Origin of the sequence: Streptomyces sp. NPDC032472, assembly GCF_040636955.1 — a bacterium.
Taxonomy (GTDB): domain Bacteria; phylum Actinomycetota; class Actinomycetes; order Streptomycetales; family Streptomycetaceae; genus Streptomyces.
This window is the reverse complement of record NZ_JBEZVK010000010.1, coordinates 1-115,343: the sequence shown is the minus strand read 5'-3', so window position 1 is coordinate 115,343 and position 115,343 is coordinate 1. Positions and strand designations below refer to the sequence as shown.

General features: G+C 72.6%; 99 protein-coding genes, 2 tRNA genes and 1 pseudogene (1 of these 102 running past the window's edge). 72 read left to right on the top strand and 30 right to left on the bottom strand.

The window, feature by feature from the left end:
* The 16 genes from AB0F11_RS08925 to galE form a co-directional block, all read left to right on the top strand.
* A protein-coding gene (locus AB0F11_RS08925) for a rod shape-determining protein (RefSeq protein ID WP_008738981.1) crosses the window boundary here: on the top strand, window positions 1–71 show its final stretch. The gene continues 949 nt to the left of window position 1, outside the view; only the last 71 of its 1,020 coding nucleotides appear in the window; its start codon lies off the left edge, out of view; its stop codon occupies window positions 69–71.
* 178 nt (window positions 72–249) lie between these two features.
* Window positions 250–1,197, top strand: a complete 948-nt coding sequence (mreC, locus tag AB0F11_RS08920) for a rod shape-determining protein MreC (RefSeq protein WP_362169899.1) — start codon at window positions 250–252, stop codon at window positions 1,195–1,197.
* Between the two features lie 12 nt (window positions 1,198–1,209).
* A complete protein-coding gene (gene mreD / locus AB0F11_RS08915; protein WP_362169897.1) occupies window positions 1,210–1,923 on the top strand; it encodes a rod shape-determining protein MreD in 714 nt (237 codons plus the stop codon).
* 13 nt (window positions 1,924–1,936) lie between these two features.
* Complete coding sequence (mrdA, locus tag AB0F11_RS08910) at window positions 1,937–4,117, top strand: penicillin-binding protein 2 (RefSeq protein ID WP_362169895.1); 2,181 nt, start codon at window positions 1,937–1,939, stop codon at window positions 4,115–4,117.
* A 15-nt stretch (window positions 4,118–4,132) separates the two neighbouring features.
* Entirely contained in the window at window positions 4,133–5,332 is a 1,200-nt protein-coding gene (gene rodA, locus AB0F11_RS08905) for a rod shape-determining protein RodA (RefSeq protein ID WP_362169893.1), read from the top strand.
* Between the two features lie 124 nt (window positions 5,333–5,456).
* Window positions 5,457–7,028, top strand: a complete 1,572-nt coding sequence (locus AB0F11_RS08900) for a CYTH and CHAD domain-containing protein (protein ID WP_362169891.1) — start codon at window positions 5,457–5,459, stop codon at window positions 7,026–7,028.
* An 88-nt stretch (window positions 7,029–7,116) separates the two neighbouring features.
* Window positions 7,117–9,042, top strand: a complete 1,926-nt coding sequence (locus AB0F11_RS08895; protein ID WP_362169889.1) for a TIGR03960 family B12-binding radical SAM protein — start codon at window positions 7,117–7,119, stop codon at window positions 9,040–9,042.
* A 250-nt stretch (window positions 9,043–9,292) separates the two neighbouring features.
* Complete coding sequence (locus AB0F11_RS08890) at window positions 9,293–10,024, top strand: hypothetical protein (RefSeq protein WP_362169887.1); 732 nt, start codon at window positions 9,293–9,295, stop codon at window positions 10,022–10,024.
* A gap of 229 nt (window positions 10,025–10,253) precedes the next feature.
* Complete coding sequence (locus tag AB0F11_RS08885; RefSeq protein ID WP_362169885.1) at window positions 10,254–11,036, top strand: TIGR03936 family radical SAM-associated protein; 783 nt, start codon at window positions 10,254–10,256, stop codon at window positions 11,034–11,036.
* A 234-nt stretch (window positions 11,037–11,270) separates the two neighbouring features.
* Window positions 11,271–14,978, top strand: coding sequence for an Rne/Rng family ribonuclease (locus AB0F11_RS08880; RefSeq protein ID WP_362169883.1), 3,708 nt, complete (start codon window positions 11,271–11,273; stop codon window positions 14,976–14,978).
* 94 nt (window positions 14,979–15,072) lie between these two features.
* Window positions 15,073–16,029 carry a barstar family protein gene (locus AB0F11_RS08875; RefSeq protein WP_362169881.1) on the top strand — a complete coding sequence of 319 codons (957 nt, stop codon included), beginning with the start codon at window positions 15,073–15,075 and terminating at the stop codon, window positions 16,027–16,029.
* Window positions 16,030–16,196: 167 nt separating this feature from the next.
* On the top strand, window positions 16,197–16,517 hold the full coding sequence (gene rplU / locus AB0F11_RS08870) for a 50S ribosomal protein L21 (RefSeq protein ID WP_017944922.1): 321 nt from the start codon (window positions 16,197–16,199) through the stop codon (window positions 16,515–16,517).
* 14 nt (window positions 16,518–16,531) lie between these two features.
* On the top strand, window positions 16,532–16,786 hold the full coding sequence (rpmA, locus tag AB0F11_RS08865) for a 50S ribosomal protein L27 (RefSeq protein ID WP_093477705.1): 255 nt from the start codon (window positions 16,532–16,534) through the stop codon (window positions 16,784–16,786).
* A gap of 167 nt (window positions 16,787–16,953) precedes the next feature.
* Window positions 16,954–18,399: a GTPase ObgE gene (gene obgE, locus AB0F11_RS08860; RefSeq protein ID WP_362169878.1), complete on the top strand. Its 1,446-nt coding sequence runs from the start codon at window positions 16,954–16,956 to the stop codon at window positions 18,397–18,399.
* Window positions 18,400–18,528: 129 nt separating this feature from the next.
* Complete coding sequence (locus AB0F11_RS08855) at window positions 18,529–20,148, top strand: glycosyltransferase family 2 protein (protein ID WP_362169876.1); 1,620 nt, start codon at window positions 18,529–18,531, stop codon at window positions 20,146–20,148.
* Window positions 20,149–20,236: 88 nt separating this feature from the next.
* The gene (galE, locus tag AB0F11_RS08850) at window positions 20,237–21,238 is read left to right on the top strand and encodes a UDP-glucose 4-epimerase GalE (protein WP_362169874.1); all 1,002 of its coding nucleotides are present in this window, start codon (window positions 20,237–20,239) and stop codon (window positions 21,236–21,238) included.
* Between the two features lie 162 nt (window positions 21,239–21,400).
* Here the strand turns inward: galE and AB0F11_RS08845 are convergent, their stop codons facing one another.
* Window positions 21,401–22,537, bottom strand: a complete 1,137-nt coding sequence (locus AB0F11_RS08845; RefSeq protein ID WP_362169980.1) for a glycosyltransferase — start codon at window positions 22,535–22,537, stop codon at window positions 21,401–21,403.
* A gap of 74 nt (window positions 22,538–22,611) precedes the next feature.
* The gene (locus tag AB0F11_RS08840; RefSeq protein WP_362169872.1) at window positions 22,612–25,491 is read right to left on the bottom strand and encodes a CDP-glycerol glycerophosphotransferase family protein; all 2,880 of its coding nucleotides are present in this window, start codon (window positions 25,489–25,491) and stop codon (window positions 22,612–22,614) included.
* Between the two features lie 158 nt (window positions 25,492–25,649).
* Between AB0F11_RS08840 and AB0F11_RS08835 the strand changes: the two genes are divergently transcribed.
* From AB0F11_RS08835 to AB0F11_RS08805, 7 genes are all read left to right on the top strand, one after another.
* Window positions 25,650–26,720 (top strand): glycosyltransferase family 2 protein, encoded by a 1,071-nt coding sequence (locus tag AB0F11_RS08835; protein ID WP_362169870.1) that lies wholly within the window; start codon window positions 25,650–25,652, stop codon window positions 26,718–26,720.
* Between the two features lie 3 nt (window positions 26,721–26,723).
* Entirely contained in the window at window positions 26,724–27,149 is a 426-nt protein-coding gene (locus AB0F11_RS08830) for a GtrA family protein (RefSeq protein ID WP_362169868.1), read from the top strand.
* Between the two features lie 102 nt (window positions 27,150–27,251).
* Complete coding sequence (gene proB / locus AB0F11_RS08825) at window positions 27,252–28,379, top strand: glutamate 5-kinase (protein WP_362169866.1); 1,128 nt, start codon at window positions 27,252–27,254, stop codon at window positions 28,377–28,379.
* Window positions 28,380–28,472: 93 nt separating this feature from the next.
* Window positions 28,473–28,868, top strand: a complete 396-nt coding sequence (locus tag AB0F11_RS08820; RefSeq protein WP_361909593.1) for a hypothetical protein — start codon at window positions 28,473–28,475, stop codon at window positions 28,866–28,868.
* 262 nt (window positions 28,869–29,130) lie between these two features.
* Complete coding sequence (locus AB0F11_RS08815; RefSeq protein WP_362169864.1) at window positions 29,131–30,408, top strand: glutamate-5-semialdehyde dehydrogenase; 1,278 nt, start codon at window positions 29,131–29,133, stop codon at window positions 30,406–30,408.
* 77 nt (window positions 30,409–30,485) lie between these two features.
* The gene (locus AB0F11_RS08810; protein WP_362169862.1) at window positions 30,486–31,043 is read left to right on the top strand and encodes a hypothetical protein; all 558 of its coding nucleotides are present in this window, start codon (window positions 30,486–30,488) and stop codon (window positions 31,041–31,043) included.
* Window positions 31,044–31,110: 67 nt separating this feature from the next.
* Complete coding sequence (locus tag AB0F11_RS08805; RefSeq protein ID WP_362169860.1) at window positions 31,111–32,256, top strand: hypothetical protein; 1,146 nt, start codon at window positions 31,111–31,113, stop codon at window positions 32,254–32,256.
* Here AB0F11_RS08805 and AB0F11_RS08800 read toward each other — a convergent pair.
* A complete protein-coding gene (locus AB0F11_RS08800; RefSeq protein ID WP_362169858.1) occupies window positions 32,240–33,331 on the bottom strand; it encodes a M48 family metallopeptidase in 1,092 nt (363 codons plus the stop codon). The genes AB0F11_RS08805 and AB0F11_RS08800 overlap by 17 nt on opposite strands.
* A gap of 141 nt (window positions 33,332–33,472) precedes the next feature.
* Between AB0F11_RS08800 and AB0F11_RS08795 the strand changes: the two genes are divergently transcribed.
* The 14 genes and pseudogenes from AB0F11_RS08795 (at window position 33,473) to AB0F11_RS08730 (ending at window position 48,007) form a co-directional block, all read left to right on the top strand.
* Window positions 33,473–33,640, top strand: coding sequence for a hypothetical protein (locus AB0F11_RS08795; RefSeq protein WP_361905356.1), 168 nt, complete (start codon window positions 33,473–33,475; stop codon window positions 33,638–33,640).
* 67 nt (window positions 33,641–33,707) lie between these two features.
* Window positions 33,708–34,325 carry a nicotinate-nucleotide adenylyltransferase gene (gene nadD / locus AB0F11_RS08790; RefSeq protein ID WP_362169856.1) on the top strand — a complete coding sequence of 206 codons (618 nt, stop codon included), beginning with the start codon at window positions 33,708–33,710 and terminating at the stop codon, window positions 34,323–34,325.
* A 25-nt stretch (window positions 34,326–34,350) separates the two neighbouring features.
* On the top strand, window positions 34,351–36,093 hold the full coding sequence (locus tag AB0F11_RS08785) for an LCP family protein (protein ID WP_362169854.1): 1,743 nt from the start codon (window positions 34,351–34,353) through the stop codon (window positions 36,091–36,093).
* Window positions 36,094–36,224: 131 nt separating this feature from the next.
* Window positions 36,225–36,671, top strand: a complete 447-nt coding sequence (gene rsfS, locus AB0F11_RS08780) for a ribosome silencing factor (protein ID WP_362169852.1) — start codon at window positions 36,225–36,227, stop codon at window positions 36,669–36,671.
* A complete protein-coding gene (locus AB0F11_RS08775) occupies window positions 36,668–37,336 on the top strand; it encodes a histidine phosphatase family protein (protein WP_362169978.1) in 669 nt (222 codons plus the stop codon). The genes rsfS and AB0F11_RS08775 overlap by 4 nt, the downstream gene beginning before the upstream one ends.
* A gap of 111 nt (window positions 37,337–37,447) precedes the next feature.
* A tRNA-Ala gene (locus AB0F11_RS08770) sits at window positions 37,448–37,520 on the top strand.
* Between the two features lie 144 nt (window positions 37,521–37,664).
* A complete protein-coding gene (locus AB0F11_RS08765; RefSeq protein WP_008738908.1) occupies window positions 37,665–37,898 on the top strand; it encodes a hypothetical protein in 234 nt (77 codons plus the stop codon).
* Window positions 37,899–38,136: 238 nt separating this feature from the next.
* Window positions 38,137–38,209, top strand: a tRNA-Ala gene (locus AB0F11_RS08760).
* A 248-nt stretch (window positions 38,210–38,457) separates the two neighbouring features.
* Window positions 38,458–41,328, top strand: a complete 2,871-nt coding sequence (gene leuS / locus AB0F11_RS08755) for a leucine--tRNA ligase (RefSeq protein WP_362169850.1) — start codon at window positions 38,458–38,460, stop codon at window positions 41,326–41,328.
* Window positions 41,329–41,446: 118 nt separating this feature from the next.
* Complete coding sequence (locus AB0F11_RS08750) at window positions 41,447–42,226, top strand: hypothetical protein (protein ID WP_362169848.1); 780 nt, start codon at window positions 41,447–41,449, stop codon at window positions 42,224–42,226.
* A 207-nt stretch (window positions 42,227–42,433) separates the two neighbouring features.
* Window positions 42,434–43,279 carry a DegV family protein gene (locus tag AB0F11_RS08745; RefSeq protein WP_361905336.1) on the top strand — a complete coding sequence of 282 codons (846 nt, stop codon included), beginning with the start codon at window positions 42,434–42,436 and terminating at the stop codon, window positions 43,277–43,279.
* Between the two features lie 234 nt (window positions 43,280–43,513).
* Window positions 43,514–44,626: a ComEA family DNA-binding protein gene (locus AB0F11_RS08740; RefSeq protein WP_362169845.1), complete on the top strand. Its 1,113-nt coding sequence runs from the start codon at window positions 43,514–43,516 to the stop codon at window positions 44,624–44,626.
* Window positions 44,623–46,989: pseudogene (locus tag AB0F11_RS08735) on the top strand (ComEC/Rec2 family competence protein); the annotation flags it as partial. The gene AB0F11_RS08740 and the pseudogene AB0F11_RS08735, both read left to right, overlap by 4 nt.
* A 136-nt stretch (window positions 46,990–47,125) precedes the next feature.
* Entirely contained in the window at window positions 47,126–48,007 is an 882-nt protein-coding gene (locus AB0F11_RS08730; protein WP_362169843.1) for a YceI family protein, read from the top strand.
* 17 nt (window positions 48,008–48,024) lie between these two features.
* Here the strand turns inward: AB0F11_RS08730 and AB0F11_RS08725 are convergent, their stop codons facing one another.
* Window positions 48,025–48,267 (bottom strand): hypothetical protein, encoded by a 243-nt coding sequence (locus AB0F11_RS08725; protein WP_362169841.1) that lies wholly within the window; start codon window positions 48,265–48,267, stop codon window positions 48,025–48,027.
* A 61-nt stretch (window positions 48,268–48,328) separates the two neighbouring features.
* Here AB0F11_RS08725 and holA point away from each other — a divergent pair, with 61 nt between their 5' ends.
* Window positions 48,329–49,327 carry a DNA polymerase III subunit delta gene (gene holA, locus AB0F11_RS08720; protein WP_362169839.1) on the top strand — a complete coding sequence of 333 codons (999 nt, stop codon included), beginning with the start codon at window positions 48,329–48,331 and terminating at the stop codon, window positions 49,325–49,327.
* 612 nt (window positions 49,328–49,939) lie between these two features.
* On the opposite strand, the gene rpsT is transcribed toward holA, so the two are convergent.
* A complete protein-coding gene (gene rpsT, locus AB0F11_RS08715) occupies window positions 49,940–50,200 on the bottom strand; it encodes a 30S ribosomal protein S20 (protein WP_361905322.1) in 261 nt (86 codons plus the stop codon).
* Between the two features lie 221 nt (window positions 50,201–50,421).
* On the opposite strand from rpsT, the gene lepA reads away from it, so the two are divergent.
* The 3 genes from lepA (at window position 50,422) to hemW (ending at window position 55,776) form a co-directional block, all read left to right on the top strand.
* Window positions 50,422–52,287, top strand: coding sequence for a translation elongation factor 4 (lepA, locus tag AB0F11_RS08710; RefSeq protein WP_362169837.1), 1,866 nt, complete (start codon window positions 50,422–50,424; stop codon window positions 52,285–52,287).
* Window positions 52,288–52,527: 240 nt separating this feature from the next.
* Window positions 52,528–54,417 carry an AMP-dependent synthetase/ligase gene (locus AB0F11_RS08705; protein WP_362169835.1) on the top strand — a complete coding sequence of 630 codons (1,890 nt, stop codon included), beginning with the start codon at window positions 52,528–52,530 and terminating at the stop codon, window positions 54,415–54,417.
* 156 nt (window positions 54,418–54,573) lie between these two features.
* Window positions 54,574–55,776 carry a radical SAM family heme chaperone HemW gene (gene hemW, locus AB0F11_RS08700; RefSeq protein ID WP_362169977.1) on the top strand — a complete coding sequence of 401 codons (1,203 nt, stop codon included), beginning with the start codon at window positions 54,574–54,576 and terminating at the stop codon, window positions 55,774–55,776.
* 204 nt (window positions 55,777–55,980) lie between these two features.
* Here the strand turns inward: hemW and AB0F11_RS08695 are convergent, their stop codons facing one another.
* Window positions 55,981–56,784 carry a DUF3097 domain-containing protein gene (locus AB0F11_RS08695; protein ID WP_362169833.1) on the bottom strand — a complete coding sequence of 268 codons (804 nt, stop codon included), beginning with the start codon at window positions 56,782–56,784 and terminating at the stop codon, window positions 55,981–55,983.
* Window positions 56,785–56,812: 28 nt separating this feature from the next.
* Window positions 56,813–57,538, bottom strand: coding sequence for an MBL fold metallo-hydrolase (locus tag AB0F11_RS08690; RefSeq protein ID WP_361905307.1), 726 nt, complete (start codon window positions 57,536–57,538; stop codon window positions 56,813–56,815).
* Window positions 57,539–57,703: 165 nt separating this feature from the next.
* On the opposite strand from AB0F11_RS08690, the gene hrcA reads away from it, so the two are divergent.
* From hrcA to AB0F11_RS08630, 12 genes are all read left to right on the top strand, one after another.
* Complete coding sequence (gene hrcA / locus AB0F11_RS08685) at window positions 57,704–58,720, top strand: heat-inducible transcriptional repressor HrcA (protein ID WP_362169830.1); 1,017 nt, start codon at window positions 57,704–57,706, stop codon at window positions 58,718–58,720.
* On the top strand, window positions 58,721–59,857 hold the full coding sequence (gene dnaJ, locus AB0F11_RS08680) for a molecular chaperone DnaJ (protein WP_362169828.1): 1,137 nt from the start codon (window positions 58,721–58,723) through the stop codon (window positions 59,855–59,857).
* 177 nt (window positions 59,858–60,034) lie between these two features.
* The gene (locus tag AB0F11_RS08675; RefSeq protein WP_362169826.1) at window positions 60,035–61,126 is read left to right on the top strand and encodes a nitronate monooxygenase; all 1,092 of its coding nucleotides are present in this window, start codon (window positions 60,035–60,037) and stop codon (window positions 61,124–61,126) included.
* Complete coding sequence (locus AB0F11_RS08670; protein WP_362169824.1) at window positions 61,123–61,866, top strand: 16S rRNA (uracil(1498)-N(3))-methyltransferase; 744 nt, start codon at window positions 61,123–61,125, stop codon at window positions 61,864–61,866. The genes AB0F11_RS08675 and AB0F11_RS08670 overlap by 4 nt, the downstream gene beginning before the upstream one ends.
* A gap of 211 nt (window positions 61,867–62,077) precedes the next feature.
* A complete protein-coding gene (locus tag AB0F11_RS08665) occupies window positions 62,078–62,437 on the top strand; it encodes a histidine triad nucleotide-binding protein (RefSeq protein WP_362169822.1) in 360 nt (119 codons plus the stop codon).
* A gap of 2 nt (window positions 62,438–62,439) precedes the next feature.
* Entirely contained in the window at window positions 62,440–63,345 is a 906-nt protein-coding gene (locus AB0F11_RS08660; RefSeq protein WP_362169820.1) for a ribonuclease Z, read from the top strand.
* Between the two features lie 207 nt (window positions 63,346–63,552).
* The gene (locus AB0F11_RS08655) at window positions 63,553–64,653 is read left to right on the top strand and encodes a PfkB family carbohydrate kinase (protein ID WP_362169818.1); all 1,101 of its coding nucleotides are present in this window, start codon (window positions 63,553–63,555) and stop codon (window positions 64,651–64,653) included.
* 205 nt (window positions 64,654–64,858) lie between these two features.
* Entirely contained in the window at window positions 64,859–65,914 is a 1,056-nt protein-coding gene (locus AB0F11_RS08650) for a PhoH family protein (protein WP_362169816.1), read from the top strand.
* Between the two features lie 13 nt (window positions 65,915–65,927).
* A complete protein-coding gene (ybeY, locus tag AB0F11_RS08645) occupies window positions 65,928–66,425 on the top strand; it encodes an rRNA maturation RNase YbeY (RefSeq protein ID WP_362169814.1) in 498 nt (165 codons plus the stop codon).
* Window positions 66,422–67,726 (top strand): hemolysin family protein, encoded by a 1,305-nt coding sequence (locus tag AB0F11_RS08640; protein ID WP_362169812.1) that lies wholly within the window; start codon window positions 66,422–66,424, stop codon window positions 67,724–67,726. Before ybeY ends, AB0F11_RS08640 begins: the two co-directional genes overlap by 4 nt.
* Window positions 67,723–68,085 (top strand): MmcQ/YjbR family DNA-binding protein, encoded by a 363-nt coding sequence (locus AB0F11_RS08635; protein ID WP_362169810.1) that lies wholly within the window; start codon window positions 67,723–67,725, stop codon window positions 68,083–68,085. Before AB0F11_RS08640 ends, AB0F11_RS08635 begins: the two co-directional genes overlap by 4 nt.
* A 200-nt stretch (window positions 68,086–68,285) precedes the next feature.
* Window positions 68,286–68,639, top strand: coding sequence for a cytidine deaminase (locus tag AB0F11_RS08630; protein WP_362169808.1), 354 nt, complete (start codon window positions 68,286–68,288; stop codon window positions 68,637–68,639).
* Window positions 68,640–68,672: 33 nt separating this feature from the next.
* Here AB0F11_RS08630 and AB0F11_RS08625 read toward each other — a convergent pair whose 3' ends face one another.
* Complete coding sequence (locus AB0F11_RS08625) at window positions 68,673–70,031, bottom strand: MFS transporter (protein ID WP_362169806.1); 1,359 nt, start codon at window positions 70,029–70,031, stop codon at window positions 68,673–68,675.
* 71 nt (window positions 70,032–70,102) lie between these two features.
* On the opposite strand from AB0F11_RS08625, the gene AB0F11_RS08620 reads away from it, so the two are divergent.
* The 3 genes from AB0F11_RS08620 (at window position 70,103) to era (ending at window position 73,563) form a co-directional block, all read left to right on the top strand.
* Window positions 70,103–71,104 (top strand): helix-turn-helix domain-containing protein, encoded by a 1,002-nt coding sequence (locus tag AB0F11_RS08620; RefSeq protein WP_362169804.1) that lies wholly within the window; start codon window positions 70,103–70,105, stop codon window positions 71,102–71,104.
* A gap of 99 nt (window positions 71,105–71,203) precedes the next feature.
* The gene (locus tag AB0F11_RS08615; protein WP_362169802.1) at window positions 71,204–72,577 is read left to right on the top strand and encodes a beta-xylosidase; all 1,374 of its coding nucleotides are present in this window, start codon (window positions 71,204–71,206) and stop codon (window positions 72,575–72,577) included.
* Window positions 72,578–72,621: 44 nt separating this feature from the next.
* The gene (gene era / locus AB0F11_RS08610; protein WP_361905263.1) at window positions 72,622–73,563 is read left to right on the top strand and encodes a GTPase Era; all 942 of its coding nucleotides are present in this window, start codon (window positions 72,622–72,624) and stop codon (window positions 73,561–73,563) included.
* 29 nt (window positions 73,564–73,592) lie between these two features.
* On the opposite strand, the gene AB0F11_RS08605 is transcribed toward era, so the two are convergent.
* The 4 genes from AB0F11_RS08605 to AB0F11_RS08590 all read right to left on the bottom strand — a co-directional run bounded on the left by AB0F11_RS08605 (window position 73,593) and on the right by AB0F11_RS08590 (window position 76,680).
* Entirely contained in the window at window positions 73,593–74,300 is a 708-nt protein-coding gene (locus AB0F11_RS08605) for a class I SAM-dependent methyltransferase (RefSeq protein WP_362169800.1), read from the bottom strand.
* 119 nt (window positions 74,301–74,419) lie between these two features.
* Window positions 74,420–75,247: a GNAT family N-acetyltransferase gene (locus AB0F11_RS08600; RefSeq protein ID WP_362169798.1), complete on the bottom strand. Its 828-nt coding sequence runs from the start codon at window positions 75,245–75,247 to the stop codon at window positions 74,420–74,422.
* Window positions 75,248–75,274: 27 nt separating this feature from the next.
* Window positions 75,275–75,544 carry a protealysin inhibitor emfourin gene (locus AB0F11_RS08595; protein WP_362169796.1) on the bottom strand — a complete coding sequence of 90 codons (270 nt, stop codon included), beginning with the start codon at window positions 75,542–75,544 and terminating at the stop codon, window positions 75,275–75,277.
* A 41-nt stretch (window positions 75,545–75,585) separates the two neighbouring features.
* Entirely contained in the window at window positions 75,586–76,680 is a 1,095-nt protein-coding gene (locus tag AB0F11_RS08590; protein WP_362169794.1) for a M4 family metallopeptidase, read from the bottom strand.
* Window positions 76,681–77,046: 366 nt separating this feature from the next.
* On the opposite strand from AB0F11_RS08590, the gene leuA reads away from it, so the two are divergent.
* Complete coding sequence (gene leuA, locus AB0F11_RS08585) at window positions 77,047–78,810, top strand: 2-isopropylmalate synthase (protein WP_362169792.1); 1,764 nt, start codon at window positions 77,047–77,049, stop codon at window positions 78,808–78,810.
* Window positions 78,811–78,908: 98 nt separating this feature from the next.
* Here the strand turns inward: leuA and AB0F11_RS08580 are convergent, their stop codons facing one another.
* Entirely contained in the window at window positions 78,909–79,667 is a 759-nt protein-coding gene (locus AB0F11_RS08580) for an SDR family NAD(P)-dependent oxidoreductase (RefSeq protein WP_362169790.1), read from the bottom strand.
* A gap of 203 nt (window positions 79,668–79,870) precedes the next feature.
* Here AB0F11_RS08580 and AB0F11_RS08575 point away from each other — a divergent pair, with 203 nt between their 5' ends.
* From AB0F11_RS08575 to AB0F11_RS08555, 5 genes are all read left to right on the top strand, one after another.
* Window positions 79,871–80,566, top strand: a complete 696-nt coding sequence (locus tag AB0F11_RS08575) for a TerB family tellurite resistance protein (protein ID WP_362169788.1) — start codon at window positions 79,871–79,873, stop codon at window positions 80,564–80,566.
* Between the two features lie 507 nt (window positions 80,567–81,073).
* Window positions 81,074–82,672, top strand: coding sequence for a nucleobase:cation symporter-2 family protein (locus AB0F11_RS08570; protein WP_362169786.1), 1,599 nt, complete (start codon window positions 81,074–81,076; stop codon window positions 82,670–82,672).
* Window positions 82,673–82,756: 84 nt separating this feature from the next.
* Window positions 82,757–83,503, top strand: a complete 747-nt coding sequence (recO, locus tag AB0F11_RS08565; protein WP_361905235.1) for a DNA repair protein RecO — start codon at window positions 82,757–82,759, stop codon at window positions 83,501–83,503.
* A gap of 23 nt (window positions 83,504–83,526) precedes the next feature.
* Entirely contained in the window at window positions 83,527–84,354 is an 828-nt protein-coding gene (locus tag AB0F11_RS08560; RefSeq protein WP_362169784.1) for an isoprenyl transferase, read from the top strand.
* Between the two features lie 48 nt (window positions 84,355–84,402).
* A complete protein-coding gene (locus AB0F11_RS08555) occupies window positions 84,403–84,957 on the top strand; it encodes a YcxB family protein (protein ID WP_362169782.1) in 555 nt (184 codons plus the stop codon).
* Here AB0F11_RS08555 and AB0F11_RS08550 read toward each other — a convergent pair.
* Genes AB0F11_RS08550 through AB0F11_RS08535 form a run of 4 tightly spaced genes read right to left on the bottom strand, consistent with a single transcriptional unit; the run spans window position 84,954 to window position 88,089 of the window.
* Window positions 84,954–85,385, bottom strand: a complete 432-nt coding sequence (locus AB0F11_RS08550; RefSeq protein ID WP_362169780.1) for a transcriptional repressor — start codon at window positions 85,383–85,385, stop codon at window positions 84,954–84,956. The genes AB0F11_RS08555 and AB0F11_RS08550 overlap by 4 nt on opposite strands.
* 51 nt (window positions 85,386–85,436) lie before the next feature.
* Window positions 85,437–86,300 (bottom strand): metal ABC transporter permease, encoded by an 864-nt coding sequence (locus AB0F11_RS08545; protein ID WP_362169778.1) that lies wholly within the window; start codon window positions 86,298–86,300, stop codon window positions 85,437–85,439.
* On the bottom strand, window positions 86,300–87,091 hold the full coding sequence (locus AB0F11_RS08540; protein WP_362169975.1) for a metal ABC transporter ATP-binding protein: 792 nt from the start codon (window positions 87,089–87,091) through the stop codon (window positions 86,300–86,302). The genes AB0F11_RS08545 and AB0F11_RS08540 overlap by 1 nt, the downstream gene beginning before the upstream one ends.
* A gap of 23 nt (window positions 87,092–87,114) precedes the next feature.
* On the bottom strand, window positions 87,115–88,089 hold the full coding sequence (locus tag AB0F11_RS08535) for a metal ABC transporter substrate-binding protein (protein ID WP_362169776.1): 975 nt from the start codon (window positions 88,087–88,089) through the stop codon (window positions 87,115–87,117).
* A 157-nt stretch (window positions 88,090–88,246) separates the two neighbouring features.
* Between AB0F11_RS08535 and AB0F11_RS08530 the strand changes: the two genes are divergently transcribed.
* Window positions 88,247–89,629: a glycine--tRNA ligase gene (locus AB0F11_RS08530; RefSeq protein WP_362169774.1), complete on the top strand. Its 1,383-nt coding sequence runs from the start codon at window positions 88,247–88,249 to the stop codon at window positions 89,627–89,629.
* An 80-nt stretch (window positions 89,630–89,709) separates the two neighbouring features.
* Here the strand turns inward: AB0F11_RS08530 and AB0F11_RS08525 are convergent, their stop codons facing one another.
* From AB0F11_RS08525 to AB0F11_RS08510, 4 genes are all read right to left on the bottom strand, one after another.
* Complete coding sequence (locus AB0F11_RS08525; protein ID WP_362169772.1) at window positions 89,710–90,426, bottom strand: VC0807 family protein; 717 nt, start codon at window positions 90,424–90,426, stop codon at window positions 89,710–89,712.
* Between the two features lie 145 nt (window positions 90,427–90,571).
* Window positions 90,572–91,165, bottom strand: coding sequence for a TetR family transcriptional regulator (locus AB0F11_RS08520; protein ID WP_362169771.1), 594 nt, complete (start codon window positions 91,163–91,165; stop codon window positions 90,572–90,574).
* A gap of 21 nt (window positions 91,166–91,186) precedes the next feature.
* A complete protein-coding gene (locus AB0F11_RS08515) occupies window positions 91,187–92,230 on the bottom strand; it encodes an aldo/keto reductase (RefSeq protein WP_362169769.1) in 1,044 nt (347 codons plus the stop codon).
* Window positions 92,231–92,335: 105 nt separating this feature from the next.
* Window positions 92,336–93,787 (bottom strand): MFS transporter, encoded by a 1,452-nt coding sequence (locus AB0F11_RS08510; RefSeq protein WP_362169767.1) that lies wholly within the window; start codon window positions 93,785–93,787, stop codon window positions 92,336–92,338.
* Between the two features lie 64 nt (window positions 93,788–93,851).
* Between AB0F11_RS08510 and dusB the strand changes: the two genes are divergently transcribed.
* The 5 genes from dusB (at window position 93,852) to AB0F11_RS08485 (ending at window position 100,812) form a co-directional block, all read left to right on the top strand.
* Complete coding sequence (gene dusB / locus AB0F11_RS08505; protein ID WP_362169765.1) at window positions 93,852–94,994, top strand: tRNA dihydrouridine synthase DusB; 1,143 nt, start codon at window positions 93,852–93,854, stop codon at window positions 94,992–94,994.
* A 376-nt stretch (window positions 94,995–95,370) separates the two neighbouring features.
* Window positions 95,371–98,079 carry a pyruvate, phosphate dikinase gene (gene ppdK / locus AB0F11_RS08500; RefSeq protein ID WP_362169763.1) on the top strand — a complete coding sequence of 903 codons (2,709 nt, stop codon included), beginning with the start codon at window positions 95,371–95,373 and terminating at the stop codon, window positions 98,077–98,079.
* 389 nt (window positions 98,080–98,468) lie between these two features.
* Window positions 98,469–99,524 carry a winged helix-turn-helix domain-containing protein gene (locus AB0F11_RS08495; RefSeq protein WP_362169761.1) on the top strand — a complete coding sequence of 352 codons (1,056 nt, stop codon included), beginning with the start codon at window positions 98,469–98,471 and terminating at the stop codon, window positions 99,522–99,524.
* Between the two features lie 180 nt (window positions 99,525–99,704).
* Complete coding sequence (locus AB0F11_RS08490; protein ID WP_362169759.1) at window positions 99,705–100,274, top strand: group III truncated hemoglobin; 570 nt, start codon at window positions 99,705–99,707, stop codon at window positions 100,272–100,274.
* 130 nt (window positions 100,275–100,404) lie between these two features.
* Complete coding sequence (locus AB0F11_RS08485; RefSeq protein ID WP_362169757.1) at window positions 100,405–100,812, top strand: VOC family protein; 408 nt, start codon at window positions 100,405–100,407, stop codon at window positions 100,810–100,812.
* 32 nt (window positions 100,813–100,844) lie between these two features.
* On the opposite strand, the gene nirD is transcribed toward AB0F11_RS08485, so the two are convergent.
* The 3 genes from nirD to AB0F11_RS08470 are packed head-to-tail and all read right to left on the bottom strand — an operon-like array spanning window position 100,845 to window position 105,099.
* Entirely contained in the window at window positions 100,845–101,207 is a 363-nt protein-coding gene (nirD, locus tag AB0F11_RS08480) for a nitrite reductase small subunit NirD (RefSeq protein ID WP_362169755.1), read from the bottom strand.
* Window positions 101,204–103,750: a nitrite reductase large subunit NirB gene (nirB, locus tag AB0F11_RS08475; RefSeq protein ID WP_362169753.1), complete on the bottom strand. Its 2,547-nt coding sequence runs from the start codon at window positions 103,748–103,750 to the stop codon at window positions 101,204–101,206. Before nirB ends, nirD begins: the two co-directional genes overlap by 4 nt.
* Before the next feature lie 2 nt (window positions 103,751–103,752).
* Window positions 103,753–105,099: an FAD-dependent oxidoreductase gene (locus AB0F11_RS08470; protein ID WP_362169751.1), complete on the bottom strand. Its 1,347-nt coding sequence runs from the start codon at window positions 105,097–105,099 to the stop codon at window positions 103,753–103,755.
* Between the two features lie 204 nt (window positions 105,100–105,303).
* On the opposite strand from AB0F11_RS08470, the gene AB0F11_RS08465 reads away from it, so the two are divergent.
* Window positions 105,304–106,080, top strand: coding sequence for a TSUP family transporter (locus tag AB0F11_RS08465; RefSeq protein ID WP_362169749.1), 777 nt, complete (start codon window positions 105,304–105,306; stop codon window positions 106,078–106,080).
* Between the two features lie 25 nt (window positions 106,081–106,105).
* Here AB0F11_RS08465 and AB0F11_RS08460 read toward each other — a convergent pair whose 3' ends face one another.
* Both AB0F11_RS08460 and AB0F11_RS08455 read right to left on the bottom strand, forming a co-directional pair.
* Window positions 106,106–106,726, bottom strand: coding sequence for a class F sortase (locus AB0F11_RS08460; RefSeq protein WP_362169747.1), 621 nt, complete (start codon window positions 106,724–106,726; stop codon window positions 106,106–106,108).
* Between the two features lie 183 nt (window positions 106,727–106,909).
* Window positions 106,910–107,455, bottom strand: a complete 546-nt coding sequence (locus tag AB0F11_RS08455) for a hypothetical protein (protein WP_362169745.1) — start codon at window positions 107,453–107,455, stop codon at window positions 106,910–106,912.
* A gap of 266 nt (window positions 107,456–107,721) precedes the next feature.
* On the opposite strand from AB0F11_RS08455, the gene cutA reads away from it, so the two are divergent.
* Together cutA and AB0F11_RS08445 are read left to right on the top strand one after the other, a co-directional pair.
* On the top strand, window positions 107,722–108,090 hold the full coding sequence (gene cutA / locus AB0F11_RS08450) for a divalent-cation tolerance protein CutA (RefSeq protein WP_362169743.1): 369 nt from the start codon (window positions 107,722–107,724) through the stop codon (window positions 108,088–108,090).
* Window positions 108,087–108,524 carry a gamma-glutamylcyclotransferase family protein gene (locus AB0F11_RS08445; protein ID WP_362169741.1) on the top strand — a complete coding sequence of 146 codons (438 nt, stop codon included), beginning with the start codon at window positions 108,087–108,089 and terminating at the stop codon, window positions 108,522–108,524. The genes cutA and AB0F11_RS08445 overlap by 4 nt, the downstream gene beginning before the upstream one ends.
* A gap of 22 nt (window positions 108,525–108,546) precedes the next feature.
* On the opposite strand, the gene dnaG is transcribed toward AB0F11_RS08445, so the two are convergent.
* The 4 genes from dnaG to AB0F11_RS08425 form a co-directional block, all read right to left on the bottom strand.
* Window positions 108,547–110,469 carry a DNA primase gene (gene dnaG / locus AB0F11_RS08440; RefSeq protein ID WP_362169739.1) on the bottom strand — a complete coding sequence of 641 codons (1,923 nt, stop codon included), beginning with the start codon at window positions 110,467–110,469 and terminating at the stop codon, window positions 108,547–108,549.
* A gap of 33 nt (window positions 110,470–110,502) precedes the next feature.
* Window positions 110,503–111,777 (bottom strand): FAD-dependent oxidoreductase, encoded by a 1,275-nt coding sequence (locus AB0F11_RS08435; RefSeq protein WP_362169737.1) that lies wholly within the window; start codon window positions 111,775–111,777, stop codon window positions 110,503–110,505.
* A 93-nt stretch (window positions 111,778–111,870) separates the two neighbouring features.
* Window positions 111,871–113,211, bottom strand: a complete 1,341-nt coding sequence (locus tag AB0F11_RS08430) for a deoxyguanosinetriphosphate triphosphohydrolase (RefSeq protein WP_362169735.1) — start codon at window positions 113,209–113,211, stop codon at window positions 111,871–111,873.
* Between the two features lie 59 nt (window positions 113,212–113,270).
* Window positions 113,271–113,996: a sirohydrochlorin chelatase gene (locus AB0F11_RS08425; RefSeq protein ID WP_362169733.1), complete on the bottom strand. Its 726-nt coding sequence runs from the start codon at window positions 113,994–113,996 to the stop codon at window positions 113,271–113,273.
* Window positions 113,997–114,351: 355 nt separating this feature from the next.
* On the opposite strand from AB0F11_RS08425, the gene AB0F11_RS08420 reads away from it, so the two are divergent.
* Entirely contained in the window at window positions 114,352–115,056 is a 705-nt protein-coding gene (locus AB0F11_RS08420; RefSeq protein WP_362169973.1) for an ElyC/SanA/YdcF family protein, read from the top strand.
* The last annotated feature ends 287 nt before the right edge of the window (window positions 115,057–115,343 follow it).

Below are 115,343 nucleotides of genomic sequence, written 5' to 3'. Positions count from 1 at the left end.
TCGGCTCCGGCAAGTGCGTCGAGGAGTTCGAAGCGCTCCAGCAGGTCCTGGACGCCCAGCCCCGGCGCTGACACGAACCCCCGCAAAAGGGGCCGTGCGGAACACAAGGATCCGCCGTACGGGTGCTGCCGCGCCCGTGCGGCGGATCGTTGATATACAGGCAACATCCGGTGCTACGCCCACAGCTTGACGTTTCACCGGAGCGGCTTCGCCGCACGGGTATCTACGAGGAAGGCACGGCCGCCGCACGTGAGGGACACACGAGAAAGCCGGCTGCTCCTGGTGCTCCTGATCGCCATCGCGTTCGCATTGATCACGGTGGACATCAGGGCAGGCGAGGAGTCACCGGTCGACGGCGCCCGGCAGGCCGCCGCCGCCGTCTTCGGCCCGGTCGAGAAGGGCGTGGCGACAGCCGTCGACCCGGTCGCCAACGCCATAGGGGCGGTACGGGACTCCGGCGAGCGGCACGACCGCATCGCCGTCCTGGAGCGCGAGAACGCCGCCCTGAAGGCCCGGCTCGGCAGCGCCGACCAGACCCGCAGCCGCATCCACGAGCTCGACGAGATGCTCAAGCGGGCCGGCTCCGGACAGTACGGAATCAAGGGCGCCGAGGTCATCGCCATAGGAGCGGCCCAGGGCTTCTCCTGGACCGTCACCATCGACGCCGGCAGCAAGGACGGCATCGAGCGCGACATGACCGTCCTCAACGGCGACGGCCTCGTCGGCCGCGTCGCCACCGTCGGACCCGACACCGCCACCGTCGTCCTCGCCAACGACCCCGACTTCACCGTCGGCACCCGCCTGGAGAAGACCGGCGAACTCGGCTTCGCCAACGGCCAGGGCGACCGCGCCCTGTCCGTCCAGATGCTCAACGGCAAGGCCAAGGTCAGCCCCGGCGACCGGCTCGTCACCTTCGGCTCCCGCGGCAACAAGCCCTTCGTGCCCGGCGTCCCGATCGGCGAGGTGGTCAAGGTCGACCCCTCCCGCGGCGACCTGACCCGCACCGTGTGGGTGCGCCCGTTCGTCGGCTTCTCCCGCCTGGACATCGTCGGCGTCGTGGTCGTGCCCCCGCGCGAAGACCCCCGAGACACCGTCCTGCCGCCCAAGCCCGAGGCCCCCAAGCCCGCCCCGACGGTCACGGTCACGGTCACCCCGTCCCCCGCCGCCGGTGCGTCCGACAAGCCGGCCGACGAGTAGGAGCAGACCGCCATGCGCTTCAACCGGATCCTGCTCGCGTCCACGCTCGTCGTGGTCGCCCTCGTCGTCCAGGTAGGCATCCTCGGCCGGCTGCAACTGCCCGGCGCCGTACCCGACCTGCTCCTGCTGACCGTGGTCGCCCTCGCCCTGGTCTACGGCCATGTCAGCGGCGCGCTCATCGGCTTCGCCGCCGGCCTCCTCGCCGACCTCGCCCCGCCCGCCGACCACGCCGCCGGGCGGTACGCGCTCGTCCTGTGCGTCATCGGGTACGCCGCCGGCCTGGTCCGCCCCGATTCCGGGCGCTTCCGCTCCGCCTGGGGCCCGCTGCTCACCGTCGTCGCCGCTGCGATCGGCTCCACCCTGCTGTACGCGAGCGTCGGCGCCCTCGTCGGCGACACCGCGGCCCGCCACGTGGGCCTCACGGGACTGCTGTTCACCGCGACCGTCTACGACCTGCTGCTCGCCCCGTTCACCGTGCCGTTCGTCATGGCCCTCGCCCGGCGCGCCGAGAACGACCCGATGGCCGTCGAGGCGAACGGCGGCCCCGCCAAGGCCGCCGACGTGTCCTCCGGCTGGCTCGCGGGCGGCACCGGCCTGCGCATCGGCAGCCAGCGCGGCGGCCTGCGGCTGATGACCGCACGGAACCGGGCCAACCGGGCCGGGCGGATAAAGGGGGTCAAGAGCGTCAAGAGCATGAAGAGCGTGAAGAGCGTCAAGAAGCTGTGAAGGGGCGGTGCCCGTGACCAAGTCTCCCGAGACCGGCCGCATTCCCCGGGTCCAGATCCGGCTCGTCATCATGCAGGTCCTCGTCTTCTCCATGCTCTGCACGCTCGGCGGGCGGCTGTGGTACCTCCAGATCCGCAACGGCGGCGAGTACTACGACGAGGCGAAGAGCAACCACGTCCAGCGGGTGGTCCAGCCCGCCGTGCGCGGCTCCATCCTCGACGCCCGCGGCGTCGCCCTCGCCGACAACGAGACCCGGCTCGTGGTCTCCGCCAGCCGTACGGCCCTGATGAAGATGAAGGACAAGGGCAAGGGCGTGCTGACCCGGCTCGCCGGAGTCCTGGACATGACCCCCCAGGAGGTCATGCAGAAGGTCCGCGTCTGCGACTCCAAGACGCCCCCGCCCTGCTGGAACGGTTCCCCCTACCAGCCCATCCCGGTCACCGCCGAGGCCACCACCCAGCAGGCGCTCCAGATCCGCGAGCGCCCTGAGGAGTACCCCGGCATCACCGCCGAGCCCACCGCCGTACGCCGCTACCCGGCGCCCGGCGGGGCCCGTACCGCGCAGGCCCTCGGCTACCTCTCGCCCGTCACCGACGAGGAGATCCAGAAGGCGAAGGACACCGACTCGCCGCACCTGCGCTCCGACCAGGTCGGCCGCTCCGGGATCGAGCGCACGTACGACAAGTACCTGCGCGGCAAGGCGGAAGTCACCTCCTACGAGGTGGACAACCTCGGCCGGGTCATGGGCCAGACCAAGTCCGACCGCGGCGTGGCCGGGTCCACCCTCGTCACCAGCATCGACGCCCGGGTCCAGGCCGTCGCCGAGTTCGAGCTCCAGCAGGCGATGAAGACCGTCCGCCACGAGACCGACAACATCACCGGCCGCAAGTACGAGGCCGACTCGGGCGCCGTCGTCGTCATGGAGGCCAAGACCGGCCGCGTCGTCGCGATGGCCTCCCAGCCCGACTACGACCCCAACGCCTGGGTCGGCGGCATCTCCGGCAAGGACTACGCCAAGCTCACCAGCAAGAACTCCAACTACCCCCTGCTGAACCGGGCCATCCAGGGCCAGGCTCCCGCGGGCTCCATCTTCAAGGTGGTCTCGGCGAGCGCCGCCGTCCGCGCCGGCTACCCCTTCGACAACAAGTACGAGTGCAGCAGCTCCTACAACATGGGCGGCCGCAGCTTCGCGAACTTCGAGTCCAAGGGGCACGGGCCCATCACCCTCGGCGAGGCCCTCAAGTTCTCCTGCAACACCGTCTTCTACGCCCTCGGCCACAAGGAATGGCAGCGCGACGGCGGCCTCAAGCCCAAGAAGGACGCCCACGACTGGTTCTACCGGACCGCCCGCGAGTTCGGACTCGGCGCGGTGACCGGCATCGACCTGCCCAATGAGGTCACCGGCCGCATCCCGGACCGCCAGTGGAAGAAGAACTTCTGGAAGGCCAACAAGGACGCCTGGTGCAAGCAGGGCAAGAAGGGCGGCACCTACGTCGAGCAGATCGCCTACGAGAACTGCCTCGAGGGCAACCAGCTGAAGGCCTTCGACAGCATCAACTTCGCCATCGGCCAGGGCGACGTCCTCGTCACCCCCATCCAGATGGCCACCGCCTACGCCGCCATCAGCAACGGCGGCACCCTCTTCAACCCCACCATCGGCAAAGCCGTGATCAGCCCCGACGGCAAGCGGGTCGAGGTCATCAAACCCACCCCGCACGGCAGGCTCCCCGTCGACGCCAAGACCCTCGGCGACCTCGACAAGGGCCTGCGCATGGTCGTCGAGCCCGGCGGCACCGCCGCCTGGCGCTTCGTCGGCTGGCCGCTGGACAAGGTCCCGATGCGGGCCAAGACCGGCACCGCCCAGGTCTACGGCAAGCAGACCACCTCGTGGCTGGCGACCTACACCGACGACTTCGTGATCGTCATGACCATCTCCCAGGGCGGCACCGGATCCGGCGCCTCCGGACCCGCCGTGCGCAACATCTACAACGCCATGTACGGCTTCGACATGGAGGGAAACTACGACGCCGCCACGGCCCTGCTGCCCAAGCCGGAGGCGAAGCTGCCCGCCGTACAGCCCGACGGCACCATCGTGGCCCCCGAGATCAAGCCGTACGTACCCCCGTCCCCGGAGGAGTCCGAGCCGCCCGCACTGGCCGGTCCTCCCGCCACGCGCCCCGCAGGGCACGACTGAGCCGAAGAGCCGACCATGCAGACCGCCAACAAGTTCTCCGTATCCCGGTACGCCCCCGAGCCCAGCGCGATGGCCAAGCTGACCTCGCGCGACTCGGTGCTGCGCCGGCTCGACTGGCCGATACTCCTCTCGGCGCTCGCCCTGTCCCTGCTGGGCACCCTGCTGGTGTGGTCCGCGACCCGCAACCGCACCCAGCTCAACCAGGGCGACCCCTACTACTTCCTCGTCCGGCACGCCATGAACACCGGCATCGGCCTCGTGCTGATGATCGGCACGATCTGGCTCGGCCACCGCACCCTGCGCGGCGCCGTACCGGTGCTGTACGGGCTCTCCCTGCTGCTGATCATCGCCGTGCTCACCCCGCTCGGCGCCACCATCAACGGCGCCCACGCGTGGATCGTGATCGGCGGCGGCTTCTCCCTCCAGCCCTCCGAGTTCGTGAAGATCACGATCATCCTGGGCATGGCGATGCTGCTGGCCGCCCGGGTCGACGCGGGCGACCTCGTCCACCCCGACCACCGCACCGTGATGAAGGCCCTGTGCCTGGCCGCCGTCCCGATGGGCATCGTCATGCTGATGCCCGACCTGGGCTCCGTCATGGTCATGGTCGTCATCGTGCTCGGCGTCCTGCTCGCCTCCGGCGCCTCCAACCGCTGGGTGCTCGGCCTGCTCGGCTCCGGCGCGGGCGGCGCCGTCCTGGTCTGGCAGCTCGGCGTGCTCGACGAGTACCAGATCAACCGCTTCGCGGCCTTCGCCAACCCCGAGCTCGACCCCGCCGGCGTCGGCTACAACACCAACCAGGCGCGCATCGCGATCGGCTCCGGCGGGCTGACCGGCTCCGGGCTCTTCAAGGGCTCGCAGACCACCGGCCAGTTCGTTCCCGAGCAGCAGACCGACTTCGTCTTCACCGTCGCGGGCGAGGAGCTCGGCTTCATCGGCGCCGGCCTGATCCTCGTCCTGCTCGGCGTGGTGCTGTGGCGGGCCTGCATGATCGCCCGCGAGACCACGGAGCTCTACGGGACCATCGTCTGCGCCGGGATCATCGCCTGGTTCGCCTTCCAGGCCTTCGAGAACATTGGGATGACGCTCGGGATCATGCCGGTGGCGGGCCTGCCGCTGCCCTTCGTCTCCTACGGAGGATCGTCGATGTTCGCCGTGTGGGTGGCCATCGGGCTACTCCAATCGATCAAGGTGCAGCGGCCGATGTCGGCCTAGCGGAGGCGGGCAGGGGGCGCTCTTCGGCCGGGTTCCGGGCGGTTCCGGCCGGTTCCGGAACCGGAGTCGGCCGATCCCGCCGTTCACCGTGCCGTTGTTGTCCGTTCAGGACTAAGTTCGATCCATGGCGGACACGAAGCGCGAGATCGAGCGGAAATTCGAGTTCACTACGGACAAGGCGGCCCGGCGGGGCGTCCCCAACCTCGCGGGCACGGCACGCATCGCCTCCGTGGCCGACCGGGGCACCGTCGACCTCGACGCCGTCTACTACGACACTCCCGACCAGCGGCTCGCCGCCGACGGCCTCACCCTCCGCCGCCGCACCGGCGGCGCCGACGCGGGCTGGCACCTCAAACTGCCCGTCTCCCCGGGCGTCCGCGACGAGATCGGCGCCCCCCTCAGCGACACCGTCCCCCGCCCCCTCGCCGCCCTGCTCCGCTCCCGCGTCCGCGACGGCGGCCTGGAACCCCGGGTCCGGCTGCTCTCTTCCCGCAGGGTCAGCCACCTCCTCGACGCCGACGGCACCGTGCTCGCCGAGCTCTCCACCGACAGCGTCCGGGCCGAGGCCGGGCAGGCGGGGACGGGGTCGGCGGATGCCGGGCAGGCCGCTGCCGGGCGGCCCGGAGCCGGAGCCGTCGCCACCTGGACCGAGATCGAGGTGGAACTCGCCGAGGGCGCCGACCCCGCCCTCCTCGACGCCGTCGAGAAGACCTTCCGCAAGGCCGGCATCCGAGTCTCCGACTCCCCCTCCAAACTCGCCCGGGCCCTCGCCGAGACCGGCACCGCCCCCGCCCCCCGTCCCGCCCCCGGCCCCGCCGAGGGCACCGCGGGCGCGCACGTCCTCGCGTACCTGCGCCTCCAGCGCGACGCCCTCGTCGCCCAGGATCCCGCCGTACGACGGGCCCTGCCGGACTCCGTCCACCAGATGCGGGTCGCCTCCCGCCGCATCCGCAGCGCCTTCAAGACCTTCCGCAAGGTCCTCGACCGCACCGCCACCGACCCCCTCGGCGAGGAGCTGCGCTGGCTCGCCGCCGAGCTCGGCGTCGACCGCGACCAGGAAGTCCTCCACGCCCGCATCCAGGACCACGTCGCAGGACTCCCGCGCCCCCTGCTGCAGGGCCCCGTACGCGGCCGGCTGCGCACCTGGCACGCCGCCCGCCGCTCCGGATCCCGCCGCCGCGTCCTCGCCGCCCTCGACAGCAAGCGCTACCTGGCCCTCCTCGACGCCCTCGACGCCCTCCTCGCCGACCCCCCGCTCCGCCCCGCCGCGGACAAGCCCGCCGGGAAAGTGCTGCCCAAGGCCGTCCTGCGCGACCACGACCGCCTCGCCGGCCGCATCGAGGCCGCCCTGGCCCTGGACCCCGGCACCGAACGCGACCACGCCCTGCACGACGCCCGCAAGGCCGCCAAGCGCGCCCGCTACGCGGCGGAGGCCGCCACCGAAGCCCTCGGCAAGCCCGCGAAACGGCAGGCCAAGGCCATTAAGGCGGTACAGAACCTGCTCGGCGAGCACCAGGACAGCGTCGTCGCCCGCGACGCCCTGCGCGACATCGGACTCCAGGCCACCGCCGCCGGCGACTCCGCCTTCACCTGGGGCGTGCTCTACGCCCGCGAGGAGGCCCTGTCCGCCGCCTGCGAACGGGAGCTTCCGGACGTATGGGCCAAGGCTGCGACCCCGCGCGTCGGGCAGCCCTGACCCCGCAGGCGGTGATCATGGCGGCAGGCGCCGGGAGCCGTCCGGGTTACGCTTGAGAGTCGCCCCCTGCCCGCTTCACGAAAGTCGCGTGATGTCCGAGTCGGTCTTCCCACAGCTCGAAGCTCTGCTCCCGCATGTGCAGAAGCCCATCCAGTACGTCGGCGGTGAGCTCAACTCCACCGTCAAGCCGTGGGATTCGTGTGACGTCCGCTGGGCGCTCATGTACCCGGACGCGTACGAGGTCGGGCTGCCCAACCAGGGCGTCATGATCCTGTACGAGGTGCTCAACGAGCGCGAGGGCGTCCTCGCCGAGCGCACGTACAGCGTGTGGCCCGACCTGGAAGCGCTCATGCGCGAGCACAAGGTGCCGCAGTTCACCGTCGACAGCCACCGCCCCGTCGGTGCCTTCGACGTGTTCGGCCTGTCCTTCTCCACGGAGCTGGGCTACACCAACATGCTCACCGCCCTGGACCTGGCGGGCATCCCGCTGGAGTCCCGCGACCGCACCGAGGACCACCCGATCGTCCTCGCGGGCGGCCACGCGGCCTTCAACCCCGAGCCGATCGCGGACTTCATCGACTGCGCGGTCATCGGCGACGGCGAGCAGGCCGTCCTCGACATCACCGACATCATCCGCGCCTGGAAGGCCGAGGGCCGGCCGGGCGGCCGCGAGGAGCTGCTGCTGCGCCTCGCCAAGACCGGCAACGTCTACGTGCCGGGCTTCTACGACGTGGAGTACCTGCCCGACGGCCGCATCGGCCGTGTCGTGCCCAACCGCTCGGGCGTGCCGTGGCGCGTCTCCAAGCACACGGTCATGGACCTCGACGAGTGGCCGTACCCCAAGCAGCCGCTGGTCCCGCTCGCCGAGACGGTCCACGAGCGGATGTCCGTCGAGATCTTCCGCGGGTGCACCCGCGGCTGCCGTTTCTGCCAGGCCGGCATGATCACGCGCCCCGTGCGGGAGCGAAGCATCACCGGCATCGGCGAGATGGTCGAGAAGGGTCTGAAGGCGACCGGCTTCGAGGAGGTCGGCCTGCTGTCCCTCTCCTCGGCGGACCACACCGAGATCGCGGACATCGCCAAGGGCCTCGCGGACCGCTACGCGGACGACAAGGTGGGCCTCTCGCTCCCCTCCACCCGCGTGGACGCCTTCAACGTGGACCTGGCCAACGAGCTGACCCGCAACGGCCGCCGCTCCGGCCTGACCTTCGCCCCCGAGGGCGGCTCCGAGCGCATGCGCAAGGTCATCAACAAGATGGTCTCGGAAGAGGACCTGATCCGCACCGTCGCCACCGCGTACGGCAACGGCTGGCGCCAGGTGAAGCTGTACTTCATGTGCGGCCTGCCGACCGAGACCGACGAGGACGTGCTGCAGATCGGCGACATGGCGGTCAACGTGATCGCCAAGGGCCGCGAGGTCTCCGGGCAGAACGACATCCGCTGCACGGTGTCCATCGGCGGCTTCGTCCCGAAGCCGCACACCCCCTTCCAGTGGGCCCCGCAGCTGTCGGCGGAGGAGACGGACGCCCGCCTGGGGAAGCTCCGCGACAAGATCCGCGGCGACAAGAAGTACGGCCGCTCCATCGGCTTCCGCTACCACGACGGCAAGCCGGGCATCGTCGAGGGCCTGCTGTCCCGCGGCGACCGCCGCATCGGCGACGTCATCCGCGCGGTGTACGAGGACGGCGGCCGCTTCGACGGCTGGCGCGAGCACTTCTCGTACGACCGCTGGATGGAGTGCGCGGAGAAGACCCTGCCGGCGTACGGCGTGGACGTGGCCTGGTACACGACCCGCGAGCGCACGTACGAGGAGGTGCTTCCCTGGGACCACCTGGACTCCGGCCTGGACAAGGACTGGCTCTGGGAGGACTGGCAGGACGCCCTCGACGAAACCGAGGTCGAGGACTGCCGCTGGACCCCCTGCTTCGACTGTGGCGTGTGTCCGCAGATGGACACCCACATCCAGATCGGCCCGACCGGCAAGAAGCTCCTGCCGCTGACGGTCGTGAAGTAACCCGCGGCGGCTGAAGCCGCGTCGCCCGGCCGCTGCGCCGGGATATATGCCCCTGCCGGGAACGGTGGGGGCATATTCATTCGAGTGACGCATGAAGGTTTCTGCATTAGGGGCAAGTGGATATCCCGGATCTGGACAGGGACCTGCGCACCCAGTGGCTGGCCGAGCCGGGGTCGATCGACTGAGGGCGCGCCTGCCCCCGAGCGCCCGCCGGTGCAACGGACGGGGGTTTTCGTGTGTCCTTCTCTGCATGGAACTCGACAAACGGCACACCGCCGACCCGGCCGACGGCTGCCTCGTGGGGGTGCTGCGGATCCCCGTCAAGATCGTGGCGGTGCTCGTCGTGCTGCCCGTACGGGTGGTCTGGGAGCTGGTCACCGCCGCTGCGCGGGCGGTGCGGCGGCATGTGCTCGGGCCGCTGTGGGTGCATGTGCTCGAACCCGTGGTGCGCGGGATCGGGTGGGTGCTGGGGGTGCTGCTCAAGCTGGTGTTCGTCTGGCCCTGGGTCGGGTTGTGGCGGTACCTGCTCGCGCCCGTCGGGCGTGTTCTTCATGCTTATTTGCTCTCCCCGCTCGGGCGGGCGGTTTATGGGTATGTGCTCCGGCCCCTCGGGGTGGGCCTGGCCTGGGTCGTCTCCGCGGCCTGGCGGTATGTGCTCGTGCCCGTGGCGCAGGCGGTGTGGCAGTGGCTGTTGGTGCCGGTGGGCACTGCCGTGCGGTGGGTTGCGCGGGGGGTGCACCGGTATGTGCTCGCGCCGCTCGGGCGGGTGGTCGTCTGGGCCTGGCATGTCGCCGGGCGGATCGTGGCGTGGGTGTGGCGGGGGATCTCGCTGGTGGCCTGGGTGCTGGTGGGGTGGCCGTGCTCGCGGGTGTACCGGTACGTCCTGACCCCCGTGGGACACGCCCTGCGCGAGGCGTGGCGCTCGGTGCGGACCGCCGTCCGGGAGGTCCGTGCCGAGGTGCGGCGGGTCCTCTTCGGCTGAGCGCCCCGGGAACCGGCGAGGTCAGGGGCGCGTAGTCTGGGTAGTACGACAGCCGTGGGCCGTCCGCCCGCCCCCGAGAGCCCCCTGCGCCGGAACGCAGGGGTGAGCCGGAGGGCAGGCACGGCCGGCAGGCTCACCAGACCTCAGGGCGACGCGCGAGCCGCGGAGCCCCGCACAAGGAGAAGAACCACTGGGCAAGCGACAGCCCGAAGGCCCGCCCCCCGCACCGGTGGCACAGCGCATCCGACTGCGCTACACCAAGCGCGGCCGCCTCCGGTTCACCAGCCACCGGGACTTCCAGCGCGCGTTCGAGCGCGCCCTGCGCCGCGCCGAGGTGCCCATGGCGTACTCGGCCGGCTTCACCCCGCACCCGCGCGTGTCGTACGCGAACGCCGCGCCCACCGGCACCGGCAGCGAGGCCGAGTACCTGGAGATCGCGCTCACCGCACCCCGCGACCCCGAGAAGCTCCGCGCGCTGCTCGACGAGTCCATGCCGATCGGCCTCGACATCGTCGACGCCGTCGAGGCCCGCACCTCCGGCCTCGCCGACCGGCTCACCGCCTCCGTGTGGGAGCTGAAGCTCGACGGCGTGGAGACCTCCGAGGCCGCCCGCGCGGTGGAGGCCTTCCTCGCCGCCGAGACCGTCGAGGTGCAGCGCCGCACCAAGAACGGCATGCGCACCTTCGACACCCGGGGGGCCGTTGCGTCCCTCGAGGTGCTTCCTGCTCCGGCTGATAGGCCGCTGGACAATGCCTGTGCGATACTGCGGCTGGTTGTTCGGCATCTGACACCTGCCGTTCGACCCGACGACGTCCTGTCCGGTCTCCGAGCTGTGGCCGACCTGGCGCCGCCGGTCCCCGCAGCGGTGACCAGGCTGGCGCAGGGGCTCTTCGACGAGGAGTCCGGCACGGTGACCGACCCGCTCGCGCCCGACCGCGAGGCTGTCACGGCCGCCCCACCCACGGCCGCCGCGACTGCCGACGCGAAGGCGCCGGAAGGTCCCGCCGCGTAGGGATCGTCGCCGCCGCGCAGCCCTGGCACTCGGGAGCCACCTGGGTCGGGCCGCGCACTGACCTGAAGACTTCCGCCAGGCCGTACGGACAAGACGTACGGAACCGGCGGCCACGGACTACAGCTCCCGAGTGGCGAACGCGCCCCGGAGGCCGGCTCCGCGCTGACAGCGCGGTGCCGCGCCGGACCGGACGTCAGCCGCGGCGCCCGGGAGCGTGACGGGAGAACCGCCCGCATGCTCAACAACGAGAACGACATCACCGCCGCCGGCAACGACAGCCCGAGCGACAACCTGCCGCCGCGCAGGCGCCGCCGGGCCGCGTCGCGGCCCGCGGGTCCGCCCGGCGCCGCCCCGGCCGCCGAGGTGACCGAGGCCGCCCCGGCCGCCCCCGCCGAGGAAGCCGCACCCAGCGCCGCCCCGGCCCGCCCGCGCCGCCGCGCGACCCGCGCCGTCGCCACGCCCACCGCTGCGGCCGCCGAGGCCGTCGTGGTCGAGGCCCCCGCCACGCCCGCCGAGGAGCCGGCCGAGGCCGCTGCTCCGGCGCCGCGTACCCGTCGCCGTGCCACCCGCGCTGTGACCGCGCCGGTTGCCGAGGCCGCTGCGGCTCCGGCCGCCGTGGAGGAGCCGGCCGAGGCCGCTGCCCCGGCCCCGCGTACCCGCCGTCGCGCCACCCGCGCCGCGGCCGCCCCCGCCGCCGAGACCGCTGCCGCCGAGCCCGTGGCCGAGGAGGCCGCGAAGCCCGCCTTCACCGTCGCCGACGCCGTGGACGCGCCCAAGCGCGGCCGCCGCCGCGCCACCCGCGCCGCCGCCCAGGCTGCACCGGCCGCCTCCGCGCAGCCCGAGGCCCCGGCCGAGGAGCCCGCCGCCCCGGCCCGCGGCCGCCGCGCCACGCGCCCCGCCGTGCCCGTGTTCCAGGCGCCGGTGTTCACCGAGCCGATGTTCCAGACGCCGGAGACCGCTGCCCTCGCCGCCGCCGCGGCCGCCGCCGCCGAGGCCGAGGCCGAGGAAGCCGAGGAGGAGGCCGAGCTGGAGGCCGAGGCCGCCGAGGCCCCCGCCCCGCAGCCCGCCGGCCGCCGCCGTCGCCGCGGCCGCGGCGCGGTCGAGGCCGCCCCGGTCGCCGAGCCGGAGGAGGAGTTCGAGGCCGAGGCCGCCGACCTGGAGGAGGAAGAGGCCGAGGAGGTCGACGAGTCGGGCGAGCGCCCGTCCCGCCGCCGCCGTCGCGGTGGCCGTCGCCGCCGTCGCGGTGAGGCCGCCGACCTGGACGAGGCCGCCGAGGAGGAGGCCGAGGCCGCCGCCGAGCAGGAGGCCGCCGAGGCCGAGGAGGAGGAAGAGGAGGAGGCCGAGGAGGCCGGCGAGGCCGGTGTCCTGGGGTCCGCCTCCAGCCGCCGTCGCCGTCGCCGCCGTCGCCGCAGCGGTGACGCCGCCGAGGCCGAGGCCGGCGACGAGGACGGCGTCCGTACCGTCGTCAAGGTCCGCGAGCCGCGCCCGGCGCGCGAGAAGGCCGAAGCGTCCGACGAGGTCCAGTCCATCAAGGGCTCGACCCGCCTGGAGGCGAAGAAGCAGCGCCGCCGCGAGGGCCGCGAGCAGGGCCGCCGCCGCGTGCCGATCATCACCGAGGCCGAGTTCCTGGCGCGCCGCGAGGCCGTCGAGCGCGTGATGGTCGTCCGCCAGAGCGGTGAGCGCACCCAGATCGGCGTCCTCGAGGACAACGTGCTCGTCGAGCACTACGTCAACAAGGAAGAGGCCACCTCGTACGTCGGCAACGTCTACCTGGGCAAGGTCCAGAACGTGCTGCCGTCGATGGAGGCCGCGTTCATCGACATCGGCAAGGGCCGCAACGCCGTCCTGTACGCCGGCGAGGTCAACTTCGAGGCGCTCGGCCTGGCCAACGGGCCGCGCCGCATCGAGTCCGCCCTGAAGTCCGGCCAGTCCGTGCTGGTCCAGGTCACCAAGGACCCGATCGGCCACAAGGGTGCCCGCCTGACCTCGCAGGTCTCGCTGCCCGGCCGCTACCTGGTCTACGTGCCCGAGGGCTCGATGACCGGCATCAGCCGCAAGCTGCCCGACACCGAGCGCGCGCGCCTGAAGACCATCCTCAAGAAGATCGTCCCCGAGGACGCGGGCGTCATCGTGCGCACCGCCGCCGAGGGCGCGAGCGAGGACGAGCTGCGCCGCGACGTCGAGCGTCTGCAGGCGCAGTGGGAGGACATCCAGAAGAAGTCGAAGCAGATCACGACGTCGTCGCCGAGCCTGCTGTACGGCGAGCCGGACATGACCGTCCGCGTCGTGCGCGACATCTTCAACGAGGACTTCTCCAAGGTCATCGTCAGCGGTGACAGCGCCTGGGAGACCATCCACGGGTACGTCTCGCACGTCGCCCCGGACCTGGCCGACCGGCTCTCGCGCTGGACCTCCGAGGTGGACGTCTTCGCGACGTACCGGATCGACGAGCAGCTCGCCAAGGCGCTCGACCGCAAGGTGTGGCTGCCCTCGGGCGGCTCCCTCGTGATCGACAAGACCGAGGCGATGGTCGTCATCGACGTCAACACCGGCAAGTTCACCGGTCAGGGCGGCAACCTCGAGGAGACCGTCACCAGGAACAACCTGGAGGCGGCCGAGGAGATCGTGCGCCAGCTGCGGCTGCGCGACCTGGGCGGCATCGTCGTCATCGACTTCATCGACATGGTCCTGGAGTCCAACCGCGACCTGGTCCTGCGGCGGATGCTGGAGTGCCTGGGCCGTGACCGTACGAAGCACCAGGTCGCCGAGGTGACCTCGCTGGGCCTGGTCCAGATGACCCGCAAGCGGGTGGGCCAGGGCCTGCTGGAGTCCTTCTCCGAGACCTGCGTCCACTGCAACGGGCGCGGTGTGATCGTGCACATGGACACGGCCACCGCGGCCGGCAACGGCGGCAAGCGGGCCAAGCGCCGCGGCGGCCGGGGCCACGAGCACGACCACGATGTGGAGGCGGCCGAGGTCGTCGAGGCGGCCGAGACCGTCGAGGCCGAGACCGAGGTGGAGACCGAGGCCGAGGTGGCCGCCGAGCTCGCCGCGCCGGTGGCGCTGCCCGAGCCGGCGTTCGCCGCGGACGAGGAGCTGTACGGCAGCATCGCCGAGGCGGAGGCCGCGGCCGGCATCAGCAGCCGCCGCAACCGCCGCCGCGCCACCCGCAAGGCGACCGCTGCGGCGGGCGCCCCGCGCGCTGCCGCTGCCGCCGCCCCGGTGGTGGAGGCCGCCCCGGTCGAGGTCGAGATCGCGGCCGAGCCGGTCACCGAGCCCGCCGACACGGTGTTGGAGCCGGCCGCCGAGGCCGTCGCCGAGGCCGTGGCCGCGGCGGAGACGGTCGAGGCCGCTCCCGCCCCGGCGGCGGAGGAGGCCGCGCCGAAGGGCCGTACGCGCCGCCGCGCCACCCGCAAGGCGACCGCCCCGGCCGCCCCGGCGGAGCCGGTGGTCGAGGCCGAGCCGGAGCCGCAGCCGGAGCCCGAGCCGGTCGCCCCGGTCGAGGAGGCCCCCGAGGCCCCCGAGGCCGAGGCCCCGGCAGCGGAGGAGGCCCCGGCTGCCGCCGAGGCTGCTCCGGTCGAGGAGGCCGCCCCGGCCCGTCCGCGGCGCCGCGCCACCCGCAAGGCCACCGCACCCGCCGGCTCCCCGGCCGGAGCGGAGGCGGCGGTGCTGGTCGTCGAGACGGCACCGGAGCCCGCCCCGGTCGAGGAGGCCCCCGAGGCCGCCCCGGTCGAGGAGGCCCCGGCGGCGGAGGAGGCCCCGGCCAAGAAGACGGTCCGCAAGACGGCCGCCAAGAAGGCCCCGGCGAAGAAGGCCGCCGCGAAGAAGACGACGACGGCCAAGAAGACCGCCGCCAAGAAGACGACGGCCAAGAAGACGACGGCGAAGAAGGCGACCAAGAAGGCCGCCGCGGCGGAGCCCGCTGCGGACGCCGACGCCTGATCCGCGTCACCACCGGGACTGCCCCGGCCCCCACTGCGGGGGCCGGGGCAGTCCCGTACCGGCACGCGGCGCACGGCAAAGGAGCGCAGAAGGCATGGAACGGTTCCCCATGTGGGACGGGCAGGGCCGGAAGACCGGCCTGGCCGAGGTGCTCACCCGCGTCCCGGACAACACCTGGACGTGGCTCCTGCTCGACTGGGACGGGGTCGGCGAGGCCCCCGGCGGCCTCGACGCCGAAGCCTTCCGCGACCTGGTCCTGGCCGCGCCGGCCGGGATCCCCATGACCTGGCCCGAGGTGCAGGCGTTCGCCGCGGCGCAGCAGGACGTCAACGACGTGCTGCTGGTGGCGGTCGACGCGGCCGCCGACGCGGACCCGCAGCGGTTCGCGCGGGACGACTTCGCCGGCTGCCGGTACCTCGTCGAGGGCTTCGACAGCGGGACGTGGACGGTGGGCCGGCCGGACCGGCCCACGGCGCCGTTCGATGTGAGCAATCCCGTGGCGCCGTGGGTCATCTTCGGCCCCGAGGGGGCGCCCGAGTTCGATGAGCAGATTGCTGCCCTGCGGGCCAAGGGGGGCCGCGTCTACCATTTCGATGCCCGGGACATGCCGGACCTGGCAGGTGTATGCGACCAGTTTGCCGAGAAGCTCAGCTTCCCCGGCTACTTCGGGCGCAACTGGGCTGCCTTGGTCGACTGCCTCGACGACCTCCACGATCACGTGACCGGGGGTGTGGGTCTTGTATGCGTGATCCACAATGCGGATGTCCTGCTCGACTCAGACCACGTCCGGGATCTGGTGGGTACGTTGTGCCTGGCGGCGGACCGAGCCAACACGGAGTTCGACTTGGACGGGGAGCTCCGCTACCGCCCCGTGGTGGTCGAGCACTTCGTCTTCCTGCTGGACGAGGTGGACGCTGCGGCCTTCGCCCCGCTGATCGAGGAGCCGGACGACGTCGTCGCGGCCGTGGACGGGGTGTTCGCCACCGCAGCCCTGGACCTCGCCGCCTGGCGCCCCGAGACGTGGGCGCGGGGCTTGCACGGCCCGGTTTGACCTTCTAAACCTCCGGCGCGTAACCTTGCACGTCGGCGTGTCTACGTGCGCGCCAGCCACTGAGCACCTCACCTCCCGAGCCGCTGCGCGGTCCGGGGGAGGCCGCCTCGCGTTCGGCGGGGGACGGCTGGCTTCAGGGGTTTCCATCGAGCGAGAGAGAGATCCGCGTGTACGCCATCGTGCGCAGCGGTGGTCGCCAGCACAAGGTTGCTGTCGGCGACATCGTTGAGGTTGACAAGATTTCCACTGCCAAGGTTGGCGACACGGTCGAGCTCTCGACCCTGCTCGTTGTCGACGGCGACGCCGTGACCAGCGACCCGTGGGTCCTGGCCGGCATCAAGGTCCAGGCCGAGGTCGTGGACCACCACAAGGGCGCCAAGATCGACATCCTGCGCTACAAGAACAAGACCGGCTACCGCCGTCGCCAGGGTCACCGTCAGCAGTACACGGCGATCAAGGTCACCGCTATCCCGACGGCCGCGAAGTAAAGAGGGACTGAGCAATGGCACACAAGAAGGGCGCATCGTCCACCCGGAACGGTCGCGATTCCAATGCCCAGCGGCTCGGCGTGAAGCGCTTCGGCGGTCAGGTCGTCAACGCTGGTGAGATCCTGGTCCGTCAGCGCGGCACCCACTTCCACCCGGGCGCCGGTGTCGGCCGTGGTGGCGACGACACGCTGTTCGCGCTGCAGGCCGGTGCCGTGCAGTTCGGCACGCACCGTGGCCGCAAGGTCGTGAACATCGTTCCGGCCGCCTGATCCAGCTTCTGCTGATCAAGCGTTCGTAACGTCCCGAGGGCGGATCTCAGCTCTTTCCGGCGCAAGTCGGGAAGAGAGGTCCGCCCTCGGCGCGTTTGCACGTACACACGTCCAATGGACAGCAAGGCCTGTCCGGGACATCCCCGTCTGTATCTGGAGGAACACCCATGACCACCTTCGTGGACCGCGTCGAGCTGCACGTCGCCGCGGGTAACGGAGGCCACGGCTGCGCCTCCGTACACCGGGAGAAGTTCAAGCCGCTCGGCGGTCCCGACGGCGGCAACGGCGGCCGCGGCGGCGATGTGATCCTGGTCGTCGACCAGTCGGTCACGACCCTGCTGGACTACCACCACAGCCCGCACCGCAAGGCCACCAACGGCAAGCCGGGCGAGGGCGGCAACCGCTCCGGCAAGGACGGCCAGGACCTGGTCCTGCCGGTCCCGGACGGCACCGTCGTCCTCGACAAGCAGGGCAACGTGCTCGCCGACCTCGTCGGCCAGGGCACCACCTACGTCGCCGCCGAGGGCGGCCGCGGCGGCCTCGGCAACGCGGCGCTCGCCTCCGCCCGCCGCAAGGCCCCCGGCTTCGCGCTCCTCGGCGTCCCCGGCGCCACCGGCGACATCGTCCTGGAGCTCAAGACCGTCGCCGACGTGGCCCTGGTCGGCTTCCCCAGCGCCGGCAAGTCCTCGCTGATCTCGGTGCTCTCCGCCGCCAAGCCGAAGATCGCGGACTACCCGTTCACCACCCTGGTCCCGAACCTGGGCGTCGTCACGGCCGGCTCGACCGTGTACACGATCGCCGACGTCCCCGGCCTGATCCCGGGCGCCAGCCAGGGCAAGGGCCTGGGCCTGGAGTTCCTGCGCCACGTCGAGCGCTGCTCGGTCCTCGTGCACGTGCTGGACACCGCCACCCTGGAGTCCGACCGCGACCCGGTCTCCGACCTCGACGTCATCGAGGAGGAGCTCAAGCAGTACGGCGGCGGCCTGGAGACCCGGCCGCGCCTGGTCGTGCTCAACAAGGTGGACATCCCCGACGGCCAGGAGCTCGCGGACATGATCCGCCCCGACCTGGAGGCGCGCGGCTACAAGGTCTTCGAGGTCTCCGCGGTCGCCCGCACCGGCCTGAAGGAGCTCTCCTACTTCCTCGCGGAGGTCGTCGCCAAGGCGCGCGCCCGCAAGCCGAAGCAGGAGGCGACCCGTATCGTCATCCGCCCGAAGGCCGTCGACGAGACCGGCTTCACCGTCACCTACGACGAGGTCGAGGACGTGTACCGCGTGCGCGGCGAGAAGCCGGAGCGCTGGGTGCGCCAGACCGACTTCAACAACGACGAGGCCGTGGGCTACCTGGCCGACCGCCTCAACCGCCTCGGCGTCGAGGACCAGCTGCTGAAGGTCGGCGCCCGCGCCGGCGACGGCGTGGCCATCGGCTCGGACGACAACGCGGTCGTGTTCGACTGGGAGCCGTCGATGATGGCCGGCGCCGAGATGCTGGGCCGCCGCGGCGAGGACCACCGCATGGAGGCCCCGCGTCCGGCGACGCAGCGCCGCAAGGAGAAGGAAGCGCGCCGCAAGGACTCGGCGCAGCAGGAGTACGACGAGTTCCGGCCGTTCTGACCGGTTTCCGGCCGGTTCCAGCCCCTTTCCGGCCGGCTCCTGACCGGCATTTGTCCTGGTTCTGTACCGCTCCTTCACACGGACGGCGCAGTTGAGGTGATGTTCACCCGTGTCGCCTAGGATCCACGGGTGAGCAGCACCATTCCTCCCAGCGTCTCCGTCGTCGTGATCGCGTACAACGACGCCGCGCTCGTGGGCGAGGCCGTCACCTCGGCACTCGCCCAGGGCCCGGTCGTGGCCGAGGTCATCGCCGTCGACGACGCCTCGGCCGACGGCACCGCCCGGGTCCTGGACGAGCTGGCCGCCGTCCACCCCCGCCTGAAGGTCGTGCACCGCACGGAGAACAGCGGCGGTTGCGGCACCCCCCGCAACGACGGGATCGCGGTCGCGACGTCCCCGTACGTCCTCTTCCTCGACAGCGACGACATCCTGCCGCCGGGCGCGGCCGAGGCCCTGGTGCGCGCCGCCGAGGAGCACCGCGCGCCCGTGACCGTCGGCGCGTGCGTACGCCGGGAGCTGCCGCAGTACCACGACGTCCCCTGGATGCCCGGGCTCTACACCGCGGGCGACGTCATCGACCGGCCGGCCGACCGGCCGGAGCTGGTCCGCGACACCCTCTGCGTCAACAAGCTGTACGAGCGGTCCTTCCTTGAGAAGCACGCGATCCGCTTCCCCGACGGCCGGTTCGTCTACGAGGACTTCGTCTTCACCGCCCGCGTCCTGGCCGCGGGCCCCCGCATCGCCGTCATCGACGACCTCGTCTACGTGTGGCACGTGCGCCGCAGCGCCGCCCAGGTGTCGATCTCCCTGGACCGCAAGGACGTCTCGAACTGGCGCTCCCGGATCGAGGCCCACCGCACTGCCGCCCGGATCATCGCCGAGTCCTCCGCCGAGCTGGGCCGCGCCTGCCAGGTGAAGTTCCTCGAGTACGACCTGCGCATGTACCTGCGCGAGCTCGGCCGGGACCCCGAGTACCAGGCCGCCTGGTGGACCCTGACCCGCGAGTACCTCGCCACCTTCGACGACGCCGTCATCGAGGCCGCCGGGGCGCCCGCCCGCTGGATCGTCCGCGTCCTGCAGGCGAGCCCGGTCCCGCCCGCCGACGTCGAACGCCTCACCCGCTTCGCCGCCGAGCCGCCGCGCCTGCTGCCCCCGTACGCCACCGGCCCGGACGGCGCGCCCGTGTGGAGCGAGGAGCTCCCGGTCGCCCTCGACGGGCTCGCCGGGCTGCCGCTCTCCGAGCTGCCCGTCAGCGTCGACGCCGGCCCCGCGGGCACCGGCGGGCTGCGGCTGCGCGTGCACGACCTGTACGGGCGGCTCGCCGCGGCCGGGCCGCGCACCGCCCGGCTCCGCTTCGTGCCGCGCTCCGGCGGCGAAGGCGTCCTGGACCGGACGGTGGAGCTGCGCCGCGCCGCGGAGGGCGACTCCTGGAGCTGCGAGGTGCCGTTCCACCTCACCGCCGTGGCCGCCGCCGGGCGCCGCCAGGGCCGGCGCGGCATGCAGGCGTGGGGCGTGCAGGTGGAGGTGGAGTTCGCCGACGGCAGCTCCCTGACCACCTCGCCGCGCCCCCTCGACGCCCTGCTGCACCGCAGGGCGCTGCCGAGCAGCAGGTACGGTGTTCTGCTGGCGCAGCCGTTCCGCACGGGCGGAGGGTCCCTGGCCCTGCGGCTCGCGCCGGGCGCTGCGGGGGCGCTGAGCCTCGTACGCAACCGCCTCCACCGGGCCCGGGCAGGCCGCGGGGCGGGATGAAGTCGGGCCGGCGGCCGGCACGGGCCGCCGGAAAGATCAACGGACAGCCCCTCGGACCGGGTCCGCGGGTGCTCCTCGGGAGACACGCATGACATTTCTGATCACCGGTGGCGCCGGCTACATCGGCTCGCACGTCGTCCGCGCGATGCTGCTCGCGGGGGAGGAGGTCGTCGTGTACGACGACCTCTCCACGGGCAACGAGGACCGCGTCCCGGAGGGCGTCCCGCTGGTGATCGGCTCGGTCCTGGACCGGCTGGTCCTGGACGAGGCCATCCGGAAGCACAAGATCACCGGCGTGGTGCACCTGGCGGGCAAGAAGCAGGTCGGCGAGTCCGTCGAGAAGCCGCTGTACTACTACCACGAGAACGTCGAGGGCCTTCAGGTCCTGCTCGGGGCGGTGGCCGCCGCGGGCGTGCGCAACTTCCTCTTCTCCTCCTCCGCCTCGGTGTACGGCATGCCGGACGTGGAGCTGGTCACCGAGGAGACCCCGTGCGCGCCGATGAGCCCGTACGGCGAGACCAAGCTCGCCGGCGAGTGGCTGGTCCGGGCCGCCGGCAAGGCCCACGGCATCTCCACGGCCTGCCTGCGGTACTTCAACGTGGCGGGCGCCGCCGCCCCCGAGCTCGCGGACACCGGGGTCTTCAACCTGGTCCCGATGGTCTTCGAGCGGTTCGACAGGGGCGAGGGCGCCCGCATCTTCGGCGACGACTACCCGACGCCGGACGGCACCTGCATCCGCGACTACATCCACGTGGAGGACCTGGCCGAGGCCCACGTCGCGGCGGCCCGCAAGCTCGCCGAGTGGGGCGCGGCCGGGGACTTCAAGGACCTGACCGTCAACATCGGCCGCGGCGAGGGCGTCTCCGTACGGGAGATGGCCCGGCTGCTGAACGAGGCCACCGGGCACGACCACGAGCCGGTCGTCGTGCCGCGCCGCCCGGGCGACCCGGCGAAGGTCGTCGCCTCGGCGGACCGGATCCACTCCGTGCTGGGCTGGAAGGCCAAGCACGACGTCCGCGAGATGATCACCTCGGCCTGGGCGGGCTGGGAGGCCAACCGCAAGGGCGCCCTGCACCACTCCGAGCGCTGACGGCAGGCCTTTCGGCCGCCGCCGCTCCGGCTCGCACGAAGGGCGCGTACGCCAAGGGCCCGTGCGCAAAGGGCCCGTACGCGAAGGAGCCGCCCGCCCCGGACACGACCGGGGCAGGCGGCTCCTTCGTCACATGCGTCACACCGCGTCAGCGGCAGCGGCTCAGCGCTCCAGGAACGCGAACAGCTCCTCCCAGCGGTCGGTGATCTCGCTGCCGGAGTACCGCTGTACGGCGCGGAACGCCCGGTCGCCGAGCCGGTCGCGCAGCTCCCGGTCCGACATCAGCGCGTCCAGGTGCCCGGCCAGCTCCATCGTGTTGCCCAGGCGGGCCAGCAGCCCGTCCTCGCCGTGCTCGACGATCTCCCGTACGCCCGGAGCGCAGTCGAAGGCGGCGGCGGGCACGCCCGCGGCCATCGCCTCCAGCAGCGTGATCGGGAATCCCTCGGCCCGCGAGGCCTGCGCGAAGACCGACGCCCCGCGCAGCGCGCCCAGCACGTCGTCGGTGCTGCCCATCCACTCCACCGAGTCGTCCAGGCCGAGCGAGGTGCAGTGCGCCCGCAGCGTCGGCTCCTCCACGCCCGCGCCGTAGATGCGCAGGACCCAGTCGGGGTGGGCCGGGGCCGCCTCCGCCCAGGCGTCGAGGAGCAGGTCCATGCCCTTCTCGAAGGCGAGGCGGCCGACGCTGGCGACCACCTTCTCCGTGCGCGGGGCGGGTGAGTCCGGCATGAACGGGAGCGGGTTCGGCATGCTGGAGACGTTCTCCATGCCGGCCCGGATCCACAGGTCCGCGTCCTCCGGGGTCAGCACCAGCAGCCGGTCGACGTGGGCGTAGTGGCGCCGGACCCGGTCGCCGCGGGTGGACTTGCGGCTGGCCTCGAAGGACTCGTGGCTCATGCCGATGACGGTGAGCCCCTTGGTGTCGGCGAGGGCCACCCACTCCATCGCCCACACCTGCGTGACGATCACCACGCCGCCGGGGCGGGCCGCGCGCAGCAGCTCGCTCAGCTTCTCCGCCTTGTCGCGCATCAGGGCCCGCCGGGCCGCCTGGCGGCGCCGCTCGGGGGCGTTGAGCCGGCCCTTGACGCCGCGCAGGCGGCGGGCCTTGGGCGGGTGGGTCTCGTACAGGGTGGTCATCGCGTACGGCAGGTCCTGCGGCAGCTTCTGCCGGATCTCCTCGGCGACGGGCGCGATGCCGACGAGGTGCACCGCGTGCCCGCGGTCGGTGAAGAGCCGGGCCATCTGGTGCGACCAGGTCGTCACGCCGCCGAGCTCGTCGACGCTGTTGGAGACGATGAAGATGTCGCGTCCGCGGTGCTCCGCCCCGCGGTGCTGTTCGGTGTCCGCCGCTGCGTGGGACCCGGCGGTCTGCTGGCTCACTTGCCGCTCCTGGTGAAGAACTTCTCGACGATCTGGCGGGCGGCGTCCCCGCGGTCGTATTCGCCGAACTCGGCGAGGAAGCGCTGGCGCGCCTGCGCGTACTTGGCGTCCGCCTCGTCGAACGCGGCGACGGCCTGGAAGAGTTCGTCGGCCGTGGCGACCACGGGGCCGGGGGCCTTCTCCTTCAGGTCGAAGTACGTGCCGCGGATGTCGCCCGCGTACTTCTCGTAGTCGTACGCGAAGAACAGCATCGGCCGGTCCAGGACCGCGTAGTCGAACATCACGGACGAGTAGTCGGTGACGAGCCCGTCGGCGAGCGCGAGCAGCGGCGTGATGTCGTGGTGCCCGGACACGTCGATGACGCGGCCCTCGACCGACGGCGGCAGGGTGACGCTGTTGAGGTAGTGGGTGCGCACGAGCAGCGTGAAGCGGTCGCCGAGCCGGTCGGCGAACTCCTCCACGTCGAAGGGGAACTCGAAGCCCTCCACCGTGCCGTCCGCGCCCGCCCGGAACGTGGGCGCGTACAGCAGGATCCTCTTGTCCGGGTCGATGCCCAGCTCGGCGGCGAGCGGTCCGCGGACCCGCTCCCCGCTCTGCGTCTCGGCCCGGTGCGCCTCGACGAGGGCGTCGTTGCGCGGGTAGCCGGCGCGCAGCAGCACCTCGTCGCGCAGGCGGAAGCCCTTGGCGAGGGTGCGCACGTCGTGCTCGGAGCGGACCAGGAAGTGGTCGAAGCGGTTCACGGCCGCCTGGAAGCGGTCCTGGGCCGGGCGGCCCTGGGCCTTGGTGCGCGGCTCGTGGAAGCCCATCCGCTTGAGCGCGGAGCCGTGCCAGGTCTGGATGTACGTGGTCCCCGGGCGCTTGGTCAGGGCCAGCGGGAAGCCCTGGTTGTCGACCCAGTACTCGGCCTGCGCGAGCGCGCGCAGGTACGGCCAGCTCCAGCGCTTGACCAGGGTGGCCTCCTTGGGGAAGCCGGTGGGCTTGGCGCCCGCGTAGGACCAGATCGCCTCGAAGGGGGCGCCCTGGCGGACCATCTCCTCGTAGATCGCCTTGGGGCTGTCGCTGTACTGCTTGCCCATGTGGCTCTCGAAGACGACCGTGCCCTTCTTGATCGGCAGCTTCGAGAAGACCTCGTGGTAGACCTTCACCTTCTGCTCGCCCGAGCCGAGGTTGCGGCGGGCGCGCAGGGCCCTGCGCAGGCTGCGCTTGACCACGCCGGCGGCCTTGCCGTGCATGGCACCGCTGATCAGGGCCTGGGTGCGCACGGCGGCGGGGCCCTCGGCGGTCAGGACGTAGGAGAGGTTGCCCTTCTTGGTCACCTCCGGCTCGAAGCGGTCGGAGACCAGCCGGGTCAGGCGCGGCCGCACGCGCAGCCGGGCTGCGGACTCCAGGTCGACGCCGCCGACGGAGACGCGGGTGGTGAGGCGGTCGTCGCCCGCGGTGAGCTTGAGGCGCACGTCCCAGACGGCGTCGATGATGCCGAGGGGGCGCACGGTGCTGCCGATGTCGGCCGTGGCCGTCCACTCGATCGTGTCGCCGGCGTGGCGCACGGTTGCCGCCGGGAAGCTGAAGGAGCGCACGCCGATCTGACGGCGGGCCCGGAACTCCAGGGTGGCCTTCAGGTCGGTGTCCGGGGTGATCCGGCCCAGCGGGTTCACGACTGCGCCGGACAGGGTGACGGTGCCGCGGCCGTCGTCCTCGTACGAGGTCAGGCGGTTGCCCAGGACGAGTGAGGTGAGCGGGGCGGTGTGGAAGCCCTGCTCGGTGACGTCCAGTATCCGGCGGGCCTCGGTGTCGGCCGGGTCGTCGACGTGGGCGGCGCACCAGTACACGCGCCCGTCGCGCTCGGCGAGCGGCGAGGTCAGCCGCCCCTTGTTCGTCATCGCGTCGGCGGCCGGGAGCAGGTTGTCCCAGTCCTCCTTGCCGAGCAGGTAGGCGCAGATGGCCTGGAGGTGGGTGACGTTCTCGTACGCGGCCGGGTCGATGCCGGCCAGGTAGCCGTTGGCGAGGCGGGCGAACTCCTGGCGGTACGCGTCGCCCAGCAGGGGCAGGTCGCGCAGGTGCAGCACCAGGTCGTGCTTGAGGAACTTGGCGTCCTTGGCCGTCTTGATGTCGGTGTGGCCGTGGGCGGCGAGCAGCTCGTCGACGCGGCGGTGGATCTCCATCCGGTGGACGAAGTTCGCGATCTCGTGGCGCCGGTTGCTGATCGACTTCGCCGCGGCCTTCTCGACCACGTTCCAGTAGTAGACGTGGTTGGGGATCAGGGTGATGCGGCGGGCGGCCACGTAGGCCTGGGCGGAGAAGAGCAGGTCCTCGTAGTGGATGCCGACCGGGAACTCCAGGCCCTGCTCCAGCAGGAACGAGCGCCGGTAGCACTTGTTGGTGGAGAGGGTGTCGTAGACCAGCAGGTCGGGGTACTCGGTGATCGACTCCAGGGTGCGGGTGCGGGAGTAGATCCAGGGGTACCACTCGGTGGTCTTGCCCCAGCGGTTGTCGAGGTGCACGCGCACGCACATGCCGGACACCAGGTCGGAGCCGGTCCGCTCGGCGGCGTCCAGCATGTTCCGGCAGGCGTTGCGCTCGAGCACGTCGTCGCTGTCCAGGAACATCACGTAGGTGCCGGTCGCCTGCCGGATGCCGTGGTTGCGGGGGGCGCCGCAGCCGCCGCTGTTCTCGGGCAGGCGGAAGGCGCGCACCCGGCCCGGGTGTGCGGCTTCGAGCTCCTGGGCGACCGCGTACGACCGGTCCTTGCTGCAGTCGTCGACGATCACGACTTCGACCCCGTGCAGGGTCTGGTCCAAAACCGACCGGACGGCTGTCGGCAGACGCTCTGCGTCGTTGTAGACGATGACGACCACGGAGACGTCAGGCACGTGCACCTCGATCCCTTCGTTCCATTCCGCTTAACCCGTCAAAGCTACCGTGTGTCGCGCTCGGCTCCGGCAGTCCGACCCTCGGCGTGCATACTTCTAAGGAAGAGGTGTGTGGCGGGTCCGGTCGCCGACAATCACCCGTTCGGACCCAGCAGGAAGTGTTCATGACGAAGCTGTCCGTAGTAGTGCCCTGCTACAACGAAGAAGCCGTGATCGACAGCTTCGACGCGGAGATCCGCAGGGTCCTGGACTCCCTGCCCGTCGACTACGAAGTGTGCTACGTCGACGACGGCAGCCGGGACGGCACCCTCGCCAAGCTCCGCCGAATCGCCGCCGAGCACGGGGAGCGCACCCGGTACGTCTCCTTCAGCCGCAACTTCGGCAAGGAGGCCGGCATGCTCGCCGGCCTGCGCGAGGCCACCGGCGACGCCGTCGTGATCATGGACGCGGACCTCCAGCACCCCCCGGAGCTCATCGCGACCATGCTCGACTACTACCGGCAGGGCCACGACCAGATCATCGCCCGCCGCACCCGCGAGGGCGACAAGAAGGTCCGCTCCGCACTCAGCCGCCTCTACTACCGCGGCGTGAACCGCTGGGTCGACGTGGAGCTCACCGACGGCGTCGGCGACTTCCGCCTGCTGTCGCGGCCCGCGGTGGACGCGCTGCTGTCGCTGCCCGAGTACAACCGCTTCTCCAAGGGCCTCTTCTCCTGGATCGGCTTCGACACCGTCCACTTCGACTACCGCAACGCGCAGCGCGAGGCCGGCGAGACCAAGTGGAAGTTCGGCTCGCTGCTGAACTACGCCATGGACGGGCTGATCTCGTTCAACAACCGGCCGCTGCGGATCGGTATCTGGGCGGGCGTGTCGCTGGTGGCGCTGACCGCCCTGTACGCGGTGTGGATCGCGGTCGCGGCCATGACCAACGGGGTCGACGCACCCGGGTACGTCACCCTCGTGGCCATCATCGTCGGCATCGGCGGCGTACAGATGATCATGCTGGGCCTGATCGGCGAGTACATCGGGCGCATCTACTACGAGACCAAGCGCCGGCCGCACTTCCTGGTCAAGGAGGCGCACGGCGCCGACGCCCAGGGCCGGCCCAAGGCGGGCGCGGTGGGAGGCGCCGCGGACGTGCGCGACGAGCGCGAGCGCGGCGGCCTCGCCGCCTCTGCTCCCGCCTCCGGCTCGGCCGCCAGGGCAACCGTTTCCGCCGAGCATGAGGCCCGCTGACCTATGAAGGACCAGCTCGGACAGATCGTCCGCTTCGGCCTCGTCGGCGCCGTCAACACCGGCACCTTCTTCGGCATCTACCTGCTCCTGCACCCGTGGATGCCGTACTTCCTCGCCTACACCCTGGCCTTCCTGCTGGCGATGGTCGGCTCGTTCTTCATGAACACCTACTTCACCTACCGCACCCGGCCCACGTGGAAGAAGTTCCTGCTCTTCCCGCTGACCAACATCACGAACTACGTGATCCAGTCGGTCGGGCTCTACGCCCTGGTGACCTGGGCCGGCCTGGACACCCGCATCGCGCCGCTCGTCGCGGCCGTCGTCGCCATCCCCTTCACCTTCCTGCTCTCCCGCAAGATCCTCGTTCCGGGGCGCGGTGCCGGGGCGGGTGCGGAGGCCGCGGCGGAGCCGACCGAGTCCAGGGTCTGAAACCCCCGAGCGTCCCTCTCGGCCCACCCCGTAGATTGAGACGGCGAGCGGGCGCAGAGGCCTGCGCAGCAGGACATGACGGCAAGGGGCAAGGGGACAGACGTGTCAGCGGCTAGGCAGGGTGTCGTGGACGCCCGCAGGATCGTGGTCAAGGTCGGCTCCTCCTCCCTGACCACGGCGGCCGGCGGACTCGACGCCGACCGGGTGGACGCACTGGTCGACGTCCTCGCCAAGGCCCGCAGCGGCGGCGAGAAGGAGATCGTCCTCGTCTCGTCCGGCGCCATCGCCGCCGGACTCTCCCCGCTCGGCCTGGCCCGCCGTCCCAAGGGCCTGGCCCGCCAGCAGGCCGCCGCCAGCGTCGGCCAGGGCCTCCTCGTCGCCCGGTACACCGCCTCCTTCGCCCGCTACGGCGTCCGCGTCGGCCAGGTGTTGCTCACCACCGACGACACCAGCCGGCGCGCCCACTACCGCAACGCGTACCGGACCCTGGACCAGCTCCTGGCCATGGGCGCCCTGCCCGTCGTCAACGAGAACGACACCGTTGCCACGGACGAGATCCGCTTCGGCGACAACGACCGGCTCGCCGCCCTCGTCGCCCACCTGGTCCGCGCCGACCTCCTCGTCCTGCTCTCCGACGTGGACGGCCTGTACGACGGCGACCCCTCGCTGCCCGGCACCACCCGCATCGGCGAGGTCCGCGGCCCCGAGGACATCGCCCACGTCTCGATCGGCAGCGCCGGCAAGGCGGGCGTCGGCACCGGCGGCATGGTCACCAAGGTCGAGGCGGCCCGGATCGCCGCGGCCGCCGGCATCCCCGTCGTCCTCACCTCCGCCAGCCAGGCGGCCGACGCCCTGGCCGGGCGCGGCACCGGCACCTTCTTCCACGCCACGGGCCGCCGCTCCGCGGACCGGCTGCTGTGGCTCCAGCACGCGTCGACCCCGCAGGGGCACCTGGTGCTCGACGACGGCGCCGTCGCGGCGGTCACCGAGCGCGGCAGCTCCCTGCTGCCCGCCGGCATCGCGGCCGTCGAGGGCGACTTCGTCGCCGGCGACCCGGTCGAGCTGCGGGCGGCCGACGGGCGCGCCGTGGCCCGGGGCCTGGTCAACTTCGACGCCAAGGAGCTCCCGCAGCTCCTCGGCCGCTCCACCCGCGAGCTGGCCCGGGAACTCGGCCCTGAGTATGAGCGCGAGGTCGTCCACAGGGACGATCTGGTCCTGCTGCAGGGCTGAGGTTCTGCAAAACCGCCGCGCGGCGGGCCGGGGACTGGTCAACTGTGAGCGGCGGACACGCCGGCGGCAGGACGTGGTGCAGACAGGAGGCGGCTGGTGAGACGAGCCCTGACCAGCATCAACGGCGGCGGGGACGAGCCGGATGAGGTCTCCCGCCTGTGGCACGTCACCCTGAGCGTCTCCGGCAAGCCGGCGCCGCTGGGCGAGGTGCGGCGCGGGCTGGAACAACTGGCCCACGACCACCCCTTCCTGCTGACCAGCAGGTACGCGGACGACCATGCGGAGATCCGGTACTGGGAGGAGGCGCGCGACCTCCACGACGCGGCGGCGGTCGCCCTGCGGCTGTGGGGCGAGCACCGGTCGTCCGCGCAGCTCCCGCCGTGGGAGATCGTCGGGCTGGAGGTCATCGACCGCGCGACGTACCACCTCCGCGTGGCGGAGGGCTACGGCCCACCCCCGGCCCACCCGGTGGGCGTCCACCCGTACTGACTCCTTTTCCCCGCGCTCAAACGCCGCGCGGGGTGGGTCTTCCAGCCTCGCCGGCGTTTGAGGCGCGGGGGTCCGGGGCGGGGTCCCGATCTTTGAGCCCCGCCGGCGATTGAGGCGTTTCGGGAAGGGGCGGGGTGGGGGAGCGGCTCCGCGCAGCGGGGCATGGCCGGGCCGCGGGCCGACGGGTCGGCGGGCCGGCGGGGTGTCTCGCGGGGTGGAAACCCCGGTCGGGCCCCGGGGGCCGGGGATTACCCTGGGCGGCATGACCTCGCTCGATGCCACCGCCTCCCCCGTCCAGGCCACCGCCCACCGCGCCCGCACCGCCGCCGCGACCCTGGCCCCGCTCCCGCGGTCCGCCAAGGACACCGCGCTGCTGGCGATCGCCGACGCGCTGGAGGCCCGTACGGCCGAGATCGTCACCGCCAACGCCGTCGACACCGACAAGGCCCGCGCCGCCGGCACCAGCGAGACCGTCATCGACCGGCTCACCCTCACCCCGGAGCGGGTCGCCGCCATCGCCTCCGACGTGCGCGACGTCGCCACCCTCCCCGACCCGGTCGGCGAGGTGGTCCGCGGCTCCACCCTCCCCAACGGCATCGACCTGCGCCAGGTCCGCGTCCCGCTCGGCGTCGTCGGCATCATCTACGAGGCCCGCCCCAACGTCACCGTCGACGCCGCCGCCCTCTGCCTGAAGTCCGGCAACGCTGTCCTGCTGCGCGGCAGCTCCTCCGCGTACGCCTCCAACACGGCCCTCGTCGCCATCCTCCGCGACGCCGTCGAGTCGGCCGGGCTGCCCGCAGACGCGATCCAGCTGGTCCCCGGCGAGTCCCGCGACTCCGTCCGCGAGCTGATGCGCGCCCGCGGCCTCGTCGACGTCCTCATCCCGCGCGGCGGCGCCTCCCTCATCAAGACCGTCGTCGAGGAGTCCATCGTCCCGGTCATCGAGACCGGTACCGGCAACTGCCACGTCTACGTGGACGCGCAGGCCGACCTCGGCATGGCCGTGGAGATCCTGGTCAACTCCAAGGCGCAGCGCCCCTCCGTCTGCAACGCCGCCGAGACCCTCCTCGTCCACCGCGAGATCGCCGACGCCTTCCTGCCGCTCGCCCTCGACGCGCTCGCCGACGCCGGCGTCACCGTCCACGGCGACGAGCGCGTCCTGGCCGCCGCCGAGGACTCCAAGGTCACCGCCGTGCCCGCGACCGACGAGGACTGGGCGGCCGAGTACCTCTCCTACGACATCGCCGCCGGCGTCGTGGACTCCCTCGACGACGCCGTCGCCCACATCCGCCGCTGGACCTCCGGCCACACCGAGGCGATCGTCACCACCTCGCAGGCCGCCGCCCGCCGCTTCACCCAGCTGGTCGACTCGACCACGGTCGCCGTGAACGCGTCCACCCGGTTCACCGACGGTGGCCAGTTCGGCTTCGGCGCGGAGATCGGCATCTCCACCCAGAAGCTGCACGCCCGCGGCCCCATGGGCCTGCCGGAGCTCACGTCCACCAAGTACATCGTCACCGGCGACGGTCACACCCGGTAGTCGCCCTCCCCACACCGGGTGGCCGGATTTCGGCGTTCACCCTGCCCAAACCAGCCCCCCAGGTCTACGCTGTTGCCGTGCCGGACGACGTGGGGGGCAAGATCCCGGACAACGGGGAGCCCGACGACGACCGCGGAGGCGCGGATCAGGACTTCGCCTCCGTGGTGTTCGACGAGGACTTCGTCCGGGCCGCAGCGATCCATGAGCCCAGCGCCGCCGAGCGCCAGCGCGCCGCCGACCGGGCGCGCGCCGAGGCCGAGGCCGCCCGCGCCGTCGCCGGCGGCTGGACCTCCGACGAGGACTACGACCCGTACGGCTACGGCCGCCCCGACGGGTACGGCATCGACGAGCCCGGCTGGGACCACGTCCATGCCCCCGGCTGCCCCGACGGCCCGTACGGGGCCTACGGCGGCAGCCTGCGCCCGTACCGCGGCCGCTCCCCGTGGCTGCGCCCGGTCGCCTGGGTCCTCGCGTTCGTGATGGGCCTCGGCATGGTCGCCCTGGCCTTCAGCGCGGTCTACCGCAGCGCCTCCAGCAAGGCCGAGCCCGCTCCCGCTCCCGCCCCCGCCAGCACCCCGCTCACCGAAGTCACCGGCGCCGGGGCGTTTATGGACCGCGTCGGCCGCCAACCCTGAAGGTACGACCCCACTTCCGTTCGCCGGAGCCGGGGGCTTCTCTGAAGCGGGGACAGCGGGAGAAGCGATGGCCGTGCCAGCAGATCCACCCGACAACACCCCCGACGGTCTCGGCGGGGGCGACGAGGAATTCCGGTCGGACGAGTACCGGTCGGTGGTGTTCGACGAGGACTTCGTACGGGCTGCCCGCCTCCAGGAGTACTCGGCCCAGGAGCGCATGGGTGAGCACGCCCGGGCCGTCCGCAGCCGCTCCATCTGGTCCGGCAGCGGACCCTCCCGGCCCCGGACCGGCACCCCGAGCCGTGCCGCCCGCCAGGGCATGATGCTCGTGCTGCTCATCGCGGTGGCCTTCGCCGCGGCCGTCTACATGGGCCTGCGGAACCCGGCCACGCCCCTGCCCGACAGTCACACCGACCCGCTGAGCAGCACCGTCGTCCCGCTCGCACCGGCCGGCCCGGTGCCCGGCGGGCGGCCCGCCGACCTGTTCGCCCAGAGCCCGGCGGCCGACTACCGCGTCGGCGCGGCCGGGGTCACCCTGCCCGCCGCCCGCCGCACCCACCACTTCACCGAGGGCCAGGTCGTCACCGCCCTGTCCATCGCCAAGGACTACCTGGTGCAGTCCTCGCTGGACCCGGACGTCCTGGCCGGCGCCGCCACCCGGCCGGTGCGGGTCCTGCTCGACCCCGACCAACTGGCCCAGTTCGACCGCAGCATGACCTCGCCCTCCGGCGACGGCCGCCACGCGGCCACCGGCTGGCTGGTCCGCTTCGACCAGAACACCGCCGTCGTCGCCGACTCGCGGGTCCGGGTGAACGGGGCCCTGACCTACCAGGAGGTCTCCCCGGACGTGCTGGAGGTCGTCACGGACCACACCTTCGTGTACGCCGTACGCCCGGCCACCGGGGCGCCCGCCCCCGCGGACGGGGCCTCGCTCTTCACCGTCCGCCGCGAGCTGCGGCTGCGCTTCGACCGGGAGGACCTCACGGCCCGCCGGGCGGAGCTGGCCGCCGCCTACGTGATGGCCGGTCCGCAGGACTGCTCCGCCGAGCCCGCAGAGAGCTTCCGCCCGCTCCTGGCCGGCGCCGGGCCCACCACGGTCGGCCCGGCCGCGAGCGACCCGTACGCCAGTGGCCACCCCCGCCGCACCGCAGGACTGTGCGGGGTACTGGCTCCGGAGGCGGGTGCGGCGCCTCCGGTCAGCCCTGCTCCGTAGCGCCCGCGCCGCCGGCGGCAGCGGAGCCCCCGGGAGAGCCGGCCGCCGCGCCGCTGCCGCCCGTGAACCGGTCCCGCAGCTTCCCGCCCAGGTCGGCCGTGCCGCCCGCGATATCGCCCACCAGCTTCATCAGCGGGTCCTTGCTGGTGCGCACCGAGTCGGCGTAGTGCGCGGCCGACTGGCGGAAGGAGTCCGAGACCGACGCGTCCTTGTCCTCGTCGCGCCGCGGGTAGTGGCCGTCCATGATCCGCTGGAAGTCCCGGCTCTGCGACCACTTCTTCAGCTCGGCCGCCCGCACCGTGGTGAAGGGATGCGTCCGCGGCAGCATGTTGAGGATCTTCAGGACGGAGTCGCGCAGATCGCCGCTCGCCTCGTACTCCTCGGCCTGGGCCAGGAAGGAGTCCACGTTCATCTCGTGGAGGTGGTTGCCGCCCGCGATCTTCATCAGCCCGCGCATCGAGGCCTGCACGTCCTGCCCGACCAGCAGGCCCGCCCGGTCCGCCGACAGCTCCGACTTGCGGAACCACTCCCGCAGCGCCGTCACGATCGCCGTGATCGCCACCGTGCCCAGCGGGATCCACGCCACCTTCAGCGCCAGGTTCGTCAGGAACAGCAGCACCGTGCGGTACACGGAGTGCCCCGACAGCGCGTGGCCCACCTCGTGGCCCACGACCGCCCGCATCTCCTCCTCGTCCAGCAGCTCCACCAGGCCCGTGGTCACCACGATGATCGGCTCGTCCAGCCCGATGCACATCGCGTTCGGCTTCGGGTCCTGCTGCACGTACATCTGCGGGACCTGCTCCAGGTCCAGCACGTAACAGGCGTCCCGCAGCATCGCGTACAGGTGCGGGAACTGCATCTCGCCCACCCGCACCGAGTCCGACAGGAACAGCAGCCGCAGGCTGCGCTCCGGCAGCAGCCCGCTCAGGGCCTTGAACACCGTGTCGAACCCGGTCAGCTTGCGCAGCGCCACCAGCGCCGAGCGGTCCGCCGGATGCTCGTACGCCCGCGAGGAGATGCCCTCGAACCGCCTGCGCTCCCGCGCCGGCACCTTCTCGAAACCCGTACCGCCCATGACGCCTCCCCCTTGATCGGCCAGCGTGCTTGCTGCGTCTATCCTCTCCAACGCCTGAGTCGGCGCGAGCGTGCCCCAGGCCCCCGCATACGATGTGAGCGAAGTCTCCGCCCGCTCCCCGACCCGATAGGTACCTGCCTGATGAGCCTCACCTCCACCGCCCACAACCTGGTGCTCCTCGCATCGGAGGGCACCGAGCAGCACGGCGGCAACCACGACAGCCTGAACCCGTACCTGACCGGCGGCGGCGCCTTCGTCGTGCTGCTCCTCATGCTGTGGGTCACCACCCGTCTGAACCGCGACCGCTGACCCGCGCTCGCACAGCCGCTCGCATGCGGGTCCGCACCGCTCCGCCGGGCCAGTAGGCTCTGCGCTCATGGGAGAGCAGGAGATGCCTACCGGCCCGGTCAAGCGCCGGCTCGGCGTGATGGGCGGGACTTTCGACCCGATCCACCACGGACACCTGGTGGCCGCCAGCGAAGTGGCCGCCCTGTTCCACCTCGACGAGGTGGTGTTCGTACCGACCGGCCAGCCGTGGCAGAAGTCGCAGCGTGCCGTGTCGCCCGCGGAGGACCGCTATCTGATGACGGTCATCGCGACGGCCTCGAACCCCCAGTTCTCGGTGAGCCGCATCGACATCGACCGCGGCGGCCCGACGTACACCATCGACACGCTGCGCGACCTGACCGCGCTCAACCCGGACGCGGACCTGTTCTTCATCACCGGCGCCGACGCCCTCGCGCAGATCCTCACCTGGCGCAACGCCGACGAGCTGTTCTCCCTCGCCCACTTCATCGGGGTGACCCGCCCGGGACACCACCTCACCGACGACGGGCTGCCCGAGGGCGGGGTCTCGCTCGTCGAGGTGCCCGCGCTCGCGATCTCCTCCACGGACTGCCGCACGCGGGTGGCCCAGGGCGACCCGGTCTGGTACCTGGTACCCGACGGTGTGGTGCGCTACATCGACAAGCGTGAGCTGTACCGGGGAGCCTGAGCTTCCGGAAGAGAGGGGCCCCGCGGTGAACGACCGACAGGAGCCGTACGACCCGTACGCCGCCCAGGAGCAGCAGCTCATCGGCTACGACGCGTACGGGCAGCCGGTGTACGGCCACGTGCCCGCGCAGCCCGCCGCCCCGCAGGCCCCGCCCCACGGCACGGCGTACGACCAGCAGTACGGCTACGACCCGTCCTACGGCGGGCAGCAGCAGTACTACGCACAGGGGTACGCCCCGCAGGACCACTCCCAGGCCCAGGCCCAGGCCCCGGCCTACGGATACGACACCGGCTACGGGAACGGCTACGACACGGCGCACCTCCAGCAGGCCCGGCAGGCGCCGCAGGCCCAGCCGTGGATCCCGCAGCAGGCCGCCCCGTACCCCGTACAGCAGCAGCCGCAGCCCGGCCAGGGCCCGGAGCAGGATCCCGAGCCGGCACCGGCCCGGAACCGGCAGGTCCCCGAGCCGCGCCGCGCCGCCGACGGCGGGGCAGAGGCCCCGGACTACCGCACCGAGCAGTTCGCCTTCCTCGACCAGCCGGACGAGGAGTCCGAGGACGTCATCGACTGGCTGAAGTTCACCGAGAGCCGCACCGAGCGCCGTGAGGAGGCCCGCCGCCGCGGCCGCAACCGCGTGGTGGCCCTGTTCGTCGTCCTCGCCCTGTTCGTCGTCGGCGGGCTCGGCTGGCTCTGGTACGCGGGCAGGCTGCCCTTCCTCGACGGCCCGGGCAAGGCCGCCAAGACCGCGGCCGCCTCCGGGCCGCAGAAGCGCGACATGATCGTCGTCCACGTCCACAACACCAAGAAGGGCGGCACCTCCACCGCCCTGCTCGTGGACAACGTGACCACGCAGAAGGGCGCCACCGTCCTGCTGCCGAACACCCTCGGCGTGGCCAAGGACGACGGCAGCCCCGCCGCCCTCGGCAAGGCCGTCGAGGAGGGCGGCCTCGGCGTGCGCGAGTCCCTCGACTCGGTGCTCGGCACCCGCATCGGCGGCACCTGGCGCCTGGACACGCCCTTCCTGGAGAACCTGGTCGAGCTGGTCGGCGGCATCGAGGTCGACACCGACACCGCCGTCCCCGCCGACGACGCCGTCAAGGCCCCGGCCGTGGCCCAGGGCGCCAAGCAGCACCTCAGCGGTGCCATGGCCGTCGCCTACGCCATGCACCGGGCCCAGGGCGAGCCCGAGGCCAAGCAGCTGGACCGGCTCGGCAAGGTGCTCTACGGGGTGCTGCGCAAGATCTCGGGCGACCCGAAGGCGGCCACCGTGACGGTGGAGAGCATGGGCCAGATCCTGGACCCGTCCCTGAACGCCCAGGGCCTCGGCACCCTGCTGGCCAGGCTCGGCGAGCACGCGAAGGAGGGCCCCGCCGGCTACCGCACCGACGTGCTCGGCGTGAAACCGGACGGCTCCCTCACGGACGACGCCAACAAGAACGTGGTCAAGGAGGTGCTCGGCGGCAGCTTCACCGCGGCCCCGGCCGGCACCGCACCCCGCGTGGGCCTGCGCGACGCCACCGGGGACGAGAAGACGCAGGTGGCGGCGAGGGCCGCGCTGCTGAACGGCGGCTACACCTTCGTCGACGGCGGCAGGGCCGACCGGACCCAGCCGGCCACGCAGATCACGTACCAGGACGACGCGCAGCGCGCCAAGGCCGTCGAGGTCGCCAAGACGCTCGGCCTGCCGGAGACGGTGGTCAAGAAGGGCGAGAACGCGGTGAACGCCGACGTGGTGGTCACGCTGGGCAAGGACTACAAGCCGTCCTGAACGGCCCGGCCGCGCCCCGAGCGGCCGGCCCCCGGCCCTGCCCCCGCCCGCGCGATCCGTTCCGCGCGGGCGGCGTCGGCGGCACATGAGACCCTTGTAGGGATCTGCCCGCCAACCCGAAAGCATGGCCAGTGACCGCCACGGACCGCTCCATCGAGCTCATCACCACCGCCGCCCAGGCTGCGGCCGACCGGCTCGCGCACGACATCATCGCGTACGACGTCAGCGACGTGCTGTCGATCACCGACGCCTTCCTGCTCGCCTCGGCGCCCAACGACCGCCAGGTCAAGTCGATCGTCGACGAGATCGAGGAGCGCCTCCTCAAGGAGCTCGGCGCCAAGCCGGTGCGCCGCGAGGGAGACCGCGACGCCCGCTGGATCCTGCTCGACTACGTCGACATCGTCGTCCACGTCCAGCACAGCGAGGAGCGGGTCTTCTACGCGCTGGAGCGCCTGTGGAAGGACTGCCCCGAGATCGAGCTGCCCGAGGACGCCAAGCTCACGAAGGGCAAGGCCGAGGAGTACGCGAAGCTGCGCGAGGCCCAGGGCGACGACGAGCTGGACGGTGATCTGTTCTGAGCACCGGTACCGGCACGCCGTCCGGCTCGCGGACCGGCAGGAAGATCGTCCTGTGGCGGCACGGCCAGACGTCGTGGAACCTCGAACGCCGCTTCCAGGGCTCCACGGACATCCCGTTGACCGAGACCGGTGTGGCGCAGGCGCGCCGCGCCGCCCGGCTGCTGGCCTCCCTGCGGCCGGACGCCATCGTCGCCTCCGACCTGATGCGCGCCTCCGCCACGGCCGCCGAGCTGGCCTCCGTGACGGGGCTGCCCGTCGCGCACACCGCCGCGCTGCGCGAGACGTACGCCGGTGAGTGGCAAGGCCTGACCCACGACGAGATCCTCGACAAGCACGGCGAGCAGTACGCGGCCTGGAAGCGCGGCGAGCCCGTCCGCCGCGGCGGCGGCGAGCTGGAGACCGAGGTCGCCGACCGGGCCGCCCCGGTGGTGCTGGAGCACGCCGGACTGCTGCCCGAGGGCGGCACGCTCGTCGTGGTCAGCCACGGCGGCACCATCCGCACCACCATCGGCCGGCTGCTCGGGCTCGAAGCGCACGACTGGGAGAGCCTGGGCGGGCTCTCCAACTGCTGCTGGTCCGTCCTGGGCGAGGGCGCGCGCGGCTGGCGCCTGCTGGAACACAACGCCGGCACGCTGCCGCAACCGGTGCTCGGCGACGACGACTGAGCCCGTCTCAGGGGCCCCGCCACCCGGATTTCACTTTCCGGGTGGTCACAGGCTAGAGTTCTTCTTGTTCGCAGCGCGGAACACCGGAAACGGGGGAGCGAGGCGGAGAGCGGGGCTATAGCTCAGTTGGTAGAGCGCCTGCATGGCATGCAGGAGGTCAGGAGTTCAATTCTCCTTAGCTCCACAATCAGGATCCCGTCCCCAACAGGGGGCGGGATCCTTTGCGTTTGTTCCGTCTGCGCTTGCTGACCTGCCGCGCGCCCGCGTGGCAGAATCGGACGGCCGGAGGGGGAGTCGACGGCCCGACGCGGGAGGGAGTCGCTGACGGATGGGTGCACACCGGCGGCGGTGCGACTGGTGCAACAACGGCACGCCGATCGTGCGGGACATGGACCCGGTCAACCCCGACTACCAGTACTGGTGCGAGGAATGCGCGCGGGCGCTGATCATAAAAGGCGACCCCATCGAGACGTACCGCGAGCTGGAGGGCGAGCCGATCTACGGCCGGCTCCTCGACGAGCACTGCACGCTCAAGCGGTTCTACCAGTTCGCGCGGGCCTAGCAGGGGTCCGGCCCGGCCGTGCCGGGCTGCGACTCGGCCGCGGCTCGCCTGCGGTTCGGCCATGGCTCAGCCGTGGCTCAGCCATGGCTCAGTCATGACGAAACGGGTGAGAACGGGCAAGTCTCCCCATTGGGAAACCCGTTTTTGGACCTGGGCCGGAACCGTGTAATGTTCTGGGTGTCGCCAGGGGGAACCGGCAAGGGAAACCGAGAAGGGGCCCGGCGGCAGAGAGAAACAAGGGGCTATAGCTCAGTTGGTAGAGCGCCTGCATGGCATGCAGGAGGTCAGGAGTTCAATTCTCCTTAGCTCCACAGTGTGGAAGAGGGTCACCCGGATCGGGTGGCCCTCTTCTCGTTGTGCGGAACGACCGAGCGGCCGCCGGGACCCCTGCGGTACCCTGGCGCCATGCGTGCCGTACGCCTTCTGCTTACCGAGCCGCGCTGATCAGTACCGACCCCTCGAGACGGTCGGCATCGGCGCGGCGCCCCCTCCTGTGCGAGGGGCTTTTTCGTTTGAGCAAGCAGAGACGGCAGAGACGATCGATGGAGCTTCCAAAAACATGAGCGAGACGAACACCCCGGCCCCCGAGGCGGCCGAGGGGCACCGTTACACGGCTGCCATGGCCGCCGACATCGAGGCACGCTGGCAGGACGTATGGGACGCGCAGGGCACCTACGAGGCCCCGAACCCGGCCGGTGACCTGGCCGGGGACGCGGAGGTCGTCGCCCGCCCCAAGAAGTTCATCATGGACATGTTCCCGTACCCCTCGGGTGCGGGCCTGCACGTCGGCCACCCGCTGGGCTACATCGCCACCGACGTCTTCGCCCGCCACCAGCGGATGACCGGCCACAACGTCCTGCACACCCTGGGCTTCGACGCCTTCGGCCTGCCGGCCGAGCAGTACGCCGTCCAGACCGGCACGCACCCGCGCGTGTCCACCGAGGCGAACATCGAGAACATGAAGGCCCAGCTGCGCCGCCTGGGCCTGGGCCACGACAAGCGCCGGTCCTTCGCGACGATCGACCCGGACTACTACAAGTGGACCCAGTGGATCTTCCTGCAGATCTACAACTCCTGGTACGACACCGACGCGAAGAAGGCCCGCCCGATCGCCGAGCTGGTCGCCGCCTTCGCGGACGGCTCCCGCGAGGTCCCGGGCGGCCGCTCCTGGGACGCGCTGACCGCCGCCGAGCGGGCCGACGTCCTGAACGAGTACCGGCTGGCCTACGCCTCGGACGCGCCCGTCAACTGGTGCCCCGGCCTGGGCACCGTCCTGGCCAACGAGGAGGTCACCGCGGACGGCCGCTCCGAGCGCGGCAACTTCCCCGTCTTCAAGTCCCGGCTGAGCCAGTGGAACATGCGGATCACTGCCTACGCCGACCGGCTGCTGGACGACCTGGACGCGCTGGACTGGCCCGAGGCCATCAAGCTGCAGCAGCGGAACTGGATCGGCCGCTCCGAGGGCGCCCGCGTCGACTTCGCCGTCGGCGACGACGCGATCACCGTCTTCACCACCCGGCCCGACACCCTGTTCGGCGCCACGTACATGGTGCTGGCGCCCGAGCACCCGCTGGTCGAGAAGATCGTCCCGGCCGAGTGGCCCGAGGGCACCCACCAGGTGTGGACCGGCGGCTCCTCGACCCCCGGCGAGGCCGTGGACGCGTACCGCAAGCAGGCCGCCGCCAAGTCCGACGTCGAGCGCCAGGCCGAGGCCAAGGACAAGACCGGCGTCTTCACCGGCGCCTACGCGACCAACCCGGTCAGCGGCGCCCTGGTCCCGGTCTTCATCGCCGACTACGTGCTGATGGGCTACGGCACCGGCGCCATCATGGCCGTCCCCGCGCACGACTCCCGCGACTTCGCCTTCGCGCAGGCCTTCGAGCTGCCGGTGCGCTGCGTCGTGGAGCCCACGGACGACCGCGACGCCGACCCCGCCGAGTGGGAGGACGCGTTCACCTCGTACGACGGCACCCTGGTGAACTCCACCGGAGAGGGCATCTCCCTGGACGGCCTGGGCGTCGTCGAGGCGAAGGCCGCCATCACGGCCTGGCTGGCCGAGCGGGGCATCGGCGAAGGCACCGTCAACTTCCGGCTGCGCGACTGGCTGTTCAGCCGTCAGCGCTACTGGGGCGAGCCCTTCCCGATCGTCTACGACGAGGACGGCGTGGCGCACCCGCTGCCCGAGTCGATGCTGCCGCTGGAGCTGCCCGAGGTCGAGGACTACTCGCCGCGCACCTTCGAGCCCGACGACGCGTCCTCCAAGCCGGAGACCCCGCTGTCGCGCAACGAGGCCTGGGTCAACGTCGAGCTGGACCTGGGCGACGGCCGCGGCGTGCGCTCCTTCCGCCGCGAGACCAACACCATGCCCAACTGGGCCGGCTCCTGCTGGTACGAGCTGCGCTACCTGGACCCGCACAACGCGTCCGCGCTGGTCGACCCGGAGATCGAGCAGTACTGGATGGGCCCGCGCGAGGGCGCGCCGCACGGCGGTGTCGACCTGTACGTGGGCGGCGCCGAGCACGCGGTGCTGCACCTGCTGTACGCCCGCTTCTGGTCGAAGGTGCTGTTCGACCTGGGCCACGTCTCCTCGGCCGAGCCGTTCCACAAGCTGTTCAACCAGGGCATGATCCAGGCGTACGCGTACACCGACGCGCGCGGCGTGTACGTGCCGGCGGCCGAGGTCGAGGAGCGCGACGGCGCGTACTTCCACCAGGGCCAGCCGGTCAAGCGCGAGCACGGCAAGATGGGCAAGTCCCTGAAGAACGCCGTCACGCCGGACGAGATCTGCGAGGAGTACGGCGCCGACACGCTGCGCCTGTACGAGATGGCGATGGGCCCGCTGGACGTCTCGCGTCCGTGGGACACGCGGGCCGTGGTCGGCCAGTACCGGCTGCTGCAGCGCCTGTGGCGCAACATCGTGGACGAGGAGACGGGTGCCGTCACCGTCGTCGACGGCGAGCCCGGCGAGGACACCCTGCGCGCGCTGCACAAGGCGATCGACGGGGCCGGGTCGGACATGGCGGGCCTGCGCTTCAACACCGCCATCGCCAAGATCACCGAGCTGAACAACTTCCTGACCAAGGCGGGCCGCCCGCTGGAGCGCTCGGTCGCCGAACGGCTGGTCCTGCTGGTCGCCCCGCTGGCCCCGCACATCGCGGAGGAGCTGTGGCACCGCCTGGGCCACACCGACTCGGTCGTCCACCAGGACTTCCCGGTCGCGGACCCGGCGTACGTCGTGGACGAGACCGTGACCTGCGTCGTGCAGATCAAGGGCAAGGTCAAGGCCCGCCTGGAGGTGCCGCCGGCGATCTCCGAGGGTGAGCTGGAGCAGCTGGCGCTGGCCGACGAGGCGGTCGTGGCGGCGCTGGGCGGGGCCGAGATCCGCAAGGTGATCGTCCGCGCGCCGAAGCTGGTGAACATCGTCGTCTGACGGATCCCGCTGGTCTAGGGGTAGTCCCGTACGGGCAGGTTGGGGGTTCGTTTGGAACCCCTGGCCTGCCCGTGGCGTTTACGGTGGAGGGACGGGAAACGGCAGGGAAGGGGGCCTCGTGGACGCAGGCTTGATGATCATCATGTTTGCCCTGGTGATGCTGTTCGCCGTCCTGGGACTGGGCGTGTGGGCCACGGCGAAGGCCGTCGGTGCGGCGAAGCGCGGCGTGGACCGGACGATCACGCAGGCCCGGCGGACCGTGGAGGACACGGCGCTGAAGGCCAAGAGCATCGGCCAGGTCGGGGTCGGCGGCGCGCTGGCGCAGCTGCGGCTGGACCTGCGGACGTCGATGCGGGCGACGCGGGAGGCCCTGGACGAGGGCGTGCGGACGGACCCGTCGCTGAAGGAGTCCATCGGCCTGTTCCAGCAGCTCAGCGCGCACGGGCACGAGCTGGACGACGAGCTGCGGCGGATGGAGCAGGAGCCGGACCGGGCGCGTGTCGCAGCGGCCATGCCGGTGCTGAAGGAGCGGACTGCCAAGATCACGCAGGCCGCGGACTCGCTGCGGTGGGCGGCCCGGGAGCGGGCCCGCCGCTTCGCCGACGACGATCTGGCGCACCTGTCGGCGCAGATCGAGGTCGAGTCCGGAGCCCTGCGGGACTGGGCCTCGCGGCGGGACGCGGCCGACGACCTGGCTGCTGCTGCGGCCGCGTGGGACGCGGGGGCCGGCGGACCGGCGGCGGGGGCGTCGCCGGCGGCGGCGCCGGGGGCGGCGGGGGCGGCGGCTGGTTCGGCGCAGACCTCGGCAGGGGCGGCCTCGACTCCGGCCCTGGATCCGTCCGCGCCGGCGCCGGAGTACCCCTGGCAGAAGAGCCGGCGGCCCGAGGCGACGACCTGAGGCGGTCGGCGGCGGCCGGCGGGCGGTCCGCAGCGGTCGGCAGGCGGTCGGTCGGCGGTCGGTCGGCGGTCGGCAGGCGGGCGGTCCGCAGCGGTCGGTAGACGGTCGGCGGTCGGCAGGCGGTCAGGGGCGCTGAACGGGGCGTGACGGCGGTGGCAGGAGGGGTCGGGCTGCCGCGGCACCCCCTCTGGCGGTAACCTCCGGCTCATGTCCCGCCATGTCGCGATCGTCACCGATTCCACGGCCTACCTGCCCCAACCGGCCATGGCGCGGCACGGAATCACCTCCGTCCCGCTGACCGTGGTCCTCGGGGACGAAGCTCTCGAAGAGGGCACCGAGATCTCGGCCCGCAGCCTGGCCCTGGCCCTGCAGAAACGCCGCTCGGTGACCACCTCCCGGCCCGGTCCGGAGGAGTTCGTACGGGCCTACCGGGCGGCCGCGGAGGCCGGTGCGACCGGGATCGTCAGCCTGCACCTGTCCTCGGACTTCTCCGGCACCTACGACGCCGCCGTGCTGGCGGCGAAGACGGCCCCCGTGCCCGTGCGCGTGGTCGACACCGGCATGGTCGCCATGGCGCTGGGGTTCTGCGCCCTGGCCGCCGCCGAGACCGCCGAGGCGGGCGGCTCCGTCGACGAGGCCGTGGCCGCCGCCGAGAAGCGGGCCGCGGACATGTCGGCGTACTTCTACGTCGACACCCTGGACTATCTCCGGCGCGGCGGCCGCATCGGGGCCGCGCAGGCCCTCCTCGGCTCGGCCCTGGCCGTCAAGCCTCTGCTCACGCTGGACGGCGGGCGCATCGAGATGCTGGAGAAGGTGCGGACGGCGTCCAAGGCCATCGCGCGCCTGGAGGAGCTCGCGGTGGAGCGGGCCGGGACGGCGAGCGTGGACGTGGCCGTGCACCACCTCGCGGCGCCGGAGCGGGCCGAGAAGCTGGCGCAGCGGTTGCGCGAGCGCATCCCCGGGCTGGTCGAGCTGCACGTCAGCGAGGTCGGAGCGGTGATCGGCGCGCACACGGGTCCGGGGCTGCTGGCGGCGGTCGTCTCGCCGCGCTGAGCGCAGGGCCGATCGTCGGGCTGATCGTCGTGGCTGACCGCAGGGCCGATCGTCGGACTGATCGTCGTGGCTGACCGCAGGGGCTGCCGCCGGGCTGGTCGTCGGGGTTGGCCACCGGGCCGACCGCCGGGGCTGTGCACCGGAACGGGTGACGGAGATATCCACAACGGTGGGGATATCCACCGGAATTGAAGACTCCGAGCGGGGGTCGGGATCGGTTCCTACCGTCGTGGCATGACTCTTCGCAGGACGCTTCGTACGCGCACTTCGCACCGGGCGGGAGCGGGCAGCGGCCCGGGCCGCCCCCGCCCCTCGGACGGCCGCCTGCGCCGCGCCGGCAGCACCCGCCGCCATGCCCACTCCCCGGACCCGGAGGCACTCCGCCGCAGGGCCCGGGCTCTCTTGGGCGGCGGCCCGCCGCCTGAGGCGCGACCCGCCGGGGCACCGCCGGTCGCCGGGCCAGGCGTGCCGCCGGTGGCTCCGGCGGGGGCGCCGCCAGGCCGTCGGGCCGGTCCGTCCGCGGGGTTGGCGCCGCGAGCGCCGTCGGGTGTGGTGCCCGGCGGGCCGTTTGAGCTGCCGTCGTCCCGTGCGCCGGGCGCGCCGCCTCAGGCGGAGTTGCCGCCGGGCCTTCCGCCCGGACCGTCGGCGTCTGGCGAGTCGGTGCAGCCGCCTGGGGCGGCCGCCGGCCACCCGAACGCCCCGGCGGGGCTCGGGCGGTGGGTGGCCGTGCGGGAGCGGTTGCCGGTGTGGGTGCAGGCGCGGGTGGCGGTGCAGCCGCGGGCGGTGGCCGCCGTGGCGGTGGTGCTGGGCGCGGCGGTCGTCCTCGGGGTGCAGCAGTACTGGTCGGCCCGGCCGCAGCCGGTGACCGCGCCCGCGGTGGTGGGACCGGTTCCGGCGGCGGCGCCCGCCCCTGCCACGGGGCCGCCCGCCGGCTCCCGCATCGTGGTGGACGTCAGCGGCAAGGTCCGCGACCCGGGGGTGCGGCGGCTGCCCGCCGGGTCGCGGGTGGAGGACGCGCTCGCGGCCGCCGGGGGAGTGCCGCCCGGCACGGACACCACCGGGCTCAACCGGGCCAGGGTGCTGGTCGACGGCGAGCAGGTGGTGGTTGGAGGCCCGGCGCCGCCGGCCGCCCCGGGTTCGACCGGGCCCGGTTCGGGGCCGCTGAGTCTCGGTACGGCCACCGTGGAGCAGCTGGACGCGCTGCCCGGGGTGGGGCCGGTGCTGGCGCAGCACATCGTGGACTTCCGGACCGCCCGCGGCGGCTTCCGGTCGGTGGAGGAGCTCCGGCAGGTCGACGGCATCGGCGAGCAGCGCTTCGCCGACCTGCGCAAGCTGGTGCGGCCGTGAGCCCGGGCGAGGAGCGGGGGCCGGCGGACCTGCGGCTGGTGGTGCCGGCGCTGGCCGCCTGGGCTGCGGCCGCCGCCGCGCTCGACGCGCCGGCCGGGTGGACCGCCGCCGGGGCGGGGCTGGGCGTCGCAGCCGCCGGGCTGCTGCTCCTGGCGGGGTGCCGCCGGCCGGAGCGGCTGTGGCGGGCCGGGACGGCCGCGGCCCTGGCCCTGCTGTGCGCGGCCGGCGCCGCCACGGCGGCGGGGCTGACGCGGGCCGAGGAGCGCGCCGGGCCGGTGGCGGGCCTGGCCCGGGAGCACGCCCGGGTCGTTGCCGAGGTCACCGTCGCCTCCGACGCGCGGACCACGCGCGGGGGCAGCGGGCCGCCCGCCGTGGTGCTGGACGCGGTGGTGACCCGGGTGGGGCCGCCCGGCGGAGGACAGACCCGGGTCGCCACCCCGGTGCGGGTGCTCGCCGACGCGCAGTGGGCCGGGCTGCTGCCCTCCACCCGGGTGGCGGTGGAGGCCCGGCTGGCCCCGGGCCGGCCCGGGGAGCGGGCGGTGGCGCTGCTGCGGCCCGCCGGGGAGGCCCCGCCGCGGGTGACCGGCGGCCCGGATGCCGTCCAGCGGCTCGCCGGGCGGCTGCGGGCCGGGCTGCGCCGGGCCACCGAGGGACTCGCTCCGGACGCCCGGGCCCTGCTGCCGGCGCTGGTGGTCGGGGACACCTCCCGGGTGCCGCCCGACCTGGACGCGGCGTTCCGGGCCACCGACCTGCTGCACCTGCTGGCCGTCTCCGGGTCCAACCTGACCGTGGTGCTGTTCCTGCTCATCGGGCCCCCGGCCCGCGCGCAGCAGGCCGAGCGGCGGGGGCTCGCGCCCCGCCTGGGGCTGTCCCTGCGGGCGACGGCTCTCGGCGGGGCGGCGCTGACCCTCGGCTTCGTGGTCGTCTGCCGGCCGGACCCGAGCGTGCTGCGGGCCGCGGCCTGCGGCGGCATCGGCCTGCTGGCCCTCGCGACCGGCCGGCGCAGGTCCCTGCTCCCCGCCCTGGCGGCCGCCGTGCTGCTGCTGGTGCTCCACGATCCGTGGCTGGCCCGCAGCCCCGGGTTCCTGCTCTCGGTGCTGGCGACGGGGTCCCTGCTGACGCTCGCCCCGCGCTGGGGCGAGGCCCTGCGGCGGCGCGGCGTGCGGCCGCGGTTCGCCGAGGCGCTGGGGGCCGCCGCCGCTGCCCAGGCGGTGTGCGCGCCGGTGGTCGCGGTGCTGTCGGCCCGGGTCGGCCTGGTCGCCGTGCCCTGCAACCTGCTCGCCGAGCTCGCGGCGGGTCCCGCGACCGTGCTCGGTTTCGCGGCCCTCGCGTCGGCGCCGCTGTGCATGCCGGCGGCGGAACTGCTCGCCCGCTGTGCGGCGGTGCCGGCCGGGTGGATCGCCGCCGTGGCCCGGGGCGGGGCGCGGCTGCCCGGGGCGGAGGTGGCCTGGCCGGGCGGGCTCACCGGCGGGCTGCTGCTGGCCGCGGCCACCGTGGCCGCCGTCGGCCTCGGCCCGCGGCTGCGGGGCCGGCCGTGGGTGTGCGCGGCGCTGGTGGTGCTGCTGCTCCTCGCGGTGCTCCGGCCGCCGCAGCTCACCCGTACGCTCACCGGCTGGCCGCCGCCCGACTGGAGCTACGTCCAGTGCGCCGTGGGCCAGGGCGACGCCGCCGTGCTCGCCGCCGGGCCGGGCGCCGCCGTGGTGGTGGACGCGGGGCCCGAGCCCGGGCCGGTGGACGCGTGCCTGCGCAGCCTGGGGGTGCGCCGGGTGCCGCTGCTCCTGCTGACCCACTTCCACGCCGACCACGTGGGCGGCCTGTCCGGGGTGCTGCGGGGCCGGACCGTGGGGGTGATCCAGACCACCACGCTGGAAGAGCCCGCCGGGCAGGCCCGGTCGGTCCGGCGGGCCGCGGCGGCGGCCGGGGTGCCCGTCGCACCGGCCACGGCGGGGGAGCGGCGTCGCACCGGGCCGCTGGAATGGCAGGTGCTGTGGCCCCCGCCCGACGGCCCGCGGCCCCAGGGGCCCAACGACGCCAGCGTGGCCCTGCTGGTGCGCACCGCCGGCCTGACCCTGCTGCTGCTCGGCGACCTCGAACCGCCCTCGCAGCAGGCCCTGTTGAGCGCCCATCCGGACCTGGGCCCGGTCGATGTGCTCAAGGTCGCCCACCACGGCTCGGCGCACCAGGACCCTGCGCTGCAGGCCCGGATCCGACCCCGGCTCGCGATCGTGCCGGTCGGCGAGGGGAACCGCTACGGCCACCCCGCCGCGGGCACGCTCGCGCGGCTGCGCTCGCTCGGCGCGGCCGTTCTGCGCACCGACAGCGACGGCTCGATCGCGGTCAGCGGAAGCGGTCCGGGCCTACGGGCCTTCCCGTCGGGACGAAGGCGGCGACACGCCCATAGGGGGCGGGGCCCCTCTGTTTGCCCCCGACTCGACAGCATGATCGAATGCGTTCTCGCCACAGGGGTACAAGTCCATTCAGCACGGGGGTGCATCAACCATGTTCGGTCGCAGACGGGGGACGGAGACGGCCGGAAGTGCCGGCTCGCAGACATCCGCGACCCTGACACTGCCTCATACGGCGCGCCTGCTCAGCTGCCGGGTCCTCGACACGGTCCACCAGCCCGTCCGGCAGGCGAAGTTCGAGGTGACCGACCCGATCGGCCGGCGCATCGTCAGCGGCGAGACCGATCCGTACGGCGGCTTCACCGCGGCCGTCCCGGAGGGGGAGTACCGGCTCACCGTCACCGCCGACGGCTTCGCGCCCTTCCACGGGGCGACGATCGTGGGCGACACCGCGCAGCCCGGCACCGCCGAGATCATCCTCGATGCGGTGGAGCCGCCGCTGCTGCCGCAGCCCGGCCACTGGGAGCTCGACCCGGCGCACTCGTCGATCGCCTTCACGGCGCGGCACATCGGCTTCGCCCGGATCCGCGGCCGGTTCAACACCTTCGCCGGCGCGGTGCGGATAGCCGACCGCATGGAGGACTCCTCCATGCACGTGATCATCGATGCGGCGAGCATCGACACCGGGCTGCGGATGCGGGACGACCACCTGCGTTCGGCGGACTTCCTGGACGCGGTCCGCTACCCGACCGTGGAGTTCTACAGCGAGCGGTTCATCCACCGCAGCGGCAGCCGCTGGGCCGTTGCGGGCGCCCTGACGCTGCACGGCACCAGCCGCTCGGTGACCCTGGACACCGAGTACCTGGGCCTGGGAACGGGGCTGGAGGGCGAGCCGCGCGCCGCTTGCCGGGCCTCCGCCGAACTCCACCGCGAGGACTTCACCCTGAACTGGCAGTCCCTGCTGGCGAACGGGGTCGCGGCGATCGGCTCCAGCGTGGACGTCACCCTCGACGTGCAGATCGTCCACAAGGCCTGAGGCGGGCCCGGGCGGTCCTACGGGGCCTCAAGCCAGCCTTCGTACGCGGCGGCGAGGCCGTCCAGCTCCGCGACGTCGAGCTGCTGCCCGGGGTCCTCGACGACCACCAGCCACTGGGCGTCCTCGGCGTCGTCCTCGCCGGCCAGGGCGTCGCGGACCAGCTGCGGCTCCTCCGGCAGGCCGAAGCGGTCGACGACCTCCCCGGCCACCTCCTCGGCGGCGTCGCGGTCGGGCAGCACCAGTACATGTCGCAGGTTCACGCGTCCATTCTCGGGTACGCGGCGCGGGGGACTGTCGGTGCGGCGTGGGATCCTGGGGGCGATGGCCACCAGGAAGAACACCACCGACGATCCGCTCGCCCCGCTCACCCTCGCGGTGGGGCAGGAGGACCTGCTGCTCGACCGCGCCGTACGGGAGGTGGTGGCGGCCGCCCGCGCCGCCGACCCCGAAACCGATGTGCGCGACCTCAACCCGGAGCAGCTCCAGCCCGGCACCCTGGCCGAGCTGACCAGCCCCTCGCTGTTCTCCGAGCGCAAGGTGCTGGTCGTGCGCAACGCGCAGGACCTGTCCGCGGACACCGTCAAGGACGTCAAGGCGTACCTGGCGGCCCCCGACGAGGACGTCGTCCTCGTGCTCCTCCACGCGGGCGGGGCCAAGGGCAAGGGCCTGCTGGACGCGGCCCGCAAGGCCGGAGCCCGGGAGATCGCCTGCCCGAAGATGACGAAGGCCGCGGACCGGCTGGCGTTCGTGCGGGGCGAGTTCCGCACGCTGGGCCGCTCCGCGACCCCGGAGGCCTGCCAGGCGCTGGTCGATGCGATCGGCAGCGACCTGCGGGAGCTGGCCAGCGCGGCGGCGCAGCTCTGTGCGGACGTCGAGGGCACCATCGACGAGGCTGTGGTCGGCCGCTACTACACCGGCCGGGCCGAGGCCTCCAGCTTCACCGTCGCCGACCGGGCCGTCGAGGGCCGGGCCGCGGAGGCCCTGGAAGCCCTGCGCTGGTCCCTGGCGACCGGCGTGGCGCCCGTGCTGATCACAAGTGCCCTTGCTCAGGCGGTCCGGGCGATCGGCAAGCTGGCCTCCGCACCCCGCGGAGCCCGCCCCGGCGACCTCGCCCGCGACCTCGGCATGCCCCCCTGGAAGATCGACCGGGTCCGCCAGCAGATGCGCGGCTGGTCGGCGGACGGCGTCGCCGACGCCCTGCGCGCGGTCGCGGAGGCCGACGCGGGCGTCAAGGGCGGCGGCGACGACCCCGAATACGCCCTGGAGAAGGCCGTCGTGGCCGTAGCCCGCGCGGCCCGCCCCCGCCGGCCCGCGTACTGACCGCCGCCGCCGACAGGCGTGCCCGCGCGGCGGTCCGGCCGCGCCGGTGCTCCTGCCAGAGCAGCACCTGCCCGCTGACCCCGATGAGGGCGCCCACCACGCCGAGGACGATCAGCGGACTGCCCCACCCCGCCGATCGGCAGCGGGCTCCTGAACGACCTGCCCGCCCTGCCGGAGCTGTCCGGTCTGCTGCCCGCTGCCCGCTGCCCGCTGCCCAGGTCCTTGAGCGTCAGCTGCCCGATGCACCGGGCCAGCCCGCCCACCTCGGCCCGTCGGCGGGCGTCGAGGACGACCGCGCTCCTGGTGGAGGCCGGAGTCGGGCCGACCGGCGATCCGACCGGCGCGGCATCCCGCCTCGGGAGCGGGTCCTGGTGCATGAACCAGGGTGCGGGTGTGCCCCGGGGCACGCATTCCCGGGCGTCATCCGGGGGCATGCATGCCGAAGGCCCCGGCCGCCGCCCTGGGGAAGGGCGGAGGCCGGGGCCTTCGGTCACTGCTGTGTGCGCCGCACCCGCGTGGCGAACGCAGGCCGCGTGCGGCGCGGGGTGCCGGTCAGGAGCGGATGAGAGGGCCCGCTTGGTCCGTCCCGGCGATCACATCGAGTGCGGAACCTCAGACGGAGGCAACCTTGGAGGCCAGCGCCGACTTCTTGTTGGCGGCGGCGTTCTTGTGGATGACACCCTTCGAGACGGCCTTGTCCAGCTTCTTGGAAGCCAGGCGGACCGCAGCGGTGGCCTTCTCCGCGTCGCCGGCGAGGATGGCCTCGTTGGCCTTGCGGATGAAGGTGCGCAGCTCGGACTTGACCGACTTGTTGCGAAGGCGAGCCTTCTCGTTGGTCTTGTTCCGCTTGATCTGGGACTTGATGTTCGCCACGAAAGAGCCTTTTCAGGTTCAGAGTTTTTTCGGACGTGCCTCGTCTGCTGAGAGGGCATGCGAGACACAGCCACCCAGGCTACCAGGCGCGCTTCGACCGGCCCAAACCGAGCGCATCCCTGCGTCCATGGGACCATGGGAGTCTGCGTACAGATCCGCCTGTCGCACAGACCGACGCTCAGCCAACGCTTCAGACTGCGACCCGAGAATCAGGACACTGCGTGCCCGCCATCCCCAGCAACGTGCCCGAGCCGAGCCGTACCGACCCGGCGCTGATCCGCAACTTCTGCATCATCGCGCACATCGACCACGGCAAGTCGACGCTTGCCGACCGGATGCTCCAGCTCACCGGCGTCGTCGACCAGCGGCAGATGCGCGCCCAGTACCTGGACCGCATGGACATCGAGCGTGAGCGCGGCATCACGATCAAGTCCCAGGCGGTCCGTCTGCCCTGGGCGCCCACCTCGGGCGACGGCATGGGCAAGACGCACATCCTCAACATGATCGACACCCCCGGGCACGTCGACTTCACCTACGAGGTCTCCCGCTCCCTCGCCGCGTGCGAGGGCACGATCCTCCTGGTGGACGCCGCCCAGGGCATCGAGGCCCAGACCCTCGCCAACCTCTACCTGGCGATGGAGAACGACCTCACCATCGTCCCGGTCCTCAACAAGATCGACCTGCCGGCCGCCCAGCCGGAGAAGTTCGCCGAGGAGCTGGCGAACCTGGTCGGCTGTGAGCCCGACGACGTGCTGCGGGTCTCCGCCAAGACGGGCATCGGCGTGGACGCGCTGCTCGACCGCGTGGTGCAGAACGTCCCCGCGCCGGTCGGCGTCAAGGACGCCCCCGCCCGCGCGATGATCTTCGACTCCGTCTACGACTCGTACCGCGGCGTCGTGACGTACGTCCGTGTGGTCGACGGCACGCTCAACAAGCGCGAGCGCATCCGCATGATGTCCACCAACGCCACCCACGAGCTGCTGGAGATCGGCTGCAACTCGCCCGAGATGCTGCCGGCCGACGGCCTCTCGGTCGGCGAGGTGGGCTACCTGATCACCGGTGTGAAGGACGTCCGCCAGTCCAAGGTCGGCGACACCATCACCCAGATGACGGGCGGCGCCACCGAGGCGCTGGGCGGCTACAAGGACCCCAAGCCGATGGTGTTCTCGGGCCTGTACCCGCTGGACGGCTCCGACTACCCCGAGCTGCGCGAGGCCCTGGACAAGCTCCAGCTCAACGACGCCGCCCTGGTCTACGAGCCGGAGACCTCCGCCGCCCTCGGCTTCGGCTTCCGCGTCGGCTTCCTCGGCCTGCTGCACCTGGACGTGATCCGCGAGCGCCTGGAGCGCGAGTTCGGCCTCGACCTGATCGCGACCGCGCCGAACGTGGTCTACCGGGTCGTCCTGGAGGACGGCAAGGAGATCACGGTCACCAACCCGAGCGAGTTCCCCGAGGGCAAGATCTCGGACGTGTTCGAGCCGGTCGTGCGCGCCACGATCCTCGCCCCGACCGAGTTCATCGGCTCGATCATGGAGCTGTGCCAGAACCGCCGCGGAACCCTGCTCGGCATGGACTACCTCTCCGAGGACCGCGTCGAGATCCGCTACACCCTGCCCCTCGCCGAGATCGTCTTCGACTTCTTCGACCAGCTGAAGTCCAAGACGCGCGGCTACGCCTCCCTGGACTACGAGCCCACCGGCGAGCAGTCCTCCAGCCTGGTCAAGGTGGACATCCTGCTCCACGGCGACAAGGTCGACGCGTTCTCCGCCATCACCCACAAGGACGCCGCCTACGCGTACGGCGTGCGCCTGGTGGCCAAGCTACGCGAGCTGATCCCGCGGCAGGCCTTCGAGGTGCCGGTCCAGGCCGCGATCGGCTCCCGCGTCATCGCCCGCGAGACGATCCGCGCCATCCGCAAGGACGTCCTCGCCAAGTGCTACGGCGGTGACATCTCCCGTAAGCGGAAGCTGCTGGAGAAGCAGAAGGAAGGCAAGAAGCGCATGAAGATGGTCGGCTCGGTGGAGGTCCCGCAGGACGCCTTCATCGCCGTCCTGTCGAGTGACGAGTCGGGCGCCAAGAAGAAGTAGCCGTCCGTAGCCGTCTGCCGTGCACGGCATGCGGAACAGGCCCCCGCGCAGCGCCGCGGGGGCCTGTTTCGTTATGAATCGGCGGCTCAAGGGCCCTTACGCGGCAGGCGGCGGCGCCCTACCCTGATCACTACCCGTTTGGTTACTCGCCAGTTACAAACCCTGTTGCAAGCCCTGTTGGAAGCCGCCGTCCACCCCACGGGGACGGCCAGGCCCTGCCGCGTGGTCCGGAGGACGTCCGTGAGCGACACACAGACCCTGATCGAGAACCGTCCGCCCACCGTGGCGGCCCTCTTCCTTGAGCGTGTCGCCGCCACGCCGAACAACGAGGCCTACCGGTACCCGGTGCCCGCGGCCGCCGGCAGCGGACCCGACGACTGGAAGTCGCTGAGCTGGGGCCAGGCGGCCGAGCGGGTCTTCGCCATCGCCGCCGGACTGATCGACCTCGGCCTGGAGCCCGAGCAGCGGGTCGCGCTCGCCTCCAACACCCGCGTCGAGTGGATCCTCTCCGACCTGGGCGTGATGTGCGCGGGCGGCGCCGTGACCACCATCTACCCCAGCACCAACGCCGAGGAGTCGGCGTTCATCCTCTCCGACTCCGCCAGCCGCGTGCTGATCGCCGAGGACGCCGCCCAGCTGGCCAAGGCCCGTGAGCGCCGCGCCGACCTGCCCGAACTCGCCCACGTGGTCGTCCTGGAGGCCGCCGACGCGGTCGCCGCCGAGGGCGACCCGGAGGGCTGGGTGCTCTCCCTCGCCGAGCTCGAGGCGCGCGGCAAGGAGTACCTCGCCAAGCACCCGGAGGCGGTCAAGGAGCGCATCGGCTCCATCGCCTCCGACCAGCTCGCCACGCTGATCTACACCTCCGGCACCACCGGCCGCCCCAAGGGCGTCCGCCTCCCGCACGACAACTGGGCGTACATGGCCAAGGCCACCGTCGCCACCGGCATGATCCACAGCGACGACGTGCAGTACCTGTGGCTGCCGCTCGCCCACGTCTTCGGCAAGGTGCTCACCTCCGGCCAGATCGAGGTCGGGCACGTCACCGCCGTCGACGGCCGCATCGACAAGATCATCGAGAACCTGCCGGTGGTCCAGCCCACCTACATGGCGGCCGTCCCGCGCATCTTCGAGAAGGTCTACAACGGCGTCGCCGCCAAGGCCCGGGCCGGAGGCGGGGCCAAGTACAAGATCTTCAAGTGGTCGGTGGACGTCGCCCGCGAGTACGCCCGGACCACCCAGGACAACTACCGGCGCACCGGCAGCCCCAGCGTCCCCTTCGGCCTCGCCACCAAGCACAAGATCGCCGACGCGCTCGTCTACTCCAAGCTCCGCGACGCCTTCGGCGGTCGGCTGCGCGCCGCCGTCTCCGGCGCCTCCGCCCTCGCCCCCGAGATCGGCTACTTCTTCTCCGGCGCCGGCGTCCACATCCTCGAGGGCTACGGCCTCACCGAGTCCAGCGCCGCGTCCTTCGTCAACCCCGGCGAGGCCTACCGCACCGGCACCGTCGGCAAGCCGTTGCCCGGCACCGAGGTCCGCATCGCCGACGACGGCGAGATCCTGCTGCGCGGCCCCGGCATCATGCAGGGCTACCACGGCCAGCCGGACAAGACCGCCGAGGTGCTGGAGGAGGACGGCTGGCTGCACACCGGCGACATCGGCGAGCTCTCGCCCGACGGCTACCTGCGCATCACCGACCGCAAGAAGGACCTGATCAAGACCTCCGGCGGCAAGTACGTCGCCCCGGCCGAGATCGAGGGCCAGTTCAAGGCGATCTGCCCGTTCGTGTCGAGCATCGTCGTGCACGGCGCCGACCGGAACTTCTGCACCGCCCTGATCGCCCTCGACGAGCCCGCGATCCTCGGATGGGCCGCCGAGCACGGCCTCGAGGGCAAGAGCTACGCCGAGGTGCTCGCCGCCGCCGAGACCAACCGGCTCGTCGAGACGTACGTACAGACCCTCAACGAGGGCCTCCAGCGCTGGCAGACCATCAAGAAGTTCCGGATCCTGCCGCGCGACCTCGACGTCGAGCACGGCGACCTCACCCCGAGCCTGAAGCTGAAGCGGCCGGTCGTCGAGCGTGAGTTCAAGCACCTGATCGACGAGATGTACGAGGGCGCCCGCGAGGCGTAAACCCTGCAACGGCGGCGGTACCCGGGCCCCGCGGTCCGGGGCGCCGCTGTCCGCGGCGGGCCGCCGGGCGGGGCCGGACGGGCTCCGGCGGCCGGGGCCCGGGGCGGCGTGCGGGACAATGGGGGCATGCCTTCCGCCCTGCCCGACGGTGACCCCATGCCCGAGGACGGCGCCCTGCCGTCGCACGCCCTGGCGGGCGCCGGGGACCGGCCCCTCGGCTTCTACCTGCACGTCCCGTACTGCGCCACGCGCTGCGGGTACTGCGACTTCAACACCTACACCGCGACCGAGCTGCGCGGCACCGGCGGCGTGCTCGCCTCCCGGGACAACTACGCCGACACCCTGATCGACGAGGTCCGCCTCGCCCGCAAGGTCCTCGGCGACGACCCGCGCCCCGTGCGCACCGTGTTCGTCGGCGGCGGCACCCCGACCCTGCTGCCCGCCGCGCACCTGGTCCGCATGCTCGCGGCGATCCGCGAGGACTTCGGGCTCGCGGACGACGCCGAGATCACCACCGAGGCCAATCCGGAGTCCGTCGACCCCGCGTACCTGGCCGAGCTGCGCGCCGGCGGCTTCAACCGGATCTCCTTCGGCATGCAGAGCGCGAAGCAGCACGTGCTGAAGGTGCTGGACCGCACGCACACGCCCGGGCGCCCCGAGGCGTGCGTCGCCGAGGCCCGGCGGGCCGGCTTCGAGCACGTCAACCTGGACCTGATCTACGGCACCCCCGGGGAGTCGGACGACGACTGGCGCGCCTCGCTGGACGCCGCGCTCGGCGCCGGGCCGGACCACGTCTCCGCGTACGCGCTGATCGTGGAGGAGGGCACGCAGCTCGCGCGGCGGATCCGGCGCGGCGAGGTCCCGATGACCGACGACGACGTCCACGCCGACCGCTACCTGATCGCGGACGAGGTGCTCGCCGGGGCGGGCTACGGCTGGTACGAGGTGTCCAACTGGGCCACCTCGGAGGCCGGGCGGTGCCTGCACAACGAGCTGTACTGGCGGGGGGCCGACTGGTGGGGTGCGGGGCCGGGGGCGCACAGCCACGTGGGCGGCGTGCGGTGGTGGAACGTGAAGCACCCGGGTGCGTATGCGGCCGCGCTGGCCGAGGGGCGGTCGCCCGGGGCCGGGCGTGAGCTGCTGTCCGACGAGGACCGGCGGGTGGAGCGGATCCTGCTGGAGCTGCGGCTGGTGGACGGCTGCCCGCTGTCGCTCCTTGCCCCCGCAGGGCTGGCGGCGTCCCACCGAGCGCTGGAGGACGGCCTGCTGGAGCCGGCCCCCTACGCGGACGGCCGGGCCGTCCTGACCCTCCGCGGCCGGCTCCTCGCCGACGCGGTGGTCCGAGCCCTGGTCGACTGACCGCCGCGGCTCCCGCGGCCCCCGCTGCGCGGAGCCGTTTCCCCACCCCGCCCCTTCCCGAAACCGGGGCTGATTTCAGCCCGAGCGGCGTTTGAGCGCACCGGGCGCGGAGCGCCCGGAACCGGGTCCGGGGCGGAGCCCCGGTTTCGGGAAGGGGCGGGGAGGGGAACTGGCGCGCGCAGCGCAAACAGCGGCGGCGGGCCGTCAGGCCGTGACGTGGTCGATCAGGTGTTCCACCGCGCCCAGGAGGGGCGGTTCCAGGTCGCGGTACGACGTCACGCGGGACAGGATGTGCTGCCAGGCGGCCCCCGTGTTCGGCGGCCAGCCCAGCGCCCGGCAGACGCCCGTCTTCCAGTCCTGCCCCCGTGGGACCTGCGGCCACGCCGTGATGCCGAGGGCGGCGGGCTTCACCGCCTGCCAGACGTCCACGTACGGGTGGCCCACCACCAGCACGTGCTCGGAGGACACCTCCGCCGCGATCCGGGACTCCTTCGAGCCGGGGACCAGGTGGTCCACCAGGACCCCCAGGCGGGCGTCCGGCCCGGGGGCGAAGGCCGCCACGACCGCGGGGAGGTCGTCGACGCCCTCCAGGTACTCCACCACGACCCCCTCGATCCGCAGGTCGTCGCCCCACACCCGCTCGACCAGCTCGGCGTCGTGCCGCCCCTCGACGTAGATCCGCCCGGCCCGCGCCACCCGCGCCCGGGCCCCGGGTACGGCGATCGAGCCCGACGCCGTGCGCCGCGGCCCGGCCGGGGCCCGCAAGGGCCGTACGAGGGTCACGGCGGCCCCCTCCAGCAGGAACCCGCCCGGCTGGAGCGGGAAGACCCGCCGCTTGCCGAAGCGGTCCTCCAGCGTCACGGTGCCCGCCTCGCAGCCCACCACCGCCCCGCAGAAGTCCGTACCCGCCACCTCGACCACCAGATCGGGTTCGGCCGGCACCTCGGGCACCGGCACGGCCTTGGCGCGCTTCCACGGCGGGGTCAGGTCGGGGGAGTACTCACGCATCCGGCCGACACTAGGAGAGCCGGCGCGCTCAGGCGCCCGACACGCCGAAACGCGCCGCCAGTGTGTCGCGTTGCGCACGCACGAACGCCGCGTCGACCACCGCCCCGTGCCCCGGCACGTACAGCGCGTCCTCCCCGCCCAGCGCCAGCAGCCGGTCCAGGGCCGCCGGCCACTGCCCCGGCACCGCGTCGGGCCCCGCCTGGGGCTCGCCGGACTCCTCCACCAGGTCCCCGCAGAACACCGTCTCCCGCTCGCCCGGCACGAAGACGGCCAGGTCGTACCCGGTGTGGCCCGGCCCCACGTTGGCCAGCAGCGCCTGCACCCCGCCCAGCTCCAGCGTCCACTCGCCCGACACCAGGTGCCGCGGCGGCACCAGCAGGTCGGCGGCCTCGGCGGCCTCCGCCGGATCCAGGCCCTGGCGCACCGCGTCGCTGCGCAGCCCGTCGCGGTCCGCGAGGAGCTCGGCGTCCAGGCCGACGGCCCCGTACACCTCGGCCCCGGAGAACGCGGCCCCGCCCAGGACGTGATCGAAGTGCCCGTGCGTGAATGCGATATGGGTCACGCGCCGACCGGTCAGCCGCTCCGCCTCGGACCTCAGCTGCGCCCCTTCGCGGACGCTCGAACCGGGGTCGACCAGAAGGACGGAATCGTCGCCGACCACCAGTCCCACCGTGCAATCCCACACCGGAAGGCGTCTGCGGCCGGTCCTCCGCGTCAACCGTTCCCACCCGGCCTCTTCCCAACGTACGTCCATGCCGCGACGCTACCTGGCGGGGCCACCTGGCGGGCCACCCTTGCTAGCCGCGTACTACCCGGCCGTACACTGACCGGGGGATCTCTGGCACTCGTGCGACCCGAGTGCCAGACGCCACGGACGACCCTCACGACGACCCGCATCACAGCTGGAGGTGTGCACGCGATGCTCAGCGAACGCAGACTCGAGGTGCTGCGCGCCATTGTCCAGGACTATGTCGGGACGGAGGAGCCGGTCGGCTCCAAGGCGCTGACCGAGCGGCACCGACTCGGCGTCTCGCCGGCCACCGTGCGCAACGACATGGCGGTGCTGGAGGAGGAGGGCTACATCGCCCAGCCCCACACCAGCGCCGGCCGGATCCCCACGGACAAGGGATACCGGCTCTTCGTCGACAAGCTCGCCGGCGTCAAGCCGCTGTCGACGCCGGAGCGCCGGGCCATCCAGAACTTCCTCGACGGCGCCGTCGACCTCGACGACGTCGTGGGCCGCACGGTGCGGCTGCTCGCGCAGCTGACGCGGCAGGTCGCGATCGTCCAGTACCCCTCGCTGACCCGCTCCACCGTCCGGCACGTCGAGCTGCTCGCGCTGGCACCCGCCCGCCTGATGCTCGTGCTGATCACGGACACGGGCCGGGTCGAGCAGCGGCTCGTCGACTGCCAGCTGCCGTTCGGCGAGACCTCGCTGGCCGATCTGCGGGCGCGGCTCAACAGCCGTGTGGTGGGCCGCCGGTTCACCGACGTCCCGCAGCTGGTGCAGGACCTGCCGGAGTCCTTCGAGCCCGACGACCGGCCGACGGTGTCGACCGTGCTGTCTACGCTGCTGGAGACCCTGGCCGAGGAGGCCGAGGAGCGCCTGATGATCGGCGGCACCGCCAATCTGACGCGCTCCGGGCACGATTTTCCCCTGACGATCAGGCCGGTGCTCGAGGCGCTGGAGGAGCAGGTCGTGCTCCTCAAGCTGCTCGGCGAGGCCAATGAATCGGGCATGGCCGTACGGATCGGGCATGAGAATGCCTACGAGGGACTGAACTCCACGTCCGTCGTGTCGGTCGGCTACGGTTCGGGCGGCGAAACTGTCGCCAAACTCGGCGTGGTCGGACCGACCCGCATGGACTACCCCGGAACGATGGGAGCGGTACGCGCAGTGGCACGTTACGTCGGACAGATCCTGGCGGAGTCGTAAGTGGCCACGGACTACTACGCCGTACTCGGCGTGCGCCGCGACGCATCGCAGGACGAGATCAAGAAGGCCTTCCGCCGTCTCGCGCGCGAACTCCACCCGGACGTGAACCCGGACCCGAAGACGCAGGAGCGCTTCAAGGAGATCAACGCGGCCTACGAGGTCCTGTCGGATCCGCAGAAGAAGCAGGTCTACGACCTCGGCGGCGACCCGCTGTCCTCCTCGGGCGGTGCGGGCGCGGGCGGCTTCGGTGCCGGTGGCTTCGGCAACTTCTCCGACATCATGGACGCCTTCTTCGGCCAGGCGGCGCAGCGCGGTCCGCGCTCGCGCACCCGCCGCGGCCAGGACGCCATGATCCGCCTCGACCTGGAGCTGGACGAGGCCGCCTTCGGCACGACCAAGGACATCCAGGTCGACACCGCCGTCGTCTGCACCACCTGCTCCGGCGAGGGCGCCGCCCCCGGCACCTCCGCGCAGACGTGCGACATGTGCCGCGGGCGCGGTGAGGTCTCGCAGGTCACCCGGTCCTTCCTGGGCCAGGTCATGACCTCGCGCCCCTGCCCGCAGTGCCAGGGCTTCGGCACCGTGGTCCCGACCCCGTGCCCCGAGTGCGCGGGTGACGGCCGGGTCCGCTCCCGCCGCAGCCTGACGGTCAAGATCCCGGCCGGTGTCGAGAACGGCACCCGCATCCAGCTCGCGGGCGAGGGCGAGGTCGGCCCCGGCGGCGGCCCCGCCGGCGACCTGTACGTCGAGATCCACGAGCTGCCGCACCCGACCTTCCAGCGGCGCGGGGACGACCTGCACTGCACGGTCACCATCCCCATGACGGCGGCGGCCCTGGGCACCAAGTGCCCGCTGGAGACGCTGGACGGCATGGAGGAGATCGACGTCCGGCCCGGCACCCAGTCCGGCCAGTCGATCCCGCTGCACGGGCGCGGCGTGACGCACCTGCGCGGCGGCGGCCGCGGCGACCTGATCGTCCACGTCGAGGTGCAGACCCCGGCCAAGCTGGACCCCCAGCAGGAGGAGCTGCTGCGCCAGCTGGCGAAGCTGCGCGGCGAGGAGCGGCCGATGGGCCAGTTCGCGCCGGGCCAGCAGGGCCTGTTCAGCCGCCTGAAGGACGCGTTCAACGGCCGCTGAGCCGCAGGACCGCTGTTGCGGGCCCGGTCCGGGAACCCCCGGGCCGGGCCCGCGGCGCGTCCGGGCCCGGCCCGCACCGGCTCGGGGAGGCGGCCCTGCACCCGGGCGGTGAAGCGGACTATGCCAGGCGAATGCGGTGATTCGGCGCGGTGAGCGGGACATGGCACGATGCACTGCATGTCCTCGGCAGCGAACGGTCTGACCCGGTACCCGATCGTGCAGGCCCCCATGGCGGGCGGCGCCTCCTGTCCGGCGCTGGCCGCCGCCGTGTGCGAGGCGGGCGCCCTGGGCTTCCTCGCCGGCGGCTACAAGACCGCCGACGGCATGTACCAGGAGGTCAAACGGCTGCGCGCGCTCACCCGCCGCCCGTTCGGCGTGAACCTGCTCATGCCGCAGACCGGCTACGTCGACCCGGCCGCCGTCGAGGCGTACCGCGGCCAACTGGCCGGCGAGGCCGGCTGGTACGACGTGTCCCTGGCCGAGGAGGACACCCTCGGCACCAGCGACGACGGCTACGACGCCAAGCTCGCGATCCTGCTCGAGGACCCGGTCCCGGTGGTGTCGTTCACCTTCGGCTGCCCCGAGCCCGCGGTCCTCGCCTCCCTGCGCAAGGCCGGCACGTACAGCGTCGTCACCGTCACCTCGGTCGACGAGGCCCGCACCGTGCAGGCGGCCGGCGCCGACGCGGTCTGCGTCCAGGGCGTCGAGGCGGGCGGCCACCAGGGCAGCCACCGCGACGACCCGCAGGCCGACGGCACGGCCCGGGTCGGGCTGCTCGCGCTCGTGGCGCAGGTACGGGAGGCGGTGGCCCTGCCGATCATCGCGGCGGGCGGGCTGATGCGCGGCTCGCAGATCGCGGCGCTGCTGGCCGCCGGCGCGGAGGCGGCCCAGCTCGGCACCGCGTTCCTCGCCTGCCCGGAGTCGGGGGCGCACCCGCTGCACAAGAAGGCGCTCACCGACCCGCTGTTCGCCCACACCGAGCTGACCAGGGCCTTCTCCGGGCGCCCGGCCCGGGGCCTGGTGAACCGGTTCATGCGCGAGCACGGCCCGTACGCCCCGGCCGCGTACCCGCAGATCCACCACATGACCGCGGGCCTGCGCAAGGCGGCCGCCGCGGCCGGCGACCCGCAGGGCATGGCCCTGTGGGCCGGCCAGGGCCACCGGCTGGCGCGGGCGCTGCCGGCGGGCGAGCTGGTGGAGGTGCTCGCGGCGGAACTGGCCGAGGCGCAGAGCACGTTGAACGACATGCAGAAGAGGAGTACGTCATGACCGCCCCCGTGTTCGTGGTCGAGGAGGTCCCCACGGGGCCCCGGTTCGTCCTGGACGGCCCGGAGGGCCGGCACGCGGTCTCCGTGAAGCGGCTGAACCCGGGCGAGGCGCTCGTCCTCACCGACGGCCGCGGCGGCTGGGCCGAGGCCGTCGTGGAGGCGGCCGAGGGCAAGGACCGGCTGTCCGTGGCGGTCTCCGCGACCGGCCACGAGGCGGAGCCCGAGGTGCGGATCACCGTGGTCCAGGCCCTGCCGAAGGGCGACCGCGGCGAGCTGGCCGTGGAGACCATGACCGAGACGGGCGTGGACGCGATCGTGCCCTGGCAGGCCTCGCGCTGCATCACCCAGTGGCGCGGCGACCGCGGCGCCAAGTCCCTGGCCAAGTGGCGCAGTACGGCCCGCGAGGCGGGCAAGCAGTCGCGCCGCGTCCGCTTCCCGGAGGTGGCCGAGGCGATGAGCACCAAGCAGGTCGCGGCGCTGCTCGCCGAGGCGGACCTCGCGGTGGTCCTGCACGAGGACCGCGCCCACCCCTCCGGGGCCCTGGCCACGGCTGAGCTCCCGGCGAAGGGCTCCATCGTCCTCGTGGTCGGCCCCGAGGGCGGTGTCTCTCCGGAGGAACTGGCCCTCTTCGCGGAGGCCGGCGCCCACCCCTTCCGGCTGGGCTCCTCGGTGCTGCGGACCTCCACCGCCGGGACCGCGGCGACGGCGGTCCTGCTGGCCCGGACCGGCCGCTGGTCCTGAGGGGCCGCAGGCACCGACGGGCGTCGGTCCTGCAAGCCGGGGGTCCTGTAAGCCGTCCGTCCCGTAAGCCGTGCGTCCCGTAAGCCGCCGGTCCCGTAAGCCGACCGCGCCGAAAAGGCAGGCCCCGGCCCGGGCGGCGCCGGATACGATGCCGGAGCTGATCAACGTCGACGTCGGCGCACCGCCCGCGTCACCCACGGAAGGCGAAGCAATGGCCGGGGAACCGCAGGCCGACTGCCTGTTCTGCAAGATCGTCGCGGGCACCGTCCCGGCGACGGTGGTCCGGGAGACCGAGACGACCGTCGCGTTCCGGGACATCAACCCGCAGGCGCCCACCCACGTGCTGGTGATCCCCCGCCTGCACTACCCCGACGCCGCCTCCCTCGCGGCCGCCGACCCGAACGTCACCGCCGACGTGCTGCGCGAGGCCGGCGAGATCGCCGCCCAGGAGAAGGTCGACGACCACGGCTACCGGATCGTGTTCAACACCGGGGCAGGGGCCGGCCAGACCGTCTTCCACGCGCACGCGCACGTCCTCGGCGGGCGCGGCCTGCAGTGGCCGCCGGGATAACCGTGTCCGTACGCGAATTCGTGGTGCTGGGCACCGCCAGCCAGGTGCCCACCCGCCACCGCAACCACAACGGCTACCTCCTGCGCTGGGACGGCGAGGGCATCCTCTTCGATCCCGGCGAGGGCACCCAGCGGCAGATGGTCCGCGCGGGCGTGGCCGCCCACGACATCAACCGGATCTGCATCACCCACTTCCACGGCGACCACAGCCTCGGACTGGCCGGGGTGATCCAGCGCATCAACCTCGACCAGGTCCCGCACCCCGTCGCCGCGCACTACCCGGCGTCCGGGCAGAAGTTCTTCGACCGGCTGCGCTACGCCACCGCCTACCGGGAGACGGTGCAGCTGCGCGAGGAGCCGGTGGCCCGCGACGGGGCGCTGGCGGAGGGGCCCTCGTACACGCTGGAGGCCCGCAGGCTCTCCCACCCGGTGGAGTCCTTCGGCTACCGGCTCACCGAGCCCGACGGGCGCCGCATGGTTCCCGAACTGCTCGCCCTGCACGGGATCAAGGGGCCCGACGTGGGCCGGATCCAGCGCGACGGGCAGCTGGGCGGGGTCACCCTCGACGACGTCAGCGAGCTCCGGCGCGGCCAGAGCTTCGCATTTGTCATGGACACCAGGCTGTGCGACGGCGTGACCGCCCTGGCCGAGGGCTGCGACCTGCTGGTCATCGAGTCGACCTTCCTCGACGAGGACGAGCGGCTGGCCGCCGACCACGGGCACCTGACCGCCGGGCAGGCGGCCCGGGTGGCCCGCGAGGCGGGCGTCCGCCACCTCGTGCTGACGCACTTCTCGCAGCGCTACGGCGACCCGTCCGAGTTCGAGCGCCAGGCCCGCGAGGCCGGCTTCGAGGGCGAGCTGACCATCGCCGCGGACCTGGCCCGCGTCCCCGTCCCCAAGCGCCGCTGACCCTTCGCCCCGGCCGCCTCGCCGGCTCACGGAGACGGCCGGGGGTGAAGGGCGCCGGATGGTGCCGGAGGGGAGCCGCGGGCCAGTGACGTACGCCACACTGGGTTTCGGCACTGGAGGGGACGGGCAAGGCTGTCGGCTTTCCGTCGAACGACCACTCGCAGACCGCTCGCAGAAACGACCCTTCGCTCGGACCGGGGAGTAACCGTGACCAGTCGGGACATCCGCACCAGCAGCCTCACCGCAGCAGTCGACCCCCTCGGACCGCTGCGCGACCCCCACGAGCCCGGGTGCGACGTCTTCCTGACCGGCACGGTCTTCCTCGACATCATCTTCACCGGCCTCGACTCGGCCCCCGTCCGCGGCACCGAGTCCTGGGCGCGCGGCATGGGCTCCAGCCCCGGCGGCGTGGCCAACATGGCCACCGCGCTGGCCCGGCTCGGCCTGCGCACCTCCCTGGCCGCGGCCTTCGGCGACGACCACTACGGCGAGTACTGCTGGGACGCGCTGGAGCAGGGCGAGGGCATCGACTTGTCCATGTCGCGCACCGTGCCCGGCTGGCACAGCCCCGTCACCGTCTCGATGGCGTACGAGGGCGAGCGGACCATGGTCTCGCACGGCCACGAGGCCCCGCCCCCGGCCGGCCCCGGCGTCTTCCCGCAGTGCCCCCCGCGCGCCCGGGCGGCCGTGGCCTCGCTGGGCCCGGCCGGGGAGGACGGCTGGATCGGCGAGGCCGCCCGCCGCGGCTCGCGGATCTTCGCGGACGTGGGCTGGGACGACAGCGGCCGGTGGGACCTGTCGGCCCTCGCGGACCTGGAGCACTGCGAGGCCTTCCTGCCGAACGCGGGCGAGGCGATGCGGTACACGCGCACGGACTGCCCGAGAACGGCGGCCCGGCTGCTGGCCGAACGGGTGCCCGTCGCCGTGGTCACCATGGGTTCGGAGGGCTCGTACGCGGTGGACTCGGGCAGCGGCGAGGCGGTGCACGTGCCGGGCATCGCCGTGGACGCCCTGGACCCCACCGGCGCCGGGGACGTCTACGTCGCGGGCTTCGTCACCGGCTCCCTGGCCGGCTGGCCGCTGGCGGACCGGCTGGCCTTCGCGGGCCTGACGGCGGCCCTGTCGGTCCAGGAGTTCGGCGGCTCCCTGTCGGCGCCGGGCTGGCCCGAGGTGGCCCACTGGTGGCGCACGGCCCCCGACGCCCTGCGTGACCGGTACGCCTTCCTCGACGAGCTGATCCCGCGCGGCACGGCCCCCGCCCCCCGCCGCAGGGCCGTCCCGACCATCGGCTTCCGCCACTCCGCGTAGCCGCCGCACCGCGCGGACCGCACCGGACCGCGCCGGACCGCGCCGGGCCGTCCGCAGCAGGGCTCCCGGCCCGGCCGGGGCTGCGCGGATGCCGCCGGAAAACCCCTCGGGGATGCCCCCGCGGCGACGTACCCTTGGTACTCCGGAGGTCGTCGATCGGCGCGGCCCCTCAACGGGAGGTATGTGCAGGCCACAGTGCCGGCCCATGACTCAGACATCCACAGCCCACACCCCCGCGCCGGGGCAGGCGCGAGCCCACTTCACCGTTCCGGCCACGCACCCGATGGTGTCGGTGCTCGGCTCCGGTGACGCCCTGCTGCGCGTGATCGAGAAGGCCTTCCCGAAGGCCGACATCCATGTTCGGGGCAACCAGGTCAGCGCGATCGGCGAGGCGGCGGAAGTCGCACTGATCCAGCGCCTGTTCGACGAGATGATGCTCGTGCTCCGCACCGGGCAGCCGATGACGGAGGACGCAGTGGAACGCTCGATCGCCATGCTCAAGGCGAGCGACAACGGCAACGGCCCGCAGGAGACCCCTGCCGAGGTGCTCACGCAGAACATCCTCTCCAACCGCGGCCGCACCATCCGCCCCAAGACCCTCAACCAGAAGCGGTACGTCGACGCGATCGACCGGAACACGATCGTGTTCGGCATCGGCCCCGCCGGCACCGGCAAGACGTACCTGGCCATGGCCAAGGCGGTCCAGGCCCTGCAGTCCAAGCAGGTCAGCCGGATCATCCTGACCCGCCCGGCCGTCGAGGCGGGCGAGCGGCTCGGCTTCCTGCCCGGCACCCTCTTCGACAAGATCGACCCGTACCTGCGCCCGCTGTACGACGCGCTGCACGACATGATGGACCCGGACTCCATCCCGCGCCTCATGGCCAACGGCACGATCGAGGTCGCCCCGCTCGCGTACATGCGCGGCCGGACCCTCAACGACGCCTTCGTGGTGCTCGACGAGGCGCAGAACACGAGCCCGGAGCAGATGAAGATGTTCCTGACCCGGCTCGGCTTCGACTCGAAGGTCGTCATCACCGGTGACATCACCCAGGTCGACCTGCCCGGCGGCACCAAGTCGGGCCTGCGCCAGGTCCAGGCGATCCTGGAGGGCATCCCGGACATCCACTTCTCACGGCTCACGTCCGAGGATGTGGTCCGGCACAAGCTGGTCGGCCGTATCGTCGATGCGTACGAGAAGTACGACGACAGCCGGGAAGGCCGGGCACCCGGGCCCGCCCGGAACGAACACCAGCGGAAGTAGAACCCAGCGCACCATGTCGATCGACGTCAACAACGAGTCCGGTACCGAGGTCGACGAGCGGGCGATCCTCGACATCGCCCGCTACGCGCTCACCCGGATGCGGATCCACCCGCTGTCCGAGCTCTCCGTCATCGTCGTCGACGAGGACGCGATGGAGCAGCTCCACCTCCAGTGGATGGACCTGCCCGGCCCGACCGACGTCATGTCCTTCCCGATGGACGAGCTCCGTCCGCCGGCGAAGGACGACGAGGAGCCCCCGCAGGGCCTCCTCGGCGACATCGTGCTCTGCCCCGAGGTGGCGAAGAAGCAGGGCCAGGAGGCCGCGACGCAGCACTCCATGGACGAGGAGCTCCAGCTCCTGACCGTCCACGGAGTGCTGCACCTGCTCGGGTACGACCACGAGGAGCCGGACGAGAAGGCCGAGATGTTCGGCCTCCAGGCGGCGATCGTGGACGGCTGGCGCGCCGAGCGCGGCCTGACCGGCCCGTCCCCGGCCCCGACCGTCTCGTGACCGCTCCGCAGCTGATCACCGGGGCGGTCCTGCTGGTCGTCGTCGCCTGGTTCGCGGCGTGCGCCGAGTCCGGCCTCGCCCGGGTGTCCAGCTTCCGTGCCGAGCAGGCCGTACGGGAGGGCCGGCGCGGCAGCGCGAAGCTGGTGCAGGTCGCCGTCGACCCCACCCGGTACCTGAACGTGGCACTGCTGGTCCGGGTCACCTGCGAGATGGCGGCCGGCGTCCTCGTCACGTACGTCTGCCTCGACGAGTTCGGCGAGAACTGGAAGGCGCTGCTCATCGCGATCGCGGTGATGGTCCTGGTGTCCTTCGTCGCCGTCGGCGTCTCGCCGCGCACCATCGGCCGCCAGCACCCGCTCGTCACGGCGACGGCCGCCGCGTACGTCCTGGTCCCGCTCGCCCGCGTCATGGGGCCCGTCCCGCAGCTGCTGATCCTCATCGGCAACGCCCTGACCCCCGGCAAGGGGTTCCGCAAGGGGCCGTTCGCCTCGGAGGCCGAGCTGCGCGCCATGGTGGACCTGGCGGAGAAGGAGTCGCTGATCGAGGACGAGGAGCGCCGGATGGTGCACCAGGTCTTCGAGCTCGGCGACACGCTGGTGCGCGAGGTGATGGTGCCGCGCACCGATCTGGTCTGCATCGAGCGGTACAAGACGCTCCGTCAGGCGACCACGCTGGCGCTGCGCTCCGGCTTCTCCCGCATCCCGGTGACCGGGGAGAACGAGGACGACATCGTCGGCATCGTGTACCTCAAGGACCTGGTCCGCAAGACGCACATCACCCGGGAGGCGGAGTCCGACCTGGTCTCCACCGCCATGCGCCCGGCCGTGTTCGTGCCCGACACCAAGAACGCGGGCGACCTGCTGCGCGAGATGCAGCAGGTGCGCAACCACGTGGCCGTCGTCATCGACGAGTACGGCGGCACCGCGGGCATCGTCACCATCGAGGACATCCTCGAGGAGATCGTCGGCGAGATCACCGACGAGTACGACCGGGAGCTGCCGCCGGTGGAGGAGCTCGGCGATGACCGCTACCGGGTCACTGCGCGCCTGGACATCACCGACCTCGGCGAGCTGTTCAAGGTCGAGGCCTTCGACGACGAGGACGTGGAGACGGTCGGCGGTCTGCTGGCCAAGGCGCTCGGTCGGGTGCCGATCGCCGGTGCGTCGGCGGTGGTGGAGCTGCCCGACGGGCGGCCGCTGCGGCTGACGGCCGAGTCCCCGGCCGGCCGCCGGAACAAGATCGTGACCGTGCTGGTGGAGCCTGTGGCCCCGGATCCGGCCGAGGGCGAGGAGGGCGAATGACGCCGGCCGAGCTGCGCGCCTTCTGCCTGGAGTTCAACGCCGCGGTGGAGGAGTTCCCGTTCAACGCCGAGACCTCGGTCTTCAAGGTGCTCGGGAAGATGTTCGCGCTGTCGACGCTGGACGCCGAGCCGCTCACGGTGAACCTCAAGTGCGAGCCGGAGCTCGCCGTGCGGCTGCGCGAGGAGCACGAGGCGATCGTGCCGGGCTGGCACATGAACAAGCGGCACTGGAACACGGTGACCGCGGGCGGGCCCGGCGCCCTGCCGGACGCCATGGTCCGCGAGCTGATCGAGGACAGCTACGACCTGGTGGTGGCGGGTCTGCCGAGGGCTCAGCGGCTGCGGCTGGACCGGCCCTGAGCCTCCCGGAACCAAGATCACCGGCTGGGACGAAGGTCACTTGATGACGTGACCTTCGGATCGCAGGTTTCTGCGAGTTACAGGCCTATGTTGGTATGTAACGCTCCATGATCATCGGGGGGTGCGGGGGGATGGAGCGTACGGGCGCCCCGGCGGGGCCGTTGGACGGCCGCACCGGGGCGCTCCCTATGCTTTCGACCATGACCGACACCACCGGGATCAGCCCCGAGGACAGCAAGATCATCACGCTGGCGCGCAGCGCCCGGGCCCGCAACGGCGTGCCCGAGGGTGCGGCCGTCCGGGACGAGACCGGCCGCACGTACGTGGCGGGCACGGTGGAGCTGGATTCCCTCAAGCTGAGCGCGCTGCAGACGGCGGTCGCGATGGCGGTGGCGAGCGGAGCCGAGTCCCTGGAGGCCGCGGCCGTGGTCAGCGCGGCGGAGGCCGTCGCCGACGCCGACCGGGCCGCCGTCCGCGACCTCGGCGGCCCGGACACCCCGGTGCTGCTGGCCGGCCCGGACGGCACCCTGAAGTCCGCCACCCCGGCCGGCTGACCCCGCCCCCTCCTGCCTCGCATCCCCGGCGGCCTACGCGGCCGTCGGAGCCGCGGCTGCGGCGGCGGCCCGGCCGCGCCGGATCACCATCGCCATCAGCGCGGCCATCGCGCACAGCGCCCCCGAGGTGTACCAGACGAGGTCGTAACTGCCGAAGACGTCCCGCGCGAGGCCGCCCAGGAAGGCCACCACCGCGGCGCCCACCTGGTGCGAGGCCAGGACCCAGCCGAAGACGATCGCGCTGTCGTCCCCGTAGTGCTCGCGGCACAGCGCGATCGTCGGCGGGACCGTGGCGACCCAGTCCAGCCCGTAGAAGACGATGAAGAACACCATCGGCGGGTGCACGGACGGCGCCAGCAGCATCGGCAGGAAGAGCAGCGAGACCCCGCGCAGGGCGTAGTAGACGGCCAGCAGCCGCCGCGCCTCGAACCGGTCGGTGAACCAGCCGGACGCGATCGTGCCGACGACGTCGAACACGCCGATCACCGCCAGCAGCCCGGCGGCCGCCGTCACCGGCATGCCGTGGTCGTGGGCCGCGGGCACGAAGTGCGTCTTGACCAGCCCGTTGGTCGAGGCGCCGCAGATCGCGAAGGTGCCCGCCAGCAGCCAGAACGGGCCGGTCCGCGCCGCCCGGAACAGCACCGCCAGCGCCCGCCGGGCCGCGCCCGCCGCCGGGACCGGCTTCGCCGTGTAGGCGCCGCCGTACGGGGCGAGGCCCACGTCGGCCGGGTGGTCGCGCAGCAGCAGCCACACGAACGGGACCACCGACAGCGCCGCCAGCGAGACGGTCACCGCGGCCGGCCGCCAGCCGTGGTGCTCCACCAGCCAGGACAGCAGCGGCAGGAAGACCAGCTGGCCGGAGGCCCCGGCCGCGGTCAGGATGCCGGTGACCAGCCCGCGCCGGGCGGTGAACCAGCGGTTGGTCACGGTCGCCGCGAACGCCAGTGCCATGGAGCCGCTGCCCAGGCCGACCAGCACGCCCCAGAACAGCACCAGCTGCCAGGCGGCGGTCATCCACACCGTGGCGACCGAGCCGGCGGAGATCACCAGCAGCGCCACCGCCACCACCCGGCGGATGCCGAAACGGTCCATCAGCGACGCGGCGAAGGGTGCGGTGAGCCCGTACAGGGCCAGGTTGACCGAGACGGCGAAGCCGATCGTGCCCCGCGACCAGTCGAACTCCTCGTGCAGCGGCTCGATGAGCAGGCCGGGCAGGGAGGCGAAGGCGGCGGCGCCGATGATCGTCACGAAGGTGACGGCCGCGACGAACCAGGCCCGGTGGATGCGCCCGCGCGCGGCGGCGGGCGGCGAGGACGGGTCGGAGGGGAGGCCGGTGGGGAGCTCGGAGGCCGGGGTGGCCGGGGGCGTGGAGGAGGGGGCTGTCTGCGTCACGCCGTCAGGATCCGGCCAGGAAGCCCCCGCACGACAGTGGCCTGACCGACACCCTTCGATACGATCGGGCCATGACCGCCGTGCACCGTGTCGCCGTCCTCGCCCTCACCGGCCTGCTGCCCTTCGAACTCGGCATCCCGCACCGGATCTTCGGCCGCGCCAAGGACGCCGCCGGGCAGCCCCTGTACGAGATCCTGACCTGCGCACTCGCCCCCGGCCCCGTGCAGACGGACGCCGACTTCACCATCGCCGTCGAGCACGGCCCCGAACTGCTCGCCACCGCCGACACCGTCGTCGTGCCCGCCTCGTACGAGCTCGGGCCGGTGTACGAGGACGGCGTGCTGACCGACGAGCTCGCGGCTGCCTTCACCCGGATCCGGCCCGGCACCCGGCTCGTCTCCATCTGCACCGGCGGCTACGTCCTCGCCGCCGCGGGCCGCCTCGACGGCCGACCCGCCACCACCCACTGGTCCCACGCCGAGCACTTCCAGCGCCTCTTCCCGGCCGTACGGGTGGACCCCGGCGTGCTGTACACCGACGACGGGGACGTGCTGACCTCCGCCGGGGTCGCCGCAGGCATCGACCTGTGCCTGCACATCGTGCGCCGCGACCACGGTGCGGCCGTCGCCAACGACGTGGCCCGGCGGACCGTCGTACCGCCGCACCGGGACGGCGGGCAGGCCCAGTTCATCGCGCGGCCCGTGCCGCAGCCCCAGCTCGCCAGCACCGCCACGGCCCGCGCCTGGGTGCTGGACCGGCTGCACGAGCCGGTGCGGCTGGCCGATCTGGCGAAGCAGGAGTCCATGTCGGTACGGACCTTCACCCGCCGGTTCCGGGAGGAGGCCGGGATCAGCCCCGGCGAATGGATCGTCGGGCAGCGGGTGGAGCGGGCGCGGGGCCTGCTGGAGCAGACGGACCTGCCGATGGAACAGGTGGCCCGGGAAGCGGGGTTCGGGACGGCCCAGTCGCTGCGCAAGCACGTGCAGGCCGCGCTGGGCGTGAGTCCGACGGCGTACCGGCGCACGTTCAGGGCGGGGTCCACGGCAGGAGGGGCGGATCCTGCCATCTCCTGATGGGCCATCAGTTGCTGCCGGGGGCGTGCATTGACTTCTCCCGCGGCCCGCTCGTGAATGGCCCCACCTCGGCGCGACGGAGAACCCTGGGGGCGGGCAGTGCGAAGAGCGGCGGGCAGCACGAGATGGTCGGCGGCCTTCGGCCTGGCCGCGCTCGCGGCCGCCGCCGGGGGCGCGCTGGGCCCGCCTGCCGCGGCCGACGGGGAAGCGCTGCCGGGCCGGGTGGAGTTCCCGACGCACTGCCTCCCGCCCGAGGAGAGCGGGCTCCCGCCCGCCGACGGCCCGACCACGGCCCGGATCGCCGTCGACAACCCCCGGCCCCGCGCCGGCGACACGGTGACCGTGACGTACCGGGTGGCACGCACCCCGGCCGTCAACCCGCTGTCCGCCGAGCTCCCGGCCGACGCCCTGATCCCCACCGGGCGCGTGTTGCTGGGCGGCGCGCAGACCGGCGCGGTCACCGTCGTCGGCGCCGGGCGCCACGACCCGGTCCCGGCCGGCGCGGCCCTGCCCGCCCTCACCATGACCGGCACGTTCACCGCCACCGCTCCCGGCGAGATCACCCTCGCCCCGGCCGGCTACACCCTGCACACAAGGCATCTGCTCGGCCTCGACACCGTCTGCACCACCACCGGGAGCCCGGTCTCCGCCCGGCTCACCGCGACCCCGCTGCCCCGGGCCAACCTCCGGTCGGTCTCGCTCGCCACCGCCGCCGGGAAACCGGGATCCCGGGTCACCGTCACCGGCGCCGGCTTCGCCCCCGGCGCGCCCGTCACGGTGGCCGGCCGGGCGGGCGCCGCCGAGACCGCGGACCGGGTGCGCGCCACGGCGGACGTGCAGGGCACGGTCCGGGCGGAGCTCCCGGTCACCGACCGGGAGACCACGGCGGTCGTCGCGTACGAGGGCACGGCCTGGTCGGCGCAGCAGGGCTCGGGCCCGGCGGCGTACACGGTCCTGGACCCGGTCCCCGTACGGCCGCCGGCCGGCACGCAGCGGATGGCGGCGGTGGTGGAGCCGGGTCCGGGCGGGCTGACGATGAGCCAGGCGGGCGAGGCGATCACCCTGGGCCGGGTCGCGTACGGGAGCGGAGCCGCCGCGCCCGGCCGGATCGGCACCGTCACGGTCGAGGACGCCCGCAGCGGACCGGCGGCCGGATGGACGCTGACGGGCAGGATCACCGAGCTCACGGGCCCGGACGGCGTCCGCGTCCCGGGCGCCTCGCTGAGCTGGACCCCGCGGTGCACGGCAGCGGCGGGCGGTCCCGGCCGCTGCACCCCGGGCAGCGCCGGGACGGTCGGCCCGCAGGGCGCGGTCCTCGCGACCACGGCCGGCGGCGCGCAGGTCAACGGCGCGCAGGCCGGCGCTGCGCAGGCCGGCGGCACCTTCACGGTGGACGCGGAGGTCACCCTGCACATCCCGCCCTACACCCCGCCGGGAGCGTACACGGCGGTCCTCACCCTGACCCTCTCGTGACGGCCTGGTCGGCGCGGGGAGCGGCATCGGGGAGAATGGCCCGTATGAGCGATCGTTCCCCCGAGTCCACCGGCCCGCACCGTGCGGGCTTCGCCTGCTTCGTCGGCCGCCCCAACGCGGGGAAGTCGACCTTGACCAACGCACTCGTGGGCACCAAGGTCGCGATCACCTCCAACCGGCCGCAGACCACCCGCCACACCGTCCGCGGCATCGTGCACCGCCCCGACGCCCAGCTCGTCCTGGTCGACACCCCGGGTCTGCACAAGCCGCGCACGCTCCTCGGCGAGCGGCTGAACGACGTCGTGCGCACCACCTGGGCCGAGGTCGACGTCATCGGCTTCTGCCTGCCCGCCGACCAGAAGCTCGGGCCCGGCGACAAGTTCATCGCCAAGGAGCTCGCGGGGATCAAGAAGACCCCCAAGATCGCCATCGTGACCAAGACCGACCTGGTCGAGTCCAAGCAGCTCGCCGAGCAGCTCATCGCGATCCAGCAGCTGGGCGACGAGCTCGGCATCGAGTGGGCCGAGATCGTCCCCGTCTCCGCCGTCGGCGACAACCAGGTCCAGCTGCTGGCCGACCTGATCGCGCCGATGCTGCCGGAGAGCCCGCCGCTGTACCCGGAGGGCGACCTCACCGACGAGCCCGAGATGGTGATGGTCGCGGAGCTGATCCGCGAGGCCGCCCTGGAGGGCGTGCGCGACGAGCTCCCGCACTCCATCGCCGTCGTGGTGGAGGAGATGATCCCCCGGGAGAACCGCCCGGCGGACCGGCCGCTGCTCGACATCCACGCCAACGTCTACATCGAGCGGCCGAGCCAGAAGGGCATCATCATCGGCCCGAAGGGCTCCCGCCTGAAGGAGGTCGGGATGAAGTCGCGCAAGCACATCGAGGCGCTGCTCGGCACCCCCGTCTTCCTGGACCTGCACGTGAAGGTCGCCAAGGACTGGCAGCGCGACCCCAAGCAGCTGCGCAAGCTCGGCTTCTAGAGCCTTTCCGTCCCCGGAGCCTGGCTGCCCTACGGGAGCCGGCGCACCTTCACGGTGTTGTCGGCCCGGGTCCCGGGCCGGCCGTCGGGGCTGTGCTGCTCGCGTACGTACTCCTGCGCGCGCAGGACCTCCCAGGCGCCCTCGGGCAGCTCCAGCTGGGCGAGGACCTCGCCCGGGGTCGGGAAGTCGATCCCCGGGCGCCCCTCCTCCTGCTGCCAGGTGGCCCACCCGCCGTGGCCGACCACCAGCAGGATCCCGCCGGGGGCCACGGCCGCCGCGGCGGTCCGCAGGACCCGGGCCCGGGGGAAGTCCCCGTAGTTGTGCAGGAAGCAGGCCGAGACGAGGTCGAACTCCCCGGCGGGGAAGGACTCGGCGAGGTCGTGCTGCCGCAGCTCGACGCGGTCGGCGACGCCCGCCTCGGCGGCGTGTGCGGCCGCCCGCTCCAGGGCCACGCCCGAGATGTCGGTCCCGGTGACCCGCCAGCCCCGGCGGGCCAGCCAGACGGCGTCGGCGCCCTCGCCGCAGCCGAGGTCGAGGGCGCGGCCGGGGGCGAGTCCCCCGACCTCGCGGACGAGGTCCGCGTTGGGCCTGCCGCTCCAGATGCGGTCGCTCTCGCTGTAGCGGGAGTCCCAGAACTCGCGGTCACCGGCGGGCGGCCCGGACGGGGTCCCGGCGTGGTGGTGGGCGTGGTCGTCGTGGGAATGCGTGTGCTTCCGGCGGGGGCTGTGCTCGGACACGGGGGTCCCTTCCTCTGCTCGGTCGAGGGGCTGCCTACGTCCCCGATGCTGCGCCGCCCGCCGCAGCACCGCCAAAGACCTTTGCCGTTTCGGCAAGCCCCCCGCGCAGCCGGGGCCCGCTACGCCCCGGCCGTCTCCCCGTCCGCCGCGGGTTCCGCGATCAGGGCCGTGGCCACCGTGCGGAAGCCGGCCCGGGCGTAGATCCGGGCCACAGCCTCGTCGCCGGCCGAGAGGAAGACCGTACGGGCGCCGCGGGTGAGGGCGTCGGCGACCAGGGCCGAGGTGACGGCGAGGGCCAGGCCGCGGCGGCGCGCGGCCGGGAGGGTGCCGACGCCGGCGACCTCGGCGACGTCGCCGACCGGGTTGTACTGGCCCGCGGCCAGGACCACGCCGTCCTGCACCGCCACGGCCAGGGCCGTGCGGCCGGACGCCAGCATCTCCGACACCGCGCCCCGGCGGGCTTCGGCGGCGGGATCGGCCGTCGCCGCGGCGAGCTCGGCCGGCCCCGCCGCGCCGACGGCGGTTCCCGGGTCGGCGAAGGCCAGCGCCGTCACCGTCACCGCGGCCCCGAGGAGCGGGTCGTCCGCGCCGAGGAGGCGGACGTCCGGGTGCGCGGGAGGCCGCGGCGCGGACGGCTCCAGCACCATCAGCGGATGCGCGTGGACGTGCAGCCCGGCCGCCTCGACGGGGGCCCGCAGCCAGGGGCTGGTTTCGGCCACCCATTCGAAGGCCCGGGGGACGTCCAGCTCCTTCTGGCGGGCCAGGACGCGCTGCACGTCGGCCGGGCCGGCGCCGGAGCTGCCGAGGGCGGGCCGCGCGTAGTACGGCCAGCCCGCGCCCTGGCGGACGAAGAGGGTCAGCGGGCCGAAGTCCTCGGCCCGCGCCCCTCCCACGCGCGGCACGGTGTCGTAGTACTGCTCGAGCCGGGACAAGAAGGCGGGTGTCATCCGGCCATACAAACAAAGGCGCCCTGCTCAGGCACCTTCTTTGAGGACCCGGGAGATCAGGGCCCGCTGGGCGTCGGACAGGTGCGGATCGTGGCAGGTCACCGTCCGCCCGTCGACCGTGATCCGGTACGAGAAGCCGTCGCGTACCCGGGCCGCGGCCGAGGGCGGCGCGGCGGGCCGCAGCGCCAGCTGGGCGAGGGCCCGCCACTCGTCCTCGTCGGGCCGGCCCGAGGTGTCCACCTCGGCCCGGCGCTCGATGCCCGCGAAACCGCCCGTCCGCACCACCAGAATCCGCATGCCCGCCTTTCTACCCTGGTTGCCGTCCCGGAAGGCGCCGCTCAGCCCAGGCCGACCGTGGACCACGCCTTCTGCAGCGCCTGGTGCTCCGCGCCGCCCTCGCCGAAGCGGGCGACGGCGGCCGCCGTCGACAGGCGCGCGAAGTCCGCGAACGTGGCGTCGGAGGCCAGCTCCCCGCCGGTCAGCGTGTCGTACCAGATCAGCCCGGCCCGCTCCCAGGCCTTGCCGCCGAGCTCGGTGGCGGCCAGGTAGAAGGCGTGGTTGGGGATGCCGGAGTTGATGTGGACGCCGCCGTTGTCGCCGGAGGTCTTCACGTAGCCGTCCATCGTGGCCGGCTGCGGGTCCTTGCCGAGCTCGTCGTCGTCGTACGCGGTGCCGGGGGCCTTCATCGAGCGCAGGGCGACCCCGCTGACGTCGGGGCCGAGCAGTCCGGCGCCGATCAGCCAGTCGGCCTCCTCGGCGGTCTGGTCCAGCGAGTACTGCTTGATCAGCGAGCCGAAGACGTCGGACATCGACTCGTTCAGCGCGCCCGACTGGCCGTGGTACTCCAGGTTGGCGGTGTACTGGGTGACGCCGTGGGTCAGCTCGTGGCCGATGACGTCCACCGACACCGTGAAGTCGACGAAGAGGTCGCCGTCCCCGTCGCCGAAGACCATCTGGCTGCCGTCCCAGAAGGCGTTGTTGTAGTCCTGGCCGTAGTGGACGCTCGCATCGAGGGCCAGCCCGGCGCCGTCGATCGAGCGCCGCCCGAAGGCCTTCAGGAACAGCTCGTACGTGGCGCCGAGGCCGGCGTACGCGCGGTTGACGGTGGCGTCCTTGACCGGGTCCTGGCCCTCGGCGCGGACCTTCCTGCCGGGCAGCCGGGTGCGGTGCTGGGCGTCGTAGATCGTCCGGTGCGGATCGTCGCCGGCGGACGCCGCCGCGGTCGGGGCCACGGCCCGGACGGCGGTGATCCGGCGCCGGGTGCGCAGGGCGGCGTCGTGTTCGAGGGTGCGCAGCGCGGCGTCGGCGCGCCGGGCGATCCCGGACCGGGCGGCCTTGTCGAGGAGGTGCGGCGGCACGACGGTGCAGAACACCGGGTGGCGGTGGGTGCGGCCGAGGCCGTGGGCGGAGGCGAAAGCGTGGGAGGCATCCATCCCGGCAATGTGGCAGCGGGTCACGTCACTGTCACTACCTGCAACCATGATTCATTCGGTTGTCTGAAAGCGGTCGCGGCGCATTGACGGATCGGCCGGACCTCGGGCGGGCGGCAGAGACGTAGCTCACATTTGGTATAAATCGGACAGGGGGGTCTTGCATACTGAAACAGGTCCTCGCGTCACGGCGCGGCTCGGCTAGGCTCGGTCCATCATGCGTTTCGGGCTGCTTCTTCTTAGCTGCCGCGGCGAGGGTCTGTAGTCGTAGGCCGACCCCCTCCCCGCGGAGTTTGGTGTTGCGGTTTTTACGACCGGAAGTCGGCCGTCCCAGCGAACTACACGCGGACACGCGAGGAGCCCAACGTCATGAGCCAGCAGCCTTTTGTCGGTCGCCCCACGCCCATCACCAACGCGACCCACACCCAGCAGCCCTCCGGCATGCCGATCCACAAGTACGGCTTCTACGAGCAGGTCGACCTGCCGGGCCGTACCTGGCCCGACGCCCGCGTCACCAAGGCGCCCCGCTGGCTCTCCACCGACCTGCGCGACGGCAACCAGTCGCTGATCGACCCGATGACCCCCGCCCGCAAGCGCGAGATGTTCGACCTGCTGGTGCGCATGGGCTACAAGGAGATCGAGGTCGGCTTCCCCTCCTCCGGCGAGACCGACTACGCCTTCGTACGCTCCATCATCGAAGAGGGCGCGATCCCGGACGACGTCACCATCTCCGTGCTGACCCAGGCCCGCGAGGACCTGATCGAGCGGACCGTGGAGTCGCTGGTCGGCGCCAAGCGCGCCACCGTCCACCTGTACAACGCGACCGCCCCGACCTTCCGCCGGGTCGTCTTCCGCGGCTCCAAGGAGCAGATCAAGCAGATCGCCGTCGACGGCACCCGCCTGGTCATGGAGTACGCCGAGAAGCTGCTGGGCCCCGAGACCGTCTTCGGCTACCAGTACAGCCCGGAGATCTTCACCGACACCGAGCTGGACTTCGCCCTGGAGGTCTGCGAGGCCGTCTGCGACGTCTGGCAGCCCGGCCCCGGCCGCGAGATCATCCTGAACCTGCCCGCCACCGTGGAGCGCTCGACGCCGTCCACGCACGCGGACCGCTTCGAGTGGATGGCCCGCAACCTGACCCGCCGCGAGCACATCTGCATCTCCGTGCACCCGCACAACGACCGCGGCACCGCCGTCGCCGCCGCCGAGCTGGCCCTGATGGCCGGCGCCGACCGCATCGAGGGCTGCCTGTTCGGTCAGGGCGAGCGCACCGGCAACGTCGACCTGATCACGCTGGGCATGAACCTGTTCTCGCAGGGCATCGACCCGCAGATCGACTTCTCCCAGATCGACGAGATCCGCCGCACCAGCGAGTACTGCAACCAGATGCCGGTCCACCCGCGCCACCCGTACGCGGGCGACCTGGTCTACACGGCCTTCTCCGGCTCCCACCAGGACGCCATCAAGAAGGGCTTCGACGCCATGGAGGCCGACGCGGCCGCCCAGGGCAAGACCGTCGACGAGATCGAGTGGGCGGTCCCGTACCTGCCGATCGACCCCAAGGACGTCGGGCGCTCCTACGAGGCGGTCATCCGGGTCAACTCGCAGTCCGGCAAGGGCGGCATCGCGTACGTCCTGAAGAACGACCACAAGCTGGACCTGCCGCGCCGCATGCAGATCGAGTTCTCCAGGATCATCCAGGCCAAGACCGACGCCGAGGGCGGCGAGGTCACGCCGAAGGCGATCTGGGACATCTTCTCGGACGAGTACCTGCCCAACCCGGAAAACCCGTGGGGCCGCATCCAGCTGCGCTCCGGTTCGACGGCGACCGACAAGGACGGCACCGACACGCTGACCGTCGAGGCGGTCGTGGACGGTGTGGAGACGGTCCTGAGCGGCACCGGCAACGGTCCGATCTCGGCCTTCTTCGACGCGCTGGCCGGCATCGGCGTCGACGCCCGCCTGCTGGACTACACCGAGCACACGATGAGCGAGGGCGCCTCCGCCGTCGCCGCCTCCTACATCGAGTGCGCCATCGACGGCCGCGTCCTGTGGGGCATCGGCATCGACGCCAACACCACCCGCGCCTCCATGAAGGCCGTCATCTCCGCCGTGAACCGCGCGGGCCGCTGACCGGCCGGGCTCACCGCGACGCGCTGCCCCGTCCCCTCGCGCCACGGCGAAGGGGCGGGGCAGCGCCGTCCGCGCTCCGGGGCGCGGTCCGGCCGCCGTCAACGGGCCAGGTAGCCGCCGTCCACCGGGAGCACCACGCCCGTCACGAACGAGGCGGCGTCGGACGCCAGGAAGGCGATGACGCGCGCCACCTCCTCCGGTTCGCCGAGCCGGCCCATCGGGTGGGCGGCGGACATCTCCTCGAGGTACTCCCGCCCGCCCGGCTCGTCCGCCAGCGCCCGCACCCGCTCCGTACGGATGGTCCCGGGCGCCACCGCGTTGACCCTGATGCCCCGCGCCGCCCACTCCACCGCGAGGTGCTTGGTCAGCCCCGAGGCCACGAACTTCGCCGGCCCGTAGGCCGCCTGCCGGGCCTGCCCGGCCACGCCCGAGATCGAGGACACGCACACGACGGCCCCGCCCGGGTCCTCCTGAGCGGTCATCGCCTCGATGGCGTACTTGCAGGTCAGGAACATCCCGCGGCCGTCGATCGCCATGACCCGGTCCCAGTCCTGCGCAGTGGTCTCCCGTACGTCCGAAAGGGGGAGCACCCCGGCGTTCGCCACGGCGACGTCGAGCCGCCCGTACGCGTCGACCGCGGCCCGCACCATCGCCCGGTTGGCCTCGGGGTCGGCGACGTCCCCGGTGACGACGGCGATGCCGAACCCCTCCGCGGCCAGTTCCGTACGCAGCGCACCCACCCCGGGGGCGTTGATGTCGGCCGCCGTCACGCGGGCGCCGGAGCGCGCAAGCAGGGCGGCGGTGGCGCGGCCGATCCCGCTCGCGGCGCCGGTGACCAGACAGGATTTCTCGTTCACGCGGCGAGCGTAGGGACCACGGGCGCACGGCCGGGGGAGGCGCGGGGGCACAGACCGGCCAACTGCGCGCGGTGGCACATGTTGTCTTGTCACACGACTGACGAAGCCTCACCGATGTGGCTAACATCACGCCAACCCGGGCTACGCTGCCCGGGGTTCCCGCCCGCGCCCGCAGGGCCGCGGGGGAGAGACGGAGGTGCGACGTGCTGCCAGTTCGGGGTGGGGACGGCCGGAAGCTGACGGTCTGGGGCATCCGCACCACGTGGAGCACCGTGGGCGACGGGGAGTTCTTCTGCCCCGACTGCGGCGGCGACCGCAACTACCGCCGGCGCACCGGACGCCGCCGGTTCACCGTCCTCGGGGTCCCGCTGCTGCCGCGCGGGCAGGCCGGGCCCGTCGTGGAGTGCCAGGGCTGCCGCGAGCGCTTCGACACCGAGGTCCTCGGCCACCTCACCACCACCCGCTTCTCGGCGCTGCTGCGCGACGCCGTGCACATCGTGGCCCTGGCCGTGCTCGCTGCGGGCGGCACCTGCGCGCGCGGGGCGCTCGACGCCGCCGTGTCGGCCGTACGGGCCGCGGGCTTCCAGGACTGCACGCAGGAGCAGCTGGAGTCCCTCGTGGAGGCCTTGGCCCGCGACGAGGGCCGGCTCGGGCTCTACGACGGCCCGGACTGCTGCGGCGCGGCGCTGGCCATCGAGCTGCACGAGGCGCTGGAACCGCTGGCGCCGCACCTGGTCGGGCCCGGCCGGGAGTCGATCCTGCTCCAGGGTGCCCGCATCGCCCTCGCGGACGGCCCGTACACACCGGCCGAGCGGGAGGTGCTCGCCACGGTGGGCGCGGCCCTGCGGATCGGCTCCGATGAGGTCAGCCGGCTGCTGTCGGCGGTCAGCGCGCCCTGAAATCCGGCCGAAACCCGGCAGTAACCGCGCCGAAAGAGGTAACAATCCGGCCTCGCCCCGCTGAATTCGCGCCATTCGAGGACCGCTCCGGCATCGGTGATTCCACCAGGTGGACACCCGGAGCGGTCCTTTCGTATTTGCCGTGAGCGGCGGCGCTAAGTGCATTCGTGCACGTCGGAGCCGCTGCCTTCGCATTCGTGCAGGTGGCGCAGGGGCCTGGGAGGGTACAGTGCTTACCTCCTCGGGTACGGCCCGCGCTATTGGGCGAACGCACAAAGCCGAAGCTCTTCAAGGTCAACAATTTGTAGAAGTCTCCGATATCTGTGGGCTCTCCCACAGGCGTTCAATTCCGGTCACACGACGAAACTCTGCCGGTAACACAGCGGGGGTTCGATTCCACGTGAACGCAACTGAAACCCTGGCGAACCAACGGGATAGCGACCCACTTCGACCGGGGATAACCAGAAATTCCTCTCGATTACCTACCTCTTGAAGGGCAAGGCAGAGATGGCACGTGTCGCCGCCCGGCTCCCCGAAACCGGAGAGCAGAGCACCCACCCGGTCGACGAGGTGCTCCCCCTTCCCAAACTCGCCCTCTACGGCTTCCAGCACGTATTGGCGTTCTACGCAGGCGCGGTCATCGTGCCGATCATCGTGGGCGGAGCGCTCAAGCTCTCCACGGAACAGCTGGTCTACCTCATCAACGCTGACCTCTTCACCTGCGGCATCGCCTCGATCATCCAGGCCTGGGGCATCGGCCGGATCGGCGCGCGCCTGCCGCTCATCCAGGGCGTCACCTTCACCGCGGTGTCGCCGATGATCGCCATCGGGCTCGGGGCCGGCGGCGGAACCGCCGCCCTGCTGGTCATCTACGGCGCCGTCATCACGGCCGGCATCGCCACCTTCGCGTTCGCCTGGCTGCCCCCGCAGGCCTTCCGGGCCGTGATGCGCCTGTTCCCGCCCGTCGTCACCGGCTCGGTGATCACGGTGCTCGGCATCGTGCTCATCCCGGTCGGCCTCAACGACGCCGCCGGCGGCCTCGGCAGCCCCGACTTCGGCGACCCGAAGAACTTCGCCTACGCCGGCGGCACCATGCTCTTCATCCTGGTCCTGATGAAGCTCGGCCGGCCGTTCCTGTCCAGCATCGCGATCCTGCTCGGCCTGGTCGGCGGCACCCTCGTCGCCTTCCTGCTCGGCGACGCGAAGTTCGGCGACGTGAGCCAGGCCGACTGGGTGGGCGTCACCACGCCCTTCCACTACGGGGCGCCGAAGTTCGAGTGGTTCCCGATCGTCCTGATGCTGATCGTCATGCTGATCACCATGGTCGAGACCACCGGTGACACCTACGCGGTCGGCGACATCGTCGGCAAGGAGGTCGACAGCGAGACCGTCGCCCGCGCCCTGCGGGCCGACGGCGCCGCCACCGCCCTCGGCGGCGTCCTCAACTCCTTCCCGTACGTGGCCTTCGCCGAGAACGTCGGCCTGGTGCGGATGACCAAGGTCAAGAGCCGGTTCGTGGTGGTCGCCGCGGGCGCCTTCATGATCCTGCTCGGCCTGCTGCCCAAGGCCGCCGCGATCGTCGCCTCCGTGCCGCACGCCGTCCTCGGCGGCGCCGCGACCGTGATGTTCGCGATGGTGGCCCTGGCCGGTATCCAGACCCTGGGCAAGGTCGACCTGAAGGAGGAGAAGAACGCGCTGATCGTGGGCGTCTCCCTGGCCTTCGCGCTGCTCCCGGCCACCGTCCCGGTGTTCTTCAAGGAGCACATGAACGCCGATCTGTCCTCGCTGCTCAACAGCGGTGTCACGCTCGGCGCCACGGCCGCGATCGTGCTCAACCTGATCTTCAACGGCCTGGGCAGGGACGACGCGCACAGCGCCGCCCCCCGGGCAGAGCTGCCCGCCCAGGCGGCAGCCCCGAAGGACGGCGCCGAGCCGGCCGCGTCCGCCGAGTCCGCCGAGTCCGCCGAGGCCGCGGAGGCCGCGGGCGCCGCCGAGCCCGCCGACAGCACCGTCGCTGTGGCCGTCGTCGCCGACGCGGGTGCGGACGAGGCTGCCGGAGCCGAGAAGAAGCCGGACGCGGACGAAGCCGCCGCAACCGCCTCCTGATCCTCCCAAGGGGTGACGGCCCTGCGCCCGGACCTTGTCCGGGCGCAGGGCCGTCGCTGTGCCCGCACAGGCGACAATGGGCGCATGAGTCTGTTCCGCGACGACGGCATCGTGCTGCGCACCCAGAAGCTCGGCGAGGCGGACCGCATCATCACGCTGCTGACCCGCGGCCACGGACGCGTGCGGGCCGTCGCCCGCGGGGTGCGGCGCACGAAGTCGAAGTTCGGCGCCCGGCTGGAACCTTTCTCCCACGCCGACGTGCAGTTCTTCGCCCGCGGCAGTGAGCTCGTCGGCCGCACCCTCCCGCTGTGCACCCAGACCGAGATCATCGCCCCGTACGGCAACGGCATCGTCACCGACTACGCCCGCTACACCGCCGGCACCGCGATGCTGGAGACCGCCGAGCGGTTCACCGAGAACGAGGGCGAGCCCGCCGTCCAGCAGTACCTGCTGCTCATCGGCGCCCTGCGCACCCTCTCGCGCGGCGAGCACGACCCGAACCTCATCCTCGACGCCTTCCTGCTGCGCTCCCTCGCCGTCAACGGCTACGCGCCCAGCTTCGAGGACTGCGCGAAGTGCGGCATCCACGGCCCCAACCGGCACTTCTCGGTCTCCGCGGGCGGTGTCGTCTGCGGGGACTGCCGGGTCGGCGGCAGCGTCGTACCATCTGCTGAGGCCATCGGGCTGCTCAGCGCCCTGTTGACGGGGGACTGGGCAACCGCCGACGCGGCGGAACCGCGGTACGTGCGCGAGGGGAGCGGACTCGTTTCCGCCTATCTGCACTGGCATCTGGAGCGCGGACTGCGCTCCTTGCGTTACGTAGAGAAGTGACCGAGATCGGAGACCAAAGCGCCATGGCAGTACGCGGATTCCTGGGACGCTCCCGCCGCGAGTACACGCTTCCCGAGCCGCACCCCTCCGGTGCCCGGCCCCCGAAGATCCCGGGTGAGCTGGTCCCGGAGCACGTCGCCATCGTGATGGACGGCAACGGCCGCTGGGCCAAGGAGCGCGGCCTGCCGCGCACCGAGGGCCACAAGGTGGGCGCCGAGCGGGTCCTCGACGTCCTGCAGGGCGCCATAGAGATGGGCGTCAAGAACATCTCCCTGTACGCCTTCTCCACCGAGAACTGGAAGCGCTCGCCCGACGAGGTGCGCTTCCTGATGAACTTCAACCGCGACTTCATCCGCAAGACCCGCGACCAGCTGGACGCGCTCGGCATCCGGGTGCGCTGGGTGGGCCGGATGCCCAAGCTGTGGAAGTCGGTGGCGAAGGAGCTCCAGGTCGCGCAGGAGCAGACCAAGGGCAACGACAAGCTGACGCTGTACTTCTGCATGAACTACGGCGGCCGCGCCGAGATCGCCGACGCCGCCCAGGCGCTCGCCGAGGACGTCAAGGCCGGCCGGCTGGACCCGTCGAAGGTCACCGAGAAGACCCTCGCGAAGTACCTGTACTACCCGGACATGCCGGACGTGGACCTGTTCCTGCGCCCCAGCGGCGAGCAGCGCACCTCCAACTACCTGATCTGGCAGAGCGCCTACGCCGAGATGGTCTTCCAGGACGTGCTGTGGCCGGACTTCGACCGGCGCCACCTGTGGCAGGCCTGTCTGGAGTTCGCCCAGCGCGACCGCCGCTTCGGCGGCGCCGTCCCGAACCAGGTGGAGGCGGGCGGCTCCGAGGGCTGACGAAGTGCGATCGACCCGGTCCCGCCGCGGCCGCTAGGCTCCGCTGTCATGGACATGAGAGAAGTGGAGCCGGCCGCGGCGGCCGGAGCCGGGGAAGGCGTCGAGCTCGTCTACGAGGTCACCACCGCCGACCTCGCGCAGGCCATCCGCGTCCGCAGCAGGGCCACGCCCGCACTGCGCCGGCAGCGGTGGCTGATGCCGCTCCTGGGGGTCCTCTCGCTCCTGCTGGGCGGCAGCACGCTGCTGACCGGCCGCGGCGGGTCGAAGTCGCTGATGTTCCTCGGGATGGGCCTGCTGCTGTGCGCGGCCACGCTCTACGGTCCCCGGCTCCAGGCGCGTGCCTTCGCCGGGATGCTGGCGAAGGCGGGCCGGACCCGGACCGTCGTCGACGCCTGCGGGATCCGGGTGACCACGCAGCTGTACTCCTCCCGCATGGACTGGTCCGCCCAGCCCGTCTACGCCGAAACGCCCGACGCGTTCATCACGCTCGACATCGACAAGCGGGCGGCGGCCATGACGATCCTGCCCAAGCGCGGAATCCAGGTCCCCGCGGACGTGGACCGGCTGCGGGAGCTCCTGGATGCGAACCTGAAGCGGATCTAGGCGGCGGCGGACGCGCAGTCGGCGCAGGTGCCGAAGATCTCCACCGTGTGGGCGACGTTCACAAAGCCGTGCTCTGCGGCGATCGACTCCGCCCACTTCTCCACCGCCGGGCCCTCCACCTCGACGGCCTTGCCGCAGCCGCGGCAGACCAGGTGGTGGTGGTGGTCCCCGGTGGAGCAGCGCCGGTAGACGGACTCGCCGTCGCTGGTGCGCAGCACGTCCACCTCGCCGGCGTCGGCGAGGGACTGGAGGGTGCGGTAGACGGTGGTCAGGCCCACGGAGTCACCGCGGTGCTTGAGCATGTCGTGCAGTTCCTGGGCGCTGCGGAACTCGTCCACCTCGTCCAGCGCCGCCGCGACCGCTGCCCGCTGCCGGGTGGATCGTCCTCGTACTGGCGCGGTATTCGTCTCGCCAGGCGCAGTCGCCACCGGTTCCTCCTCGTATCGGCCTTGCCCCATTGTGCCAGGCGGCCGCTCCTCCTAGACCTTCACGTCGTCCCGGGTGCAGACCTCCTCGGCCACCCGGGCGGCCTTCGCACGGCGCCTGGCGACGGGCGCGGACAGGGCCGTCGTCGCCGTGAAGACCCCGATCGCGAGCAGCACGATCGTGGCGCCCGACGGCGCGTCGATGTAGTACGTGGCGGCCGTACCCGTCAGCGACACGGTGAGGCTGACGGCCACGGCCAGGCCCAGCGTGGTGGCGAAGCCCCGGGTGAGCCGCTGGGCGGCCGCGACGGGGATCACCATCATGGCGCTGACCAGCAGCAGGCCCACGATGCGCATGGCGACGGTGACGGTGACGGCGGCGGTGACGGCGATCAGCAGGTTCAGCGCGCGCACCGGCAGGCCGGTCACCCGCGCGAACTCCTCGTCCTGGCAGACGGCGAACAGCTGGCGGCGCATGCCCACGGTGACGGCGAGGACGAACGCGGCGAGGACTGCCATCGCGGTGACGTCCTCGGGCGCGACCGTGGTGATCGAACCGAACATGGCGCTGAGCAGGTTGGTGGTGGAGCCGCCCCCCACGTTGATGATCATCACGCCGCCGGCCAGACCGCCGTAGAACAGCATCGACAAGGCCACGTCCCCGCTGGTCTTTCCGCGGGAGCGGATCAGCTCCATGCCGACGGCTCCGACGACCGTCACCAGGGTGGCCATCCACACCGGGCTGGCCTGGAGGACGAAGCCGAGCGCGACACCGGTCATCGCCACGTGGCCCAGACCGTCGCCCATGACTGCCTGGCGGCGCTGGACGAGGTACGTGCCGATCGCGGGCGCGGTGACGCCCACCAGCGCGGCGGCGATCAGGGCCCGCTGCATGAAGGCGTCGTTCAGGAGGTCCATCAGCTCAGCAGTCCCGTCCGCAGGGGTTCGGCGTCGTGCGCCGCGTGGGGGTGTACGTGGTCGTGGCCGGGCAGGGCGTGCTGGCCCACGGCCTCCGGCGGCGGCCCGTCGTGGACGACGCAGCCGTCGCGCAGCACCACGGCCCGGTCGATCAGCGGCTCCAGGGGGCCCAGCTCGTGCAGGACGAGCAGGACGGTCGTGCCGGCGGCGACCTGCTCGCGCACGGCGTTCGCCAGGACCTCCTGGTTGCCGAGGTCGACCCCGGCCATCGGCTCGTCCATGATCAGCAGCTCGGGCTCGACGGCGAGCGCCCGGGCGATCAGCACGCGCTGGTGCTGCCCGCCCGAGAGCGCGTTGACGGAGGCGCCGGCGTGCGCGTCCATGCCGACCAGGGCCAGGGCCCGCTCGACGGCGGCCCTGTCGGCCTTGCGTAGGACCCCGAAGCGGGTGCGGGCCAGCCGGCCGGAGGAGACGACCTCGCGGACGGTGGCGGGGACGCCGCTGGCCGCGGTCGTGCGCTGCGGGACGTACCCGATCCGCGACCAGGCGCGGAAGCGCTTGAAGTCGGTGTCGAACAGGGCCAGCTCCCCGCCGGACAGCGGCACCTGGCCGACGACGGCGCGCACGGCGGTGGACTTGCCGGAGCCGTTGGCCCCGAGCAGCGCGACGACCTCGCCGCGCCGGACGGTGAGGTCGACCCCGCGCAGCACCGGGCGTGAGCCCAGCGAGGCGCTGGCCCCGCGCAGGGATATGACGGGCTGGTCCGTTGCCTGGTCGGGCTGGAACTGCATGGCATGCGCCTCCGATACTGCCGTCACTTGTTGCCGAACGCCTTCTGGAGGTTCTTCAGGTTGGACCGCATGACCTCGAAGTAGTCGGCGCCCTGGGACGTGTCGGTGATGCCCTCGAGCGGGTCGAGGACGTCGGTCTTCAGACCCGTGTCGCCGGCGAGGGCCTTGGCCGTCTTGTCGCTGGCGAGGGTCTCGAAGAACACGGTGGAGACATTCTCCTTCTTCGCCAGCTCCTGGAGCTCCTTCATCCGGGCCGGGCTCGGCTCGGACTCGGGGTCGACGCCGGAGATGCCCTCTTGGTCGAGGCCGTAGCGCTCGGCGAGGTAGCCGAAGGCGGAGTGGGTGGTGATGAAGGTCTTCGAGGCGCTGTTCTTCAGACCGTCCTTGAACTCCGTGTCGAGCGCGGCGAGTTTGCCGGTCAGCTCGTCGGTGTTCTTGCGGTAGTCCGCCGCGTGGCCGGGGTCGGCCTTCTCCAGAGCCGCGCCGACGCCCTTGGCGATCTCGGCGTACTTCACCGGGTCGAGCCAGACGTGCGGGTCCTTGCCGCCCTCGTCGCCGTGGTCGTGGGCCTCCGCGTGCTCGCCCGAGCCCTCGTGGGCGTGGTCGTGACCGGCCGAGCCGTGGGCCTCCAGCTCGGTCAGGGCGGCGGCGTCCACGACGTTCTTCACGCCGGACTGGGCGACGGCCTTGTCCACGGCGGGTTGCAGGCCCTTGAGGTAGACGATCACGTCGGACTCGCCGAGCCGGCCGGTCTGCTTGGGGGTGATCTCCAGGTCGTGCGGCTCGACGCCGGGCTTGGTGAGCGTGGAGACGCTGACGTGGTCTCGGCCGATCTGCTCGGCGAGGAACTGCAGGGGGTAGAACGACGCCGTCACGGCCACCTTGCCGTCCTTGCCGCCGTCCGGGTCGGAGGCGCCGGAGCAGGCGGTGAGGGTGGTGGCGCCGAGGGCGACGGCTCCGGCGAGGGCGGCGGCGGGTATGAGGCGACGGGCGTTCATGACATCCATTTTCATCAAATATGGAAACCGTTGTCAAAAACCCTGGTGGGGGACGGGGGTGGCCCCGGCCGTGGAGGGGTATCCGAGTTGAAAGGGGGGGTGCGGACGCCGGTAACCTGAGGCATTCGCCGTTCGTCCTCGTAATGAAGAGAGCACCGTGGCCGCCGACAAGATCGAAACCATCGTCAGCCTGAGCAAGCGCCGTGGCTTCGTTTACCCCTGCAGTGAGATCTACGGCGGCTCCAGGGCTGCCTGGGACTACGGTCCGCTGGGTGTCGAGCTCAAGGAGAACATCAAGCGCCAGTGGTGGAAGGCCATGGTCACCGGGCGTGAGGACATCGTCGGCCTCGACTCCTCCGTGATCCTGGCCCCCGAGGTCTGGGTGGCCTCGGGCCACGTCGCGACCTTCTCGGACCCGCTGACCGAGTGCACCTCCTGCCACAAGCGCCACCGTGCCGACCACCTCGAAGAGGCGTACGAGGCCAAGCACGGCCGCCTCCCCGAGAACGGCCTGGCCGACGTCAACTGCCCCAACTGCGGTGTGAAGGGCCAGTTCACCGAGCCGAAGCAGTTCTCCGGCATGCTGGAGACCCACCTCGGCCCGACCCAGGACACCGGCTCCAAGGCGTACCTGCGCCCCGAGACCGCCCAGGGCATCTTCACCAACTTCGCCCTCGTGCAGACCTCCTCGCGCAAGAAGCCGCCGTTCGGCATCGCCCAGATGGGCAAGTCCTTCCGCAACGAGATCACGCCGGGCAACTTCATCTTCCGCACCCGCGAGTTCGAGCAGATGGAGATGGAGTTCTTCGTCAAGCCGGGCGAGGACGACCAGTGGCAGGAGTACTGGATGCAGGAGCGGTGGAACTGGTACCGCGACCTGGGCATCCGCGAGGAGAACATCCGCTGGTACGACCACCCGAAGGAGAAGCTGTCCCACTACTCGAAGCGCACCGCCGACATCGAGTACCGCTTCAACTTCGGCGGCAGCGAGTTCTCCGAGCTCGAGGGCATCGCCAACCGCACGGACTACGACCTGAAGGCCCACTCCGCGGCCTCCGGCCAGGACCTCACCTTCTTCGACCAGGAAGCCGGTGAGCGCTACACCCCGTACGTCATCGAGCCGGCGGCCGGCGTCAACCGCGCCATGCTCGCCTTCATGCTCGACGCGTACAACGAGGACGAGGCCCCGAACGCCAAGGGCGTCATGGAGAAGCGCACCGTGATGCGCCTCGACCCGCGCCTGGCCCCGATCAAGGTCGCCGTCCTGCCGCTGTCCCGCAACGCGCAGCTGTCGCCGAAGGCCAAGGGCCTCGCCGCCGACCTGCGCAAGAACTGGAACATCGAGTTCGACGACGCGGGCGCCATCGGCCGCCGCTACCGCCGCCAGGACGAGATCGGTACGCCGTTCTGCGTCACCGTCGACTTCGACACCCTGGACGACAACGCGGTGACCGTGCGCGAGCGCGACACCATGAAGCAGGAGCGCGTCTCCCTGGACCAGATCCAGGCCTACCTCGGCAGCCGCCTGCTGGGCTGCTAGGTCCCGCTTGAACGGCCGGTGGCCCGGTGCGCGATCCGCGCACCGGGCCACCGGTCTTTTCACGTGCCGCGGGCGGCTCGTCAGGCTGCGGAGCCGCCGGCCTGCTCGGCCGCGGCCGCCGTCGCGGCGGCCCGCTTGGCGCCCTCCGCCTTGGTGCGCTTGACGAACCTGATCGTCCACAGGGCCAGACCGCCGAGCGTCCCGTAGATCATGAACGGGCTCAGGGTCACCATGGTGGAGGTGGCCAGGGCGTACGACAGGGCGATCCGGACCGCCGCCTCGATCAGGTAGGCCACGCCCCAGACCAGGGTGATGTGGCGCTGGGCCTTGCGGAAGCCCTCGAACTGCCACAGGCCGTTGTAGTACGCCACGCCTGCCGGGGTGCCGTCCGTACCGAACTTGCGGCCGAAGTAGAACATCAGCGGACGCGGCGCGAGCAGCGTGGCCAGGCACAGGAGCCCGAAGAGCCCCGTGACGGCGGAGTCCTTGACCAGCAGGGCCCGGGTGGAGTTGGCGCCGACGAGGGAGACGGCGGCGGTGATCCCCAGGAACACCAGGGTGACGATGGCGAACTCGTCCAGCTTGCGCCGCCAGGCCACCATGATGGCGCTGTCGAGGATCGGCCAGGCACCGCTGACCAGCAGCGCCGAGGCCTCGCTCCAACCGTGGTCGTCGACGAGCGTGTTGTAGGTGATGATCGGCGCGACCACGCTGAGCGCGATGGTCAGGACCAGGCCGACCGCCGCTGCTCCCCCGGAGCGTGCGGGAGGTGAGGGCTGTACTGCTGCCGTGGACAAGGTTCCCCCTGGGACGTGCATGAATAGTGCGGTAAGGGGACCGTAAGGAACTGTCGCTGGCATGTACAAGCCGACACGGCTCAAATGATCGCCAAGCCGTGCGGAGTGTCCAATTCCGCATAACGGGGGACGTATCCACGCCAGTTCAGGCGCGCAGGCCCCGGATCACCAGGGACGTGACCGCGTGGAACTCCTCGGCGATCGTGGGCGAGAGCCACTCGCCCGCGTACTGCGGATCGTGGAACCGGCCGGTGGCGTCGAAGACGGCGCGCGCCGCGGCCGGCACGTCGGGCGCGGCCAGGGTGCCGTCGGCGACGCCCGCGCCGATGATCCGGGTCAGCTGGTCGATCAGCTGCGTCAGGTGGGCGTCGACCACCCCGCTGTTCTCGGCGAGCAGCACGGTGTACGTCGCGAAGAGCTCCGGGTCGTCCCCCGCCTTGTGGCGCTTGGCCTCGAAGAGGGCCTCCAGCCAGGCCTCCAGCTTGGAGGGGGCGGCCTCGCCCGGGGCGGAGGCGATCCCTTCCAGCATGACCACGCTCTTGGCGAGCCACCGGTCCGTGACGGCCTCGCGCAGCGCCGCCTTGGACGGGAAGTGCCGGTACACGCTGCCGTGGCTGACGCCCAGGGCGCGCGCCACGTCCACCACGGTCGCCTTCGTCGGGCCGTAGCGCCGCAGCACCTCCTCGGTGGTCTCGAGGATGCGCTCGGGGGTCAGGGGCTCGGCGGCAGCGGGTGACATGGATACGACCGTACCGCCAGCTCAGTGCTCGCTGTCCAGGTGGGCCATCTGCGCTGCCGGGTAGCGTTCGCCGGCCGCTGCGCCCGCCGGGACCGCCTCCTCGATCGCCGCCAGGTCGGCCGCGGTCAGCTCCACCTCCATGGCACCGAGTGCCTCGGCGAGCCGGTCCCGGCGGCGGGCGCCCACCAGCGGCACGATGTCCTCGCCGCGCGAGAGCACCCAGGCGATCGCGGTCTGCGCCACGCTGACCCCCTTGCCCTCGGCGACCTTGCGCAGCGCCTCGACCAGGTCCAGGTTGCGGTCGAGGTTCCCGCCCTGGAAGCGGGGGCTCATCCCGCGGAAGTCGCCCGGAGCCAGCGCCCGGTCGCGGGTGAAGTGGCCGCTGATCAGGCCGCGGGAGAGGACCCCGTACGCGGTGATGCCGATGCCGAGCTCGCGGGCGGTCGGCAGGATCTCCTCCTCTATGCCGCGGGATATGAGCGAGTACTCGATCTGGAGGTCGGCGATCGGGGCCACGGCCGCGGCCCGGCGCAGGGTGTCCGCGCCCACCTCGGACAGGCCGATGTGCCGCACGTGCCCCGCTTCGACGGCCTCGGCGATGGCGCCGACGGTCTCCTCGATCGGGACGGTCGGATCCACGCGGGCGATCCGGTAGATGTCGATGTGGTCCCGGCCGAGCCGCTGGAGCGAGTAGGCCAGGAAGTTCTTCACGGCCTCGGGGCGGCCGTCGTAGCCGGTGAAGGCGCCCTCGACCGTCCGCAGCGCGCCGAACTTCACGCTGGTCAGCGCCTGTTCGCGGGCCGCGGTCGGCGCGGTGCGCAGGGCCTCGTTGATGAGCAGCTCGTTGTGGCCCATGCCGTAGAAGTCGCCGGTGTCCAGCAGCGTGATCCCCGCGTCCAGTGCGGCGTGGATCGTCGCGATCGACTCGCTGCGGTCCGCCTCCCCGTAGAGGGCGGACATGCCCATGCAGCCCAGGCCCAGCGGGAAGACGGTGGGGCCGGTCGAGCCGAGGGTGCGGCCTGCTCGGGCGGGGGTGGTGCTCTGGCGGTTCTCGTTCTTCGTCATGCAATGAGAATGGCATGACGGGTGACAGATTTCAATATCTGTCACCCGTCAGGATCAGTCGATCATGGGAGGGCTGGTGGGCGTGGTGGTGAGCGCGTGGAGCCGTCAGGCGCGCGGGGGAGCCTCGGCCGGAGAAGGCTTGCGGGAGGCCGGTTCCAGCCGACGGGCCGTCCGTGCGGCCGTCTCCCGGGCCCACCGGCCGCTGGTCGCCGCACCCACGGCCAGGACGAGCGCCCCGCAGGCGGTGATGATCCACCAGGCGGGCCGGGCCGCCGCGACGAAGTCCGCGCCGCCCGCCGTCCCGGTCGCCAGCACCGCCCCGATCACGGCGACGCCCAGGGTGCCGCCGGTCTGCCGGCTGGTGGAGGCGACCGCCGCTGCCACGCCCGCCTGGGACCGGGGCATCCCGGAGACCGCGGTGTTGGTGATGGGCGCGTTGACCAGGCCGAAGCCGAGGCCGAACAGGGCGTAGCCGGTGAACAGCAGGGGATCCGAGGCCTCGGCCGAGAACGCGGCGAACAGCAGCCCGCTCGCCGCCATCGCGGACCCGGCCAGCAGCAGCGGCAGCCGCGGCCCCCGTGCGGCGACCAGCCGGCCCGAGAGCGGCGCGCACAGGAAGGCGAGCGCCGCCATGGGCAGCATGTGGAGCCCCGCCCCCAGCGCGCCGAGGCCCCGTACGTCCTGCAGGTACAGGGTGTTCAGGAACAGGAACCCGGACAGCGCGGCGAACGCGCAGACCGCGATCACCGTCGCCCCGCTGAACGGTGCGCTGCGGAAGAACCGCGGGTCGATCAGCGGGTCGGTGCGGCGCAGCTCGTACGGCACGAGCGCCGCCAGCGAGAACGCCGCGAGGCAGGCGCAGCCGAGGACGGCGGGGGAGTCCGCACCCGCGGCCGGCGCCTCGATGATGGCGTACGTCACGCCGCCGAGCAGGGCGATGACCAGCAGCTGGCCCACCGGATCCGGTCGGCGGGGCCGCTCGGCCCGCGATTCGGGGACGTACCGCAGGGTGAGCGCCAGGGCCAGCAGCCCGACGGGCAGGTTCACCCAGAACACGGCCCGCCAGCCCACGGAGTCCACCAGCAGCCCGCCGATCAGCGGGCCCGCCGCCATGGAGAGGCCGGCCACCGCGCTCCAGGCCCCTATGGCGCGGGCGCGTTCGCGCGCGTCCGTGAAGGTGTTGGTGATGATCGACATGGCGACCGGGTTCAGCATCGAGCCGCCCACGGCCTGGACCGCCCGGAAGGCGACCAGCCACCCGAGGCCCGGTGCCAGCGAGCAGAGCAGCGAGCCGGCCGTGAACACCACCAGCCCCGTGGTGAAGACGCGGCGGCGCCCGATCCGGTCCCCCGTGGAGCCCGCCAGCATCAGCAGCGAGGCCAGGACCAGCGTGTACGCGTCGATCGTCCACTGCATGCCGGCGACCGAGGCGCCGAGCTCGCGGCGCATCGAGGGCAGGGCGACGTTCAGGGCCGTGACGTCGAGGCTGACCAGGAGCAGGCTCATGCAGCAGATCGCCAGGACCAGCGTCTTGCGGCGGCGGATCGGCTCCTGCATACGTACGATAGTACGCCTAACTAAAGAAAAGTGTGATCGATTTTCTCTCCGCCACAATGGAGGGATGACCACGCTCCCTCAGCCGCTCGCGATCGGCCCGCACACCGTGCAGCCCCCGGTGGTGCTCGCGCCCATGGCCGGCATCACCAACGCCCCGTTCCGCACCCTCTGCCGCGAGTTCAGCGGCGGCAAGGGGCTGTTCGTGAGCGAGATGATCACGACCCGCGCGCTGGTCGAGCGCAACGAGAAGACCATGCAGCTGATCCACTTCGACGCGACGGAGAAGCCGCGCTCGATCCAGCTGTACGGGGTCGACCCGGTCACGGTCGGCAAGGCGGTCCGGATGATCGTCGAGGAGGACCGCGCCGACCACATCGACCTCAACTTCGGCTGCCCGGTCCCCAAGGTCACCCGCAAGGGCGGCGGCTCCGCCCTGCCGTACAAGCGGAACCTGCTGCGCGCCATCCTGCGCGAGGCCGTCGCCGGTGCCGGCGACCTGCCCGTGACCATGAAGATGCGCAAGGGCATCGACGACGACCACCTCACCTACCTGGACGCCGGCCGGATCGCCGTCGAGGAGGGCGTCACCGCCATCGCCCTGCACGGCCGCACCACCGCCCAGCACTACGGCGGCACCGCCGACTGGGAGGCCATCGCCCGCCTCAAGGAGCACGTCCCGGAGATCCCCGTGCTCGGCAACGGCGACATCTGGTGCGCCGAGGACGCGCTGCGCATGGTCCGCGAGACCGGCTGCGACGGCGTGGTCGTCGGCCGCGGCTGCCTGGGGAGGCCGTGGCTGTTCAACGACCTCGTGGCGGCCTTCGAGGGGCGTCCCGAGGACTTCCACAAGCCCTCGCTGCGCGAGGTCGCGGCGACCATGCACCGGCACGCCCAGCTGCTGGGTGAGTGGATCGGCGACGAGGGGCGCGGGGTGATCGACTTCCGTAAGCACGTGGCCTGGTACCTGAAGGGGTTCTCGGTCGGGTCCGAGATGCGCAAGAAGCTCGCGGTCACCTCCTCCCTGACCGAGCTGGACGCTCATCTGAGCGAGCTCGACCTGGATCAGCCCTGGCCCGAGAGTGCGGACGGCCCGCGCGGCCGGACGTCCGGAAACAACCGGGTTGTCCTCCCTGACGGCTGGCTGAAGGATCCGTACGACTGTGCGGGAGTGGGCGAGGACGCCGAGCTGGACACGTCCGGAGGGTGAGAAACAGCTGACAAACTATGCCGTCGGCGGCGTGACATACACCACGCATGGGTGGGGTTGCGCTCAGATGAGCGCGAAAATCACGGGTATGACTTCCAAAGGGTGGCACTGGGTGCCACCCTTTGTTTGTTCAAGTCTTGAACGCAAATGTATCGATGATCGCTCATTCGAGCGCAAACAAGCCTCAAGCGAGCCCTCCCCCTTCGGGAGGTGAACGCTCTTCGTAGGTTCTGGCTACTCGCTGGTTACTTTCGATCCAGGGGCGCACGGGTGGTTACGGCCGCATGACGGCCAAGTGGACGTACCCAGAAGCCTTCGATCTGGGTATGTTCCTGGCCGTCAGGGCAGCCACCGAGTCCTCGAGGAGTCGAGACCCGTGTCGGAAAACAAGAACCAGAAGTTCGTCTACGACTTCACCGAGGGAAACCGCGACCTCAAGGACCTTCTCGGCGGCAAGGGGGCCAACCTCGCCGAGATGACCAACCTGGGTCTGCCGGTCCCTCCCGGCTTCACCATCACCACCGAGGCCTGCAAGGTCTACCTCGACAGCGGTGAGGCCCCGGCCGCGCTGCGCGACGAGGTCAGCGCCCACCTCGCCGCCCTCGAGGCGAAGATGGGCAAGAAGCTCGGACAGTCGGACGACCCGCTGCTGGTCTCGGTCCGCTCCGGCGCCAAGTTCTCCATGCCGGGCATGATGGACACGGTCCTCAACATCGGCCTCTCCGACGCCTCCGTCGTCGGGCTCGCCGCCCAGGCCGACAACGAGCGCTTCGCCTGGGACTCGTACCGCCGCCTCATCCAGATGTTCGGCAAGACCGTCCTCGGCGTCGAGGGCGAGCTCTTCGAGGACGCCCTCGACCAGGCCAAGGCCGCCAAGAAGGTCACCGTCGACACCGACCTCGACGCCGCCGACCTCAAGAAGCTGGTCAAGGTCTACAAGAAGATCGTCCAGAAGGAAGCCGGCCGCGAGTTCCCGCAGGACGCCCGCGAGCAGCTCGACCTCGCCGTCGAGGCGGTCTTCAACTCCTGGAACACCGACCGCGCCAAGCTCTACCGCCGCCAGGAGCGCATCCCCGGCGACCTGGGCACCGCCGTCAACGTCTGCTCGATGGTCTTCGGCAACCTCGGCCCCGACTCCGGCACCGGCGTCGCCTTCACCCGCGACCCCGCCAGCGGCCACCAGGGCGTCTACGGCGACTACCTGCAGAACGCCCAGGGCGAGGACGTCGTCGCGGGCATCCGCAACACCGTCCCGCTCGCCGACCTGGAGCAGCTGGACAAGAAGTCCTACGACCAGCTGATGCAGATCATGGAGACGCTGGAGACCCACTACAAGGACCTCTGCGACATCGAGTTCACGATCGAGCGCGGTCAGCTGTGGATGCTCCAGACCCGTGTCGGCAAGCGCACCGCCGGCGCCGCGTTCCGCATCGCCACCCAGCTCGTCGACCAGGGCCTGATCGACGAGGCCGAGGCCCTCCAGCGCGTCAACGGCGCCCAGCTCGCGCAGCTGATGTTCCCGCGCTTTGATGAGGACGCCAAGACCGAGCTGCTCGGCCGCGGCATCGCCGCCTCGCCGGGCGCGGCCGTCGGCAAGGCCGTCTTCGACTCCTACACGGCCGTCAAGTGGTCCCGCTCCGGCGAGAAGGTCATCCTGATCCGCCGCGAGACCAACCCGGACGACCTGGACGGCATGATCGCCTCCGAGGGCATCCTGACCTCGCGCGGCGGCAAGACCTCGCACGCCGCCGTCGTCGCCCGCGGCATGGGCAAGACCTGCGTCTGCGGTGCCGAGGAGCTCGACGTCGACACCAAGCGCCGCCGGATGACGGTGGGCGACCGGGTCATCGAAGAGGGCGACGTCGTCTCCATCGACGGCTCCACCGGCAAGGTGTACCTCGGCGAGGTGCCCGTCGTACCGTCCCCGGTCGTCGAGTACTTCGAGGGCCGCATGCACGCCGGCGCCGACGACGCCGACGAGCTGGTCCAGGCCGTCCACCGGATCATGGCGTACGCCGACCGCGTCCGCCGCCTGCGGGTGCGCGCCAACGCCGACAACGCCGAGGACGCCCTGCGCGCCCGCCGCTTCGGCGCCCAGGGCATCGGCCTGTGCCGCACCGAGCACATGTTCCTCGGCGAGCGCCGCGAGATGGTCGAGCGCCTGATCCTCGCGGACACCGAGACCGAGCGCGAGAACGCCCTCACCGAGCTGCTGCCGCTGCAGAAGAAGGACTTCATCGAGCTGTTCGAGGCGATGGACGGCCTGCCCGTCACCGTCCGCCTGCTCGACCCGCCGCTGCACGAGTTCCTGCCCGACATCACCGAGCTGTCGGTGCGCGTCGCCCTCGCCGAGGCCCGCAAGGACCACAACGAGAACGACCTGCGCCTGCTGCAGGCGGTGCACAAGCTGCACGAGCAGAACCCGATGCTGGGTCTGCGCGGTGTCCGCCTCGGCCTGGTCATCCCCGGCTTGTTCGCCATGCAGGTCCGGGCGATCGCCGAGGCCGCGGCCGAGCGCAAGAACGCCAAGGGCGACCCGCGCGCTGAGATCATGATCCCGCTCGTCGGCACCGTCCAGGAGCTGGAGATCGTCCGCGAGGAGGCCGACCAGGTCATCGCCGAGGTGGAGGCCGCCACCGGCACCAGCCTCAAGCTGACCATCGGCACGATGATCGAGCTGCCGCGCGCCGCCCTGACGGCCGCGCAGATCGCCGAGGCCGCGCAGTTCTTCTCCTTCGGCACGAACGACCTGACCCAGACCGTGTGGGGCTTCTCCCGCGACGACGTCGAGGCCAGCTTCTTCACGGCCTACCTGGAGAAGGGCATCTTCGGGGTCTCCCCGTTCGAGACCATCGACAAGGACGGCGTCGGCTCGCTCGTCCGCCACGCGGTCAAGCAGGGCCGGGCCACCCGCCCCGACCTCAAGCTCGGCGTCTGCGGCGAGCACGGTGGCGACCCCGAGTCCGTCCACTTCTTCCACGAGGTCGGCCTCGACTACGTCTCCTGCTCGCCGTTCCGGATTCCGGTGGCGCGCCTGGAGGCCGGCCGTGCGGCCGCCGAGGCGACGGGCAGCGACAGCCGCTGACCCGCCCCGGGCCCGACCCGGACCCCCGATACGTCCGCCTGCCCCCGGGTTCCCTGACCCCCGAGGGCAGGCGGGCAATTCTTTGTTGTTCAACAACTCTTTACGCCAGCAGGCGGTGGACGGATCCCCACCCGTCCACCGCCTGCTGTCAATCTGCCAGGCACGTCGGCGCTTCCCGGTGCGACCGACCGCCAGGCCCCGCAAAGCCCCCCACGGCCTTCACGGAGCGTTTCGGTCGCACTGGAGTGTGCCTGGCGGAGTACAGCATTTCGGTTGTCACGCCCCCGCCGAAAGGGGTTTCAACTGTGGCCGAAAGGGCGTGGTGACGTCGTGTGACGGCGTGCATACTCATGGGGCGGGGGGATTGCGGTTGCACAGGTGGGGGTTCGGTGCTGCGTATCCATTTCACTGGAGTGGACCTGGCACGCGTACGGATGGCAGGGCGTCCCGATGCGTTGTGGGAAACGGTTCTGAGTTTTCACCGCTTAAGAGACCGGCGTGATGCCCGGCTCTTCGGTGAATGGCGTACGGAAACCCGGAGCAGGTTGAATAGTGAAACACGCTTGCTCGGAGCGCTCATACCGAGTCGCGGCTATTTCCCCGATTTCCTGACCCCTGTGGAGGGGCAGTACGGGTGGGACGTGGGCCTCGACGCGCTGCGCGGGCTGCGCGCCGAGCGGATCCGGCGCGAGCTGGCCCTGATGGGGGCGGGTGCGCGGGTGGGAGCCGCCTTCGGCATGCCCGCGGGCGCCGGGACCGGCGGCGGCGACACCGGGATCCCCAGGCGGCTGCGGGAGTTCATGGACGGCGGCACCTCGTACCTGCCGAAGCTCCTGGGCGAGCTGCACGGCTACCACCGGGCGGCCGTGGCCCCGTACTGGACCCACATCCAGGCCCAGATCGAGGCCGAGCGGGCCGCACGCGGCCGCGCCCTGCTCGACGGCGGTGCGGACGAGCTGCTGGCCTCGCTGCCGCCGATGCTGCGCTGGCGGGCCCCGGTGCTGGAGTGCGACTACCCCGTGGACCGCGACGTACGGCTGCGGGGGCGCGGGCTGCTGCTCCAGCCCTCGTTCTTCTGCCGACGCACGGCCGTGACGCTGCACGACCCCGAGCTGCCCCCGGTGCTGGTCTATCCGGCTGCCGCGGAGCCGGCCTCGGCGGCAGCCGCCGGCGAATCGATTCGCCCTTTGGAGGAGCAGCGCCAGCGCACCCTCGGAAAGCTCGTCGGGCACACCCGCTCGGTGGTGCTGCGGGCCATCGGCGACGGGGCCACAACCAGCGAGCTCGCCCGCAGGGCCGGGGTTTCGCTGGCCTCCGCGAGCCAGCACGCCTGCGTGATGCGCGAGGCGGGCCTGGTGACCACGCTGCGCCGTGGCAATGCCGTGCTGCACACGGTGACCCCGCTCGGGGCCGCGCTCCTGAAGGGCGGCGCGGTCGCCTCGTAGCAGACGCAGCGGTCCCGGCACCCGGTTTTTCGGGGCCGGGACCGCGTGTTTTCGGCCAATGTTCGGATAGTGGTGCAGCCCCTCGGGTCCGGCCCTCCACCGCCGCCCGGACACGGGATGTGACGTACCGCGGGACTTTCCTCCCCGGTCCGGCCGCGGACGGTCCACAATGGTGTACCGATGAACCACTCCGCTGCCGACCACTCCGCTGCCGACCACTCCGCTGCCGACCACTCCGCCGCCCACCGGTCCGCTGCCCACCGGTCCGCTGCCCACCGGTCCGCCGGCGCCGGCGCCGGTGACCGCGACATCCGCGGCCGCGCCGACCTCGAGACCGTGCTGCGCCGCTTCTACGCGGCCGCGTTCGCCGACCGGCGGATCGGCCCGTTCTTCACCGAGATCGCCGGCACGGACCTGGAGGCGCACCTGCCCCGGATCGCGGACTTCTGGGAGCGGGCCCTCTTCCGCAGCGCCGACTACGGCGGCGACGCCTTCGCCCCCCACGCCGCGCTCCACTCGGCCCGGGCGATGACCGCCGAGGACTTCGGGCGCTGGGTGCAGCTGTGGCACGCCGCCCTGGACGGCCTGCACCGCGGGCCCGCCACCGAGCGGGCCAAGGCCCAGGGCGAGCAGATCGCGCTGGCGCTGCTGCGGCGGCTGGCCGGGCCGGACGCCCCGGCCGAGGCCGCGCACTCCGGCCGCACGGGCTTCGTCCCGCTGGCCGCGCTGGAGCTCCGTACACCGGCCTGACCGGCCTGACCTGCGACTTTGCCGCCGCGCGACAGAACCTCGGAAAAAATCCGCCGAGAAGCGATGAGTTTCCGCGCGGCCCCCGGTCTACCTCTCGAAAGCGCCGCACGAGAGAAGAAGAGAGACCGAGATGTCCGCCACCATGATCTTCGTCAACCTGCCGGTCAAGGACCTCGACGCCAGCAAGGCCTTCTGGGCGAAGCTCGGCTACTCCTGCAACCCGCAGTTCACGGACGACACCGCCGCCTGCCTCGTCATCAGCGACACCATCTACGCGATGCTGCTGACCGAGCCCCGCTTCAAGGAGTTCACGCACAAGGCGATCGCGGACACCTCCACCACCACCGAGGCGCTGCTCTGCCTGAGCGCCGAGAGCCGGGAGAAGGTCGACGAGCTCGTCGACGCGGCCCTCGCGGCCGGCGCCGCCGAGCCCCGCGCGGCCCAGGACCACGGTTTCATGTACGGCCGGGCCTTCGAGGACCTGGAGGGCCACACCTGGGAGATCATGTGGATGGACCCGGCGGCCGTCCAGGGCTGAGCCCCGCCGGCCGCCGCCCGCGCCGCACCGTGCTAGGCCGCCGCGGCGCCGGAGGCCACGGCGCCGGAGGTCACGGCGGTCCGTACCGGATAGGTCCGGACCGCCACCTCCTCGTCGTCCAGACAGCGGCCCGTCTCCAGGTCGAAGCGCTGCTTGAGCAGCGGGGACGCCACGAACGGCCGGCCCTCCGCACAGCCCACGAGCCCGCGGGAGAGGACCGCCGCGCCCGTGAAGGGGTCCTGGTTGTCGACGGCGTACGTCCATCCCGAGCGGCCGAGGAACACCGCCGCCTGGCTCCCGTCGGGCAGCAGCACCGCGACGCCCCGCCCCGGGATCATGTCGGACAGCTCGCACACCGACAGCCAGCCCTCTCCCACCTGAAGTTCCACGGTCATCGGTTGCCTCCCACGGCGTCCAGCGGCTGAAGGGTCAGGACGGCCAGGTCGGGCTTGACCTGGTCGCGTTCGGGGACGAAGCGCACGGTCGGGTCCGGCGCGCCGGGCGCATTGACGAAGGAGACGAACCGGCGCAGCCGGTCCGGATCCTGGAGCGTCTCGGCCCACTCGTCGCGGTAGTTCGCTACGTGGTCGGCCATCAGCGCCTCCAGCTCGTCGCACAGCCCGAGCGAGTCGTGCACGACCACGTCCCGCAGGTGGTCGAGGCCGCCCTCCAGCCGGTCCAGCCAGGTGGAGGTGCGCTCCAGCCGGTCCGCCGTGCGGATGTAGAACATCAGGAACCGGTCGATGAGCCGGACCAGCTCGGCGTCGGACAGGTCCTGGGCCAGGAGGTCGGCGTGGCGCGGGGTGGCCCCGCCGTTGCCGCCGACGTAGAGGTTCCAGCCGTTGGCCGTCGCGATGACCCCGAAGTCCTTGCTCTGCGCCTCCGCGCATTCGCGGGCGCAGCCGGAGACCGCCGACTTGAGCTTGTGCGGGGCGCGCAGCCCCCGGTAGCGCAGCTCCAGGTCGATGGCCATCCGCACGCTGTCCTGGACCCCGTAGCGGCACCAGGTCTGCCCCACGCAGGACTTCACCGTGCGCAGCGCCTTGCCGTACGCGTGCCCGGACTCGAACCCGGCGTCCACGAGCCGGGCCCAGATCCGCGGGAGCTGGTCCACGCTCGCGCCGAAGAGGTCGATGCGCTGCCCGCCGGTGATCTTCGTATAGAGGCCGAAGTCGCGGGCCACCTCGCCGATCACGATGAGCTTGTCCGGGGTGATCTCACCGCCGGGGATGCGCGGGACGACCGAGTACGAGCCGTTGCGCTGGAGGTTCGCGAGGAAGTGGTCGTTGGTGTCCTGCAGGGCGGCCTGCTCGCCGTCCAGGACGTAGCCGCTCGCGCCGAGCGTCGGGGCGAGCGAGGCGATGATCGAGCCGACGGCGGGCTTGCACACCTCGCAGCCGTCGCCGCCGCGGGCCTCCTGGCGGCCGTGCCCGTCGAGGAGCTGCTCGTACGAGGTCAGCCGCCGGGTCCGGACGATCTCGTACAGCTCGGCGCGGGTGAAGGGGAAGCAGCCGCACAGGCCCTTGTCGGCGGGGGCGGGCAGCAGCTGCCCGATCACCTTCAGGCAGCTGCCGCAGCCGGTGCCCGCCTTGGTGCACTGCTTGACCTCGGGGAGGGTCGCGCAGGCGGTGATCGCCTTCTTGGTGACGTTGTGGCAGGAGCAGATCACGGCCGTGTCGGGCAGCGCGGACGGGCCGAGCTGGGCCGCGGGCGCGAGGCCGGCGGGCAGTACCAGCTGGTCGGGGCTGACGGGCGGGACGCTGCCGGTCAGCGGGCGCAGCAGCCCGTACGAGTCCGCGTCGCCGACCAGGACGCCGCCGAGCAGGACCCCGTCGGGGGAGACGACCAGCTTCTTGTAGACGCCGGAGCGGGAGTCGGAGTAGACGACGTCGAGGCTGTCGGCAGCGGCGCCGTGGGCGTCGCCGAAGGAGGCCACGTCCACGCCGAGCAGCTTGAGCTTGGTGGACAGGTCCGCCCCGGTGAACTCCTTCTCGCGGCCCAGCAGGTCCTCGGCGGCGGTCTCGGCCATCTCGTAGCCGGGCGCGACCAGGCCGTAGACGCGGCCGTCGGCGGCCAGCGCGCACTCGCCGACGGCGTACACGTGCGGGTCGGAGGTGCGGCAGCGGGCGTCCACCGCGATGCCGCCGCGCTCGCCGACGGCCAGGCCCGCGTCGCGGGCCAGCTGGTCGCGGGGGCGGACACCGGCGGAGAAGACGACGAGCTCGGTGGCGACGGTGGAGCCGTCGGACAGCCGCATCCCGCTGACCCGGCCGTCCTCGCCCGTGACGACCTCCTGGGTGCCGACGCCCGTGTGGACCGTCAGCCCCATGCCCTCGATGGTGCGCAGCAGGGCGGCGCCCCCGCCCTCGTCGACCTGGACGGGCATCAGGCGCGGGGCGAACTCCACGATGCGCGTGGCGAGCCCGAGCCCCTGTAGGGCGCCGGCGGCCTCCAGCCCGAGCAGGCCGCCGCCGACGACCGCTCCGGTCGTGCGGGTCTGCGCGTACTCCTCGATGGCGAGGAGGTCCTCGATGGTGCGGTACACGAAGCAGCCGGGGGCGTCCTTGCCGGGGACGGGCGGCACGAAGGGGTAGCTGCCGGTCGCCAGGACGAGCACGTCGTACGGGACCACCCGCCCGGAGCGGGAGGTGACGGTGCGGGCCTGCAGGTCGATGCTCTCGGCGGGGTCGCCGAGGCGGAGGTCGATGCCGTGCTGCTCCATGAATCCGGCAGGCACCAGGGAGAGCTCCTCCGGGCTGCTGCCCGAGAAGTACGAGGTGAGGTGCACGCGGTCGTACGCGGGCCGGGGCTCCTCGCAGAGCACGGTGATCCGGTGCGTGGCGGTGGCGCCGCGTTCGGCGAGTGCCTCCAGGTAGCGCTGGCCGACCATGCCGTGGCCGATGAGCACGATGGCGGGGGTGGGCGTGGGTGCGGCCATGATCAGGAGCCTCCGTCGTCGGTGAGCAGGTGGAACAGGTCGGTCAGGGCTTCCTCGTCCTCCCAGCTCCGGGCGAGGGCGCCCACGCTGGAGAGTTCGCCGAGCAGGACGCCGCCGACGAGGCGGTCGCCGCGGACGACGACCTTGCGGTAGGTCCGGCGGGTGGCGTCCGAGAGCCGGACCACGTCGTCGCCGGGGAGCGGGGTGGTCTCGCCGAAGGCGGCGAGATCGAGCGGGCCGGACTCGCCGGCGGCCAGGGTGAGGCGGGTCAAGGCCCGGGTGCCGGTGTAGGCGGGGGGCGCGGCGGGTGCGGCGGCCCCCGGGGCGCCGGCAGTGTCGGCGCCGGGGCGGCCGGCCCCGCCCGCCAGGAGTGCGGCGAGGGCGTCGGCCTGCTCCAGGGCGGGGCCCGCGAGGCCGTAGACCCGGCCCGCGTGCTCGGCGCAGTCGCCGATGGCGTGGATGTGCGGGTCGCTGGTGCGCAGCCGGTCGTCGACGACGATCCCGAGGCGGACCTCCAGCCCGGCGGCGCGGGCCAGGCCCGTCCGCGGCCGTACCCCGCAGGCCAGGACGACGGCGTCGGCGTCGAGCCGGTAGCCGTCGGCGAGCTCGACCCCGGTGACCCGGCGCCGGCCGTCCGCCGGGACCTCGCAGGTGTTCAGCCCGCGGACCCGGCACTCGGTGTGGATCTCGATGCCGAGGGCGGTCAGGTGGGCGTGCAGCAGCGCCGAGGCTTCCGCGTCCAGCTGGCGCTCCATCAGCCGCTCGCCCTGCTGGGCCAGGACCACCTGCGCGCCGCGCTCGGCCAGGGCGCGGGCCGCGGAGACGCCGAGCAGGCCGCCGCCGATCACCACCGTGCGCAGGCCGGGCGCGGTGGACACGGCCGCGGACAGCGCAAGGCAGTCGTCCATGGTGCGGAACGCGTGGACCCCGTCGGGGAGTTCCCCGTCCGATGTCCCGCCCGCTGCCCCGGCCGCCGCCGTCCGGGAGGCGCCGACGGGCTCGAACAGCCCGCGCAGCGGCGGCAGCACCGCGTTGGAGCCGGTCGCCAGGACCAGTGCGTCGTACCGCTCCGTGCTGCCGTCGTCGCAGTGCACCGCCCGCTCGGCCCGGTCGATCCGTACCGCCCGCACCCCGCGCCGCAGCACCGGGCCGGGCGCGGGGAGGGCGGCCACCTCCGGGGCGTACCGGCCCGCCAACACTTCGGCGAGCAGGACCCGGTTGTACGGGACGTGCGCCTCCTCGCCGAGCACGGTGACGTCCGCGGCCCGGCGCGCGCCGAGCCCCGCCGCGAGCCGGAGGCCCGCGAGGCCGCCGCCGATCACCACCACACGCTGCTGCTCCGAGGTCATGCCCCGAGCGTGCGCGGCCGCTGTTTCCCCTCCGCATCGCGCTTGTTACCCGAACGGAACGCCCACCTCAGCGCCGCGGCGGCGGGCCGGTGAGGCGCCGCGCGGGCGCCCGGGAAGCCGCCGGGACCGCCGCGAAGCTCAACCTTTGCGCAAGTTTCCCGGAATGGATGGGCGTTGCACCGAATCCGTCCCTAGGCTCGCCCCGTGCCTGACATATCCACGACCCTGCTCATCGTCCTGTGCCTCGCGGCCGCCGCGGCCGGCTGGATCGACGCCGTGGTGGGCGGCGGCGGCCTGCTGCTCCTTCCGGCCCTGCTGCTCGGCCTGCCCCAGGCCCATCCCGCCACCGTGCTCGGCACCAACAAGGCCGTCGCGATCGTCGGGACCACGGGGGCCGCCGTGACGTACGCCCGCAAGGCACCGGTGGATGTGAAGCTCGCCGTCCGGATCGGCCTGGCGGCCGTCGCCGGATCCATGGGCGGCGCCCTGCTGGCCGACGGGATCAGCAAGGACGCCATGCGCCCGCTGATCATGGCCGTGCTCCTGCTCGTCGGCGCGTTCGTCGTCTTCAAGCCCGCCTTCGGGACGGCCCCGGCCGCCGCCCCGGCCGGCCGGCAGCGGGTCCTGCTCGCCATCGGCCTCGCCGGCCTGGGCATCGGCTTCTACGACGGCCTGATCGGCCCCGGCACCGGCACCTTCCTCGTGCTCGCCCTGACCGCGCTGCTCCACCTGGACCTGGTCAACGCCTCCGCCACCGCCAAGATCGTCAACGTGTGCACGAACGCGGGCGCCCTCGTGATGTTCGCCTACCAGGGCCGGGTGCTGTGGCAGCTGGCCGCTTTGATGGCGGCGTTCAACCTGGCCGGCGGGATGGTCGGGGCGCGGATGGCGCTGAAGAAGGGCAGCGGCTTCGTCCGGGGCGTCCTGCTCGCGGTGGTCGCCGCCCTGGTGCTCAAGCTCGGCTTCGAGCAGTTCGGCTGAGGCGGCGCGAGGGCTCCTCAGGCCTTCAGCGGGTACCCGTGAGGTGGGCGAAGACGACCACGTTGCCCTGGTAGCCCGTGCGGGGCGAGAAACGGCCGCCGCAGGTGATCACCCGCAGCTCGGCGCGCGCCGAAGGCCCGTACACGCGGGCGTCGGGGAAGCCCTTGGCGTCGTACACCTCGACCGCGTGGACGGTGAACACCGCCGTACGCCCGTCCGCGCGCCGGATCTCGACGGCGGCCCCGCGGTGCAGCGCGCCCAGCCGGTAGAAGACGGCCGGCCCGGAGGCGTGGTCGACGTGGCCGACGACGACGGCCGTGCCCACCGCGCCGGGGGTGGTGCCGTCGCGGTACCAGCCGGCCAGGTCGGGGCGGGCGGGGGGCGGTACCTCGAGGCTGCCGTCGCGCGCCAGCCCGAGCCCGGCCAGCGGGGCGTCGACCCGGATGGACGGGATCCGGATGCGGGTGGGCGGGGAGCCGGGAAGCGGGTCGATCCCGCCCGGGTACGGGGTGTGCCCGCTCAGCGCCTCGGCGGGGGAGGGCAGCGGGGGCCGGACGGACTCGCCGGAGCCGCTGTGGATGAGCCAGATGCCGATGCAGGCGGTGAGCGCGACGATCCCGCCGCGGCCGGCCCGGCCGGTGCCCATGGACGCCCCCTCGGAACTCGGGGATTGGGTGCTCGGTGTGCTCGGTGTGCTGCGTGTGCTGGGTGTGTTCGGGTGTTCGGGTGGGGAGGCCGTCGCCCGGCCCCGCGAACGGGGGGACCTCGCGGGGCGGGCGACGGGGGACGGTACCGGTCGGGACCGCGGCCGGGCCGCGGTGGGCGCCCGTCAGCTCCGCGTGCCGCTCGCCCGGCGACGCAGGAGCCAGGTACCGCCGACGGCGGCCGCGGCCAGCAGGACCGCTCCCGCCGTGATCTTGGTGGGGTCGGCGGTGCGGGTCGTGCCACCGCCCACCCCGGTGCGCACACGGCCTTGCGGGCCGCGTGCGGTGACGACCAGGTCCCCGGTGGCGTACTTCCCGTCGGCGCAGGTCGCGCCGATGCTGTAGGTGCCCGGGCGGATGGTGCGGGCGACCTGGAACTGCCCGATGGCCACCTCCTCGTGCGTGCCCGGGACCAGCTTGAAGCGGCCGCCGCCGACCATCGTGGCGTCTCCGTCGGCATGGCCGCCCGGCCCGCAGGCCGTGGTGTTCACGGTGACCGTGACCCCGGGGGCGGCCGACCTGGGCCAGACCTCCAGCACGGCGAAGTCGCCCGGGGCGCGGCCCGGCGCGGCCGCGGGTTCCGCGGCGGCGGCCGCACCCGCGACCGGGCCGGTGACCGCGGCGGCGGCCAGCACGGCGGCGGTGAGCAGGTGGGCGGTGCGACGGCGCATGAGGGCTCCTGCCGGACACGGGGTCGTGGTCGGGTCGTGCTCCCGTGGTACCCCGGGCCGGCGGCACTCCGCCTGCTGATGCTGTGTCAGGCGCGCTGCTGTGGCGCCTCTTTCTGCAGGTCAGGGCTGCCGCTTCGGCCGCCCGCCGCCATCGCCCCGTCCGGGTGAACCGGTTGGTGCGGCGGTGCGTACGGTGGGGGAGACAGGAGAATCCGGGTCCGAGGTCCCGGACCGAGAACCCTGTCCGCCGCATCCGAGGAGGGCCCGTGACACCAGCCGACCGGCCGCAGGAACCGGTACCGGAGCAGGTACCGGCATCGGTCCTGACCGTGCTGACCACCGTCGGCTCGGCGGAGGCGGCCGCCGGGCTCGCCCGGTCCGCCGTGGAGTCCCGGCTGGCCGCGTGTGCCCAGGTCGCGGGGCCGGTGACCTCGGTCTACCGGTGGAAGGGCGCGGTGGAGACCGCCCAGGAGTGGCAGGTCCTGCTCAAGACCACCGCCGCGGCGTACCCGGCCCTGGAGGCCCGGCTGACCGCCGAGCACCCCTACGACACCCCGGAGATCATCGCGACGCCGGTGGTGCGGGGCAGCGCCGATTACCTGGCCTGGGTCGCGGCGGAGGTGGCGGCCCGATGACCGCCGAGCCGCCCCTCCCCGCCGAGCTGCCCTTCTTCGTGTACGGGACCCTCCGGCCCGGCGAGGTCAACCACGCGCTGTTCCTGCGGGGCCGCACGGCCGCCGAGGAGCCCGCGCGGCTCCCGGACGCACTGCTGTACGACGGCCCCGGCTATCCGTACGCCGTCCAGCACGCCGGGTCGCAGATCGTCGGCGAGCTGATCACCCCCGCGCCCGGCGCGTACGCGCGGCTGCTGGCCGAGCTGGACCGGCTGGAGGAGTACCACGGCCCGGACCGGCCGCTCAACGTCTACGACCGGGTACGGCGCGACGCGGTCCGCCCCGACGGCACCCGGACCCCGGCCTGGGTCTACCTGGCGGCGCCCGCGCTGGCCCACCGACTGCGCGAGAGCGGCACCGAGATACCCGGCGGCGACTGGCTGCACCGCCGCTGACCGGGGGCGTGTCCCGCGGCGGCTACAGCCCTTCGGCGCCCCGGTTGCGCAGCCGCTGCCCGTACTGCTGGAGGACCCACAGCTCCTCCTGCACCGCGGCCAGCTGCTCCGGCGGGGCGTGGCTGCCCATGCGGGCCATCGTGCCCTGGATCTCGTGGACCCGGCGGTCCACCGCGCGCAGCCTGACCTGGACCAGCTGCACGCCCGCGTACACCTCGTCCACCGTCTTGGCGTGGATGGCCTCCACCGCCAGCTCGGTGACGAGCGCGCGGACCGTGTCGTTGGGCGCGGCCTCGCGCACCCGGGCCAGGTAGCCGTCGGCGCCCGGGGCGGCGCCGCCCGCGTCCTGGATCGCCTGGCGCACGGCCGCGTACGGCGGGGCGGTGAACTCGTCCACCCCGTACGCATCGAACGCCGGCGAGACCAGCTCCGGCCGCTGCAGGGCCAGCTTGAGCAGCTCGCGCTCGGTGCGGTGGGCCGGGCTGCGCAGGTTCAGCGCGGGACCGCCCGCGGGGGCGGCGGCCGGGGCGGGGACGGCCTCGTACGGGCGGCGGGCGGGGGCGGGCTGCTGCGGGCCGCCGCCGGGGCCGGGGCGGCCGTTGCCGCGCTCGCGGGCCCAGCGCGCCAGCTGCGCGACGCGCTTGACGACGAACTGCTCGTCGCGGATGCCCAGCATGCCCGCCAGCTGGACCGCCGACTCGTGCTGGATCGCGATGTTCTTGATGCCGGCGACGACCGGGGCCGCCTCGTCCAGCGCGGCCGCCCGGCCCGCCGGGTGCTCCAGGTTGTGCCGGGCCACGATGTGCCGCAGCGCGAACTCGAACAGCGGGGTGCGGGACTCCACCAGCGCGGTGACGGCCGCGTCGCCCTCGGCCAGCCGCAGGTCGCACGGGTCCATGCCGCCGGGGGTGATCGCGATCGAGGTCTCGGCGGCGAACTTCTGGTCGTCCTCGAAGGCGCGCAGCGCGGCCTTCTGCCCGGCCGCGTCTCCGTCGAAGGTGAAGATCACCTCGGCCGTGGCGTTGTCCATCAGCAGCCGGCGCAGGATCTTGACGTGCTCGCCGCCGAAGGCGGTGCCACAGGTCGCGATCGCGGTGGGCACCCCGGCCAGGTGGCAGGCCATCACGTCGGTGTAGCCCTCGACCACGACCGCCCGGGAGGTCTTGGCGATCTCCTTCTTGGCCAGGTCGATGCCGTAGAGCACCTGGGACTTCTTGTAGATCGCCGTCTCGGGCGTGTTCAGGTACTTCGGCCCGTTGTCGTCGTCGCGCAGCTTGCGGGCGCCGAAGCCGACGACCTCGCCGCTGATGTCGCGGATCGGCCACATCAGCCGGCCGCGGAAGCGGTCGATCGGCTTGCCGCTGCGGCTGTCCTGGGACAGGCCCGAGGTGATCAGCTCGCGGTCGCTGAAGCCCCGGCCGCGCAGGAAGCGGGTCAGGTGGTCCCAGCCGGCCGGGCTGTAGCCGACGCTGAAGTGCTCGGCCGCGGCCTGGTCGAAGCCCCGCTCGGCCAGGAAGCGGCGGGCGATCTCGGCCTCGGGGCTGCCCAGCTGGTCGATGTAGAACTGCGCGGCCGCCTTGTGGGCCTCGACCAGCCGGATCCGCTCACCGCGGCCGCTGGTGCCGGCGGTGTAGCCGCCCTCCTCGTAGCGCAGGGTGATGCCGGCCTGCGCGGCCAGCCGCTCGACCGCCTCGGAGAACGACAGGTGGTCGATCTTCATGATGAAGTCGAGGGTGTCCCCGCCCGCCTGGCAGCCGAAGCAGTGGTAGAGACCCTTGCTGGGGCTGACCTGGAAGGACGGAGACTTCTCGTCGTGGAAGGGGCACAGACCCTTGAGGTTGCCGCCGCCCGCGTTGCGCAGTTGGAGGTAGTCGGAGACCACGGCGTCGATCGGGACCGCGTCCCGTACCGCCTTCACGTCGTCGTCGTTGATCCGTCCTGCCACCCGTGAAGTCTACGGCCGGGCGCGGGAAAACCCTCAGGCGCCCTCGGCCGCCACCAGGGAGGCCAGCGGAACCGTCGGGTCCGACAGCGCCTCGCGGTCGACGGCCGCCTTCGACCTGATCAGCGCCTGGATGTGCTCGGTGACGTCCCACACGTTCACGTTCATCCCGGCCAGCACCCGGCCCTGCGACAGCCAGAACGCGATGAACTCGCGCTTGGCCGCGTCACCGCGGATCAGGACCTGGTCGTAGCCGCCGGGCGGGGCGTAACCGGAGTACTCCATGCCCACGTCGTACTGGTCGGAGAAGAAGTACGGCACCCGGTCGTACGACACGTCCTGGCCCAGCATCGCCCGCGCGGCGGCCGGGCCCCCGTTGAGCGCGTTCGCCCAGTGCTCCACCCGCAGCCGCGCCCCCAGCAGCGGGTGGTGGGCGGCCGCCACGTCCCCGACCGCGAAGACGTCCGCGTCGGACGTGCGCAGCGAGGCGTCCACGGCGATCCCGCCGCCGTGCTCCCGGTCCACCAGGGCCAGCCCGGAGGTCTCGGCGAGCGCGGTGCGCGGCGCGGCCCCGATCGCGGCGAGCACCGCGTGCGCCGGGTGCTCCTGCCCGTCGTCCGTCCGGGCGGCGAGCACCATGCCGTCCTGCCCGACGATCTCGGTGAGCCGCGCGCCGAAGTGGAAGCGGACCCCGTGCTCGGTGTGCAGGTCCGCGAAGAGCCGGCCGATCTCCGGGCCGAGCACCGCGTGCAGCGGCGTGGCCAGCGGTTCGACCACGGTCACCTCGGCCCCGTACCCGCGGGCCGCGGCGGCGACCTCCAGTCCGATCCAGCCGGCGCCGGCGATCAGCAGGTGGCCGTTGTCCCGGCCGAGGGTGGCCAGGACGCCGCGCAGCCGCTCCGCGTGCGCCAGCCGGCGCAGGTGGTGCACCCCGGCCAGGCCCGTGCCCGGGATGTCCAGGCGGCGCGGCTCGGCGCCGGTGGCCAGCAGCAGCTTGTCGTAGGGCAGCGCCGTGCCGTCGCCGAGGACCACCTTCTTGGCTTCCCGGTCCAGGTGCACGGCGGGCTGGCCGAGGTGCAGCTCGATGTCGGCGCGGGCGTACCAGGACGGCTCGTGGACGAAGACGCTGTCGCGCTCCTCCTTGCCCTGGAGGTAGCCCTTGGACAGCGGGGGCCGTTCGTACGGATGGTCGCGCTCGTCCCCGATCAGGATCACCCGCCCCGTGAACCCCTCGGACCTCAGCGTCTCGGCCGCCTTGGCCCCCGCCAGACCTGCGCCGACGATGACGAACGTCCGGTGTGCGTCGACCACCTGATGCCTCCTCATAACCTCACCGCCACTTGCGACCACAAGCGAGCGTCCCGCACGGAGCCTGCCCCGGGAAGGGGGAGTGGCCCGATCGGATCACCCGGCTGCGCGACGCGAGTGCAGGGTGAGCCTGGCGTGCAGGGAGCGCGCCGAGGCGTCGGTGAGCGCCGCGATCTGGTCGATGACCGCGCGTTTGCGGGCCCGGTCGTCCGGGGCGGCGTCGAAGATGGCCCGGAACTGCGGGTCCAGGCCCTCGGGCGCGCGGGCCTGCAGCGCCTCCGCGAGTTCGGCCAGGACGATGCGCTGGTCGGCGCGCAGCCGCTCCTGCTCGTCGCGCTGCATCACGTACAGGTCGGCGACCGCCTTCAGGACCGCGCACTCGTTGCGCGCCTCGCGCGGGACCACCAGCTCCGCCGCGTACCGGGTGAGCCGGCCGGAGCCGTACGCCTCGCGGGTGGCGCCCTCCGCGGCCAGGCAGAACCGGCCGATCAGCTGGCTGGTGGCGTCCTTCAGACGGGCCTGGGCGACGGCCGAGCCGTCGTACCCGTGCGGCCACCACTCCTCGTCCATCAGCCGGTCGAGTGCCTCGCGCAACTCCTCCGGATCGGTGTCGGCCGGCACGTAGCGCCCGATCGCGACCTGCCAGATCGCGGTGCGCTCGGGCTCCGCGAAGAGCAGGTTGGGATCGACGTGCCCGGCGTGCAGGCCGTCCTCGAAGTCGTGGACGGAGTACGCGACGTCGTCGGACCAGTCCATGACCTGCGCCTCGAAGCACTTGCGGTCGGCGGGCGCACCGCGCCGCAGCCACTCGAAGACGGGCAGGTCGTCTTCGTACGCACCGAACTTGACCGAGTCCGGGTCGGTCGGGTGGCCGCCGCGGGGCCAGGGGTACTTGGTGGCCGCGTCCAGACAGGCCCGGGTGAGGTTGAGGCCCACGCTGACGGGGGCGCCGGTCTGCGGATCGGCAGTGAACCGCTTGGGCTCCAGGCGGGTCAGCAGCCGCAGCGACTGGGCGTTGCCCTCGAAGCCGCCGCAGTCCTTGGCGAACTCGTTCAGTGCCTCCTCGCCGTTGTGCCCGAACGGCGGGTGGCCCATGTCGTGGGAGAGGCAGGCGGCCTCGACCAGGTCGGGATCGCAGCCGAGGGCCGCGCCCAGCTCGCGGCCCACCTGCGCGCACTCCAGGGAGTGCGTCAGCCGCGTACGGGGGCTCGCGTCCCAGTCGAAGCTGCGGGTGCCCGGGGTGACCACCTGGGTCTTCCCGGCGAGGCGGCGCAGCGCCCCCGAGTGCAGCACGCGGGCGCGGTCGCGCTGGAAGGCGGTCCGGCCCGGCCGTTTGTCGGGCTCGGCGGCCCAGCGCTCGGTGTCGGCCGGGTCGTAGGGCTCGCGGGGGCGGCCGGAGCCGGGACGGACGGGTGCGGTGCCTGCCATGCCTTCCATGCTCAGACGGTAACCGGGACCGCCGACAATGCGAGCAATTCGAGCAGGGGGCGCGCTCTTCAGGCGGTGGCCAGCTCCAGCGGGGTCCGCCGCAGGGCCGCCGCCTCGTCGTAGCGCTGCAGCACCAGGCGGGCGAGGGCCGGGTGGTCGCCGAGCGGGGCGGCCGCCGGGCCGGTCGCGGCGGCCGCGCTCTGCACGGCGAAGCGGCCCGGGGCGGTGAAGTACGAGGCCACCGCGACCCGGTGGTGGCCGCGCGCGGCCAGGGCGCGGACCGCTTCGGGCACGGTGGGCCCGGCGCCGGAGGCGTACGCCGGCACCACGGCCGCCCCGCCGAGGCGCTCGGAGAGCAGGGCGGCGGTGCGGCGGGTGTCGGCGGCCGCGTCGGGGTCGCGCGAGCCGGCGGCGGCGAGCACGACCGCGCCGCCGCCGTCGGACGCGGCACCGGGGGTCCAGCCCGCCTCCAGCAGGCGCTCGCGCAGGGCCTCGACCAGCAGCGGGTGCGGGCCGAGCGGGGCGGCGACCCGGGCGTCGGGGTGGCGGGCCGCGGCCGCGGGCAGGTCCCGCTTGACGTGGTACCCGCGGCCGAGGAGCAGGGGGACGAGCACGGCCGGGCCGTCGGTCCGCCGCAGGGTGTCGGTGAGCAGCGGCCGGTTCAGCTCGATGTGGCCGAGGCGGACCTCGAGACGGGGGCGGAGCTCGCGGACGCGTTCCAGCAGGGCCTGGACGGCGGGGAGGGCGCGCGGGTCACGGCTGCCGTGGGCGACGGCGACGAGGATGGGCTGCATGCGTGGGCTCCGAGGTGCCGGGCCCCCGGCGGGCGCAGTCCGCGCAGCTGCGTGCCGAGTTGGGCGGTGATCCGGGTCAGCAGCTCCGCGGCGGTGGCGGGGGGAAACGGGAGGGAAGGGGACTCGGGAGGGTGCACCGGCTCCGTCATGGATCGATCCTGCAAGCCGCAGGTTGCGTGGGCGTTGCGCCGGGGTGACGGGTGTTTTCCGGGTGCTCACTCGGTCATCCGGGCGGGTGAAAGAGCCGGTGGGGGGAACTGGGGCCCCGGCCTTGATCGTCCAAGCGTGCGAAGGATGTGGGCTGTGGGGGACGGTGACGGTCATGAAGGCGAAGGCCATGCGGATGGGTATGGGTATGGGGGAGCGGGTGCGGCGGGCAGCGGTGGCACTGCGGCCCCGGCTGCCGCGCAGCGTGCGCGGCCGGCGGCGGGCCGTGCAGGCCGTGATGGCTGGCTGCGTGCTCGCGCTGCTGCCGTCGGCGTGGACGCACGCGGTGGCCGCGGACCGGCTGCGCACCACGGCCGATGCGCCGCCCGCCGAGGTGGCGGTGGTGTTCGGGGCGGGGCTGCTGAACGGGCGGCCGACCCCGTACCTGGCGCGCCGGCTCGACGCGGCGGCCGAGCTGTACCGCACCGGGAAGGTCAAGGTCGTCCTCGTCACCGGGGACAACAGCCGCACCGAGTACGACGAGCCCGACGCGATGCGCACGTACCTGACGCGGCACGGCGTGCCGGGGGAGCGGATCGTCAGCGACTTCGCCGGGTTCGACACGTGGGACTCGTGCGTGCGGGCCCGGAAGATCTTCGGGGTGGAGCGGGCGGTGCTGATCAGCCAGGGCTTCCACATACGCCGAGCCGTCGCGCTGTGCGGGGCGGCGGGCGTGGACTCCTACGGCGTCGGGGTGGACGACGAGCACGACGCGACCTGGTACTACGGCGGCACCCGCGAGGTGTTCGCGGCCGGCAAGGCGGCGCTGGACGCCACCTTCAAGCCGAAGCCGCAGTTCCTGGGCCCGAGGGAAGAGGGCATTTCCCAAGCCCTCGCCCTCCCGCGAACCTGACCCGCCCCCGCGGACCGCTACCACCACCCCACCCTGCCCACCCTGCCCACCCTGCCCACCCTGCCCGGAGGCCCGGAGGCCCGGAGGCCCGGAGGCCCGGAGGCCCGGAGGCCCGGAGGCCCGGAGGCCAGGAGGCCCGGAGGCCCGGAGGCCCGGAGGCCAGGAGGCCCGGAGGCCCGGAGGCCCCGCCCCCGGCCCGGCGGCCCGGCCCCCCCTGGCCCGGCCGCTCGCCCCCGGCCCGGCGGCCCGGCCCCCCGGCCCCTTGCCCCCCGGCCCCTCGCCCCCCG

What these genes read in the sequence shown, in the direction of transcription:
- AB0F11_RS08795 (WP_361905356.1), top strand. Translation starts at nt 33,473, where the DNA reads ATGAGCCTCACCTCCACCGCCCACAACCTGGTGCTCCTCGCATCGGAG.
- era (WP_361905263.1), top strand. Translation starts at nt 72,622, where the DNA reads ATGAGCGATCGTTCCCCCGAGTCCACCGGCCCGCACCGTGCGGGCTTC.
- AB0F11_RS08675 (WP_362169826.1), top strand. Translation starts at nt 60,035, where the DNA reads ATGTCCTCGGCAGCGAACGGTCTGACCCGGTACCCGATCGTGCAGGCC.
- mreD (WP_362169897.1), top strand. Translation starts at nt 1,210, where the DNA reads ATGCGCTTCAACCGGATCCTGCTCGCGTCCACGCTCGTCGTGGTCGCC.
- AB0F11_RS08485 (WP_362169757.1), top strand. Translation starts at nt 100,405, where the DNA reads ATGTCCGCCACCATGATCTTCGTCAACCTGCCGGTCAAGGACCTCGAC.
- AB0F11_RS08875 (WP_362169881.1), top strand. Translation starts at nt 15,073, where the DNA reads ATGGAACGGTTCCCCATGTGGGACGGGCAGGGCCGGAAGACCGGCCTG.
- AB0F11_RS08695 (WP_362169833.1), bottom strand. Translation starts at nt 56,784, where the DNA reads ATGCGTGAGTACTCCCCCGACCTGACCCCGCCGTGGAAGCGCGCCAAG.
- AB0F11_RS08635 (WP_362169810.1), top strand. Translation starts at nt 67,723, where the DNA reads ATGACGCCGGCCGAGCTGCGCGCCTTCTGCCTGGAGTTCAACGCCGCG.
- AB0F11_RS08590 (WP_362169794.1), bottom strand. Translation starts at nt 76,680, where the DNA reads ATGGATGCCTCCCACGCTTTCGCCTCCGCCCACGGCCTCGGCCGCACC.
- AB0F11_RS08445 (WP_362169741.1), top strand. Translation starts at nt 108,087, where the DNA reads ATGACCGCCGAGCCGCCCCTCCCCGCCGAGCTGCCCTTCTTCGTGTAC.
- hrcA (WP_362169830.1), top strand. Translation starts at nt 57,704, where the DNA reads ATGCTCAGCGAACGCAGACTCGAGGTGCTGCGCGCCATTGTCCAGGAC.
- AB0F11_RS08570 (WP_362169786.1), top strand. Translation starts at nt 81,074, where the DNA reads ATGGCACGTGTCGCCGCCCGGCTCCCCGAAACCGGAGAGCAGAGCACC.
- AB0F11_RS08560 (WP_362169784.1), top strand. Translation starts at nt 83,527, where the DNA reads ATGGCAGTACGCGGATTCCTGGGACGCTCCCGCCGCGAGTACACGCTT.
- ybeY (WP_362169814.1), top strand. Translation starts at nt 65,928, where the DNA reads ATGTCGATCGACGTCAACAACGAGTCCGGTACCGAGGTCGACGAGCGG.
- AB0F11_RS08765 (WP_008738908.1), top strand. Translation starts at nt 37,665, where the DNA reads ATGGGTGCACACCGGCGGCGGTGCGACTGGTGCAACAACGGCACGCCG.
- AB0F11_RS08420 (WP_362169973.1), top strand. Translation starts at nt 114,352, where the DNA reads ATGGGGGAGCGGGTGCGGCGGGCAGCGGTGGCACTGCGGCCCCGGCTG.
- AB0F11_RS08835 (WP_362169870.1), top strand. Translation starts at nt 25,650, where the DNA reads ATGACGAAGCTGTCCGTAGTAGTGCCCTGCTACAACGAAGAAGCCGTG.
- AB0F11_RS08555 (WP_362169782.1), top strand. Translation starts at nt 84,403, where the DNA reads ATGGACATGAGAGAAGTGGAGCCGGCCGCGGCGGCCGGAGCCGGGGAA.
- AB0F11_RS08515 (WP_362169769.1), bottom strand. Translation starts at nt 92,230, where the DNA reads ATGACGAAGAACGAGAACCGCCAGAGCACCACCCCCGCCCGAGCAGGC.
- rpmA (WP_093477705.1), top strand. Translation starts at nt 16,532, where the DNA reads ATGGCACACAAGAAGGGCGCATCGTCCACCCGGAACGGTCGCGATTCC.
- AB0F11_RS08665 (WP_362169822.1), top strand. Translation starts at nt 62,078, where the DNA reads ATGGCCGGGGAACCGCAGGCCGACTGCCTGTTCTGCAAGATCGTCGCG.
- hemW (WP_362169977.1), top strand. Translation starts at nt 54,574, where the DNA reads ATGCCCGAGGACGGCGCCCTGCCGTCGCACGCCCTGGCGGGCGCCGGG.
- leuA (WP_362169792.1), top strand. Translation starts at nt 77,047, where the DNA reads ATGAGCCAGCAGCCTTTTGTCGGTCGCCCCACGCCCATCACCAACGCG.
- AB0F11_RS08545 (WP_362169778.1), bottom strand. Translation starts at nt 86,300, where the DNA reads ATGGACCTCCTGAACGACGCCTTCATGCAGCGGGCCCTGATCGCCGCC.
- AB0F11_RS08540 (WP_362169975.1), bottom strand. Translation starts at nt 87,091, where the DNA reads ATGCAGTTCCAGCCCGACCAGGCAACGGACCAGCCCGTCATATCCCTG.
- obgE (WP_362169878.1), top strand. Translation starts at nt 16,954, where the DNA reads ATGACCACCTTCGTGGACCGCGTCGAGCTGCACGTCGCCGCGGGTAAC.
- AB0F11_RS08460 (WP_362169747.1), bottom strand. Translation starts at nt 106,726, where the DNA reads ATGGGCACCGGCCGGGCCGGCCGCGGCGGGATCGTCGCGCTCACCGCC.
- AB0F11_RS08535 (WP_362169776.1), bottom strand. Translation starts at nt 88,089, where the DNA reads ATGAACGCCCGTCGCCTCATACCCGCCGCCGCCCTCGCCGGAGCCGTC.
- AB0F11_RS08425 (WP_362169733.1), bottom strand. Translation starts at nt 113,996, where the DNA reads ATGCAGCCCATCCTCGTCGCCGTCGCCCACGGCAGCCGTGACCCGCGC.
- AB0F11_RS08470 (WP_362169751.1), bottom strand. Translation starts at nt 105,099, where the DNA reads ATGACCTCGGAGCAGCAGCGTGTGGTGGTGATCGGCGGCGGCCTCGCG.
- AB0F11_RS08690 (WP_361905307.1), bottom strand. Translation starts at nt 57,538, where the DNA reads ATGGACGTACGTTGGGAAGAGGCCGGGTGGGAACGGTTGACGCGGAGG.
- AB0F11_RS08830 (WP_362169868.1), top strand. Translation starts at nt 26,724, where the DNA reads ATGAAGGACCAGCTCGGACAGATCGTCCGCTTCGGCCTCGTCGGCGCC.
- AB0F11_RS08455 (WP_362169745.1), bottom strand. Translation starts at nt 107,455, where the DNA reads ATGCGCCGTCGCACCGCCCACCTGCTCACCGCCGCCGTGCTGGCCGCC.
- AB0F11_RS08510 (WP_362169767.1), bottom strand. Translation starts at nt 93,787, where the DNA reads ATGCAGGAGCCGATCCGCCGCCGCAAGACGCTGGTCCTGGCGATCTGC.
- AB0F11_RS08900 (WP_362169891.1), top strand. Translation starts at nt 5,457, where the DNA reads ATGGCGGACACGAAGCGCGAGATCGAGCGGAAATTCGAGTTCACTACG.
- galE (WP_362169874.1), top strand. Translation starts at nt 20,237, where the DNA reads ATGACATTTCTGATCACCGGTGGCGCCGGCTACATCGGCTCGCACGTC.
- AB0F11_RS08630 (WP_362169808.1), top strand. Translation starts at nt 68,286, where the DNA reads ATGACCGACACCACCGGGATCAGCCCCGAGGACAGCAAGATCATCACG.
- AB0F11_RS08805 (WP_362169860.1), top strand. Translation starts at nt 31,111, where the DNA reads ATGGCCGTGCCAGCAGATCCACCCGACAACACCCCCGACGGTCTCGGC.
- AB0F11_RS08430 (WP_362169735.1), bottom strand. Translation starts at nt 113,211, where the DNA reads ATGGAAGGCATGGCAGGCACCGCACCCGTCCGTCCCGGCTCCGGCCGC.
- AB0F11_RS08745 (WP_361905336.1), top strand. Translation starts at nt 42,434, where the DNA reads ATGTCCCGCCATGTCGCGATCGTCACCGATTCCACGGCCTACCTGCCC.
- nirB (WP_362169753.1), bottom strand. Translation starts at nt 103,750, where the DNA reads ATGGCCGCACCCACGCCCACCCCCGCCATCGTGCTCATCGGCCACGGC.
- AB0F11_RS08890 (WP_362169887.1), top strand. Translation starts at nt 9,293, where the DNA reads ATGGAACTCGACAAACGGCACACCGCCGACCCGGCCGACGGCTGCCTC.
- AB0F11_RS08490 (WP_362169759.1), top strand. Translation starts at nt 99,705, where the DNA reads ATGAACCACTCCGCTGCCGACCACTCCGCTGCCGACCACTCCGCTGCC.
- dusB (WP_362169765.1), top strand. Translation starts at nt 93,852, where the DNA reads ATGACCACGCTCCCTCAGCCGCTCGCGATCGGCCCGCACACCGTGCAG.
- AB0F11_RS08600 (WP_362169798.1), bottom strand. Translation starts at nt 75,247, where the DNA reads ATGACACCCGCCTTCTTGTCCCGGCTCGAGCAGTACTACGACACCGTG.
- AB0F11_RS08620 (WP_362169804.1), top strand. Translation starts at nt 70,103, where the DNA reads ATGACCGCCGTGCACCGTGTCGCCGTCCTCGCCCTCACCGGCCTGCTG.
- rodA (WP_362169893.1), top strand. Translation starts at nt 4,133, where the DNA reads ATGCAGACCGCCAACAAGTTCTCCGTATCCCGGTACGCCCCCGAGCCC.
- AB0F11_RS08880 (WP_362169883.1), top strand. Translation starts at nt 11,271, where the DNA reads ATGCTCAACAACGAGAACGACATCACCGCCGCCGGCAACGACAGCCCG.
- AB0F11_RS08670 (WP_362169824.1), top strand. Translation starts at nt 61,123, where the DNA reads ATGACCGCCCCCGTGTTCGTGGTCGAGGAGGTCCCCACGGGGCCCCGG.
- AB0F11_RS08520 (WP_362169771.1), bottom strand. Translation starts at nt 91,165, where the DNA reads ATGTCACCCGCTGCCGCCGAGCCCCTGACCCCCGAGCGCATCCTCGAG.
- AB0F11_RS08650 (WP_362169816.1), top strand. Translation starts at nt 64,859, where the DNA reads ATGACTCAGACATCCACAGCCCACACCCCCGCGCCGGGGCAGGCGCGA.
- AB0F11_RS08595 (WP_362169796.1), bottom strand. Translation starts at nt 75,544, where the DNA reads ATGCGGATTCTGGTGGTGCGGACGGGCGGTTTCGCGGGCATCGAGCGC.
- AB0F11_RS08815 (WP_362169864.1), top strand. Translation starts at nt 29,131, where the DNA reads ATGACCTCGCTCGATGCCACCGCCTCCCCCGTCCAGGCCACCGCCCAC.
- recO (WP_361905235.1), top strand. Translation starts at nt 82,757, where the DNA reads ATGAGTCTGTTCCGCGACGACGGCATCGTGCTGCGCACCCAGAAGCTC.
- AB0F11_RS08800 (WP_362169858.1), bottom strand. Translation starts at nt 33,331, where the DNA reads ATGGGCGGTACGGGTTTCGAGAAGGTGCCGGCGCGGGAGCGCAGGCGG.
- nadD (WP_362169856.1), top strand. Translation starts at nt 33,708, where the DNA reads ATGGGAGAGCAGGAGATGCCTACCGGCCCGGTCAAGCGCCGGCTCGGC.
- holA (WP_362169839.1), top strand. Translation starts at nt 48,329, where the DNA reads ATGGCCACCAGGAAGAACACCACCGACGATCCGCTCGCCCCGCTCACC.
- leuS (WP_362169850.1), top strand. Translation starts at nt 38,458, where the DNA reads ATGAGCGAGACGAACACCCCGGCCCCCGAGGCGGCCGAGGGGCACCGT.
- AB0F11_RS08730 (WP_362169843.1), top strand. Translation starts at nt 47,126, where the DNA reads ATGTTCGGTCGCAGACGGGGGACGGAGACGGCCGGAAGTGCCGGCTCG.
- AB0F11_RS08740 (WP_362169845.1), top strand. Translation starts at nt 43,514, where the DNA reads ATGACTCTTCGCAGGACGCTTCGTACGCGCACTTCGCACCGGGCGGGA.
- nirD (WP_362169755.1), bottom strand. Translation starts at nt 101,207, where the DNA reads ATGACCGTGGAACTTCAGGTGGGAGAGGGCTGGCTGTCGGTGTGCGAG.